The organism is Cryobacterium lactosi (genome assembly GCF_004403945.1).
Taxonomy (GTDB): Bacteria; Actinomycetota; Actinomycetes; order Actinomycetales; family Microbacteriaceae; genus Cryobacterium; species Cryobacterium lactosi.
On sequence record NZ_SOHM01000034.1, the window covers coordinates 1 to 111,380 of the forward strand.

112 protein-coding genes, 1 tRNA gene and 1 pseudogene (1 of these 114 running past the window's edge) are annotated in these 111,380 nt (G+C 67.1%); 71 read left to right on the forward strand and 43 right to left on the reverse strand.

Translation table 11 applies throughout. The features are described 5' to 3' along the window. Positions 1–931, forward strand: a 931-nt coding sequence (locus tag E3T61_RS16410) for an amidase (protein ID WP_134641937.1), incomplete at its 5' end; no start/stop codon positions are given. A gap of 8 nt (positions 932–939) precedes the next feature. On the opposite strand, the gene E3T61_RS16415 is transcribed toward E3T61_RS16410, so the two are convergent. After that, a complete protein-coding gene (locus tag E3T61_RS16415) occupies positions 940–3,006 on the reverse strand; it encodes an MMPL family transporter (protein WP_134641938.1) in 2,067 nt (688 codons plus the stop codon). A 61-nt stretch (positions 3,007–3,067) separates the two neighbouring features. On the opposite strand from E3T61_RS16415, the gene E3T61_RS16420 reads away from it, so the two are divergent. The 5 genes from E3T61_RS16420 to E3T61_RS16435 all read left to right on the forward strand — a co-directional run bounded on the left by E3T61_RS16420 (position 3,068) and on the right by E3T61_RS16435 (position 6,932). Continuing rightward, positions 3,068–3,583 (forward strand): MarR family winged helix-turn-helix transcriptional regulator, encoded by a 516-nt coding sequence (locus tag E3T61_RS16420; protein ID WP_241992634.1) that lies wholly within the window; start codon positions 3,068–3,070, stop codon positions 3,581–3,583. Positions 3,584–3,650: 67 nt separating this feature from the next. After that, on the forward strand, positions 3,651–4,151 hold the full coding sequence (locus tag E3T61_RS16425; RefSeq protein ID WP_134641939.1) for a Fur family transcriptional regulator: 501 nt from the start codon (positions 3,651–3,653) through the stop codon (positions 4,149–4,151). Next, a complete protein-coding gene (locus E3T61_RS16430) occupies positions 4,148–5,653 on the forward strand; it encodes a catalase (RefSeq protein ID WP_134641940.1) in 1,506 nt (501 codons plus the stop codon). The genes E3T61_RS16425 and E3T61_RS16430 overlap by 4 nt, the downstream gene beginning before the upstream one ends. Before the next feature lie 128 nt (positions 5,654–5,781). Next, on the forward strand, positions 5,782–5,946 hold the full coding sequence (locus E3T61_RS21950) for a hypothetical protein (protein WP_166793281.1): 165 nt from the start codon (positions 5,782–5,784) through the stop codon (positions 5,944–5,946). Positions 5,947–5,993: 47 nt separating this feature from the next. Next, positions 5,994–6,932: a siderophore-interacting protein gene (locus E3T61_RS16435; RefSeq protein ID WP_134641941.1), complete on the forward strand. Its 939-nt coding sequence runs from the start codon at positions 5,994–5,996 to the stop codon at positions 6,930–6,932. Here E3T61_RS16435 and E3T61_RS16440 read toward each other — a convergent pair. The 6 genes from E3T61_RS16440 to E3T61_RS16465 form a co-directional block, all read right to left on the reverse strand. Beyond that, positions 6,892–7,302, reverse strand: coding sequence for a Fe-S oxidoreductase (locus E3T61_RS16440; protein WP_134641942.1), 411 nt, complete (start codon positions 7,300–7,302; stop codon positions 6,892–6,894). The two genes, E3T61_RS16435 and E3T61_RS16440, sit on opposite strands and share 41 nt — an antisense overlap. Further along, on the reverse strand, positions 7,302–8,822 hold the full coding sequence (locus E3T61_RS16445; protein ID WP_134641943.1) for a dihydrolipoyl dehydrogenase family protein: 1,521 nt from the start codon (positions 8,820–8,822) through the stop codon (positions 7,302–7,304). Before E3T61_RS16445 ends, E3T61_RS16440 begins: the two co-directional genes overlap by 1 nt. A gap of 43 nt (positions 8,823–8,865) precedes the next feature. Then, positions 8,866–9,651 carry a crotonase/enoyl-CoA hydratase family protein gene (locus E3T61_RS16450; protein WP_134641944.1) on the reverse strand — a complete coding sequence of 262 codons (786 nt, stop codon included), beginning with the start codon at positions 9,649–9,651 and terminating at the stop codon, positions 8,866–8,868. 96 nt (positions 9,652–9,747) lie between these two features. Next, positions 9,748–10,581, reverse strand: coding sequence for an arginase family protein (locus E3T61_RS16455; protein WP_134641945.1), 834 nt, complete (start codon positions 10,579–10,581; stop codon positions 9,748–9,750). Between the two features lie 76 nt (positions 10,582–10,657). Then, on the reverse strand, positions 10,658–11,317 hold the full coding sequence (locus E3T61_RS16460) for an NADPH-dependent F420 reductase (protein ID WP_134641946.1): 660 nt from the start codon (positions 11,315–11,317) through the stop codon (positions 10,658–10,660). Between the two features lie 71 nt (positions 11,318–11,388). Beyond that, positions 11,389–12,120, reverse strand: a complete 732-nt coding sequence (locus E3T61_RS16465; protein ID WP_130177333.1) for a PspA/IM30 family protein — start codon at positions 12,118–12,120, stop codon at positions 11,389–11,391. A 158-nt stretch (positions 12,121–12,278) separates the two neighbouring features. On the opposite strand from E3T61_RS16465, the gene E3T61_RS16470 reads away from it, so the two are divergent. Genes E3T61_RS16470 through E3T61_RS16485 form a run of 4 tightly spaced genes read left to right on the forward strand, consistent with a single transcriptional unit; the run spans position 12,279 to position 15,776 of the window. Then, positions 12,279–12,830, forward strand: coding sequence for an RBBP9/YdeN family alpha/beta hydrolase (locus E3T61_RS16470; protein WP_134641947.1), 552 nt, complete (start codon positions 12,279–12,281; stop codon positions 12,828–12,830). Next, positions 12,830–14,161: a M20/M25/M40 family metallo-hydrolase gene (locus tag E3T61_RS16475; protein ID WP_134641948.1), complete on the forward strand. Its 1,332-nt coding sequence runs from the start codon at positions 12,830–12,832 to the stop codon at positions 14,159–14,161. Before E3T61_RS16470 ends, E3T61_RS16475 begins: the two co-directional genes overlap by 1 nt. After that, positions 14,158–14,670, forward strand: coding sequence for a GNAT family N-acetyltransferase (locus E3T61_RS16480; RefSeq protein ID WP_134641949.1), 513 nt, complete (start codon positions 14,158–14,160; stop codon positions 14,668–14,670). The genes E3T61_RS16475 and E3T61_RS16480 overlap by 4 nt, the downstream gene beginning before the upstream one ends. Continuing rightward, positions 14,667–15,776, forward strand: a complete 1,110-nt coding sequence (locus E3T61_RS16485) for an FAD-dependent oxidoreductase (protein ID WP_134641950.1) — start codon at positions 14,667–14,669, stop codon at positions 15,774–15,776. Before E3T61_RS16480 ends, E3T61_RS16485 begins: the two co-directional genes overlap by 4 nt. A gap of 193 nt (positions 15,777–15,969) precedes the next feature. On the opposite strand, the gene E3T61_RS22495 is transcribed toward E3T61_RS16485, so the two are convergent. Continuing rightward, complete coding sequence (locus tag E3T61_RS22495) at positions 15,970–18,132, reverse strand: TPM domain-containing protein (RefSeq protein ID WP_255455698.1); 2,163 nt, start codon at positions 18,130–18,132, stop codon at positions 15,970–15,972. 158 nt (positions 18,133–18,290) lie between these two features. Between E3T61_RS22495 and E3T61_RS16495 the strand changes: the two genes are divergently transcribed. Then, positions 18,291–19,079: a gamma-glutamyl-gamma-aminobutyrate hydrolase family protein gene (locus tag E3T61_RS16495; protein WP_241992635.1), complete on the forward strand. Its 789-nt coding sequence runs from the start codon at positions 18,291–18,293 to the stop codon at positions 19,077–19,079. Between the two features lie 60 nt (positions 19,080–19,139). Here the strand turns inward: E3T61_RS16495 and E3T61_RS16500 are convergent, their stop codons facing one another. Further along, positions 19,140–19,673, reverse strand: a complete 534-nt coding sequence (locus tag E3T61_RS16500; RefSeq protein WP_134641951.1) for a TetR/AcrR family transcriptional regulator — start codon at positions 19,671–19,673, stop codon at positions 19,140–19,142. A 104-nt stretch (positions 19,674–19,777) separates the two neighbouring features. On the opposite strand from E3T61_RS16500, the gene E3T61_RS16505 reads away from it, so the two are divergent. Together E3T61_RS16505 and E3T61_RS16510 are read left to right on the forward strand one after the other, a co-directional pair. Then, on the forward strand, positions 19,778–21,325 hold the full coding sequence (locus E3T61_RS16505) for an MFS transporter (protein ID WP_134641952.1): 1,548 nt from the start codon (positions 19,778–19,780) through the stop codon (positions 21,323–21,325). A gap of 46 nt (positions 21,326–21,371) precedes the next feature. After that, entirely contained in the window at positions 21,372–21,887 is a 516-nt protein-coding gene (locus E3T61_RS16510; protein WP_134641953.1) for a hypothetical protein, read from the forward strand. On the opposite strand, the gene E3T61_RS16515 is transcribed toward E3T61_RS16510, so the two are convergent. Next, positions 21,828–24,032: a heavy metal translocating P-type ATPase gene (locus E3T61_RS16515; RefSeq protein ID WP_134642086.1), complete on the reverse strand. Its 2,205-nt coding sequence runs from the start codon at positions 24,030–24,032 to the stop codon at positions 21,828–21,830. The genes E3T61_RS16510 and E3T61_RS16515 overlap by 60 nt on opposite strands. Before the next feature lie 29 nt (positions 24,033–24,061). Then, on the reverse strand, positions 24,062–24,304 hold the full coding sequence (locus tag E3T61_RS16520; protein WP_134641954.1) for a heavy-metal-associated domain-containing protein: 243 nt from the start codon (positions 24,302–24,304) through the stop codon (positions 24,062–24,064). Positions 24,305–24,421: 117 nt separating this feature from the next. On the opposite strand from E3T61_RS16520, the gene E3T61_RS16525 reads away from it, so the two are divergent. Further along, positions 24,422–24,745, forward strand: a complete 324-nt coding sequence (locus tag E3T61_RS16525) for a metal-sensitive transcriptional regulator (RefSeq protein ID WP_134641955.1) — start codon at positions 24,422–24,424, stop codon at positions 24,743–24,745. A 4-nt stretch (positions 24,746–24,749) separates the two neighbouring features. Here the strand turns inward: E3T61_RS16525 and E3T61_RS16530 are convergent, their stop codons facing one another. Further along, entirely contained in the window at positions 24,750–25,349 is a 600-nt protein-coding gene (locus E3T61_RS16530; protein ID WP_134641956.1) for a DinB family protein, read from the reverse strand. A gap of 84 nt (positions 25,350–25,433) precedes the next feature. Between E3T61_RS16530 and E3T61_RS16535 the strand changes: the two genes are divergently transcribed. From E3T61_RS16535 to E3T61_RS16545, 3 genes are all read left to right on the forward strand, one after another. Further along, a complete protein-coding gene (locus tag E3T61_RS16535; RefSeq protein ID WP_241992636.1) occupies positions 25,434–26,420 on the forward strand; it encodes a DMT family transporter in 987 nt (328 codons plus the stop codon). A 10-nt stretch (positions 26,421–26,430) separates the two neighbouring features. Further along, the gene (locus E3T61_RS16540) at positions 26,431–27,213 is read left to right on the forward strand and encodes a hypothetical protein (protein WP_134641957.1); all 783 of its coding nucleotides are present in this window, start codon (positions 26,431–26,433) and stop codon (positions 27,211–27,213) included. 105 nt (positions 27,214–27,318) lie between these two features. Further along, positions 27,319–27,696, forward strand: coding sequence for a hypothetical protein (locus tag E3T61_RS16545; protein WP_134641958.1), 378 nt, complete (start codon positions 27,319–27,321; stop codon positions 27,694–27,696). A gap of 19 nt (positions 27,697–27,715) precedes the next feature. On the opposite strand, the gene E3T61_RS16550 is transcribed toward E3T61_RS16545, so the two are convergent. Further along, the gene (locus E3T61_RS16550; RefSeq protein ID WP_134641959.1) at positions 27,716–29,320 is read right to left on the reverse strand and encodes an ABC-F family ATP-binding cassette domain-containing protein; all 1,605 of its coding nucleotides are present in this window, start codon (positions 29,318–29,320) and stop codon (positions 27,716–27,718) included. A gap of 259 nt (positions 29,321–29,579) precedes the next feature. Between E3T61_RS16550 and E3T61_RS16555 the strand changes: the two genes are divergently transcribed. After that, on the forward strand, positions 29,580–31,577 hold the full coding sequence (locus tag E3T61_RS16555; RefSeq protein WP_134641960.1) for an ABC1 kinase family protein: 1,998 nt from the start codon (positions 29,580–29,582) through the stop codon (positions 31,575–31,577). A gap of 13 nt (positions 31,578–31,590) precedes the next feature. Here the strand turns inward: E3T61_RS16555 and E3T61_RS16560 are convergent, their stop codons facing one another. Next, on the reverse strand, positions 31,591–32,139 hold the full coding sequence (locus E3T61_RS16560; RefSeq protein ID WP_134641961.1) for a CGNR zinc finger domain-containing protein: 549 nt from the start codon (positions 32,137–32,139) through the stop codon (positions 31,591–31,593). 82 nt (positions 32,140–32,221) lie between these two features. On the opposite strand from E3T61_RS16560, the gene E3T61_RS16565 reads away from it, so the two are divergent. After that, positions 32,222–33,178 (forward strand): EamA family transporter, encoded by a 957-nt coding sequence (locus E3T61_RS16565; protein WP_134641962.1) that lies wholly within the window; start codon positions 32,222–32,224, stop codon positions 33,176–33,178. Here the strand turns inward: E3T61_RS16565 and E3T61_RS16570 are convergent. Beyond that, positions 33,175–34,659, reverse strand: coding sequence for an MFS transporter (locus tag E3T61_RS16570; protein ID WP_134641963.1), 1,485 nt, complete (start codon positions 34,657–34,659; stop codon positions 33,175–33,177). The genes E3T61_RS16565 and E3T61_RS16570 overlap by 4 nt on opposite strands. A 92-nt stretch (positions 34,660–34,751) precedes the next feature. On the opposite strand from E3T61_RS16570, the gene E3T61_RS16575 reads away from it, so the two are divergent. Together E3T61_RS16575 and E3T61_RS16580 are read left to right on the forward strand one after the other, a co-directional pair. Beyond that, the gene (locus E3T61_RS16575) at positions 34,752–35,405 is read left to right on the forward strand and encodes a TetR/AcrR family transcriptional regulator (RefSeq protein WP_241992637.1); all 654 of its coding nucleotides are present in this window, start codon (positions 34,752–34,754) and stop codon (positions 35,403–35,405) included. A gap of 59 nt (positions 35,406–35,464) precedes the next feature. Then, a complete protein-coding gene (locus E3T61_RS16580; protein WP_134641964.1) occupies positions 35,465–35,650 on the forward strand; it encodes a YegP family protein in 186 nt (61 codons plus the stop codon). A 9-nt stretch (positions 35,651–35,659) separates the two neighbouring features. On the opposite strand, the gene ypfJ is transcribed toward E3T61_RS16580, so the two are convergent. Continuing rightward, positions 35,660–36,544, reverse strand: a complete 885-nt coding sequence (gene ypfJ, locus E3T61_RS16585; protein ID WP_134641965.1) for a KPN_02809 family neutral zinc metallopeptidase — start codon at positions 36,542–36,544, stop codon at positions 35,660–35,662. Between the two features lie 53 nt (positions 36,545–36,597). Here ypfJ and E3T61_RS16590 point away from each other — a divergent pair, with 53 nt between their 5' ends. Genes E3T61_RS16590 through E3T61_RS21955 form a run of 4 tightly spaced genes read left to right on the forward strand, consistent with a single transcriptional unit; the run spans position 36,598 to position 38,861 of the window. Further along, positions 36,598–37,263 (forward strand): hypothetical protein, encoded by a 666-nt coding sequence (locus tag E3T61_RS16590; protein WP_134641966.1) that lies wholly within the window; start codon positions 36,598–36,600, stop codon positions 37,261–37,263. 27 nt (positions 37,264–37,290) lie between these two features. Further along, positions 37,291–37,956, forward strand: coding sequence for a CG0192-related protein (locus E3T61_RS16595; protein WP_134641967.1), 666 nt, complete (start codon positions 37,291–37,293; stop codon positions 37,954–37,956). Positions 37,957–38,012: 56 nt separating this feature from the next. Then, the gene (locus E3T61_RS16600) at positions 38,013–38,678 is read left to right on the forward strand and encodes a formylglycine-generating enzyme family protein (protein ID WP_134641968.1); all 666 of its coding nucleotides are present in this window, start codon (positions 38,013–38,015) and stop codon (positions 38,676–38,678) included. An 18-nt stretch (positions 38,679–38,696) separates the two neighbouring features. Beyond that, positions 38,697–38,861, forward strand: coding sequence for a hypothetical protein (locus E3T61_RS21955; RefSeq protein ID WP_166793282.1), 165 nt, complete (start codon positions 38,697–38,699; stop codon positions 38,859–38,861). Here E3T61_RS21955 and E3T61_RS16605 read toward each other — a convergent pair. Then, positions 38,855–39,754, reverse strand: a complete 900-nt coding sequence (locus E3T61_RS16605) for an alpha/beta hydrolase (RefSeq protein WP_134641969.1) — start codon at positions 39,752–39,754, stop codon at positions 38,855–38,857. The genes E3T61_RS21955 and E3T61_RS16605 overlap by 7 nt on opposite strands. Positions 39,755–39,802: 48 nt before the next feature. On the opposite strand from E3T61_RS16605, the gene E3T61_RS16610 reads away from it, so the two are divergent. Then, entirely contained in the window at positions 39,803–39,991 is a 189-nt protein-coding gene (locus tag E3T61_RS16610) for a hypothetical protein (RefSeq protein ID WP_134641970.1), read from the forward strand. 160 nt (positions 39,992–40,151) lie between these two features. Then, the gene (gene trxA, locus E3T61_RS16615) at positions 40,152–40,559 is read left to right on the forward strand and encodes a thioredoxin (protein ID WP_134641971.1); all 408 of its coding nucleotides are present in this window, start codon (positions 40,152–40,154) and stop codon (positions 40,557–40,559) included. 72 nt (positions 40,560–40,631) lie between these two features. Here trxA and E3T61_RS16620 read toward each other — a convergent pair whose 3' ends face one another. From E3T61_RS16620 to E3T61_RS16645, 6 genes are all read right to left on the reverse strand, one after another. Next, positions 40,632–42,683 (reverse strand): glucose PTS transporter subunit IIA, encoded by a 2,052-nt coding sequence (locus E3T61_RS16620; RefSeq protein WP_134641972.1) that lies wholly within the window; start codon positions 42,681–42,683, stop codon positions 40,632–40,634. A gap of 178 nt (positions 42,684–42,861) precedes the next feature. After that, positions 42,862–43,896: an NYN domain-containing protein gene (locus E3T61_RS16625; protein ID WP_134641973.1), complete on the reverse strand. Its 1,035-nt coding sequence runs from the start codon at positions 43,894–43,896 to the stop codon at positions 42,862–42,864. A gap of 92 nt (positions 43,897–43,988) precedes the next feature. Then, positions 43,989–44,612: a dihydrofolate reductase family protein gene (locus E3T61_RS16630; RefSeq protein ID WP_134641974.1), complete on the reverse strand. Its 624-nt coding sequence runs from the start codon at positions 44,610–44,612 to the stop codon at positions 43,989–43,991. A 75-nt stretch (positions 44,613–44,687) separates the two neighbouring features. Then, positions 44,688–45,344, reverse strand: coding sequence for an IMPACT family protein (locus tag E3T61_RS16635; RefSeq protein WP_134641975.1), 657 nt, complete (start codon positions 45,342–45,344; stop codon positions 44,688–44,690). Between the two features lie 36 nt (positions 45,345–45,380). After that, positions 45,381–46,112 (reverse strand): GAF and ANTAR domain-containing protein, encoded by a 732-nt coding sequence (locus E3T61_RS16640; RefSeq protein WP_241992638.1) that lies wholly within the window; start codon positions 46,110–46,112, stop codon positions 45,381–45,383. After that, positions 46,105–46,812, reverse strand: a complete 708-nt coding sequence (locus tag E3T61_RS16645) for a GAF and ANTAR domain-containing protein (protein ID WP_241992645.1) — start codon at positions 46,810–46,812, stop codon at positions 46,105–46,107. Before E3T61_RS16645 ends, E3T61_RS16640 begins: the two co-directional genes overlap by 8 nt. Positions 46,813–46,980: 168 nt before the next feature. On the opposite strand from E3T61_RS16645, the gene pgi reads away from it, so the two are divergent. Beyond that, the gene (gene pgi, locus E3T61_RS16650; protein WP_134641978.1) at positions 46,981–48,696 is read left to right on the forward strand and encodes a glucose-6-phosphate isomerase; all 1,716 of its coding nucleotides are present in this window, start codon (positions 46,981–46,983) and stop codon (positions 48,694–48,696) included. 43 nt (positions 48,697–48,739) lie between these two features. Beyond that, positions 48,740–49,813: a DNA polymerase IV gene (locus E3T61_RS16655; protein WP_478213453.1), complete on the forward strand. Its 1,074-nt coding sequence runs from the start codon at positions 48,740–48,742 to the stop codon at positions 49,811–49,813. A 3-nt stretch (positions 49,814–49,816) separates the two neighbouring features. Here E3T61_RS16655 and E3T61_RS16660 read toward each other — a convergent pair whose 3' ends face one another. Beyond that, positions 49,817–50,254, reverse strand: a complete 438-nt coding sequence (locus E3T61_RS16660; protein WP_134641979.1) for a VOC family protein — start codon at positions 50,252–50,254, stop codon at positions 49,817–49,819. On the opposite strand from E3T61_RS16660, the gene E3T61_RS16665 reads away from it, so the two are divergent. Then, positions 50,247–50,732, forward strand: a complete 486-nt coding sequence (locus tag E3T61_RS16665; RefSeq protein WP_134641980.1) for a hypothetical protein — start codon at positions 50,247–50,249, stop codon at positions 50,730–50,732. The genes E3T61_RS16660 and E3T61_RS16665 overlap by 8 nt on opposite strands. A 65-nt stretch (positions 50,733–50,797) precedes the next feature. Here the strand turns inward: E3T61_RS16665 and E3T61_RS16670 are convergent, their stop codons facing one another. The 3 genes from E3T61_RS16670 to E3T61_RS16680 form a co-directional block, all read right to left on the reverse strand. Then, the gene (locus tag E3T61_RS16670) at positions 50,798–51,766 is read right to left on the reverse strand and encodes an aminoglycoside phosphotransferase family protein (RefSeq protein ID WP_134641981.1); all 969 of its coding nucleotides are present in this window, start codon (positions 51,764–51,766) and stop codon (positions 50,798–50,800) included. 140 nt (positions 51,767–51,906) lie between these two features. Beyond that, the gene (locus E3T61_RS22705) at positions 51,907–52,131 is read right to left on the reverse strand and encodes an SdpI family protein (RefSeq protein WP_134641982.1); all 225 of its coding nucleotides are present in this window, start codon (positions 52,129–52,131) and stop codon (positions 51,907–51,909) included. 303 nt (positions 52,132–52,434) lie between these two features. Beyond that, the gene (locus tag E3T61_RS16680; RefSeq protein ID WP_134641983.1) at positions 52,435–53,313 is read right to left on the reverse strand and encodes a LysR family transcriptional regulator; all 879 of its coding nucleotides are present in this window, start codon (positions 53,311–53,313) and stop codon (positions 52,435–52,437) included. Between the two features lie 95 nt (positions 53,314–53,408). Between E3T61_RS16680 and E3T61_RS16685 the strand changes: the two genes are divergently transcribed. Continuing rightward, complete coding sequence (locus tag E3T61_RS16685) at positions 53,409–54,413, forward strand: DMT family transporter (protein ID WP_241992639.1); 1,005 nt, start codon at positions 53,409–53,411, stop codon at positions 54,411–54,413. Positions 54,414–55,036: 623 nt separating this feature from the next. Next, positions 55,037–55,285 carry a hypothetical protein gene (locus E3T61_RS16690; protein WP_134641985.1) on the forward strand — a complete coding sequence of 83 codons (249 nt, stop codon included), beginning with the start codon at positions 55,037–55,039 and terminating at the stop codon, positions 55,283–55,285. Between the two features lie 324 nt (positions 55,286–55,609). On the opposite strand, the gene E3T61_RS16695 is transcribed toward E3T61_RS16690, so the two are convergent. Next, positions 55,610–56,341: an alpha/beta hydrolase gene (locus tag E3T61_RS16695; protein WP_241992640.1), complete on the reverse strand. Its 732-nt coding sequence runs from the start codon at positions 56,339–56,341 to the stop codon at positions 55,610–55,612. Positions 56,342–56,396: 55 nt separating this feature from the next. Between E3T61_RS16695 and E3T61_RS16700 the strand changes: the two genes are divergently transcribed. The 5 genes from E3T61_RS16700 (at position 56,397) to E3T61_RS16720 (ending at position 60,559) form a co-directional block, all read left to right on the forward strand. After that, complete coding sequence (locus tag E3T61_RS16700) at positions 56,397–56,969, forward strand: TetR/AcrR family transcriptional regulator (protein WP_134641986.1); 573 nt, start codon at positions 56,397–56,399, stop codon at positions 56,967–56,969. Between the two features lie 67 nt (positions 56,970–57,036). Continuing rightward, entirely contained in the window at positions 57,037–57,513 is a 477-nt protein-coding gene (locus E3T61_RS16705; RefSeq protein ID WP_134641987.1) for a hypothetical protein, read from the forward strand. Between the two features lie 437 nt (positions 57,514–57,950). Further along, complete coding sequence (locus tag E3T61_RS22710; protein ID WP_420898494.1) at positions 57,951–58,466, forward strand: DUF6578 domain-containing protein; 516 nt, start codon at positions 57,951–57,953, stop codon at positions 58,464–58,466. Positions 58,467–58,689: 223 nt separating this feature from the next. Next, positions 58,690–59,586, forward strand: a complete 897-nt coding sequence (locus E3T61_RS16715) for a MerR family transcriptional regulator (RefSeq protein WP_134641988.1) — start codon at positions 58,690–58,692, stop codon at positions 59,584–59,586. Positions 59,587–59,839: 253 nt separating this feature from the next. Next, positions 59,840–60,559 (forward strand): alpha/beta fold hydrolase, encoded by a 720-nt coding sequence (locus E3T61_RS16720; protein ID WP_255455703.1) that lies wholly within the window; start codon positions 59,840–59,842, stop codon positions 60,557–60,559. 44 nt (positions 60,560–60,603) lie between these two features. On the opposite strand, the gene E3T61_RS16725 is transcribed toward E3T61_RS16720, so the two are convergent. Beyond that, a complete protein-coding gene (locus tag E3T61_RS16725) occupies positions 60,604–61,008 on the reverse strand; it encodes a hypothetical protein (protein WP_134641989.1) in 405 nt (134 codons plus the stop codon). A gap of 409 nt (positions 61,009–61,417) precedes the next feature. After that, positions 61,418–62,140 carry a maleylpyruvate isomerase family mycothiol-dependent enzyme gene (locus tag E3T61_RS16730; RefSeq protein WP_420898495.1) on the reverse strand — a complete coding sequence of 241 codons (723 nt, stop codon included), beginning with the start codon at positions 62,138–62,140 and terminating at the stop codon, positions 61,418–61,420. A gap of 131 nt (positions 62,141–62,271) precedes the next feature. Between E3T61_RS16730 and E3T61_RS16735 the strand changes: the two genes are divergently transcribed. Beyond that, positions 62,272–62,469 (forward strand): hypothetical protein, encoded by a 198-nt coding sequence (locus E3T61_RS16735; protein ID WP_134641991.1) that lies wholly within the window; start codon positions 62,272–62,274, stop codon positions 62,467–62,469. A 209-nt stretch (positions 62,470–62,678) separates the two neighbouring features. On the opposite strand, the gene speB is transcribed toward E3T61_RS16735, so the two are convergent. From speB to E3T61_RS16750, 3 genes are all read right to left on the reverse strand, one after another. Then, positions 62,679–63,650 (reverse strand): agmatinase, encoded by a 972-nt coding sequence (gene speB, locus E3T61_RS16740; RefSeq protein WP_134641992.1) that lies wholly within the window; start codon positions 63,648–63,650, stop codon positions 62,679–62,681. Positions 63,651–65,225: 1,575 nt separating this feature from the next. Beyond that, positions 65,226–66,254 (reverse strand): S66 family peptidase, encoded by a 1,029-nt coding sequence (locus E3T61_RS16745; RefSeq protein ID WP_134641993.1) that lies wholly within the window; start codon positions 66,252–66,254, stop codon positions 65,226–65,228. A 537-nt stretch (positions 66,255–66,791) separates the two neighbouring features. After that, on the reverse strand, positions 66,792–67,430 hold the full coding sequence (locus E3T61_RS16750) for a hypothetical protein (protein ID WP_134641994.1): 639 nt from the start codon (positions 67,428–67,430) through the stop codon (positions 66,792–66,794). 613 nt (positions 67,431–68,043) lie between these two features. On the opposite strand from E3T61_RS16750, the pseudogene E3T61_RS16755 reads away from it, so the two are divergent. The 4 genes and pseudogenes from E3T61_RS16755 to E3T61_RS16770 all read left to right on the forward strand — a co-directional run bounded on the left by E3T61_RS16755 (position 68,044) and on the right by E3T61_RS16770 (position 72,276). Beyond that, positions 68,044–68,452: pseudogene (locus tag E3T61_RS16755) on the forward strand (RidA family protein). A gap of 884 nt (positions 68,453–69,336) precedes the next feature. Beyond that, positions 69,337–70,002 (forward strand): hypothetical protein, encoded by a 666-nt coding sequence (locus E3T61_RS16760; RefSeq protein ID WP_134641995.1) that lies wholly within the window; start codon positions 69,337–69,339, stop codon positions 70,000–70,002. Further along, positions 69,999–70,511, forward strand: coding sequence for an RNA polymerase sigma factor (locus tag E3T61_RS16765; RefSeq protein ID WP_134641996.1), 513 nt, complete (start codon positions 69,999–70,001; stop codon positions 70,509–70,511). The genes E3T61_RS16760 and E3T61_RS16765 overlap by 4 nt, the downstream gene beginning before the upstream one ends. Before the next feature lie 1,135 nt (positions 70,512–71,646). Then, positions 71,647–72,276, forward strand: coding sequence for a recombinase family protein (locus E3T61_RS16770; protein WP_134641997.1), 630 nt, complete (start codon positions 71,647–71,649; stop codon positions 72,274–72,276). A 75-nt stretch (positions 72,277–72,351) separates the two neighbouring features. Here E3T61_RS16770 and E3T61_RS16775 read toward each other — a convergent pair. From E3T61_RS16775 to E3T61_RS16785, 3 genes are all read right to left on the reverse strand, one after another. Continuing rightward, positions 72,352–72,423: transfer RNA gene (locus E3T61_RS16775), tRNA-Arg, on the reverse strand. Between the two features lie 75 nt (positions 72,424–72,498). After that, a complete protein-coding gene (locus E3T61_RS16780) occupies positions 72,499–73,953 on the reverse strand; it encodes an HNH endonuclease signature motif containing protein (RefSeq protein ID WP_134641998.1) in 1,455 nt (484 codons plus the stop codon). A gap of 108 nt (positions 73,954–74,061) precedes the next feature. Further along, on the reverse strand, positions 74,062–74,703 hold the full coding sequence (locus E3T61_RS16785) for an iron ABC transporter ATP-binding protein (protein ID WP_134641999.1): 642 nt from the start codon (positions 74,701–74,703) through the stop codon (positions 74,062–74,064). 58 nt (positions 74,704–74,761) lie between these two features. On the opposite strand from E3T61_RS16785, the gene argS reads away from it, so the two are divergent. The 10 genes from argS (at position 74,762) to E3T61_RS16835 (ending at position 87,465) form a co-directional block, all read left to right on the forward strand. Next, positions 74,762–76,438, forward strand: a complete 1,677-nt coding sequence (argS, locus tag E3T61_RS16790) for an arginine--tRNA ligase (RefSeq protein WP_134642000.1) — start codon at positions 74,762–74,764, stop codon at positions 76,436–76,438. 24 nt (positions 76,439–76,462) lie between these two features. Further along, the gene (locus tag E3T61_RS16795; protein ID WP_134642001.1) at positions 76,463–77,242 is read left to right on the forward strand and encodes an LmeA family phospholipid-binding protein; all 780 of its coding nucleotides are present in this window, start codon (positions 76,463–76,465) and stop codon (positions 77,240–77,242) included. Between the two features lie 145 nt (positions 77,243–77,387). Next, positions 77,388–78,857, forward strand: a complete 1,470-nt coding sequence (lysA, locus tag E3T61_RS16800; protein WP_134642002.1) for a diaminopimelate decarboxylase — start codon at positions 77,388–77,390, stop codon at positions 78,855–78,857. Further along, positions 78,854–80,191, forward strand: coding sequence for a homoserine dehydrogenase (locus E3T61_RS16805; RefSeq protein WP_134642003.1), 1,338 nt, complete (start codon positions 78,854–78,856; stop codon positions 80,189–80,191). Before lysA ends, E3T61_RS16805 begins: the two co-directional genes overlap by 4 nt. Continuing rightward, positions 80,191–81,309: a threonine synthase gene (gene thrC / locus E3T61_RS16810; protein ID WP_134642004.1), complete on the forward strand. Its 1,119-nt coding sequence runs from the start codon at positions 80,191–80,193 to the stop codon at positions 81,307–81,309. The genes E3T61_RS16805 and thrC overlap by 1 nt, the downstream gene beginning before the upstream one ends. Continuing rightward, positions 81,306–82,259: a homoserine kinase gene (gene thrB / locus E3T61_RS16815; RefSeq protein WP_134642005.1), complete on the forward strand. Its 954-nt coding sequence runs from the start codon at positions 81,306–81,308 to the stop codon at positions 82,257–82,259. Before thrC ends, thrB begins: the two co-directional genes overlap by 4 nt. A 297-nt stretch (positions 82,260–82,556) precedes the next feature. Further along, entirely contained in the window at positions 82,557–85,187 is a 2,631-nt protein-coding gene (gene rho / locus E3T61_RS16820; protein WP_134642006.1) for a transcription termination factor Rho, read from the forward strand. Then, positions 85,187–86,266: a peptide chain release factor 1 gene (prfA, locus tag E3T61_RS16825; protein WP_066593635.1), complete on the forward strand. Its 1,080-nt coding sequence runs from the start codon at positions 85,187–85,189 to the stop codon at positions 86,264–86,266. The genes rho and prfA overlap by 1 nt, the downstream gene beginning before the upstream one ends. A 72-nt stretch (positions 86,267–86,338) precedes the next feature. Next, positions 86,339–86,821 carry a GNAT family N-acetyltransferase gene (locus tag E3T61_RS16830; protein ID WP_134642007.1) on the forward strand — a complete coding sequence of 161 codons (483 nt, stop codon included), beginning with the start codon at positions 86,339–86,341 and terminating at the stop codon, positions 86,819–86,821. Between the two features lie 2 nt (positions 86,822–86,823). After that, entirely contained in the window at positions 86,824–87,465 is a 642-nt protein-coding gene (locus E3T61_RS16835) for a LysE family translocator (protein WP_134642008.1), read from the forward strand. Between the two features lie 3 nt (positions 87,466–87,468). Here the strand turns inward: E3T61_RS16835 and E3T61_RS16840 are convergent, their stop codons facing one another. The 3 genes from E3T61_RS16840 to cysK all read right to left on the reverse strand — a co-directional run bounded on the left by E3T61_RS16840 (position 87,469) and on the right by cysK (position 90,146). Continuing rightward, positions 87,469–88,494 carry an isopenicillin N synthase family dioxygenase gene (locus E3T61_RS16840; RefSeq protein ID WP_134642009.1) on the reverse strand — a complete coding sequence of 342 codons (1,026 nt, stop codon included), beginning with the start codon at positions 88,492–88,494 and terminating at the stop codon, positions 87,469–87,471. A gap of 118 nt (positions 88,495–88,612) precedes the next feature. Continuing rightward, the gene (epsC, locus tag E3T61_RS16845) at positions 88,613–89,200 is read right to left on the reverse strand and encodes a serine O-acetyltransferase EpsC (RefSeq protein WP_134642010.1); all 588 of its coding nucleotides are present in this window, start codon (positions 89,198–89,200) and stop codon (positions 88,613–88,615) included. Positions 89,201–89,210: 10 nt separating this feature from the next. Then, positions 89,211–90,146: a cysteine synthase A gene (gene cysK, locus E3T61_RS16850; RefSeq protein WP_134642011.1), complete on the reverse strand. Its 936-nt coding sequence runs from the start codon at positions 90,144–90,146 to the stop codon at positions 89,211–89,213. Positions 90,147–90,297: 151 nt separating this feature from the next. On the opposite strand from cysK, the gene prmC reads away from it, so the two are divergent. The 15 genes from prmC to E3T61_RS16925 all read left to right on the forward strand — a co-directional run bounded on the left by prmC (position 90,298) and on the right by E3T61_RS16925 (position 103,066). Further along, entirely contained in the window at positions 90,298–91,200 is a 903-nt protein-coding gene (gene prmC / locus E3T61_RS16855; protein ID WP_134642012.1) for a peptide chain release factor N(5)-glutamine methyltransferase, read from the forward strand. Further along, positions 91,197–91,676 (forward strand): GNAT family N-acetyltransferase, encoded by a 480-nt coding sequence (locus tag E3T61_RS16860; protein ID WP_166793284.1) that lies wholly within the window; start codon positions 91,197–91,199, stop codon positions 91,674–91,676. Before prmC ends, E3T61_RS16860 begins: the two co-directional genes overlap by 4 nt. 101 nt (positions 91,677–91,777) lie before the next feature. Continuing rightward, the gene (locus tag E3T61_RS16865; RefSeq protein ID WP_134642014.1) at positions 91,778–92,476 is read left to right on the forward strand and encodes an L-threonylcarbamoyladenylate synthase; all 699 of its coding nucleotides are present in this window, start codon (positions 91,778–91,780) and stop codon (positions 92,474–92,476) included. Next, positions 92,476–93,702 carry an MraY family glycosyltransferase gene (locus E3T61_RS16870; protein WP_134642015.1) on the forward strand — a complete coding sequence of 409 codons (1,227 nt, stop codon included), beginning with the start codon at positions 92,476–92,478 and terminating at the stop codon, positions 93,700–93,702. The genes E3T61_RS16865 and E3T61_RS16870 overlap by 1 nt, the downstream gene beginning before the upstream one ends. After that, positions 93,699–94,190, forward strand: a complete 492-nt coding sequence (locus E3T61_RS16875) for a Cg1360 family ATP-synthase-associated protein (protein ID WP_241992641.1) — start codon at positions 93,699–93,701, stop codon at positions 94,188–94,190. Before E3T61_RS16870 ends, E3T61_RS16875 begins: the two co-directional genes overlap by 4 nt. A 176-nt stretch (positions 94,191–94,366) precedes the next feature. After that, entirely contained in the window at positions 94,367–95,152 is a 786-nt protein-coding gene (gene atpB / locus E3T61_RS16880; protein WP_134642016.1) for a F0F1 ATP synthase subunit A, read from the forward strand. 57 nt (positions 95,153–95,209) lie between these two features. Continuing rightward, positions 95,210–95,440: an ATP synthase F0 subunit C gene (gene atpE / locus E3T61_RS16885; protein ID WP_088455448.1), complete on the forward strand. Its 231-nt coding sequence runs from the start codon at positions 95,210–95,212 to the stop codon at positions 95,438–95,440. Positions 95,441–95,451: 11 nt separating this feature from the next. Next, positions 95,452–96,009 carry a F0F1 ATP synthase subunit B gene (locus E3T61_RS16890; protein WP_134642017.1) on the forward strand — a complete coding sequence of 186 codons (558 nt, stop codon included), beginning with the start codon at positions 95,452–95,454 and terminating at the stop codon, positions 96,007–96,009. Between the two features lie 5 nt (positions 96,010–96,014). After that, a complete protein-coding gene (locus E3T61_RS16895; protein WP_134642018.1) occupies positions 96,015–96,812 on the forward strand; it encodes a F0F1 ATP synthase subunit delta in 798 nt (265 codons plus the stop codon). A gap of 88 nt (positions 96,813–96,900) precedes the next feature. Then, a complete protein-coding gene (gene atpA, locus E3T61_RS16900) occupies positions 96,901–98,538 on the forward strand; it encodes a F0F1 ATP synthase subunit alpha (protein ID WP_134642019.1) in 1,638 nt (545 codons plus the stop codon). Positions 98,539–98,625: 87 nt separating this feature from the next. Further along, a complete protein-coding gene (locus E3T61_RS16905; RefSeq protein WP_134642020.1) occupies positions 98,626–99,525 on the forward strand; it encodes a F0F1 ATP synthase subunit gamma in 900 nt (299 codons plus the stop codon). 18 nt (positions 99,526–99,543) lie between these two features. Next, positions 99,544–101,007 carry a F0F1 ATP synthase subunit beta gene (atpD, locus tag E3T61_RS16910; protein WP_066593686.1) on the forward strand — a complete coding sequence of 488 codons (1,464 nt, stop codon included), beginning with the start codon at positions 99,544–99,546 and terminating at the stop codon, positions 101,005–101,007. Positions 101,008–101,009: 2 nt separating this feature from the next. Further along, positions 101,010–101,276: a F0F1 ATP synthase subunit epsilon gene (locus tag E3T61_RS16915; RefSeq protein ID WP_134642021.1), complete on the forward strand. Its 267-nt coding sequence runs from the start codon at positions 101,010–101,012 to the stop codon at positions 101,274–101,276. A 32-nt stretch (positions 101,277–101,308) separates the two neighbouring features. Beyond that, positions 101,309–102,055, forward strand: a complete 747-nt coding sequence (locus E3T61_RS16920) for a YaaA family protein (RefSeq protein WP_338145539.1) — start codon at positions 101,309–101,311, stop codon at positions 102,053–102,055. A 9-nt stretch (positions 102,056–102,064) separates the two neighbouring features. Further along, entirely contained in the window at positions 102,065–103,066 is a 1,002-nt protein-coding gene (locus E3T61_RS16925) for a malate dehydrogenase (protein WP_134642023.1), read from the forward strand. On the opposite strand, the gene E3T61_RS16930 is transcribed toward E3T61_RS16925, so the two are convergent. Both E3T61_RS16930 and E3T61_RS16935 read right to left on the reverse strand, forming a co-directional pair. Then, the gene (locus E3T61_RS16930; protein ID WP_134642024.1) at positions 103,063–103,662 is read right to left on the reverse strand and encodes a DNA-3-methyladenine glycosylase I; all 600 of its coding nucleotides are present in this window, start codon (positions 103,660–103,662) and stop codon (positions 103,063–103,065) included. The genes E3T61_RS16925 and E3T61_RS16930 overlap by 4 nt on opposite strands. Next, complete coding sequence (locus E3T61_RS16935) at positions 103,659–104,183, reverse strand: methylated-DNA--[protein]-cysteine S-methyltransferase (RefSeq protein WP_134642025.1); 525 nt, start codon at positions 104,181–104,183, stop codon at positions 103,659–103,661. The genes E3T61_RS16930 and E3T61_RS16935 overlap by 4 nt, the downstream gene beginning before the upstream one ends. A 133-nt stretch (positions 104,184–104,316) precedes the next feature. Between E3T61_RS16935 and E3T61_RS16940 the strand changes: the two genes are divergently transcribed. Genes E3T61_RS16940 through E3T61_RS16950 form a run of 3 tightly spaced genes read left to right on the forward strand, consistent with a single transcriptional unit; the run spans position 104,317 to position 108,967 of the window. Continuing rightward, positions 104,317–105,279: an aldo/keto reductase gene (locus E3T61_RS16940; RefSeq protein WP_134642026.1), complete on the forward strand. Its 963-nt coding sequence runs from the start codon at positions 104,317–104,319 to the stop codon at positions 105,277–105,279. Then, positions 105,279–107,012 (forward strand): ABC transporter ATP-binding protein, encoded by a 1,734-nt coding sequence (locus E3T61_RS16945; protein WP_134642027.1) that lies wholly within the window; start codon positions 105,279–105,281, stop codon positions 107,010–107,012. The genes E3T61_RS16940 and E3T61_RS16945 overlap by 1 nt, the downstream gene beginning before the upstream one ends. Next, a complete protein-coding gene (locus E3T61_RS16950; RefSeq protein ID WP_134642028.1) occupies positions 107,009–108,967 on the forward strand; it encodes an ABC transporter ATP-binding protein in 1,959 nt (652 codons plus the stop codon). The genes E3T61_RS16945 and E3T61_RS16950 overlap by 4 nt, the downstream gene beginning before the upstream one ends. A 70-nt stretch (positions 108,968–109,037) precedes the next feature. Here E3T61_RS16950 and E3T61_RS16955 read toward each other — a convergent pair whose 3' ends face one another. Beyond that, complete coding sequence (locus tag E3T61_RS16955) at positions 109,038–109,646, reverse strand: acetate uptake transporter (protein WP_241992642.1); 609 nt, start codon at positions 109,644–109,646, stop codon at positions 109,038–109,040. A gap of 164 nt (positions 109,647–109,810) precedes the next feature. Between E3T61_RS16955 and E3T61_RS16960 the strand changes: the two genes are divergently transcribed. After that, positions 109,811–111,046: a DUF4192 family protein gene (locus E3T61_RS16960; protein WP_134642030.1), complete on the forward strand. Its 1,236-nt coding sequence runs from the start codon at positions 109,811–109,813 to the stop codon at positions 111,044–111,046. Positions 111,047–111,064: 18 nt separating this feature from the next. Here the strand turns inward: E3T61_RS16960 and E3T61_RS16965 are convergent, their stop codons facing one another. Continuing rightward, positions 111,065–111,380, reverse strand: partial view of an aspartate aminotransferase family protein gene (locus E3T61_RS16965; protein ID WP_134642031.1) — the end only. The gene runs 1,112 nt beyond the window's last position; the window shows 316 of its 1,428 coding nt (coding positions 1,113–1,428); its start codon lies off the right edge, out of view; the stop codon is at positions 111,065–111,067.

The following is a 111,380-nucleotide window of genomic DNA, read 5'->3' on the forward strand; positions in this document are numbered from 1 at the left end:
CGCCCCCGGCAGCGACGGCGGCGGTTCGGTGCGCATCCCGGCCGCCGCCTGCGGGCTCGTCGGCCTCAAGCCGTCCCGCGGCCGGATCCCCGCTGCGAGCGGCCTCGACGTGCCCGGCGGTCTGCCGGTGGCCGGCCCGCTGGCCCGCACCGTCGCGGATGCCGCCCTGCTGCTTGACGCCATGATCGCGCCGTCCGGCGGCCGGCCGGCGCATCCGTTCGCCGTGCGGGCACCCGGGGGAGACGAGCAGCTGCTGGGCGCCGCCGTGCGGGGCGAGGGCCGCTACCAGCTGGGCGTGATGACCACCTCGGCTTGGGACGACGCCTACGAGATCAGCCTGGCCCCGCAGGCTCTGGCCGCGCTCGCCGCGGCCGTGGACGGTTTCGCCGCCATGGGCCACGGCATCGAGCAGACCGCCCTCACCCCCGATCCGAGCTACGCGCCGGCGTTCCGGGCGCTCTGGCAGCTCAGCGCCGCCCGGATCCCCGCCGAGACCGCCGATCAGGAGGCGCTGCTCGAACCCCTGACCCGGTGGCTCATGCACCGCGGCCGGGCGCTCACCGGCCGCGACGTCGCCGAGGCGCTGACCACCCTCGCGGCGTACGAGCGCTCACTCATCAGCCAGCTGGCCCGGTTCGATGCCGTGCTCACTCCGGCGCTGGCGCTCACCCCGCGGCCCGTGGGCTGGTACGACGCCGACGACGGCGAACGCAACTTCGCCCAGCAGGTGCAGTACACCCCGTTCACCTCGATGGTGAACGTCGCGGGCCTGCCGGCCATCACCCTGCCCGTGGCCGAGACCCCGGACGGCCTGCCGATGGGCGTGCAACTCATCGGACGGCCGGGCGGGGAGGCCACCCTGCTGGCCCTCGGCGCCCAGCTGGAACGGAAGCTCCGCTGGCAGGACCGGGTGCCGCCCGCGGCCCGCTAGATGTACAGCTAGGCTCGCGGCGCCTTCGCGGCCGGACGCGACGGCCACCAGAACCGGTCGCCGGTGAGGAAGACCAGCGCGGGCACCACCAGGGTGCGCACCACAAGGGTGTCCAGCAGCACACCGATGCAGACGATGACACCGATCTGGGTCAAGGCCACGACGGGCAGAACACCCAGCACGGCGAAGACCGCCGCGATCAGGATGCCGGCGCTCGTGATGACCGCGCCCGTCGACGACAGGGCGCGCACCATGCCCTCCCCGGTGCCGAATCTGATGCTTTCTTCCCTGGCCCGGGTGGTGAGGAAGATGTTGTAGTCCACGCCCAGGGCCACCAGGAACAAGAACGCGAACAGCACCACGTTGGTGTTGAAGGCCGGGAACCCCATCAGATTCTGGAAGATCCAGTTGGAGGCGCCGAGGCTGGCGAAGAACGTCGCCAGCACGCTCACGATCAGCAGGACGGGCGCCACCAGCGACCGCAACAGCAGGGCCAGGATGGCGAACACGATCGCCAGGATCATCGGGATGATCAGGGCCTGGTCGGCCTGGGCGCTCGTCTTGTTGTCGAAGGCCGTGGCGTCGCTGCCGCCGACCAGCGCCTCGGACACCTCGCCCGACGCATCGGCATAGGTGCCGCGCAGGGTGTCGATGATGGCGAAGGTTTCCTCGCTGCCCGGCTCGCTGGCCAGGGACAGGTTCAGCCGGGTGAGGCCGTTCGCGCTCTCGCCCGGCAGGACGGACTCGATGCCGGTCGTCTCGGTGGCGAGCGCGGTGGCCTCGGCGGCCGCCGCATCCGGAACCAGCACGATGGTCTGGCTGGTCAGGCCGGCGGAGAACGACTCGTCCACGATGGCTTGCGCCTGCACCGATTCGGGGTTGCCGAGCAGCTGGTCGGCCTGGGAGAGACCGACGGACGCGCCGAGCAGGCCCAGGCTCAGGGCGGCGATGCCGGCGACGGATGCGGCGGTGACCACGATCGGACGACGCTGCACGCCGCGGCCGAGGCGGGTCCAGAAGCCGGTGCGCGCCTCGGTATCGGCGCCGGGGACGTAGCGGGGGATGAACGGCCAGAACAGGCCGCGGCCGCAGACAACGAGGGCGGCGGGCAGCACGACCAGGGCGAAGATGATGGCGATGACGACACCGATGGCGCAGGCGAAGCCCAGCGCCCGGTTGCCCGACAACTCGGCGAACAGAAGGGTGAGCAGGCTGAGCGCGACCGTGCCGCCGCTGGCAGCGATGGCCGGGCCGGCGCCGCGCACGGCAGCCAGCATGGCGGCGTTGCGGTTCTCGGTGCGCAGCAGTTCCTCGCGATAGCGGGCCACGAGCAGCAGGGCGTAGTTCGTGCCCGCGCCGAAGACCAGCACGGATTGGATGCCGGCGACGGAGGGGTCGAGGGTGATGCCGAACGGTTCGGCGAGGGCACCCACAACGACGGTGGAGAGCCCGTCCGCCACGCCGACGACGACGAGGGGGACGATCCAGAGCACCGGGCTGCGGTACGTGACGATCAGGAGCACGGCGACGACGATCACGGTGACCAGCAGCAGCCTGAAGTCGGCGCCGGCGAAGGCGTTGGTGATGTCGGATTGGAATCCGACCGCGCCGGTGACGTAGCTGTCCAGGCCGTCCGGCAGGTCGGCGGAGGCGGCGTCCCGGATGTCGGTGGCGGTCTGGCCGATGTCGGCGTTGGCCTCGTCCGCGTTCAGCGGGACCACGCTGATGGCGGCCTTTCCGTCGTCACTGAATCGCGGTGTTGTGGCCTGCGGGGCGATCGACTGCTCGCCCAGAGCGGCGCCCTGTGCAGTGATGGCCGCAATGTCGGCGTCGGAGAGTTCGCCGCTGTCCCTGGTCCAGACCACGATCGCGGAGGTCTGCTCGGCGGACGGGAAGTCGGCGAGGAGAGCATCCACTTGAGCGGCCTGGCTGGAGGTGGGGAGGCCGGAGGTAGGGAACTCCTCGGAATCGTTGGAGGGGAGGAGGCTGAAGAGCAGCCCCACCGCCACGATCGTCGAGACCAGGACGACCCACGCCGTGCGCCGGCCGGTGATGAACCGCTGAATCGCGAGCACAATTCCTCCAATAGTATTGATTGCTAGGTTTCCTAGCGATCTGCGTAATAGTATCTCCTGTATGGAAGAGCGTCGCAACCTCGTTCCCGGCGCGGTCTCGGGGGTTGCGGTCGCGCCCGGACCCCCCACTGGCGGCCCACCGGATTCGGATGCGATCGGCTCCGCACTGCACCAGATCCTGCAGTTGTCCCGCGCCTTCGAGCGCCAGGTCGGGCAGGCTCTCGAGGTGAACAGCACCGACCTGGCCGCGATGGAGCACCTCATCCAGGAGGGGGCACTGACTCCGGGGGAGCTGTCTCGCCGACTGGACATTTCGACGGCGGCGACCACTCTGGTGGTCGACAGGCTGGTCGCACTCGGTCACGCACAGCGTCATCCGCACACGTCGGACCGGCGCAAGATTGTCGTGGTGCCAGCCCCCGAGTCGGTCACGCGCGCATTCCAGCAGCTGCATCCGGTGATCGGGGGCGTTGCGGCTCTCACCCAGGAGCTCTCCGACGATGAGCGAGCGGTCGTCGAGGCCTTTTTGACCCGGGTCATCGGCGTCTACAGGTCGTCCCTCGACCCGGCATCCTGAGGTTTTCACTCCTGAGGTTTTGCCTGCAATGTTTTGATTCAATCAAAACAACTGATAGCGTGTCCGAATGGCTGACAACGAACGGACGCGAGCGGCAGAGCAGCCGGGCACGCTCGCCGACAGCATCCGTGCCTCCGGTCTGAAGGTCACCGCGCCCCGGCTCGCGGTGCTGCGGGTTCTCGACCAGGCCCCGCACTCGACCGCTGAGCGCCTCTTCGCCACGGTCCGGGCCGAGCTGCCTGGCACATCGCTGCAGGCCGTCTACGGCGTGCTCGCGGCTTTCACCGGTGCCGGGATCGCTCGCAAGATCGAGCCGGCCGGCTCGCCGGCGCTTTTCGAGCGTCAGGTGGGCGACAACCATCACCACATCGTCTGCACTCGCTGCGGTGCCGTGCACGATGTCGACTGCGCCGTGGGCGAGGCCCCCTGCCTCACGCCGTCCAACACCGCCGGGTTCACCGTGCACACCGCCGAGGTCACGTACTGGGGCCTCTGTCCCGACTGCCAGGCGGCCATATCTTCCACCTCTTCCTCACCGTCCCCGCTGTTGAACAAAGGAGCACAATGACAACACTGCCCCCCACCACCACCCAGACCGGAACCCCGGTTCCCAGCGACGAGCACTCCCTCACCGCCGGATCTGAGGGCGTCACCGCCCTGCACGACCGCTACCTGGTCGAGAAGCTCGCCCAGTTCAACCGCGAACGTATCCCCGAGCGCATCGTGCACGCCAAGGGCGGCGGAGCGCACGGCGTCTTCGAGGTCACCGGCGACGTGTCCGCCTACACCCGTGCCGCGCTGTTCCAGCCCGGCGCCCGCACCGATACCCTGCAGCGCTTCTCCAGCGTCGCCGGCGAGCAGGGCAGCCCTGACACCTGGCGCGACGTGCGCGGCTTCTCGGTGAAGTTCTACACGACCGAGGGCAACTACGACATCGTCGGCAACAACACCCCGGTGTTCTTCATCCGTGACGGCATCAAGTTCCCCGACTTCATCCACTCGCAGAAGCGCCTGCCGGGATCCGGCCTCCGCGACGCCGACATGCAGTGGGACTTCTGGACTCTCTCGCCCGAATCCGCACACCAGGTCACCTACCTGATGGGCGACCGCGGCCTGCCGCGTTCGTGGCGCACCATGCCCGGCTTCGGCTCGCACACCTACCAGTGGATCAACGCCGCCGGTGAGCGCTTCTGGGTGAAGTACCACTTCACCTCCAACCAGGGGAACGTCGAGATGGAAGGCGCCGAGGCCGAGCTCATCGCGGGCGCCGACGCCGACCACTACCGCCGCGACCTCTACGAGGCCATCGACGCCGGCGACTTCCCTTCCTGGGACGTGCACGTGCAGGTCATGCCGTACGACGAGGGCAAGACCTACCGGTTCAACCCGTTCGACCTCACCAAGGTCTGGCCGCACAGTGACTTCCCGCTGATCAAGGTGGGCACGCACACCCTCAACCGCAACCCGGGCAACTTTTTCGCCGAGATCGAGCAGGCCGCGTTCTCGCCGGCCAACTTCGTGCCCGGCATCGCGGCCAGCCCCGACAAGATGCTCATGGCGCGCATCTTCTCCTACCCGGACGCGCAGCGCTACCGCGTGGGCACTAACTACAACCAGCTGCCGATCAACGCCCCGCAGGCTCCGGTGAACAACTACTCGCAGGATGGCGCGGCCCGGTATCACTTCAACGACGCCAGTGCGCCGAACTACGCGCCCAACTCGCTCGGCGGCCCCGTCGCCGATGAGTCCCTCGCGGGCGACGGCACCTGGGAGAGCGACGGTGCACTCGTGCGGAGCGCCGCGATCCTGCGCGCCGACGACGATGACTTCGGTCAGGCTGGCACACTGTACCGCGACGTCTTCGACGACGCGGCCAAGGCCCGCTTCCTCGAGACCATCACGGGAGCCGTCGGCGGCGTCACCCGCCCCGAGGTCAAGGAACGTGCCATCGCGTACTGGACCAGCGTGGACGCCGCCCTCGGCGCGAGCCTCAGGCTGAACCTGACCGACGGCGACGCGGAGGCCACCTCGGCCAACGTCGCCGCCGAACCCGTCGGCGTCGGCGAGTAGCACCCGCGCCACCCGCACCACCGAATCGCGCGGCCGGCCCCGCCCGGCCGCGCGATTCGTCCGCACCATCACCAGCACGCGTCCAATGAAGCTCTGCGTCGACCAGCACCATCACCGACAGGAGCATCATGAATTCCTACATCAGCGCCGCCGCCCGCACCGACCGCAGTGCGGAACCGGCCGGCTACGTCAGCACCGGCCGCCCGTCCGCGACCCCCACCGGCTATGTCAGCCCCGCCACGCGCTCCGGTGCCGGCAGCTACGTGACGAGCGACTGGGTCCGAGCCGCATAATCCCCATTCCCGGGTGCAATATAGGTTAGGCATGCCATACTTAGGCCATGCTTACTTCGACAGTCGCTCCCGCGCCGGCCCCCGCACGTGTGCGGGCGCCGCGCCCCAGCTACCGCCCGTTCGCTGTCTCGGTGGCCCGGGTGCAACGGCTGTCGACCAACTTCACCCGTGTCACCTTCACCGGGCCCGACCTGCACGAGTTCGGTACCGCCGGGCTCGACCAGCGCATCAAGATCGTGCTGCCGCTTCCCGGTGTAGGTGTCTCATCGTTCCCGCGGAACGACTCCTGGTACGAGACCTGGCGGGACCTGCCCGACGAGCGCCGCAACCCGATCCGCACCTACACGGTGCGGCACGCCCGCCCGGAGCACCGCGAGGTCGACATCGACTTCGTCACCCACGGTGACGCCGGACCCGCGTCACGCTGGGTGCGCGCCGCCATCGTCGGCGACGAGGTCGCCATCGTGGGGCCGGTCGCCGGCGGTGACAACCCGGTCGTCGGTATCGAATGGGCCCCTGGCAGCGCCAACACCGTGCTGATCGCCGGCGACGAGACCGCTGCCCCGGCGATCTGCGCCATCCTCTCGGCCCTGCCCCGCACCGCCCGCGGCTGCGCCTACATCGAGGTGCCCGAGGCCGGCGACGCCCACGACACCAACGCGCCGGATGGCGTCACCGTCACCTGGCTGCCCCGCAACGGCGCCGACCACGGCTCCGCGCTCGAGGCCGCGGTGAAGGGCTGGACCGCCCGGTTCATCACCGCGCACCACAGCAGCACCGAACTGCCCGACATCGACATCGACGAGTCGATCATCTGGGAGGTGCCGGACGGGTCGGCCTTGGACGGGGAGCTCTACGCCTGGCTGGCCGGCGAGGCCAGCGTGATCAAGCGTCTGCGCCGGTTCGTGGTCTCCGAGGTCGGCATCGACCGCCGCCAGGTGGCCTTCATGGGGTACTGGCGCGACGGGCGCGCGGAGCACGCGTAACGACACGCTTGGGGCGCAGGTAGCCGCCCTTTTCCAGGCCGGCTTCGATCTCGAACCGGTTCTTCAGCGGGTCGCGCCCGGCGATGAAGTACAGCACCGGGAACAGCATGCCGTAGCGCTGCCACTGCACCTTGTGCACGGCCTCGTGCTCGAGCACATCCGCCGTGACGTTCTGGTTCGTGAGGTACACGCCGCCCACGCAGGCACCGCCGCGGCCGAACGCCCAGGCGGGCAGGCCGCGGAACACGAACAGGCCGTTGACGCGTTCGATACGGCCGGTGCTCCACACCGCGCCCCAGACCAGGCCGACGGCCGTGGCATAGAGGTACCCCGCCCGGCTGAGGGGGGAGTCGAACAACAGCCGCCGCATCACAGGCCCCGGTTGTCGGCCGCCGGCGGGCGACCGTATTCCTCGAGCAGCCGCAGCCAGACCTCGCTGAGGGTGGGGTAGCTGGGCACGGCGTGCCAGAGCCGGCTGATCGGCACCTCGCCGACCACGGCGATGGTGGCCGCGTGCAGCAGCTCGCCGACGCCGGCGCCCACGAATGTGACCCCGAGCAGCACCTCGCTGTCGAGGTCGACGATCGCGCGGGCCCGGCCCGTGTACCCGTCGGCGACCACGCTCGCGCCGGCCACCCCGGCCAGGTCGTAGTCGAGCACCCGGGTGCGGAATCCCGCCTTCTCCGCGGCGGCGGCGGTGAGCCCGACCGAGGCGACCTCGGGGTCGGTGAAGGTGACCTGCGGCACGGCCGCGTGGTCGGCGGTGGCGACGTGGGTGCCCCAGGGGGCGTCGTCCACGACGAGGCCGGCGGCGCGCGCCGCGATGACGTCGCCCGCGGCGCGAGCCTGGTACTTGCCCTGGTGGGTGAGCAGGGCCCGGTGGTTGAGGTCGCCCGTGGCGTAGAGCCAGTCACCGGCCAACGCCGGGGAGTCGCCCTGCACGAGCATGGTGTCGTCCACGCTCACCCAGTCGCCGGGGGTCAGGCCCACGGTCTCCACGCCCAGGTCCTGGGTGCGTGGCGTGCGGCCGGTGGCCACGAGAACCTCGTCGGCCGTGACGGTACGGCCGTCGGCGAGAACCAGGGTCACCTCGCCCGTGTCGGTGCGCCGGGCACCGGTGGGGCTCGCGTCGGTGAGCACCTCCACCCCCGCGTCGGTGAGCGCGGTGGCCACCATCTCGCCGGCGAAGGGCTCCTGGTCGCGCAGCAGCGAGCTGCGCACGAGCAGGGTCACCTTCGCGCCCAGCGAGCGGTACGCGGCGGCCATCTCCACGGCCACGACACCGCCGCCGATGATGGCGAGATGGCCGGGTACATGCTTCACCGAGGTGGCGTCTCTGCTGGTCCACGGGGAGACGTCGGCCAGGCCGTCGATGTCGGGCAGCAGCGCGCTGGAGCCGGTGCTGAGCACCACGGCGTGTTTCGCGGTGACGACCACCGGGCCATCCGCGGTCTCGACGGTGACCTCGCGGATGCCGCTGAGGCGGGCAGCCCCGCGCAGCAGGTCGATACCGGCGGAATCGAGCCACTCGACCTGGCTGTCGTCGTTCCAGTCGTGGGTGAACTCGGTGCGGCGCTTCAGCACCGCCGCCACGTCGACCTGCCCGGTGATCGCCTCGGCCGCGCCGGCCACCCGGCGTGCGGCGGCGAGGGCGGCGCCGCTGCGCAGCAGCACCTTGGACGGCATGCAGGCCCAGTAGGAGCATTCGCCGCCCACCAGTTCGGCCTCCACGATGAGGGTGCTCAGCCCGCCCTGCACCGTGCGGTCGGCCACGTTCTCGCCCACGGCGCCGGCGCCGATCACGATGACGTCGTAGTTTCGGGCGCCGGCTGGCGAGGCCTGGGCGGATGTCGAGGTCTGGATGGCGGAGTTCGCGTCAGAATCGGTCATCACCGCAGCCTACCGACCGTTCCCGGGAGGAATCCAGGGAAGATCAGCGGCCCTGGAACTCGGCGGGGGTGCGGGAGAGGAACGCCTCCATGCCGATCCGGGCATCCGTGCTGGCGGCCAGACGGGCCAGGGCCGGCTGCAGTTCGGCCTCGGCCGCGGCCGGCCCGTCGCGGAGGGCCAGGCGGGCGTTGGCCAGGGTGGCCTGCACGGCCAGCGGCGCCTGCGCGGCGATGCGCTCGGCGAGTTCGAGGGCCCGGTGCAGCTCACGGCCGTTCGGCACGATCTCCTGCACCAGGCCCATCCGGTGCGCCTCGCGGGCGTCGAAGAGGTCGCCGGTGAGCAGCCAGCGCATGGCGTTGCCCCAGCCGGCGGCGCGGGGGAAGCGCAGGGTGGCGCCGCCGAACGGCAGGATGCCCCGGCTCACCTCGATCTGGCCGAACCGGGTGGACTCCGCGGCGACGACGATGTCGCTGGCCAGCATCAGCTCGATGCCCAGGGTGAGGCAGGTGCCCTGCACGGCGATCACGACGGGTTTGCTCAGCGCGGTGCCGTCCACCTGCCAGGGGTTGATGCCGCCCTCCGGCACGATGTCGATGCCGAGCGGCCCGAGCCGCGGGCCCACATCGGCCAGGTCGAGCCCGGCCGTGAAGTGATCCCCGATGGCGTGCACCACGCCGACGCGCAACTCGGGGTCCCGCTCAAGCTCGCCGTAGGCCAGCGCCAGCTGCTGCAGCATCGCGAAATCCGCCGCGTTGCGCTTCTCGGGCCGGTTCAGCCCGATCAGCAGCAGATGCCCCCGTCGTTCGGTCACGACGCGTGCTTCGTCCATGGGTGATCTCCTTCGATCGATAGTCCCGCGAACCGTGAGATAAGCACCCAAAAACGCGAGTTTTCGGGGCTTAGCTCACAGTTCGCGAGGGGGCAGTCAGCGGGTGAGCGCGCCGATGATGCGCAGGATGCTGGGCAGGTCGTCGGTGGCGGCCTCGGGGGAGGACGGCGCGAAGCCGGCGATGGTGGCTCCGGCCAGGGCGAACTCGGCACGGAGCGCCGTGATCGCCGCGGTGAGCGACTCCACGGCCAGGCCGAACGGGTAGATGTTCGACAGCCCCACGATGGTGGCCGGGTCGAGCACGTCCAGGTCGATGTGCAGGTAGATGTGCGCGGCATTGGTGCGCTTCACGGCGGCCACCAGGGCCTCCGGGGTGCTGAGATTCTCCACCGGCACCAGCGGGATGGCCTGTTCGGTGATGAAGACGTCTTCGGCAGGGTCGATGTCGCGCACCCCGGCCAGCACCACCCTGTCCGGCGTCAGGCGGGCATCCGGGTCGAGCGCGAGACCGTCGACACCGTCGCCCAGGATGGCGCGCAGCACCATGCCGCCGAAGCCGCCGGACTGCGACGACTCGCTGGTGTGCAGGTCGGGGTGCGCGTCGAACCAGACCAGCGCGATGTCGCCGGGGTGCCGGCGGGACGCGTGTTCAACGGCGCCGAAGGACACCCCGCAGTCGCCGCCGATCGTGAGCACCGGCTCCGAGCTGGCGCGCAAAACGGCCAGCTGCCGCTCGCGCACGGTCAGCAGCGACGAGAACCGGTGGATGCCGGTGTCCAACGCATCACCCGCCTCGGCGGGCACCTCGACGGGATAGGTGACCGAGAACGGCAGGTCACCCTGGATCGCCTCGGCCCCGTCGACGAGGCGCATTGCGCGCGGGGAAACTGAACCTTGCCACTGCGGGACGACCACGTAGTTGGGGGACACCACCCCAGTATGCTCCTCGGCCCCGCCCCGGCGCATCTGCCAGTTCACGCGGGGGAAGGGCCCGGTCCGAGAAGGGTTAGACGGCCTGCGGCATGTCGCGGTAGCGGATCGCCGCACTCACGGCTTCGCGCAGCTCGAACGCGTCCATCCGCGGGCCGTAGCCCGGTGTGTCGCGCTGGATGCGCCAGCTCTCGGTCAGCGGGCCGAGGTCGACGGTGTCGAAGCCGAACGTGTCCAGCAGCGCGGTGACGGTTTCGCGGGCGTCGGGGTCGTTGCCGGCGATGACCAGGGCGCGCCGGTTCTCGGTGCCGGCGGGCAGGCCATCCGTGGTGAGGTCGGCGGCGTAGATGTGGTTGAAGGCCTTGACGACCCGGGACTCGGTGAGCAGGTCCTGGAGCATTTCGGCGGTGGTCGTGGTCTCCTCGTCGAGGGCGGCGATGTTGCCGTCCCGCTGGGGGTAGTAGTTGTTGGTGTCGATCACGAGCTTGCCGGCCAATTCGGGCAGCGGCAGGGTATCGATGGCGTGCAACGGGATGGTCACAATGACCAGGTCACCGGCGGCGGCGGTCTCCGCGGGCAGGGCGGCGCGAGCGCGCGGGCCCAGCTCTTCGATCAGAGTCTCCAGCGTGGCGGGGCCGCGGGAATTGCTCACCACGACGTCGTATCCGTTGGCCACACCGAGGCGGGCGAGTTGGCTGCCGATGTTACCGGCACCGATGATTCCGAGAGTAGTCATGCTGGTGCCAACCAGAAACGGCCCCGGGATGTTCCCGAGGCCGTTCCGGATGCAGAGTGTGTTGTCTACCGCTACTGCTCGATCGAGGAGGGCGAGCCGGCCTTGAGCGCGGCGAGGCGGGCATCCACCTCGGTGAGTTCGCCGAGGTCGTCGAGGCTCTCGAACTGCGCGTCGAGGCTGGAGGCGGCGAGCTCGCTGGCGCCGCGTACCTTGGCCTCTTCGCGGCGGATCTTGTCCTCGAACCGGCTGACCTCGCTGGTCGGGTCCATCATGTCGATGCTCTTCACGGCGTCCATCACCTGCGACTGCGCGGCCGCGGTCTTGGAGCGGGCGATGAGCTCGCTGCGCTTGGCGGTGAGCTGGCCCAGCTTGGTCTTCATGGTGTTCAGGCCGGTCTTGAGCTGCTCCACCACCGCGGTCTGGCTCTGGATCTGCGGTTCGGCGTCCTTTGCCTCCTTCTCGGACTGCAGCTGACGGCCGAGGGCGACCTTGGCGAGGTTGTCAAACTTGTCGGCGTCGACGGTGTTGCCCGCGGTGCGCAGCTCGTCGGCCTTGCGGCTGGCGGCCAGCGCCTTCCGGCCCCACTCGCCGGCGGCCTGTACGTCTTCGCGGTGATCGTCTTCGAGAAGGCGCAGGTTGCCGATGGTCTCGGCGATCGCGCTCTCGGCGTCGGCGATGCTGTTGGTGAAGTCCCGCACCATCTGGTCGAGCATCTTCTCGGGGTCTTCCGCGGAGTCCAGCAGGGCGTTGATGTTCGCCCTGGTGAGCTGGGCGATGCGGCCGAAGATCGACTGCTTGGTCATGTGAGTGTCCTTTCGAAGGGTGTCAACGCTTAGAAACTACCGCGTTCACCTCCACATGTGCCTGTGTGACCACCAGTCCGGCAGGGAGGGATATTCGCCGGATAGTGTGTGTTCACAAGCCGAAACGCCCAGCCGAACAACTGTCGAGGATCATCACCATGCCGACCCCCCTGAGCCTGACGATCGTGCCGGGCATCAACGACTCCACCGCGAAGCATTGGCAGAGCCGCTGGCAGGCGACGCAGACGGATGCGGTGCGCATCCGCCCAGCCTCGTGGGACGACCCGGACCTTCAGGACTGGGTCGGCGCGGTGGATGCTGCCGTGACCACGCCGGACACGATCATCGTGGCGCACAGCCTGGGGTGCCTGGCTGCTGCGGCCTGGCTGGCCCAGAATCCCGGCCGGGTGCGTGGCGCCCTGCTGGTGGCTCCGCCCGACCGGTTCGGGCCACGGTTCCCGCCGGCTGCCCCGACCTTCCAGACCGCCGAACCCGAGGCGCTCGGCACCCCGGCCCTGGTGGTCGCCAGCGCCGATGACCCGTTCTGCGCCCTCGGCACCGCCCGCACCCTGGCCGCGGTGTGGGGCGCCGGGTTCGTCGAGGTGGGCAGTCTGGGCCACATCAACATCGCCAGCAAGCTCGGCGACTGGCCGGCCGGTCGGGCCCTGCTCGACGAGTTCGCCGAGAGCCTGGCCGGAATGGTGCGCTGATGACCGACCCGGAGGTGCTCACGCGCCAGACCGTCGACCTGCTGCGGGACCTCATTCGCAACGCCTGCGTGAACGACGGCACCGCGGACTCCGGCGGGGAAATCCGCAGCGTGCGCACGCTGGAGGGATTCTTCGCCGGCTCCGGGCTCGAACTCGAGGTGGTGGAGCCGCACCACGGGCGGGCCTCGCTGATCGCGCGCATCCGCGGCACAGACAAGGCGGCCCCGTCGTTGGCGCTGGTGGGTCACACCGATGTCGTGCCGGTGGACCTGGACGGCTGGAGCCGGGACCCGTTCACCGCCGAGCTGATCGACGGGGAGATCTGGGGCCGCGGGGCCCTCGACATGCTCTACCTCACGGCCAGCTACGCCGTCGTGATCCGCGACATCGCCATGGGCCCGTTCCGGCCGCGCGGCGACCTGATCTTCGCGGCCGTCGCCGACGAGGAAAGCGGCAGCCGGTACGGGGTGGGCTGGCTCACCGAGCACCGGCTCGACCTCATCGACGCCGACTTCGTGCTCACCGAATCCGGCGGGGCGCCCGTCGGTGTGCGGCCGTCGATCACCACCACGGTGGGGGAGAAGGGTATCGCCGGCCGCCGGCTGGTGGTGCACGGCACGCCAGGTCACGGTTCGGCGCCGTGGGGCGCCCGCAACGCGGCCGTGATCGCCGCCGAGGCCGTGAGCCGTTTGGCCCGGTTCGAGGCGCCCGTGCAGATCACCGCCGACTGGCGGCATTACGTGGAGGTGTTGGGGCTGCCCGCCGAGCTGGCCGAGCGGCTCACCGACCCGGCCCGCATCGACGACGCCGTGCACGAGCTGGGCACCCTGGCCGGCTTCGCGCACGCCTCCAGCCACACCACCATCTCGCCCAACATCATCCGCGCCGGCAACAAGGAGAACGTCATCCCGTCGCTGGCCACCGTGGACCTCGACATCCGCGTGCTGCCCGGCATCGACACCGGCCACGTCGACGCCTACCTGCGCCACGCTCTCGGCGAGCTGATGGTCGACATCGAGATCGTCGGCGACAGGTTCGAGGCCGCCACTCGCTCGCCCGTGGACACTCCGCTGTTCGCCGCGCTCAGCGCCGCGGTCGCCCGCGCCTACCCCAACGCCGATCTGCTGCCGGTGCTCAGTGTCGGCGGCTCCGACGCCAGGTTCTACCGGCGCCGTGGCATCCCCGCGTACGGCTTCGGCCTGCTCAGCCCGCGCTGGGACTACGGCACCTTCCGGATGCTCTTCCACGGCAACGACGAACGGATCGACGTGGCCTCGATAGCGCTCACCGTGGCCGCCCTCGACTTCACCGTGCGCGAGGTGCTCGGATGACCGAGAGCGCTGAGACCGTGGCAACCGAGACCGTGCAGCTGCATGTCGTCGACTGGACCGACCCCCGGGCCGTCGCGCTCCGTGCAGCCATGGACGACGAGATCATGCCCAGGTACGCGGACCGTTTCACGGCACCGAGTGCGGAAGATGCGGCGGCCCGCGACACCGCGTTCGCGATCGACCCAGCCACCATGGTCGTCACCCTGATCGCCACCGTCGACGGCGTGCCCGCCGCCCACGCCGCCCTGCGCATGCTCGGAACGGAATATGAACTCAAACGACTCGTCACCCTGGCCGGGTTCCGCGGCCGCGGCCTGAGCAAAGCGCTGATCCGCGCCGTCGAGACCGAGGCGGCCGCCCGCGGCGCTCGCCGGGTGATCCTGCAGACCGGCGACAGACAGCCGGAGGCCGTGCGGCTCTACGAGCACCTGGGCTACACGCCCATCCCGATTTATCCGCCCTACGAGTCGATCTCGTTCTCGCTCTGCTACGAACGGATGCTGCCGTGAGCACCCGCGTCGACACCCTCGTCATCGGCGGCGGCGCCATGGGCTCAGCGGCCGCCTGGGAGCTGGCCCGCCGGGGGCGCGACGTGACCCTCCTGGAGCGTTTCGAGCGCGGGCACACCAACGGCGCTTCGCACGGCGCCTCCCGTAACTTCAACCTCAGCTACTCGGACCCCACCTACGTGGCCATGCTCGTCGAGGCGCTGCGCCTCTGGCGGGAGCTCGAGGACGACACCGACACCCGGCTGCTCGAGCAGGTGGGCCTGGTCAACCACGGCCAGGGTCAACCATTCGCCGAGGTTCACGCGGCCCTGTCCGGGGTGGGATTCGACCCCGAGCTGCTGGCCGTCGAGGCCGCGCAGGAGCGCTGGCCGGGCATCCGATTTGACGCCGAGGTGCTCTACACGCCGGAGGCCGGCCGGCTGAACGCGAACGCGTCTCTCGACGCGCTGCAGCAGGCCGCTGCCGCGCACGGTGCGCGCGTCGAGCACGGCATGCCCGTCACCCGGCTCACGGTGCAGGGTGATGACAGCGTGCTCGTCGACACCGACACCGAACAGTTCAGGGCCCGGCGGGTGATCGTCACCCTCGGCGCCTGGACCAGCTCGCTGCTGGGCGGTCTGCTGCCGTTGCCGCGACTGGTGGTCACGCAGGAGCAGCCGGCGCACTTCGCCGCGCTCGACACCAGCTTCACCTGGCCGGGCTTCAACCACGGCTATCGGCCCGGCGCTGACGGCTACGAGTACTGGCGCTCACCGGTTTACGGGATGCACACTCCCGGCGAGGGCATCAAGGCGGGCTGGCATGGTGTCGGCCCTGTGGTCGACCCCGACCACCGCGACTTCACGTCGGAGCCCGAGCAGCTGCTGGCCCTCCGCCGCTACGCCCGCGAGTGGCTGCCCGGCGCCGACCCCGACAGCTTTGCCGAGATCAGCTGCACCTACACGACCACCCCGGACTCCAACTTCGTGCTCGACCGGCGCGGCCCGGTGATCGTCGGCGCCGGCTTCTCCGGCCACGGCTCCAAGTTCACCCCCGCCGTCGGCCGAATCCTCGCCGACCTCACGGTCGATGTGCCGGCCCCGCCCCTCTTCGCCCTCGGCCGGTAGCCGCACGCGGCGATCCGGTCGGGTCGGTGCCGCCCGCGAGAGGGCACTTGAGGCCAGTGTGCGCGCCCGCAACTGACCCCAACTGCCCGCTCGCCGAGGGGGCGCGCGGCGAGAGGGCACTTGTGGCCAGTGTGGGCATCTGCAACTAGCCTCAACTGCCCTCTCGCGGAGGGTCCGCCGTGTGACCTGTGGGCTAGAACCGCCCGCCACCGCCGCGCCGGCCGCGGGTGCCGCTGCCGCCGAAGCTGCCGGGGCTCCGGCCGCCACCGCCGAAGCCGCCGCCACTACTACGCCGGCCGCCGCCGCCCATCCCGCCGAAGCCACCACCACCGCCACCGCCGCCGAACAAGCCGCCGCCCCCGCCGCCGAGCACCTGGCCGATCAGGATGCCGCCGAGCACGGCGCCCATCGACCCGTTGCTGCCGCCGCGGCGGCTCGCTCCGCCACCGCCGAAGAAGTCGCCGAAGTCGTCGTCGTTGTTGGAGAAGCTGTCCACGTCCCGCCGGGCCATGGCCGTCGCCTCCGCGGCCAACGAGCCGGCCCGCTGGGAGAGGGCCAACGCGGCCGCCGGGTCGCTCGCCACCAGCGAGTCGGCCTGCGCGGTCAGCCGGCCGGCCTCGGCGAGCCGGGTGCGCGCCTCCGCGCCGACAGCGCCGCGCCGGGCGGTGATGAAGTCCTCCGCCGCCGACACCTGGCTCCGGGCGGCCTGCAGGCTCTGCGCCAGCGCCGCCTGCAGCCGTTGGGCCTGCACCTGGGCGTTCCGCACGCCTTGCAGCGTGGCGTCCATGGTGGCGTTCGCGGCCTCGAGAGTGCGCAGCAGCTCGATCGGGTTGACCGGCGGCGCGGCCAGGCCGGCGCGCACCTCGGTCAGGGTCTGCTCGGTCCCAGCGATCACACCGGGCACGGCGGCCGACGCCTCGCCCGCCGCGGGCAGCGCCCGGGCGGTGACCAGGTCGGTCTCGAGATCGGCGAGCATCGCCGGGATGCCGGACTCGGCCTGTTGCAGGTCAGCCGCGAGCCTGTCCACGGCGTCCACCAGCAGCTTGGCCTGGTCGATGGCCTCCTCAGCCGCACGGATGTCCACGGCCGCAGCGCTCGCGTCGCCGGCGGTGATCCCGGTGCGGGCTTCAGCCAGCGCGTTGGTGGCGAAGGTGAGTCGTTCGGCCGCCTGGTCGGGGTTGTCGGCGACGGTGTCGATGGCCGCAGCGGTATAGCGGACGGCGAGGTCGGCGACCCGGGTCTCGGCCTGGTCGAGGCGGGTGTCGATCGCGGCCAACTCGGCCTCGAGCGCCGCCGCAGCCGCCGGGGCGTTGGCCTCCAGCTGCCGCAACTCGTCGAACGCGGCGGCCTGCTCGTCGAGGGCCCGGTTGGCCTCGGCGCACAGGGCGATGATCTGGCGGTACCAGGCGCGCATCTGCTCCTCGGTGTCGGGTTCGGCGTCGTCGAGGCGCTGTTGAAGGGTGAACGCCTGGCCGAGTTTGCCGGCCGCGCCGCTCACGGCGGCCTGGAACGGCTCGGCGGCCGCCGCGCCGTACTGGGCGAGCGCAAAACCGACCTCCTGCCCGCTGGTCTTGATCGCATCGTCGGTCTCGATCAGCGCACTCGACGCCTCCCGTTTCAGCTCGGCCGTCGGCACCTCGGCGGCGGCCTGACCCTGGCCGGTCACGGGCGAGGTGCCCCGCCGGCGCAGCACCAGGATCACGACCACGATCACCGCCACGACCACGGCGAGCACCAGCAGCACCGCGATCCAGAGCGGGAACCCGCCGCCGGAGCTCGGGCTGGCGTCACCCGGGGTGATGACCGGGGCGGACAAAGGCTCGCCCGCCACGCTCTGCTGCATGGCCGTGGCGCCGTTGATGGCGGCGCCTGCCCAGTCGTTCTCACGCAGCGAGGGTTCGATGGCGGTGTTCTGCACCTCGGCGAGCTGAGCTTCGTCGAGCACGAAGTCGGTTGCGACCGACAACTGGTACTGCCGGTCATCCGTCGCCACGGCCAGAAGCACGTCGTTGTCGCCGAACCCGTTGTCCACCGCGGTCTGGTCGGCCCACGTCGACGTGTCGGTCACGCCGTCGAAGCTGGACACGTAGGCGACGAACAGGTCGATCTGGGTGTCGGCGAACAGGGCATCGAGGGCGGCGACCACCTCGGGTTCCCGGTCGCCGAGCGCGCCGACGGTGTCGACGATGTGGCTCTCCTCGAACGTCACCGGATCCTCCGCCCTGGCGGGAAGCGAGCCGCCCAGCCCGCTCCCGATCATCAGCAGAGCCACCATCGCCGTCAGCGCTGCAACGCGGGCCGCAAACCCAGTGATCGTCGGTCGGATGCGCGGGTGGCCTGGCTGCATGGGGTCCATTTCCTCGGGTGTTCGTCAGGTGCGGCTGATTCCCACCGAGCATAGAACCCCTGGCTGTGTTGCGCTCTGTTACCGCCGACCGGATGCCGTCGGGCCGCCTCGGGCACACTGGAACCCGCAGCATCCGCACCCAACGATCCCGTCACGAAAGGCGAGTCATGTCCACCCCGAAGCTCGCCACCATGACCGCCCAGCGCCCCACCCTCGCCGTCGTCGAGGTCACCCGCAGCCGGCCCGATCGCCCCGAGTACCACGCCAAGGTGCAGACCCTCAATGCCACCGTCGTGGATGCCGGCACCGACGGTGGCTGGACCGTCGTGCGACTGGCCGCCGCCGACCTGGACCCCGCGGCGCTGCTGGACCTCACCGACTCGGCCGACGCCGTCGTGATCGTCGGCGGCGAAGACATCGACCCGCGCTTCTATGGCGCCGAGGCCGGCTACGAGGGGGAGACGACCCACTTCATCGACGCCGACGAGGGCCAGATCGCCCTCGTGCAGCGCGCCGCCGACCGGGGCACCCCGGTGCTGGGCATCTGCCGCGGACTGCAGATCATCAACGTCGCCCTCGGCGGCGACCTGGTGCAGCACCTCGACGACGGCATCCACCGCAACGTGGGTGTGCCCATCGACGAGATCCTCTCCACCCACGACGTCGCCCTGCGCGCCACCAGCACGCTCGCCGCGGCGCTCGGCGACACCCGCATCTCGGTGCAGAGCGCCCACCACCAGAGCGTCGGACGGCTCGGAGCTGGCCTCACACCGGTAGCCACCGCCCCCGACGGCCTTGTCGAGGCCGTCGAGCACGAGGCCCTGCCGATCACCGGTGTGCAGTGGCACCCGGAGGCTCCGGATTCGCCCGCCACCCAGTTGCCCCTCCTCCTGGCTTCCCTCTACCGCGCGGTCACCGCTCAGACCCAGGTCACCGAGATCGCCCAGGCCGCCTGACCCACCCACGCCCCTTCGCGAACTGTGAGTTAAGCCCCGGAAACCGCGAGTTTAAGGTGCTCAGCTCACAGCTCGCGGGGTGAGGCGGGCCAGGAACGCGGGGATGTCCAGCTCGTGTTCGAAGGGTTCGCCGATCGTCGTCGCGTCGTAGTACAAGCCATCGGTCAGCAGCATCGTCGCGCGGGCGAGGTCAGGGTCACGCAGGTCGTCGTTCAGGATGCCGAAGTAGCGCCGGCGCATCTCCACGATCACCGCGCGGGCGCGCGGGTTGCCGCGAGCCAGCGCCCCGCCGGCCAGTGTCGCGCGGTCCAACGGGCTGTTGACGTACTCCGCCAGGCTCACGTAGTACGCGGCGGCGCCCTGCGGGGCCGCGCGCATCCGTTCGTACTCGGCGGCGGCCAGGGTTTCGAGCCGGTCGATGAGCGCCGTCTCCAGGCCGTCGCGGGAACCGAAGTGGTAGAGCAGCCCGCCCTTGGTCACACCGGCCGCCCGGGCGACGGCATCCAGCGACGCGCCGGAGCCGCTCGTGTCGAGGAGCAGTTCCTGGAACGCGGTGAGGATGCTCTCACGGGCGGAGTCGCGGTGTTGGGCCATGGCCACCACTTTACTGTACTTGGTGGTATAGTCATATTCTGCTGTACCCAGTGGTGCAGTAAAACTCGCCGTTCTTCGGAACCCCGTTCTTCAGCCAGGTCGACATGAGCATCACAAACAGCATCCCCACCTCCAACGCGTCCGCCCCCGCCGAGGCGAGAACACCCCGCGCCGGCCGCCGCGAATGGTCGGGCCTCGTGCTGCTGATGCTGCCGGTGCTGCTGATCTCGGTCGACAACACCGTGCTCAGCTTCGCGCTGCCGGCCATCAGCCTCGATCTGCGCCCGAGCAGCACCACGCTGCTCTGGATCGTCGACATCTACCCGCTCGTGCTCGCCGGCCTGCTCGTGGCCATGGGCACCCTTGGCGACCGCGTCGGCCGCCGCAAACTGCTCCTGATCGGCGCCACCGGCTTCGGAGTGGTCTCGGTGGCCGCCGCGTTCGCGCCCACCGCCGAGCTGCTCATCGCGGCCCGGGCGGTGATGGGCTTCTTCGGCGCCATGATCATGCCCTCCACCCTGTCGCTGCTGCGCAGCCTGTTCCTGGATGCCCGTCAGCGCACCCTGGCCATCGCCGTGTGGGCCGGAGCGTTCGCGGCCGGCTCGAGCCTGGGCCCGATCGTCGGGGGCCTCGTACTGCAGCACTTCAACTGGGGCGCGGTGTTCCTCATCGCGGTGCCGTTCCTGCTGCCGCTCCTGGCGTTGGCCGGCGTTCTCATCCCCGAGTCGAAGGACCCGGCGCCGCTTCGCATCGACGTGGTCAGCGTGGCCCTGTCGCTGCTCACCCTCGCCCCGCTGGTGTTCGCGATCAAGACCCTCACCCACGACGGCGTCACCCTGCTCGGTGTGGGCGCGCTGGTCCTTGCGCTCACGGCCGGCACGCTCTTCCTGCGCCGCCAGTTGCGGATCGACAACCCGTTGCTCGATCTGGCCCTGTTCCGGAACGCCCCCTTCGCCGGGTCGGTGCTGGCGAACTTCCTCTCCGTGTTCAGCCTGGTCGGCTTCCTGTTCTTCGTCTCGCAGCACCTGCAGCTGGTGCTGGGCCTGGACCCGCTAGACGCCGGCCTGCTGCTGCTGCCCGGCGCTGTGTTGTCGGTCGTGGCCGGCCTCGCCGCGGCCTACGTGGTGCGGCGGGTGCCGCCGCGGCTGGTGATCGTCAGCGGCATCCTGCTCTCTGCGGCGGGCTTCGGCCTGATCGTGCTGCTGCGGGAGAATCTCACCGCGGGCGTTGTGATGCTCGCCTTCGGCATTCTCTCGGTGGGCGTCGGTTCGGCGGAGACCATCTCCAACGACACCATCCTCAGTTCGGTGCCGCCGCAGAAGGCCGGCGCCGCGGCGGGTGTCTCAGAGACCGCGTACGAACTCGGCGCCGTGCTCGGTACCGCCGTGCTCGGGGCCATTCTCGCGGCGTCCTATCGGGCCAGTGTGGTGCTGCCGGAAGGCCTCGGCCGGGGCGCGAGCGCCCAGGCCGGCGAGACCCTCGGTGGCGCGCTCGGCGTGGCCGGAGAGCTCCCCGCCGCCGACGCCCTCGCGCTCACCGAGTCGGCCCGAGCGGCCTTCGACAGCGGAGTGGGGGTCACCTCGATCATCGCCGTGGTGCTGATGCTGGCCGCCGCGGTGGCCGTGCAACTGAGCATGCGTCCCCGCCGCTAGGGATGCGCCCCTCGCGCTAACCGCCGCGCCGGGCGATACTCGGGGCATGACGGCAACGGGCACCCACCGCATCCAGGCATCCGGTCGACCCCTGACCCGCTCCGGGTCAGAGAAGACCCTGATCACACTCGAGTCCGTGACCAGCGCGACCGCTCTGGCCGGCGGGTTGCTGCTGATGCTCGCCCCGGACGGTTCGTTGCTGATGGCCGATCCCGCGGCCCTGGACGGCACCGGGTTCGGCGACTGGCTGCTGCCCGGCGCCGCGCTGGCGCTCTTCGTGGGCCTCGGGTTCGCGGTCACCGCGGTCTGGCAATGGCGCCGCGGGCCCTATGCCCGCTTCCTGTCGCTGGCCGCCGGCGTCGGCCTGGTGCTGTTCGAGGTCGTGCAGTTCTCCCTGATCGGCTTCCACCCGCTGCAGGCGGTGTTCGGCGTCGTCGGCGTCGTGACCGCCGTGCTGGCCTGGCGGCTGCCGGGCGCCAAACACGGCGCGACCGGCGGCGCGCTAGTTCGACGCGCGGAACCCGCGCAGGCGCAGGCTGTTGCTCACCACGAAGACCGATGACAGTGCCATCGCCGCGCCGGCGATCAGCGGGTTGAGCAGGCCCAGCGCGGCGAGCGGGATCGCGGCCACGTTGTAGGCGAACGCCCAGAACAGGTTGACCTTGATGGTCCCCAGTGTTCGCCTGGACAACCGGATGGCGTCGGCCACGGCCGGTAGATCGGCCCGCACCAGGGTGATGTCGCTGGCCTCGATGGCCACATCGGTGCCGGTGCCCATTGCGATACCGAGGTCGGCGGCGGCCAGCGCCGCCGCGTCGTTCACACCGTCGCCGACCATCGCCACGACGTGCCCGGCGGCCTGCAGGGCACGCACCCGCGCCACCTTCTCGGCGGGCAGCACCCCGGCGAAGACCTCGCGGATGCCCACCTGGGCGGCCACCGAACCGGCCGCGGCGGGGTTGTCGCCGGTGAGCAGCACGGGGGTGAGCCCCAGGGCCACCAGCTGCGCCACGGCCACGGCACTGGACGGCTTGACCTCGTCCGCGACGGCCAGGATGCCCCGGGCCACCCCGTCCCAGGCCACGGCGACCGCGGTCTGGCCGGCGCCCTCGACTCCGTCGAGCACGGCCCGCAGCTCGGCAGGCAGGGCCACCTGCCACTCGTCGGCGAGCCAGCGTGGCCGCCCCACGAGCACCGAGTGCCCCTCGACGACGGCCCGCACGCCGAAGCTCTGCGCCGACATGAATTCCGTCGCGGCCGGCAGCACGCCGACCTGCTGGACGGCCCCGTTCACGACGGCGACGCCGATCGGATGCTCGGAGCCGGCCTCGGCAGCTCCCGCGAAGCGCAGCAGTTCGGCCCCGGTCGCGGCGGCCGGGCTCGCGCTCGGGTGCACCCCGGTCAGCGCCATCCGCCCGGTCGTGACGGTGCCGGTCTTGTCGAGCACGATGGTGTCCACGCGGCGGGTGGACTCCAGGATCTGCGGCCCGCGGATGAGGATGCCCAGCTGGGCGCCGCGGCCGGTGCCCACCAGCAACGCGGTGGGAGTGGCCAGGCCCAGCGCGCACGGGCAGGCGATGATCAGGGTGGCCACGGCGGCCGTGAAGGCCTGCTCGGCGCTGGCGCCGCGCGCCAGCCAGGTGGCCAGGGTGCCCAGTGCGATGACGAAGACGACGGGCACGAACACTGCCGACACGCGGTCGGCGAGCCGCTGGACGGGCGCCTTGCCGGTCTGGGCCTGCTCCACCAGTCGGCCGATGCGGGCCAGCTCGGTGTCGGCGCCCACCCGGGTGGCGCGCACGGTGAGCCGGCCGCCGGAGTTGACGGTGGCGCCCACCACGGTGTCGCCCGGCCCCACCTCCACGGGCACGGTCTCGCCGGTGAGCAGGCTGGTGTCGATGGCCGAGGCGCCGTCGACGACGACCCCGTCGGTGGCGACCTTCTCGCCGGGCCGCACCACGAACACGTCGCCCACACTGAGTTCAGTGATGGGGATGCGCTCTTCCCTGGTCCCGCGGAGCACCGCGACATCCTTGGCGCCCAGGTTCACCAGCGCGGTGAGCGCCGCGCCGGAGCGGGTCTTGGCGCGCGCCTCCACGTAGCGGCCGGTGAGGATGAAGACCGTGACGGCGGCCGCGACCTCGAGGTAGATCTCGGCGGAGCCGGCGGCCGTCATGCTCAGGTCCATCTGCATGGTCATGCCGGCCTGGCCCGCGTCGCCGAGGAACAGGGCATAGAGCGACCAGCCGAACGCGGCGAGGACACCGACGCTGATCAGGGTGTCCATGCTGGCGGCGCCGTGGCGGGCGTTCAGGGCGGCGGCGCGGTGGAACGGCCAGGCGCCCCAGACCGCCACCGGGGCGGCAAGGGTGAGGGCGAGCCACTGCCAGTTGGTGAACTGGAGGGCGGGCACCATCGAGAGCAGGGTCACCGGGATGGCCAGCAGGGTCGAGATCAGCAGGCGTTGGCGGAGGGCCAGGGTGTCCGCATCCAGGGCGGGCGTCTCGGCCGGCGGCGCTGCGGCCGGCGGCGCGGGCCGGTGTGCGGTGTAACCGGTGGCCTCGATGGTGGCGATGGCGTCGTCGATGCTGGTGCCCTCCGGCAGGCGCACGGTGGCCTTGTCGGTGGCGTAGTTCACGGTGGCTTCGACGCCGGGCAAGCGGTTGAGCTTCTTCTCGATGCGGGCGGCACAGGACGCGCAGGTCATGCCGCCGACCACGAGGTCGACGGGCTCATTCACGCGGCGGCACCGTCGGTGGTGCCCTGCAGCTGGTAGCCGGCTTCGTCGATGGCGGCGCGGATGTCGGGGCGAGCGGGCTCGGTGGTGCTGGTGACGTGCACGGTGCTGGCGGCGCCCGGCACGAGGTCCACGGTCACGGCGCTGACCCCCGGAAGCAGGGAGACCTCTTCGATGACGCTGGCGACGCAGTGCCCGCAGGTCATTCCGGTGACGAGGTAGTCGGTGTTGATGGGCGCCATGATGTGACCCTTCCCTGCTGTGATGCTGGAGCGAACGGGGATACCCCCTCCGGGTACTCTAGCGCACGATCGTGATACCGTGAGGGGGTATAAGGTCCCGACAGCCAGGAGCGCACCATGACGACCGCAGACCACACCGCAGACCACTCGCACGACGGCCCGCACGGCTACATCTCGAACAAGGACGATTACCTCAAGCGCCTGCGCCGCATCGAGGGCCAGGCTCGCGGCCTGCAGGGCATGGTCACCGACGACAAGTACTGCATCGACATCCTCACCCAGGTCTCGGCCATGACCAGCGCCCTGCAGTCGGTGGCCCTAGGCCTGCTGAACGACCACCTCAGCCACTGCGTCGTCGACGCCGTCGCCGCCGGCGGCGATGAGGCCGAACTCAAGCTCAAGGAAGCCGGCGACGCGATCGCCCGGCTGGTGCGTTCCTAGGGATTCATTTCGTGCCGTCGGCTTTGGGCATCCAATAGCCCACCCGGCCCAGCAGCCGAGTCTCCCGGTCGGCGTCGTCGGGCACCGGCACCTCGGCCGGGAACACCCCCATCGCGCGGAATCCGTCGATCTGCGGGCCGACGACCTCCTCGAGGCTCTCCACCAATGCCGCCGGCAGCGCGTAGTCCCAACCCAGCTGCCGGGCGATGGACCAGGCCTGGAAGGCCCGGTAGATGCTGACATGCTCGAGGTATTCGCGCACCGAAAAGTCCCCGTAGCTCAGGTGCACGATCTTCTCCGGGTCGAGATCCTGGCTGACGGCGGCGGTGGCCAGGTCGTTCAGCCGATCGTAGGCGCCGATCGGGTCGTCGCCGAGCAGGTCACCGTTGTAGCTGTCGCCGGCCTCCTCGATGGTGCGGCCGCGCAGCACGTCGGGCAGCCAGGCCTCGTCGCGGGCATGCGCGGCCACGACGTCCCGCAGGGTGGGGTTCGGCGTCACCGCCCAGTCGGTCGGGGCCGGCTCATCCAGCTGGTCGGGGGTGATCCTGTCGATGACGGAGCGCAACGCGGCATCCGCCTGGAGGAAGAGCTCTTTCTGCTTCATGCGGGCACGCTAACACCTGCCGCCGACCGCGAGATAGCCCCGGCCGAATTGTCGCCGGTGGCCGCACTGAAATAGGGTCTGGATGTGCCCGTCCCCTTTATGCCCACCGAAGTCACCGATACGATCGTTCAGTTTCTCGACCCGGCCGCCCGCAAGAACCTCGGCATCGCCGTCGCTCTGGCCGGCACCGTCTTCCTGGCCCTTGGCGCACAGCTGCAGCACCGCGGGGTGGGCAAGGCCTCCAGGATGCGCCCCGGCGACCAGCAGAAGATGAGCCTCGGCCAGCTGCTGGCCCTGCTGCGGCGGCCGTCCTGGTTGCTCGGCACCCTGCTGCTCGGCTTCGCCATCGTGCTACAGCTGACCAGCCTCGGCCTGGCCCCGCTGCTCGTTGTGCAGCCTCTCGGCGTGGCCGCGCTGGTGCTGTCAACCGTGGTGGACTCCCGGCTCGCGCACACCAAGCTCGACGGCACCGTGCTGCGTTCGGTGGCCCTGTCGGTGGGCGGCATCGTGGTCTTCGTCTCCATCGCCGCCGTGTACGCCACGGACCGGCCCATCCAGCCGCCGCAGGTGGTGATCATCCTGATCCTGCTGGCCGTTGTGCTGATCGCCTGCGGGGTTATCTTCACGCTGCTCCGCGCCCGCCTCACCGCCGTGGCCTACGTTCTCGGTGCAGGCGTGCTCTACGCCTTCGTCGCCACCCTGGCCAAGCTCACCATCACCCAACTGGTGGCCGGTGACCTGTCGCTGCTCACCCTGCTCTGCGTGGGCGGCATACTCACCGCCGCGATCGTGGGCGGCGTGTTCGTGCAGGTGGCGTACTCCACGGGTCCGCCCAACCTTGTGATCGCCGGACTGACGGTTGTGGACCCCCTCGTGGCGGTCGGCATCGGCATCGTCGTACTCGGTGAGGCGTCCCAGGCCCCGCTCTACGCCCTGATTGCCTTCGTCATCGCCGGCGCCATCGCCGCCTACGGTGTTCTGGGGCTCTCCAGGCACCGGCCGGAGTCCACGCTGGCAATCGCCTCCGAAAGCGCGCCCGAAACACGGAGGCCGCCCAGACAACGTCGGTAGCATCATGCTGATGTCAACCGTTCACTCGAAAACCAAGATCGCAGGTCGGTTCTTCGTCGTCGCTGGTTTTCTGGCGCTCACTCTCACCGGGTGTGCGGCCTCCGGCGTGGCGCAGACCGGCGTCGTGACGCCGACCGACGCCGGCGACTCCGCCGACCAGCCCGATCCCTCGACCGACCCCGCCGTCTCGGAACCGACAGGCTGCCCGGCCACGGCCGAGTCGATGCCGGCCGGTGCGACCAGCGCTCAGATCGCCGACATCGACGGCGACGGCGAGAACGACACCGCCTGGTACGACGAGGCGACCTCACCGTTCACCTACGGCATCACCACTGCTTCCGGCGCCACCCTCGCCCTGCCCGACGACCTCGCAGGGCCTGGACGGCACAGCGGCTGGACCGCGGCGCTGCACAACGGTGTTGTTGTGACCGTGCTCGACGACAGCCGCGGGGCCACCCTGCACGCCATCGTGGAGTGCGGGTTCGTCACCCCCATCGGTGTGGACGCCCGCCCGTACACCTTCGACATGCAGAACGCCCACGACAACGGCACCGGGGTGGGCTGTCTCGAAGTGGACGACGGACTCGAGCTGAACGGCCTGCAAGTCACCCAGAACCGCGACGACAGCTACTCGCTGCTGGCAACCGGAATCTCGGTGTCGGCCGACGGGCTCACCGCCATCAACGGTTACACCGCCGTCTCGGCCTCGCTTGCGGCAGACGACCCCCGGGTGGCTGAGGCGCAGACCTCGTCGTGTGGCGATGCCGCGGTGGTCAGCACCAGCGGACGCTGACTTCCGGACACCGCCACAGCCGGAATTGCGTCTGCGGCTCGCACCTGAAATCGTAGGGACGGGGAATCTCAGAGTGTGGTTCGCAGGCGGGGGGAGAGCGCGATCATGCATGCTACGTCCGCGGTGCTCGTGCGGTTGCTGCCCGACTACGCCGGCACCGTGCTCTGGTGTCCACATCCGGTGGCGTACGCCGCCACCCACCTTGACCCCGCCCTGGTCTCCGACCTGATCCGCTGGGAGATCGACTACTACGACGCGCTCACCGATGACTTCGGTTGGCGCAGCGCCGAGCTGGCCGGCGAGTTCACGGCCACCGGTATCCGGCTGGCCATGTGGCTGGCGGTGCAGCTGGGGTCCGGCTTCGACATCGAATTCGCCTCCTATGAGGCCGGTGTGGCCACCCGCCGGTTCCGCAGCGAGTGCCCGGCCGACAACCCGCGCGCCACGTCGGCGTTCACCGCGCTGGCCCGCACCGCCGCGTGAGCCGGCGACCTGCCTATACCTACCGGGCCCCCTCGGCCAGTCGCCCCCTCGCATCCAGGCTGAGCCAGTCGGTGATACCGATCCTGGCCAGGAACGCCTCGTCGTGGCTGACCACCAGCAGGCCGCCCCGGTAGCCGCCGAGGGCGCCGACCAACTGGTCGACACTCCGGCGGTCGAGGTTGTTCGTCGGTTCGTCCAGCACGATCAGTTGCGCGGGTGGGTCGGCCAGTAGCAGCCGGGCCAGCGACACCCGGAACCGTTCCCCACCGGAGAGGCTCCGCACCGGCCTGGTCACGGCATCCCCTCGCAGCAGGAACCGGGCCAACCGGTTCCGCAGCTCCCCGGCCGGCGCCGCCGGGGAGCTCGCGGCCAGGTTCTCCAGTGCGCTGGCGGTGTCGTCGAGCCCGTCCAGGCGCTGGCTGAGGTAGCCGATGCGGCGTGTGTGTGCGATCGCGGTGGCCCGCCCGGCTCTAGCGGTTTCCGGGTGCACCAGCGACTCGAGCAGGCTGGTCTTGCCCACGCCGTTCGGGCCGGTCAGCGCCACCCGGGCCGGACCGTGCAGCAGAAAAACGCGGTCGCTGCCGTGCAGTTCCGCCAGGCGTCTGCTGCTGGGCACCTGCGGGTCCGGCAGGTCAACGTGGATGGTGTCGTCGGATCGCACCAGGGCGGCGGCATCGGCGGCAGCCGCACGGGCATCCTGCACCTTGCCGTCGAACTCGGTTCGCAGTTTGCCCGCAGACACCTGCGCGGCCGACTTGCGCAGCCCCATCACAATCTTGGGAACCCGTTTGTTCTCGAACTCGGTGCGCGCGAACCGACTGCGGTGGGCGAGCTTGGTCTCGGCCTCGACGCGTTGCTGCTTCTCCTTCTTCAGCACCTGGTCGGCCGATCGCTGTGCCTGTTGCGCGGCGGCCTGCTGCCTGTCGAGGTGGTCGAGGAACAGGCTGTACGGGCCGCCGAACACCGTGAGGGCGCCGCCGTGCAACTCGGCGGTGTCGTCCATCAGCTCGAGCAGGGCGCTGTCGTGGCTCACCACGATCAGGGTGCCCGGCCACGAACGCACCAGGGCGGCCAGCCGCTGCCGGGCGGCGCCGTCGAGGTTGTTGGTGGGTTCGTCGAGCACCGTGATCGGTGCGGCCCCCAGCCGCAGCCCCGCGATGGCGACCAGGATCGCCTCCCCGCCTGACATCGCCCCGACCGGCCTGCCCAGGTCGGCCTCCCCGAGACCGGCCGAGCGCAACGCCTCGGCGGCCGTGGTGGTGATGTCCCAGTCGTCGGCGAGCACGTCGAAGTGCCGTTCGGCCACATCGCCCGCCTCGATGGCCCGCAAGGCGTCGAGCTTCGGGCGCACTCCGAGTAGGTCGGCGGCGGTCGCCGCGACGCCGAGGGTGAGGGTTTGCGGCAGGTATCCGACCTCGCCGGACCGGGTGATGGTGCCCGTGGATGGCTGCAGGTCGCCGGTGATCAGCCGCAGCAGGGTGGACTTGCCCGAGCCGTTGGCGCCGACCAGCCCGGTGCGGCCGCGGCCGAAGGCGGCGGTGATGCCGGTCAGGGCGATGGATCCGTCGGGCCAGTCAAGGCCGACATCCGTCAGGAGGATAGGTGAATTATGGGCCGTAGCCATGGTGCTTCCCGTCGTCAGTGTGGGCACTGACACCGGAAGCCGCGGGCGCGGCAGATCGACGGGTGTCAGCGCGTGAGCGCGAAACCGACGATGATCTTCACTGGTCGAACCTGACTCTGGGGGACGGGGCGGAACCCGTTCAGTGTGGCACGCTCAGTCGACGAAGTACAAGCGGACGGGCCGATTCTCGCCAGCCCACGACTCTCCCGGCACAGCGCGGTAGCCTGAGCGCCAACAGCGAGAGATTGCGGGGCACGGGTTGTTGGAATCGTTCTGGGCGTGGGTTGTCATCATCCTGATCGCCCTCGTCTTTTCCGTTGCGATCGGTTTTGCCACCCGCTCCCTGCTCGGCACCACCGTGGGGTGGTTGCGCACCTTCCTGGTGGGGCTGCTGGTCTTCGTCGGGTGCTGGCCGTTCGCCTATTTCGTGTCGTCCCAGGCCCGCGTCATCGCCGAAGATGGCACCCCCAAGGTGCCGATCCTGGTCGTGCTGCTCTTCATCGCGCTCGCGTTCGGCTGGGTATTCGCGTTCGGTATGGCGATCCTGGTGGCCACCGAGGCGCTCTGGCCCACCACCGCCGCCAACCCGATCGACGCTTTCCGGGCCGCCCTGCACCGGCGCCGGCGCACCAATCGGTACCTGCAGATCCTCACCCTGCTCTCCAAACACGGCATCGGCTGGATCCTCAGTGAACGCCCCGGCGGCGCGCCCCGCGCGGCCAAGAACGGCGGACGCACGCAGGATGCCCTGGTCTCGGCCATCAACGAGGCCGGCGTCACCTTCGTCAAGCTCGGCCAGCTGCTCTCCACCCGGCGGGACCTGTTGCCGGCCAGCTATACCCAGGCGCTTGCCTCGCTGCAGTCCGGCGCAGCGACGCTGCCATGGCCCGCGATCCGCAAGGTCATCGAGACCGAAATCCGCGGCCCGCTGGGGAGCGTGTTCGCGCACGTGGACGAACAGCCGCTCGCGGCGGCATCCGTCGCTCAGGTGCACGCCGGAACCCTGCTCGACGGCACCCGGGTGGTGCTCAAGGTGCAGCGGCCGGCGGCGGCGGCCCAGGTCGCCGCCGACATCGACATCATCGTCAGGCTCGCCCAGCGCATCGAGAACCAGACCAGCTGGGGGCGGGACTTCGGGGCGGTGAGTCTGGCCGAGGGCTTCGGCCGGTCGCTCCGCGACGAGCTGGACTACCGCATCGAGTTCAGCAGCACCCAGCAGATCGGCAGTGTGGTCGCGTCGTCGGCGGCCCAGGACGTACTTGTCGTGCCCCGGGTGTACCCGGAGGCCAGCTCCCGCCGGTTGCTCACCATGGATCTCATCGACGGTGTTCCGTTGAATGCCGCGGGGGAGCGGCTGGCCCGGATGGACCCGGAGGACCGTGGCGCGCTCGCGTCGGCGCTCCTGGACGCGGTGCTCGAACAGGTGATCGTGACCGGGATCTTCCACGCCGACCTGCACCCCGGCAACCTGATGCTCCGGGCTGACGGCATGCTGGGGATGATCGACTTCGGCAATGTGGGTGTGCTGGAGCGCAGCATGCGCGAGGGCCTGGTGACGCTGCTGCTGGCGGCGGCGAACGACGACGACATCGCCACGACGGACGCGTTGCTCCTGGTGGTGGAAGCGCCGGCGGATGCCGACATCCTGTCGTTGCAACGCGACCTGGGGCGGATGCTCACGTTGACCCGGCACAGCGCGGAGGGCTCCATCTTCGCCGCGATGCTCGACACGATCCGCGACCACCACCTGGCCGTGCCGACCTCGCTGGGTCTGGCGTTGCGTTCCCTGATCACCCTGGAGCGCTGCCTGGACATCCTCGACCCCGACTTCGACATGGTGGAGACGGCGCTGGCGAGGGTGCCGCATTTCCTGCGGCGCTTGATCACACCCCGGTCCCTGCTCGGATCGTTGCAGTCGCAGGCGGCCGTGCTGCAGGCCACGGTGCGCCGGCTTCCGCGCCGGCTGGAAACCATCAGCTCTTCCCTGGCCAAGGGGACATTCAGCGTGCGGATCCGCGCCTTCGCTGAGCCGGACGACAGGTGGTGGATCGGCTCGGTGGTCACCGAAGCCGTGGGAGTCCTGATCGGCATCGCGGCCGTCAGCCTCGGGATCGTTCTTGTGGTCTCCGACACCGGGCCGGACCTTGTCGCGGGGGTGCGGCTGTTCGCCTTCCTCGGCGCCTCGATCGGGCTGGTCGGCTTCATCCTGCTCATTCGGGCGCTACGCCAGTTGTTCCTGCGCCGCCCGCACGTGTGAGCATCGTGACGCGTTAGCCGGCCGCCCGCTGCCGGAACGCGATCGTGTTCATCCGGTTGCCGCAGCGGATGCTGCAGAACCGCTTGGAGCCGTTCCGGGACAGGTCGACCAGGATGCCGGCGCAGTCCTCCGCCGCGCAGGCGCGGAGCCGGCCGGTCTCGTCGGTGCGGATCACGTCGACCAGCGCCAGAGCCACCTCCACCCGGATGCGCTCGGCCAGCGGCGCCTCAGGGTCGGTGGCGTGCAGGTGCCAGTCGAGGCCGTCGTGACGCATCAGCCGGGGCCGGGCCCGGCCGCTCTGCAACAGGGCGTTCACTTCCAGCGCCGCGTCGTCCCGGTCCAGGGTCCAGATCCGGCGGAGGAGATCGCGGGTCGCTCGCACCTCGGCCAGCTCCGCGTCGGTCTGATCCAGGCGGCCGGAGAACTGGTGGCCCACAAAAAGCGCCGTCACGTCGCTCGGTGTGACGAGCTCGTCTGCGCCGCTTTTGGTCGCGCCGGCGACGGTGTTCGCGAGGTCGACGGTGAACGCCAGACTCGCCTCGGTGTCAGGGGCAAAACGCAAATTGACTCCTTACTCACAACCACACTATCTTCATGAACAGTGCACCCCGACACCGTCGGCACGCCCGTCCGCCTGGAGCCTCATGACTCGCTCGTCCACCTCCCTCGGCCTGGTCATCGCTGTCATCGCCGCGGCCACGTTCGGCCTCTCCGGGGCCCTCGCCAAGCCGCTGCTCGAGAGCGGCTGGAGTCCAGCCGCGGCCGTTACCGCGCGGGTGCTGATCGGCGGCCTGGTGCTGGCCCCCGTGTCCGTCATCTCGCTGCGCGGCAACTGGGCGGCGCTCTGGGGCGCCCGCTGGCGGATCGTCGCGATGGCGCTCATCGGGGTGGCCGGCACCCAGCTGGCCTACTTCGCCGCGATCGAACGCATCCCGGTGGGTAGCGCGGTTCTCATCGAGTACATGGCCCCGCTGCTGCTCGTGGCCTGGGCGTGGGCGCGTAGCCGCCGGATGCCCAAGCGCGTCGTGCTGATCGGGTCCGTCGTGGCCATGGCCGGCCTGATCCTCGTGGTGAACCCGGGCGGAACGGCGCGGCTGGACGTGCTCGGCCTCACCCTGGCGCTGGCGGCCATGGTGGGCTGCGCGATCTACTACCTCGTGGCGGCACAGCCCAGCGACGGGCTGCCCTCCGTGGCGCTGGCCGGATTCGGCCTCTTGCTCGGCGGTGTCCTGCTTGGCCTGGTCGGGCTGAGCGGCCTGGTGCCCTTCGATACCGCCACCAACGATGTGCCGATGTTCGGCAGCACGGTGCCCTGGTGGCTACCGCTGATCATCATCGGTGTGGTGGCCACGGCCATCGCCTACTCCACCAGCATCGCCGCCAGCGAGCTGCTCGGCTCCCGGCTCGCCTCGTTCGTGGGCCTGCTCGAGGTGGTGGCCGCCACCTTCTACGCCTGGCTGCTTCTGGGTGAGCAGCTCACCGTGACGCAACTTCTGGGCGGGCTGTTGATTCTCGTCGGGATCGCGTTTGTGCGCTCTGAGAAGACGGATGTGGCGCTCGAGCCGGCGTCCATGGCGGCCATGGACGCCGACCGGCTCTAGTGCGCGACCACCGGCTCGGCGTCGGCGGCCTGGTGCGCGTTCGACAGTGACAGGCCGTGGCCCATCCGGCGGAACAGCAGGGCGGCGATGATGCCCCCGACGGCGAAGAAGCCGGCGCCCCACCAGTACGCGACGGCGTAGCTGGAGACCGCGGCCTCAGCGGCGACCTCGGCCGTGGCGGGCAGGTGCGACGCCAGGTAGTCGGCCGCGGCGGTGGCTGCCAGGGTGTTCAGCAGTGCGGTGCCGATCGAGCCGCCGACCTGTTGGCTGGTGTTCACCATGGCCGATGCGACACCGGCGAACTGCCTGTCGACGCCGAGGGTGGCGGTCTGCATCGACGCGGGCATGATCGAGCCCATCGCGAAGCCGAGGATCATCAGCGGCGGCAGCACGTTGGCCGCGTAGGTGCTTTCGAGGTTGAGGTTGGTGAGCAGCACCATGCCGATTGCGCCCAGGGCCATGCCGAAGGGCACCATGATCTTGGGGCCGAAGCGTGGCACGAAGATGTTGGTCGACAGCTGGGCGGCGAGCACGAGCATTCCGATCATCGGCAGGAACGAGAAACCGGTCTGCATCGGCGTGAATCCCAGCGAGGTCTGCAGGTAGTAGGTCACGAACAGGAAGATGCCGAACATGCCCGCTCCGGCGATCATCACCGAGAGGTAGGCGGCGCCGCGGTTGCGGTCGAGCACAATCGCCAGCGGCAGCAGTGGATGCGCGGCCTTGCGCTGCCAGAGCACGAACGCCACGAGCAGCACCACGGCGCCCGCGAGCATGCCCCAGGTCAGCGGTGAGTCCCAGCCATCCGTCTCGGCGTTGGAGAACCCGAAGACCAGGCCGAACAACGCGGCCGAGACCAGGATGGTGCCGGGAAGGTCCAGCTTGGGCCGGGGGCCGGTGCGCTTGAGGGTGTCGACGAAGATCGCGGCGCCGATGACGGCGATGATAGCGATGAAGACGTTGATGTAGAGGTTCCAGCGCCAGTCGAAGTACTCGGTGAGGTAGCCGCCGAGCAGCAGGCCCACGGCGCCACCGGCGCCGGCGATCGCGCCGAAGACACCGAACGCGCGGGCGCGTTCCTTGGGGATCGTGAAGGTGGTGGTCAGCACCGCCAGCGCCGTGGGCGCCAGGAGTGCACCGAACGCGCCCTGCAACGCCCGGGCCGCGACCAGAGCGCCGAAAGTGCCGGCCGCGCCGCCGAGCGCTGATGCGACGGCGAAGCCGATCAGCCCGATGATGAAGGTGCGCTTGCGCCCGATCAGGTCGGAAAGCCGACCGCCGAGCAGCAGCAGGCTGGCGAAGGCGAGCGAGTAGGCGGTGACGATCCACTGGCGGTCGCCGTTGGAGAAGCCGAGATCGGCCTGGGCGGAGGGCAGGGCGATGTTCACCACGGTGGAGTCGAGCACGACCATGAGCTGGGCGAGGGCGACCACACTGAGGGTCCACCACCGGCGGGAATGGGGCGCACTGGTTTGAGACATAAACGCGACTCTATACGATACTGTGGAGTTCCGGATCTTAACAGTTCCTGAATTTACGCCCCGGTAACATTTGAGAAAGTACAGACACAGAAATGGAGATCGTCTCAATGACGCAGGTGGAACCCGCAGCGGCCGAGACGAAGCTGGGCCGCAAACGCGATCACACCCGCGACCCGGAGATCCTGGCCGCGGCTCTCGAGGTGCTCGCGGAGACCGGTTTCGACGGTATGACCATCGACATGGTTGCCGCCCGCGCGAAGGCCGGCAAGGCCACCCTGTACCGGCGGTGGCCGTCGAAGAACGAACTCGTGATCGATGCGGTTGCCTGCATGAAGCAGGCCGACCTGGACCAGTCCCGGTTGCCGGACACCGGCACGCTGCGCGGCGACCTGGTGGCGATGATCAAGCCCCGCTCCATCGAAGACGCCGTGAAGAAGATGCAGATCATGGCCGGTGTCATGTCGATGATCTCCGCGACGCCTGAGCTCGCCGACGCGGCCAATGAGGCCCTCATCAAGCCGCGGGCGGCGGCCAACCGGTTCCTCATCCAACGGGCGATCGACCGCGGCGAGGTCACCCCTGGATGCGACATCGACGCACTGTGTCTCGTGACCCCTGCCATGGCGACGTACCGGACTCTGATCGAGCGAAAGCCCGTCGACCGGGACTTTCTCATCTCGCTGATCGACGGTGTGCTGCTGCCTGCGCTCGGCCTGCGCGCCGGGGACAGCCCAGGCGCGCGGTAAGGTTGCGCCACCGGCCTCGTAGCCGGCGGAGTTTTATCTCGACGAAGAGAGCGTGTCATATGTCCGGCAAGTACGAATTGACTGCAGACCGATCCGGTGGCTATATCTTCAAGCTCAAAGCCCACAACGGCCAGGTGCTGATGACCTCGGAGAGCTACCAGACCAAGGCGGACGCCCTCAAGGGCATCGAGATCGTCAAGGCGGATGCCAAGGGTCGGGTCATCGACCTGACCGAACCCAAGTAGCGGCGCGGCCTAAAGCTCCGCGTCGGCCACGGCGAAGGTGTCGCAGGCCTCGGCCCCGTTTGTGTACCCCGCCTGGAACCACCTCTGGCGCATCTCGCCCGAGCCGTGGGTCCAGGTCTCCGGGTTCACCTGGCCCTGGGTCTTCTCCTGGATACGGTCGTCGCCGATCGCGGACGCCGCGTTCAGCGCATCCGCGATCTGGGCGTCGGTGATCGGGTCGAGCAGACGGACGCCGTCGGCATCCGTGGTCTCGGTCGCCGAGCCGAGCCACGCGCCGGCGAAGCAGTCGGCCTGCACCTCGACGCGCACGGCGTCGGAGGCGGGGCCGGTCTGCGAGGTGTCCGCGGTGGCGAAGGTGCCGGCCAGGTTCTGAATGTGGTGGCCCCACTCGTGCCCCACAACATAGAGCTGCGCAAGCGGCCCCGCCGTGGCACCGAACTCGGTGCGCAACGTGTCGTAGAACGCGGTGTCCAGGTAGATCAGCTGGTCGGCCGGGCAGTAGAACGGTCCCACCGCGCTCGTGGCCGCGCCGCACCCGGTGTCGACCGAGTCGATGAACAGGTTGATGGTGGGCGAGGCGTAGCCGATTCCCATCGCCGGCGCCTGCTCCGACCAGTAGTCCTCCAGCGAGTCGCGGGTGAGGCCCACCCGGCACTCCACGTCGGCGTCGGCGTCGGCGCCGGTGTAACAGCCGGTCAGCGCGGTGGTCTCGCTCTGGTTGCCGCCACCGGCCGTGCCGCCGCCGAGCAGACCGGTGAGGTCGACGCCGAGCAGCTGCGAGAGCAGCACGACGGCCACGAGGCCCAGGCCTCCGCCACCGACCGCGAGACCGGTGCGGCGGCCCGATTTGCGAACCCCTTTTCCGGAGTACTTGGCGTCGTCATTGAAAGTCATTCCTAGACCCTAAATGATTGCCGGCGCCCGCGCCCGCCTGCCACACTTCGGTCATGGGAATCTCGGGCCGCCTCGTCTTCGCCGGCATCACCGTCGGTCTGCTCACCCTCGGCGGATGCGCCGCCAGCGACACGCCAGGAGCCGGCTCCACGGCCACCCCGGGGCAGTTTCCCCGCCCCGCCGCCGCCGGTGAGGTACTCGCCCAGGGCACGGTGCTGCAAAAAGACGGTGAGGAACCCCAGCTCTGCCTGGGCGCTATCGCCGAGTCCTACCCGCCCCAGTGCGGTGGCCCACCGATCCTCGGCTGGGACTGGATGACGGTCGACCAGTCCGAGACGGCATCCGGCGTCACCTGGGGCAGCTACGCCATCACGGGGACCTGGGACGCCGCCGCGTTCACCGTGACCCAACCGTCCATCCCGCTGTCGCTGTACGACCCGCTCGCCCAGGTGGACCCCCGGCTCGACGAGGACACTCCCGGCCCGAGCGAGGAGAGCACCCTGCTGCGCCTGCAGGATGAGCTGAATGCCGCCGACTATAGCCCGGCCACAGCCACAGCCACGGACTGGGCCGGGATGCCGATCCTGTCGAACTGGACCCAGAACGGCTACCTCTGGGTGTCGGTGATCTACGATGACGGGTCGATCCAGCGGTTCTTCGACACGCAGTTCGGTGACGGCGTCGTTGCCGTGCAGTCCGCCCTTCAGGACGTCGGGTGATCATCCGGTCGACGTAGGATCGGTGTCATGGCCCTCCTTCACAAAGCTGACATCACTCCGACGAAGATCGATTTGCTCACCAGCTGGGCTCCCGCCCAACCCTGGTTCGTCGGCGAGGCCGACGTGAGCGTGACGAACCTCGCCGCGTACAGGTTCGACGACCCGGAGGGCCAGGTCGGCATCGAGACGATCCTCATCACGGCCGGCGACGGACCGGTGCTGCAGGTGCCGGTGACCTACCGGGATGCCCCGCTGGCGGGCGCTGAGACGTCACTCATCACCACCATGCAGCACTCGGTGCTGGGGGAGCGGTGGGTCTACGACGCCACCGGCGACCCGGCCTACCTCGCGGCCGTCGCGAACGCCGCGCTCGCCGGCGGCCGTCAGGCCGAGCTGACCATCGAGATCGACGGGCAGCTGGTGGTGCGCGAGCCCACTGCCGTCGTCGCAGGCAGCGGCACACCGGGCAGCGCCGGCGTGACGCCGCCCGCTGTCGCCGAGATCAACATCCACCAGGAACCCGGCGCGACGATCGTGACCGCAGGGTCGCTGCGGATCGTCGTGGCCCGGGTGCTCGGCGACGAGGACGTACTGGCGAACCTGGCTGCCGACGCGGCCACCCACGAGGTGCTCGCCGGAACCTGGGCGGAGCAGCCGACGCTGCGGGCGCTCGTGCTGGTCGCTGTCGCGTAACACTGTCGCCGCGTAACACTGCGGCGGCCGGCCCCGTGGGCCGGTACCGTGCAGGTATGTCCACCGACGCCTCGCCCCGCCTTGTGGCCATCGCCGCGGGCACCCTGACGATGATGGATGCGCGAACCCGCACCAGCTGGAGCACCGAGGTCGACGCGTTCGAGATCGCGGCGTATCCGCCGACCCAGCAGGAGTACGCCCAGGTCACCGGTGCATGGCCGGCCACGTCCCGGGGCGACCGGTTGCCCGTTGAGGGCGTGTCGTGGCGGGACGCCGTGGGGTTCTGCAACGCCCGCTCGGAGCAGGCCGGCCTCACCCCGGCATACCGTCTCGGCGCGGACGAGGCGATCGCCTGGGACCGGACCGCGGACGGCTACAGGCTGCCGACCGAGGCGGAATGGGAGCACGCCTGCCGCGCCGGAACCACCGGGCCCCGGTACGGGGACCTCGGTGACATCGGGTGGTACCGGGCCAACTCGGACGAACGCCCGCACAACGTCGGCGGCAAGAAACCTAACGCCTGGGGAGTGTACGACACCTTGGGCGGTGTGTGGGAGTGGTGCTGGGATTTCGCCGACCCCGCGCGCTACGGCACCTACCGGGTGCTGCGCGGCGGCGGCTGGTTCGACCAGCATTGGAGTTGCCGTGCCTCAGTGCGCCGGGGCAGCTACCCGGGCCTGCGGATCGACGACGTCGGCTTCCGGGTCGCCCGCAACTCCTGACTGCGACACACTGGAACCATGGACGACGACGGTTTCGATATTGACGAGCCCGGCCCGCCCTGCCCGGCCTGCGGCACCCAGATGAGCCCGGACGGCGTCGACACGGCCGAGGGTCTGGAGTCCTGCCACCGCTGCCCGCGCTGCAAGCTTGCGATCGTCGTGCCGGGTCTCTGGCCCTACTGATTCACTGCCCGGCGGAGCGTGTGCACGATGGCGGCACGGGCTTCGCTGCCGATGGTGGTGGGCAGCAACGGGTACACGTGCACTTGCCCGATGGCTTCGTGGAAGTCCAGTTCGACCCCCGCCGCGGCGGCCTTGTCGACAAGCAGATGAGCATCCGGGTTCAGCACGTCCCTGGAGCCGCTGAACAGGGTGAGCGGCCCCAGGCCCGCGAGGTCACCCATCAACGGACTCACCACGGGGTCCAGGATGTTGTTGGCACCTTTCCACAGATCGGCGAGGACCTCGCCTCCGGGGGTCGCAAGCCAGGGGTCACTCGGTTGCACGGTGGGGATGAGCGGGTTAGCCCAGGAGAGGTCAAGGGCGGGGGAGATCAGGACGGTGCGGCGCACCGTGATGTCATGGTCGTCCCGCAGCGCGAGGGCGGCGGACAGCGCGATCTGACCTCCTGCGGAGTCGCCGGCGAGGCAGGTGCTGCCGTACCGCTCCAGGTTGCCCCGCACGAGGTCGACGACGCCGGCGGCCACGGCGGCGGCGGTTCCGAACGGCACGAGCGGATAGATCGGCACGGTGACGGTGGTGTTCGCTTCCGCGGCGATCTGGGCGGCGAGATGCCAGTGTTGCCCGGCGATCTGGTTCACCCAACCGCCGCCATGCACGTACACCACGCTGCCGGCGGCGGTGCCGCTCACGGGTGTGATCGTGTAAACCGGCCACGTCGCACTGGAGACCGCCACCCGAACGTCACTGCGGAGCCGGCTCGGCGGCCCATAGGTCGTGGGCCGAAGCTCGCGCTCGCGCACATGGCGGCGAGCTCCCTCCGCCGTGACGAAGACCCGGTTCGCGCGCATCAGTCGGAGGGCGGGAACGATGACGCTGCTCGGGAGGGTGACCATGTCTACATTCTCCCGCTCCGGTTCACCCTGGGCAGGCATAATGAGGCCATGATCACACCGCTGCTCAGCGACTGGATGCGCCGCATCGGCGTGGGTTGCCTGGTGCTGGCGGTGCTGCTGTTCGCGGCTGCCGTCATAGCCTTCGCCGCAGGTTTCGAGCCGGCGTTCCTGGCCATGCTTTTCGCACTGGGCCTTTTCACCTTCGCCGTCGGCGCGTTGTCGGTGGCGCACCGGTAACGCTCGACCATCCGGCCGACCGAGGAATACAGCGCGCGCCGACCGGCGTTAACCCCACTGTGCCGATGACGCGGGGCCGATGAGACGGGCGGTCCCATGCAACGCCCAGCGGCACCTGCGAGACTAGTCAATTCATCTTTCGAGAACGCAAGGAGACCCTATGCCCACCATTGACGTCACCGAGACCACGTTCGGCGAGACCCTGGCCGCCAACGACATCGTGCTGGTGGATTTCTGGGCCGACTGGTGCGGTCCGTGCAAGCAGTTCGCCCCCACCTACGCGGCATCGTCCGAGCAGCACCAGGATGTGGTGTTCGCCAAGGTCGACACCGAGGCCGAGCAGCAGCTGTCTGCGGCCGCGGGGATCCAGTCGATCCCCACGCTGATGGCCTTCCGTGAGGGCGTTCTGGTGTTCTCCCAGCCCGGGGCGCTGCCGCCGGCTGCCCTCGAGCAGGTGGTCACGGCCGTGAAGGGCCTGGACATGGCCGACGTGCACCGCCAGGTGGCGGCTCAGAAGGCAGAACAGCAGGCCGAGCAGCAAGCCGCCACTCAGCAGCCCGCCCAGTAAGGCGACCTCGCACCAACACCAAAAAAGGTGGGCAGAGATTTCTCTCTGCCCACCTTTGTGTTGTGCGGTGTGCTACTTGGCGGTCACCGTGATCAGCGCGTCTCCGACGGCGACCTGGCCGGTGGCGGCCTGGTCGATCGAGCCGAACTTCTTCGGGTTGGTCACCAGCACCGGGGTCACCAGCGAGTAGCCGGCTTCCTCGATCACGGCGCGGTCGAAGGTCACCAGCGGCGTACCCGCCTCAACCCGGTCGCCGGCCTTGACCTTGACGTCGAAGCCCTTGCCGGCGAGGTTGACGGTGTCGATGCCCACGTGAATGAGCATTTCGATGCCGCCGTCGAGCATCAGGCCGAAGGCGTGGCCGGTCGGCTGAGCGACCAGGACCTTGCCGGCGGCCGGCGCGAAGACGGTGTCTCCGGTCGGGTCGACGCCGACGCCGAGGCCCACGATGCCCTTGCTGAACACGGGGTCCGGCACCTCATCGAGCGGCACGACGATGCCCTCGACCGGTGAACCGATCGTGGCCAGGACGGTGGCGACCAGGGTCGCCGTGCCGCCGGCGGCGGGTGCCGTGGCGGTAGCCATGCTGGATGCGGCGGCAACCGGAGCCGCGACGGGAGCGACGGGAGCGTGCTTGGCGTCTTCCATGGCGGTGTCCTCGGCGAGCTGAGCGGCCGCTTCGGCCTTCTGCTCGGGCGAGAGGTAGCCGGAGAGGATCACGAGGATCATCGCGGTGAAGAACGACGCGGCAACAGCGATCGCGTACAGCGGGATGTTGTTGAACGCCGGGATGGTCAGCAGCGACGTGAACACGAACGCGTTGGTCGTGACGCCACCGCCGAGGCCGATGATGACACCACCGACGAGGCAACCGACGAGCATGCGCGGGTAGATGCGCTTGAACCGCAGGTGGATGCCGTACAGCGACGGTTCGGAGATACCACCGAGCAGGCCGGCGGCAAGAGCACCCGTCGCGGTCTGCTTCATCTGACTGTTCTTGGCGCGGATGGCGAGGACGAGAACGCCGGCCGTGGCACCGAAGCAAGCGAAGTTCCAGGCGCCCATCGGGCCCTGGATGAAGTCATAGCCGAGGGACTGGATGTTCAGCAGCATGACGGCGTTCAGCGGCCAGTGCAGGCCCAGCGGCACCATGAACGGGTAGGCCAGCGGGATGACGATCGCGAAGATCAGCGGTGAGAAGTCGTTGATGGACTTGAGGAACTCGCCGATGGCCGCTCCGCCGAAGACACCGATCGGGCCGATGAGGAAGGCCGTGACGGGGATCATGACGAGCATGGAGAGGAACGGCACGAAGATCAGCTGCACACTGGCCGGGATGACCTTCTTCAGGCCCTTGGTGAGCAGGCCGAGAGCGGCCGCCATCAGCAGCGGCGGGAAGACCTGCGAGCTGTAGTCGGTGACGGTGAGCGGCAGGCCGAAGATCGACACGATAGCGGCCTTGCCGTCGAAGACGGTCTGGGCGCCATCGGTCGCGGCCAGGGCGGAGAAGCCCGGCAGCATGACGACGGCCATGATGCCGAAGCCGACCCACGGGTCGGCGCCGAGGCGCTTGGAGGCGTTGTAGGCGACCATTAGGGGCAGGAAGACGAAGACGCCCTGCCACATCAGGTTGATGAAGGCCCAGCCGGGTTCGAGTGTGACACCCGGGGCGTTCCAGGCGGGGATGACGCCCAGGGTGGCCATCAGGGCCATGAAGGTGATGAACAGCGAGGCGCCCAGCAGTGCGCCCAGGATCGGGCGGAAGGAGTCGGACAGCACCTCGAAGAAGGTGTCGAGCCCGGCGAACTTGCCGCGGGGGCCCTTGGCGCGCTCGGCGGCCTTGATGTCGTCGGCGCTTTCGCCGGTGCCGATCTTCTTCATCTCCGGCAGCGCGAGGATCTCGTTGTACACGGTCTCGACCGCGCCGCCGATGACGACCTGGAAACGATCGCCGGACTGGGGGACCGCGCCCAGAACTGCGGGGATTGCTTCCACGGTTCCCTGGTCGATGACAGATGCGTCCTTCAGCGTGAAGCGCAGCCGGGTCGCACAGTGGGTGAGGGCGACAACGTTCTCCGCCCCTCCGATGCTTTGAATAATGTCTTTAGCGGGCGAGGACGCCACTGGATCTCCTTACAGTGCGGATGCCAAACGCGTGGTTCCCGTTTGGCACAGCTCAGCGCATACCGGGTCGGCGTGCTGAGAATGTGCTGTCAGATTTGCACACCTGTCGAAGTTACACGCTATGCGCGTGCGCCGCTGGGCCGTAGGTCCCGTTCGCCGATGTCGCCTCGGTGTACACCTAGTGACGCGAGTCCGCGCCTGGGCGCAGCCTGATGAGTCGCTGTGAGCCGTCCTCGGCCATCTCGGCCTCGGCACTGCGTGAGGAGAGGAAATCGCTGAACGAGCGGAAACCGAGCGGCTTCTCGTTGAAAGAGGGGTCCATCCGGCGCATTTGATTCTTGACCGTGCCGGTGTTCAGCCATTCGTCGGCGTCGCCCTTGGCGTGACCGATCTGCAGCGCGCGCACGAGGAGCTCCGTTGCGAGCTCCTGAGGGTCCACATCGTCGGCCGTGTCGGGCTCGTCGTACGACGAATCATCGGCATTGGAGAACATCGGAATGGTGGTGAACTTACGTGCCGCGCTGGCGGGGGGAGTAGGTTCCGCCTCTGTTTCGGTCTCCACGGGCTCGGCGGCGCGTCGGCCCACCCTGCGCTTGTCGGTGCGGGTCACATCGGCGTCGGCGGAGGGCGCGACCTTCTCGATGCCGGGCAGCGAGTCGTAGTCCTCGAACTCGTCGCACGCTGCCGCGAGCGACGTGCTTGTGGACCCGGCCACGCCGATGCCCACAACGAAACGGCCTAGTCGCTTCGACTTCTGGGCGAGGGCGATGTAGTCGGAGTCGCCGGCGATGATGATGACGTGGGTGAGGTCGGGCAGCCTGAAGAGGTCTTCGACCACGTCGACGGCCAGGCGGATGTCGGCACCGTTCTTGGTGCCCCGCGTCGTGGTGGTGAACAGCTGGGTGAGGTCCACCGCGCGGGACATCAGCTGTCGCTGGTAGCTCGCGTTCACGGGCACAGACCAGTCGGCGTAGGCGCGGTTGACCACGAGGGTGCCGAACGAGGCGGCGAAGTCGATGATGGCGTTGAAGTCGACCGTGGCGGCGGCGAGTCGTGCGGCGACCTCGGGGTCGGCATCCCGGCTGCTCTTGTCGAAGTTGCGGATGCCGTCGCGCTGGAAGGCATTGCGGCCGTGCAGCTGCTGGTAACGCGAAATGACGATGTTGTCGAAGTCGATGTACAGCCCGACGCGGGCGTCGTTCGGTTCGGTCATGGTGAGCTCCTTAGCCACAGGCGGAAAACTCAATAGCGATCCGGTGGTTCCAGTCTGGTGCGAGCGGTGCGGCAAGGGCAACTCGACCGGGCTCATCGGGTCATGTCGCCCGTCGCCGGTACCGAACCCGTCGGTGCGTACCGGAGCAGCACCGCGCCCTTCTCCGAGACCGCCTCGGCCGCGAGCAGCTGCAAGGCGGTGGGCCCTCCGTCGTCGGGGAACAGGCGCTTTCCCGCCCCGAGCACGATCGGGTACACCCACAGGTTCAGTTGGTCGAACAGGCCCTCGGCCACCAGGGTGCGGGCGAAGTCGATGCTGCCGATCACGTGGATCTCCCGGTGCCGTTCCCGGAGCGCGGTCAGCTCAGCGGCGAGATCGCTGCCGAGCCGGTGCGAGTCGCGCCAGCCGAGCTGCGGTGTGCCCCGCGACGCCACGTACTTGGGGATGGCGTCGAACTTGCGGGCGATTCCGGCGGCCGGACCGTCCAGCTGGTGCGGCCAGTACCCAGCGAAGATGTCGTAGGTGCGCCGCCCCAACAGCAGCGCATCCATGGCCTGGATGCCGGCGTCGACTTGGGAGCCGACGGTGTCGTCGAGCAGGGGAGCCTGCCAGCCGCCGAACGTGAATCCATCGCTCAGGTCCTCGTCCGGGCCGCCGGGGGCCTGGGCGACCCCGTCCAGAGTGGTGAAGTGGTCGATATGGATGCGACCGGCCATGGTGAACTCCCTTCAGCGAGGTACAGCCCGATGTGTAAGTCACTCTAGGCCGCTGCCTGCTCCCGGTGCAGGTCGTCAGGCCGGTTCGACATCGACCCATTCGCGGCCGACGCTCTGCAGCCCTGCGCTTCCCGCTGTGACGTGGGCGACGATCTCAGTGAGCCGTTCGGCGTCATCGTCGCTGATGTGCAGCAGGGCGCTCTGTCCATAGTCCGTGCCCAGGACCAGCACACCACGTTGGCGAAGCTCGGCCTCGATGCGACCGGCCTCGGCATGGGGGAGGGTGAGCGTGAACAACTCCCGCCGTTCGCGTTCCACGAGCATCCCCAGGGACTGGGCGCGGTCGATCGTGCTGAGCACCGCATCCGAGTAGGCGCGCACGAGGCCGCCGGCACCGAGGAGCGTGCCGCCGAAGTAGCGAGTGACCACGGCCACAGCGTCGATGATTCCTCGGCCGGACAGCGCCTCCAACATGGGGCGCCCGGCAGTGCCGGAGGGTTCACCGTCGTCGTTTGAGCGGCGCACCTGGTCGGGAGTGCCGTTCGGCCCGATCACCAGTGCGGAGCAGTGATGGCGTGCACCCCAGTGCTCCTTGCGTGCGCTGTCGATGGCCGCACGCGCGGCATCCTCCGTCTCGATCCGGATCAGGCGGCAGAGGAATCTGGATCGTTTGACGGTGATCTCGGCTTCAACGGTGCTGCCGATGCCGCCGCGCACAGTGAGATCGCCCATCTGCCCAGTCTCGTCTAGTTCTGGGGCGACCCTGGCTCACAAGCGGAGATCCCGCGTGACGAGTTGCCGGGCGACCAGACTGAGCGAGATCTGGTGCGAGCGGGCGTGGGCGCGGATGAGAGCGAACGCCGCCTCGATGGACACATTGGCGGTTTCGGCGACGACGCCCTTGGCCTGCTCAATGATGATCCGGCTCGAAAGAGCCTCCTGCAGTTGGTCGCGAAGTGTCGAGGCATCCCGAATCGTGCGTTCTTGCAGGATGCCGATGGTCGCCACGTCGGCCAGGGCCTGGGCGGCGCGAATGTCGCGCTGGTTGAGCTCCCCACGCTCGTTCCGCATGATGTTCAGGGTGCCGATGGTCGTTTCTCGCAGTCGGAGCGGGATCGCGTAGACCGAGTGGATGCCCTGGGCGCGGGCGGTGGCGCTGAAGTCGGCCCAGCGGGACGACCCGACGTCGATGTCGGGCACCGAGACGACGGCACGGGTGCGGAAGCACTCCAGGCAGGGCCCGGCGTCGGCGTCCAGCTGCATGATCTCCACGAGGGTGTTGGCCTCGCTGGTGGAAGCGACGACCTCCAACTTGCCGTGGGCGTTCGACAGGAGGATTCCGGCCGAGTCGACATCGAGGAGTTCATGGCAGGTCTCCACCAAGGTCTGCAGAAGATCGAGCACGTCATAGCCGGCCACCAGGGTGTCCGCAAAAGTCGCAAACGCGTCGAAGAGCCGTTCCAGTCGAACGGTTTCGTCTAGGCGGGTGGTCTCATTCACGGGGTGCCTCACCTGGGTCGGAGAGCGCATTGAATCGAATCCGCCGCTCGACGACGTCCTGGGCGATTTCGCGCATCGGGCGATTGTCCGCGAACGCCCGGGCCTGGAGGATCAGGTGGGCGTCTTCGGCGGTCGTTCCGAGCTGGGCGAGGACCATACCGGTCGCCTGGTGGATCAATCGTCGGGAGAATGTCGTTGTCTCAGCCGGCAGGTCGTCACCGGTGATGGCATGGCGCAGGACGATCCGGCTGACGATGGCAGAGAGAACGAGCGTCTGCCCTTGCTGCTTGGGGCTGAGCGAGACAGGCGCCACGGAGTAGAGGTCCAGAGCGCCGATTTCGAGCGGTCCGAAGAAAAGCGGGAAAGCGAAGATCGCCCCGATCTCCTCCTGTCGAATCGCGGCCAGGAAAGCCGGCCATGAGGTGCTGCTCCTCTGCGCAAGGTCGGGTTCGAGCACGGGCCGCCGATTGACCAGGGCGTCCCAACACGGACCTTCACCCAGGTCGAACTGCAATTCGTCTACGCGCCCGGCCCGGGCGTCCGTGGCCGAGATTGTTTCGGCATCCAGGAACGATCCGAAGGTCGAGATCGAGGCGCCCGAGACAGGAAGGAACCCTAAAAACGGTCGCGCCAGGTCAGAGATCTGCCCCCGGCTGTCGGAAAGGGCATCCGACGCAACTTGGAATAGATCATGGGTCATCGCACTCAACTCCTCCCGTTTGTCGCCACAGTACGCGCCACCTGTGGGGAGCGCGACTGGCGTCCCGATCACGGCGACGCGCAATAGGCTTGATAACGGTCCGCCTCGCTGCGCTGCGGGAGCCGCGGGCACTCTTCAGCTTCATCGTTTCGGCATTCAGGAGAACCCATGACCGCATCTGCCCCCGTTGATCCGACGTCGACCGACGCCTGGAAGCAGCTCGCCAGCATCGCCGACGGCTTTTCGCCCGATCTGCGCGGTTGGTTCGCCACCGACCCGGGGCGAGCCGAGCGATTCACCCTGCAGGCAGGGGACCTCACCGTCGACCTGTCCAAGAACCTCCTGACCGATGAGATCCTCACCCCGCTCCTGCAGCTTGCGAAGGATGTCGACGTCACGGGCCGGTTCCAGGCCATGATCGCCGGCGAACACATCAACGTCACCGAAGACCGCGCGGTTCTGCACACTGCCCTTCGACGTCCCAAGGACGGTGCAGGCCTGGTGCCCGCACAGGGTTTCCAGGTCGACGGCCAGGACGTTGACGCTGATGTGCACGCCACGCTCGACAAGGTCTATGCCTTCGCCGAAAAGGTTCGGTCCGGCCAGTGGACCGGCGTCACCGGCAAGCCCATTCGCACTGTCGTCAACATCGGGATCGGCGGCTCCGACCTCGGCCCCGTCATGGTCTACGAAGCGCTGAAGCCGTATGTTAAGGCCGGCCTCGAGGTGCGTTTCGTGTCGAACATCGACCCCACGGATGTCTACGAGAAGACCGCGGGTCTGGACCCCGAGACCACTCTGTTCATCGTGGCCTCCAAGACCTTCGGCACCCTCGAGACCCTCACCAACGCCAGGCTCGCCCGCGAGTGGCTGTGGAACCAGCTCCTCGGCGCCGGCGCGATCGACGACACCGACTCCGCCCGCTCCGACGCCGTCGCCAAGCACTTCGTCGCCGTGTCGACCGCTCTGGACAAGGTCGCGGCGTTCGGGATCGACCCCGAGAACGCGTTCGGCTTCTGGGACTGGGTGGGCGGCCGGTTCTCGGTCGACTCCGCCATCGGAACCTCCGTGGTCATCGCCATCGGCCCCGACAACTGGCGCGAATTCCTCGCCGGCTTCCACGCGCTCGACGAACACATGCGAACCGCACCCCTCGAGCAGAACGTGCCCGTGCTGATGGGCCTCCTGAACATCTGGTACACCAACTTCCTCAAGGCACAGAGCCACGCCGTGCTCCCGTACGCCCAGTACCTGCACCGTTTCCCGGCCTACCTGCAGCAGCTCACGATGGAGTCGAACGGCAAGAGCGTGCGTTGGGACGGCTCACCCGTCACGACCGATACCGGCGAGATCTTCTGGGGTGAACCTGGCACCAACGGTCAGCACGCCTTCTACCAGCTCATCCACCAGGGCACCCGTCTCGTTCCCGCCGACTTCATCGCGGTCGCCAACCCCGCTCATCCCCTGAAGGACGAGGCTGCAGACAAGCCCGGCCAGGACGTGCACGCGCTGTTCATGGCGAACTTCTTCGCTCAGACCAAGGCGCTCGCCTTCGGCAAGACCGCTGACGAGGTGCGTGCCGAGGGCACCAAGGAGTCTGTCGTACCGGCCCGCGCCTTCGCCGGTAACCGGCCGACCACGTCGATCCTGGCGCCGGCCCTCACGCCGAGCGTGCTGGGACAGCTCATCGCGCTCTACGAGCACATTGTGTTCGTCGAAGGCACCATCTGGGGCATCGACTCGTTCGACCAGTGGGGTGTCGAGCTCGGCAAGCAGCTTGCCGTGCAGGTTGCCCCCGCAGTCGAGGGAGACGCTGAGACTCTGGCGTCCCAGGACTCGTCGACCAAGTCGCTGATCGCCAAGTACCTCGAGCTGCGCGACTGACCTGACCTGTGCCCACCGGCGGCGTTCGGGGCACACTGGTGTCGTGAGCGGAATCCGGTGGGTGCTACACGTCGATCTAGACCAGTTCATCGCGGCTGTCGAAGTGCTCCGTCGGCCGGAGCTGGCGGGCAGGCCGATCATTGTCGGCGGGCGGGGCGATCCCACGGAGCGAGCCGTGGTGTCGACCGCGTCCTACGAGGCCCGGGCGTTCGGGGTGGGCTCAGGGATGCCTCTGCGCATTGCGGCGCGGAAGGTGCCCGACGCCGTGATCCTGCCCGTCGACGCGGAGGCTTACCTCGCGGCGTCGGAAGCGGTGATGGCCACGTTGCGCGCGCAGCCTGACGTCACCGTGCAGGTGCTGGGATGGGACGAGGCCTTCCTCGGCACCGAAACCGAGGATCCGGAAGCCTACGCCCGACAGGTGCAGGCCGCTGTCCTGGAACGCACTCGGCTGCACTGCAGTGTGGGCATCGGCGACACCCTGGTCCGGGCCAAGGTCGCCACCGGATTCGGTAAGCCGGCCGGCGTCTTCCGTCTCACGGCGGAGAACTGGCTGGATGTCATGGGCAGCCGCCCCACCAGAGAACTGTGGGGCGTGGGTTCGAAGGTGTCGAGCCGGCTGGCGAAACTCGGCATCACTACCGTCGCTGAGCTCGCCGCATCCGACCCCGAGAACCTGGTCACAGAGTTCGGGCCCAAGATGGGCCCGTGGTACGCGCAGCTCGGGCGCGGAGACGGTACCAACATCGTCGATGACACCCCGTGGGTTGCCCGCGGGCACAGTAGAGAGACCACCTTCCAGCGTGATCTGACCGATCCCGCCCAGGTGGCGGGTGCCGTTCGGGAGCTGACAGCGCGTGTCCTCAAGGACGTTCGGATCGAAGGTCGGCCGGTCATCGGGGTGACCCTGAAGATCCGATACGCGCCTTTCGATACGACGACACGCGCACGGAGGATTCCCGCCACCTCTGACGCGAACGAACTCCTCGCGCGGGTCCTGGATCTCGCAGACGAAATCGAACCGGGCCGTCCGATCAGGCTCCTGGGCCTGCGCGCCGAAATGGCCATGCCCGACGACGCCCGCCAGGGACATACGCCCACGCGCGGCGGCTGGTGACGGTCAGTTCTTCGTGAGGTCCTCGGCGAGCATCACGATGATGCCGCTCGGGCCGCGCACGTAGCTGAGTTTGTAGACGTCCTGGTAGGTGGCGACGCCGCGAAGCGGAAAGCATCCGTGCCTCGCTGCTATCTCAAGGGCGTCGTCGATGTTGTCGACCGAGAAGGCCACACGGTGCATGCCGATCTCGTTGGGGCGGGTGGGCTCCGACTCGATCGCTTCGGGGTGGATGTATTTGAAGAGTTCCAGGCGACCGTGACCGTCCGGTGTCTGGAGCATGGCGATTTTGGCGTGGTTGCCGTCCAGACCGACAGCGGTATCTGTCCACTCGCCGCTGACCGTGTCACGGCCCATGACCGTGAGACCGAGGTCCGTGAAGAAGGAGATCGCGGCTTCGAGGTCGCGAACGGCAATACCGACATTCTCAAGCTTGATGGACATGCCGTTCATGCTACTCAGCCGACTGTGCGGATCGTTGATTTGGTCACGCGGTACGGCGAAGATGGACGGAACCGAGATTTGGAACCATGAGATCCAACACACCGATACCGGGTCGAACAGGCCCGCAACCGTGCAGAACGTTGCAATAGATCCCGCTATTCGCGACGAGTGGGAGGGCGCCTGGCCCCGTATCTGGATTGCTGCCGTGGCCCACGCGGGTCCAGACATTGATACCCGGCTATTCGACGAGATCCGCGGCACTGCCAACGGCTCGTCCGAACGTGCCGATCTTCTCCACCGAATTATCGGACCCAGCTGGAGGGATGAGTTCGGCGACAGCGCGTTCGACCACGACGCGTACAGCACCTGGTCACAATCTGGAATGGCTACTCACACAGCAGCGTTGCCGACGCGACTGGAAGATGACCCCGAGCGACGCGACCTACCGGCACTGATCCCCGCGTGGCATGCCGCCTGACGAAGATCGTCACCATCCCGTGTCTGGGCGTATTCACGCGCAGAATCAGCGAGAACGCCCTTCTCCTAACAGCTGCAAGGCGTGCGGACAGCGCCAGCTACCGGCGCGCGTTGAGTGCCTTCGTCTGAATTGACACCGAAGATCTCCACTAATCGCCCACAACGGACGGGGTCGCTCGTGAGGCCATGGGTCAGGCCCCACAGCCAGTACTCAACGCTGCGATAGAACACCCATTTCCACGCTCTTTCGCGGTCGAGTTGCGCCTCGCGGACGACTGTCTCGAAGTGGACCACGACATCTCGGTCACTCATCTCGTCCAACCGAGTCCACAGAACCCTGGCAAGGTCGTATTCGAGGTCACCGCGAAGCAGGACGGGATCCACGGCCAACCATGGCTCGCGCTGCCCGGCGAGGACCTGGTCGAAATGGAGGTCACCGTTCACAGCGTGGGTGCCTGGGGTGGAATTCAGGTCACGGGCGACCGTGAGTGCTCGATCAAGGACGGACCGATCAAAGGGCTGGTCAAGCCGCGCCCATTCCGCGCTGAGCAGGAGGCTTCGGGCAGCGACAACATCCGCGGTGGAGATCACGGTCAGGTCGGTGATAGGAACGGCCAGTCGTCGCATCAACCGTGCAATGAGGGGCACGGCCTCCGCCAACGGGAGGGTCGCGAGTGTGTGAGCGGTCTCGAGTCGTTCCAGGAGCATCGCACCGGCCTCGGCACTGTGCTCGATGAGCCGGACCGTTCCACGACCGGCCCAGAACTCGAGTGCCTCGATCTCGAGCTTGAAGGCGTCATGCGGTGGCGTCAATCGCAGGATGAGCCGGTCATCCTCGCGAGTCACCGGCAACACGATTGCATTCGAGCCGTGGAGGGCAGGGCCGTCCGGATGCAGCCCCCAGATGCCGCACATCTGCGCAAGCCTGACCCGAATGGTGTCGAGCCACGCTGTCCCCTCTGTCCGCCACCGCGGCATCTCCCGGAAGGAGCGAGGGATCTCGATGTCGTCTGCAAGCCGGCCCGAATCGCTCATCCTCCGAGCGTAGTCAAAGTGGGTTTCGCTGCGGGTCAGCGTTCTCACTGCTAGCCCGCACCGAAGCCGTGGTCGCCCGCGCGGCTCGATCTGCAAAACGCCACATTACGAGTGATACCGCCGCAACCAAGATGTATCCGCTAATGCTTCACTTCCACAATGGATAGTGCGGTTGCGTGAGTGCACGCTATGGCCGCTACAACAATCAGAAAGGGATTGGCGGAGGCGTGAGCAGCTCTCCATGCTGCGTCAGACACAAGCGTGTACTTCGTTCTGATGCCAATGGCGGGATTCCGGCTCAAGCCGCCGCGGCGCTGAACCAGGGCCAAGCCAACCGCTACGAAAAACACGATGGCATAACCCATGATGGGCGGATAGAACACACAAGGCTCCCCATCCAGGTTCGATTCTTCAGACGAATCCCGCCAACGTTCATCGCCATAGAGAAGGGCGCCGTACGGAGTCTTGCAGCCCTAAATCGACGAGAAATGCGTGAACCTCGTACGGCCCGGGCTGTGCGTTTTTCCACCGGCCAGCATCAACGGTTGAGGAAGCGCAGCGAACACCATGAAGGAGTCTCCGTGAGGAAACGGATCACATGTGCCATTGGTAGAGCGGATCTTCGCCCCAGCGGGAACCCGATACGGGACTTGCGGACACGGTGGCGCTCACCCCGGCTTCGTGGTCGCCTGCGCAACATCACGCATGCGTTCGACGCTGGGGTGCCACGGGCGGCCTGAGGGGCCGGTGAAGACGAGGGTGCGTTCGAGGTGTTGGTCGAGGACGACCATGACGAGGTTGTCGGTGAGCATGGTGAGAGCTAGGGCGGGCATGATCGCCACTCCCAGGCCGGCCTCGATCATGCCCAGCAGGGTAGTGGTCGCGTGAACCCTTTGTGCAGGGACGTAGGGGAATCCAGCCATGGCGTGCATCGTCATGATTTGAGGCTCACAGCCACTGGTTGAGACCAACATCGGGTCATCGGTGAGATCGCCGAGGTTGATGCGCGTCTCGCCGGCGAGCGGGTGGTCGGCGCGGAGAACGGCACGGAAATCGTCACGAGCGAGGACGACGGCGCCGTGGTGGATGGGGTCGGGGTCGTTAAGTACGGCGGCATCCACCGCTCCCGTGTCGAGCCAGGTCTGGAGTTCTTCGTCACTGCCTTCGAACAGGCGCACGTCGAGCCCGGGCAGTTCCGCACGCCATCGGCTGAGCAGTTCAGGGACGAGACGATGAGACGCCGTCACACCGGCCGCGAGGCGAACGGTTCCGATCATGGCGTCATGGCGGTGGAGGTCGACGGTTGCTTCGAGGGCCCGCACGCTGGCAAGGACGCTACGGGCGTGCGCGAGGACCGCGTCGCCCAGCGGTGTCGTTGCGATTGTCGGCGCTCGGACAACGAGCGGGGCTCCCGTCATCGACTCCAGTGCGGCCAGGGAGTGCGAGACGGCGGACTGGCTCATCCGCAAGGAATCGGCCGCAGCCCCGAAACCCCCTTCGTCCACCACGGCGACGAGCACGTCCAGCTGCCGCAAGGTCACCGGCATGGATTAGTTTCGCACATGCACGGATGCGTCAGATTCATTTGATTCATGCCTGGAGCATAGCGGAGACTGACGGGGACGAACGGGGAAGCATGGGCGTGGGCACCAACACAAGATCGGCATTGCTCAATGGACGGGGTCTGGCGCTCGGGGCGCAATATCTGGGGGCGGCCGCGGTGTGGGGGGCGAGCTTCCTCTTCATCAAAATCGCGGTGGAGGGACTCTCGCCCGCGCAACTCGTGCTCGGTCGGCTATTCTTCGGCGCCGTCGTCCTCGCCGGCATCATGCTGGTCACCCGGCGGCGCTGGCCACGTGGCCTACTGGTGTGGAGCCACCTCACGGCGATCGGCGCAATCATGTGCGTGGCCCCATTCCTGCTGTTCTCGTGGGCAGCGCAATACCTGCCCGCTGGCCTCTCCAGCATTTACAACGCGACCACTCCCATTGCGACGATGCTCGTCGCGCTGGCCATCCTTCCCGACGAACGACTCACCAGGATCAAGACCGCGGGCCTGTTCGTGGCCGCCGGCGGCGTCCTGCTCGTCGCGGCGCCCTGGACTGCCGTCGTCGACGCGTCCGGCGACATGTTCTTCTGGGCTCAATTGGCCTGCCTGGGCGGAACCACGTGTTACGGCCTCGGGTTCTCCTATACTCGCCGGTTTCTGCGCGGATCCACGTATGACGCCGTCACCGTCTCCGCAGCGCAGATCGGGGCAGGAGCGGTCCTCATCGTGCTGCTCACGCCGTTCATCGGGATGACCCCTGTCGCGATCACTCCCGGCATCGCTGTGAGCGTGATCGTTCTCGGTGGCATCGGAACAGGCATCGCCTATGTCTGGTACACCAATGTCATTAACGCCTGGGGTGCCACGAACGCCTCAACGGTCACCTACCTGACTCCGATCGGTGGCGTAATCCTCGGCGTTCTGGTCCTCGGAGAAACGATTCTCTGGAATCAAGTCCTCGGTGGCATCGTCGTCGTTGTCGCGATCCTTGTCAGCCAGGGACGGCTCCGGCTGCCTCGCGATTCCTGGGCAAGAAAGCTCAGCGAGACACCAACCGAAGACGCCTCGAGTCTGACCTCGCCAGTGGCGCACCGGTGAATTCGCAGACCGCACTGATCCCAAGCGCAATGTCGCGCCCGCCGGCCGGCGTCGGCGGACGCAGATTCGGCGCCAATTCGCCGAGCATACGAAGTTTCGGGGGAGTGGCGTTTGCACGTTCAATACCAACCACACGAAGGAAAACCACTATGGAAATCGCACTGGTCATTGCTGTCGTTCTCGCCCTCTTCGTAGGAGTAGCCAGTTACAAGAAACGATCCAGCACGGAGAAGGACAACGAGTAATCTGTCGCAACCGTGCCTGCAAGTCGGACGCCTCCTGGAACGGTGTGCGCGAAACCGGGGGAGTGGCTCCGGCTCACGTCGGGTGCCAATCGGGAACGGCCACGGAGCACGTTCCACCGTGCCACGTTCGTTGCGGTCACCAGTAACCAGGGCAGCATCCGTCACCCAGAGGCTCGTTTCGAACGAAGACACCAACAGGCTCATGGGCCTACCTTGCCCGCCAAGCCGGAGGTGCTGCCTAAAGAGACGTGCGCGGCTCGCTGGCGACCGGCCGGCCACCCTGCACCTCAGAGAGAGCGATCTGCCGTTCGCACTTGACATCACAGCGAAGACGCTTGTGGAAGCCGTCGCCGCACAACAGGAAATGAGCGAAAAAGAATGATCTTCGACGAGAATCTTCCAACACTCCTTGTGCTTCTTCCCTTTATTGCCCTTGCGGGTGCCTTCCTCTACATGATTCTCCGGGCCCAGTGGCGATCGAAGGAGCGCATCGCGCAGAGTGGCCCCGAGCTGGCGGGAGCCCTCGCCGCCAGTACCGCAGCGACCCTCGGAGCTACCGAGCGGCTCGAACGGATTGATGCACGCTTGGCAAGTATCGAGAAGTCACTGAACGACAATTCCTCCTAAGTTCGACAGTCGCTTTTGTGGGATGTGCGCCCGTCAAGTTCTTGAGACAATCTGATGTGTTTCTTCAACGCCGCTGCCGTTTGGTGGCGGTCGTGGTGAGCGGCCAGCGGATCGCTTCTGTGCACGCAATGAGCACAGGTGTGACTTTCGGCGCTATCTGGCGGCTTTGGTTTCGAGACACTCCACTGGCACCACAAGGAACGGCCAAGGATCCGCTGGGTCCAGCAGCTCGAGTGGCCTCTAGCACTGCTGACGCCTGTGAATAGTTGTAAATCTTTGCGCCGTCGCGCGCGAAGAACGTCTGCGGAAGGGTGTTCTGCAGGCTCAGGCCCGATTCTGGGCGAGGAGCACTTCGAGTTCCGCAACAACGAGGTCGGGTCGGGAGACGAACGGATGATGACCCGTCGGAAGTTCGACGGAGCGTGTCGCCCGGGCGGCGTGGAAGCGTTGCAACTCGAGTGACGTGCTGCGGTCGTCGCCGCAGATCAGGTAGGTAGAGTCGATCCCTTCCCATCCCGCTTGCGACGTGGGTGTCGTGAACGCTCCGACTCCTTGGGCGGTCACGCGGCTCCATGCTTCCTCCTGAGCGGAACGCTCCGCATCCTGCAAGAATCGTTCGCCGAAAGACGCGACATCGTATCCGGCAATGCCAATCAGCCCGGCGCTGACCTCGTCGACAGCAACTGGGTTGGGTTCCCCGATCATGATCGAGCCCTGCGACTGCCCCACGTCCGGAAGGTATGACGAGATGTACAGCAGGTTTGAGACGGACGGGTGGCGCCCGGCTTCAGCGATGACCGTTCCGCCGTAAGAGTGACCGACCACGATCGCACTGTCGACCCGATCGAGCTCGCGTCGAAGAGCCTTGGCGTCCGCGAGGAGCCCACCGGCAGTCTCATCCGGAGCCGTCTCGCCACACGATGGCAAAGCCACAGCTCGACTTATGACCCCGGTTCGTTCTTGCAGGAGCTCGGCTGTCGCACGCCACCACCATGCTCCGTCTCGCACCAGGGCGCCGTGCACGAAGATAACTTCCATCTGTTCCTCCTTGGTCAACGGGTGTGCATCTTTAACGGTATACGTAGCGATCGTTACGTGAAAAGATTGTGGCATGGGTCGACAGCCGCAGCCGGAGATCGCGGACCAGCTCCTCGATCGGTGCACCGACCATGCCTTGGCTTTTGGCCTTCCTGACCGCCTTGAGCCATTCGTGCAAGCAACGGGGGTGTCCGCTCGCATGCTGCTGTATCACTTTGGCTCCAGAGACGAATTATCTGTTGCGGTACTGCGACGCGCCAGGCAGCGTCAGCTCACGAGCTTTGGGATGCTGTTGCGGGTCGTGCCAGGCGAGGACTACACGGAAACGCTCGGGAGGGCATGGGTGAGCATGACCGGCCCGGATGGGAAGTCCTTCCTTCGAATGTTCGGGCAGCTGCGCGAGCAGAGGGAGCGCTCTCTCTGGCCAGGCTTCCGCCGGCTCGCCACTACCGACTGGCTGGGTCCCCTCGAGACCGGCCTGGCGTCCATCGGCCGGGCCGGGTCGTCGACGATGGTCCTCGCGGTTATCCGGGGGCTGATGATGGACCTTGACGCCACGGCCGACGTCGCCCGCGTGGACCGGGCCTTTCATGAACTGCTGTGTAGCCTCAATCCGGCGGCGCCTGCGCCGCCTGAACGCGGCTAGCGGATTCTGGAGCGCCGAATAGTGGTTGGGTCTCACTTAGGAAGCGTGAAGGACCTAGGCTTCCAGCATGCCGGATAGCGATGAGCGGGGTCGATACGGACCGATTCGACGAGGATCGGGCGGTCAGCCCGCTCATCGCAAGCCGTTCGACATTTCCAGCCTGTCGGTGACCGGTCTGGTCATCATCTGCGAGCTCGATGATCCGCCTCCTGGGAATTCCAGGCCGTCCATGAGCATGAAGTTGACCCAGTATTTGCGACTGTCCGACGAGTCGATGATTCGTCTCGACATGGACCGTGGAGTGTCCTCATTCCAGCACGGGCACAGTGGGATTGTCTCCTGGAAACGCTCCGCAGTCGACGTGATCGCCGAGGTTCTCACGCTGGTGAAAGGGGATGATGTCGCGCAACCCGATTCCTTTCCGTGGGACGACTATGCCGAGGCCGCACGCCTGCGGGGTATCGCGGTTGACGCTGAGGCACTGTGCGACCTCCCTCACACGGTGCTGCTGTCGGATGAGCTCGCATCGATCTTCGAGTTTTGATCGGCGATGACCTCACGGCTGCGCCGAACAACCTCCTAGTGCTCGAGCTATAGAACACAACCGTCGGCGGTTGGGGGAACGCGCCGGCGGGGGAGAGGTCTGCAGCCGGCGTCACTTGCTGTCGATGTGGCCGATCGAAACAGTGCTGCCGCTGAACGCGGCACGGGCAACGGGCCAGCTGTTCTCATCGACGTGCAGAGCGGTCCGAAGGTACGCCGTGCTCATCCGCTGGAAACGGCAACCCTTTCCGGGTTCTCGTCGGTGGTCTCGGCGACCTCGTATCCGACGATCCCGCCACACTCAAGGTTCGGTCCCCAGTCTCGTATGCTCCAGCGCGTGCCCCTTGCAAGATTGGCTTGCCGCGGAGACTCGTGCTTGTGCGCAGGGATTCCTAGTCTGGTTCAATGACCAGTTCAAGCAGCGAGCTGCCTTCTCCGATGGGCGCGCGGGGTTCACACGAGGCTTCCCGCAACTTGGGCAGACACGTGCATCTCCGCGCCTCGTACGAACCACTCGTCAGAGCAGAATTAGAGGCCGTTGATGCTGAAGACATTTCGCCGATTAGAGGCGCCCAGGACACCGATGTGTGGTTGACCGAATGGCAGGTCGGCGATGACGGCTTTGATGTCGCTCTCGGTGAGCACGTCGACTGGGCTCTCGTCCCGATGGATCAAGCCTGGTCGTCCCGCTTGTTCGCAGGCCGTCGAACAGTCCTTCTACAGCGTGATATCGAGGCGGGGGCACGGGGGCACAGGACGGATTGGACGCACCGTTCCGGTCGTGTGGTTCGGATTGATCAGGTCTCGGTGCCTTACCGCCCGTCGCAAGCGCCAGCGGAACACGGACTGGTGCCAGAAACCGGTGGAGCAATGCAGCACAGTGTGCGGAGCCTGTGGACGCCGCGCGCACATCACGGTCAGATTGTCGGCTGGATAGTCCGACTTCGGGGCTGAGAAGCTCAAGCACGCTCCGTCGACCAAGGAAGCAGTGCCAGGCAGGACAGGCGCCCGGCGTCTCTTAACGCAGCTGGCGTAGGCGGCGCCTCTGAGCGGTCAACCGATCAGCTGCGGGCCCTCGCGGCTGGAGTCGGCGTTTTTGTGTCAGAGGGGGTTGCTCCTGCCGTAGCGGCATGTGGTCTGCTGGAAGCACATCCCGTCCCATTCCGAGAGGTTTGCCATGCACCCGTTCCCGACTCCGCCCCGAGAGGTCCTGATCGGCGACGCCGCGGCGTTCGTCGGCATCACTCCCCGGGCGATCCGCCACTACCACCAGGTCGGCGTGCTGCCCGAGCGGGAGCGGGGCAGCGACGGCCGCCGCCGGTATGGCTACGCGGAGATCATCCGGCTGCTCTGGATCCGACGTATGGCCGATGCAGGGATCGCCCTCGACGACATCCGCGACGCGTTCGCCGGCGCTGCACCGGGCGGTGCCGGCGGCGAGGACGAGATCGCAGGCGTCCTCGCGCGGCTGGAGGACACCCTCGCCGCGCAGGAGGCCGAGCTGCAGCGGAAGCGCGTCTCGGTGCAGCGCATGCGGACCCTCGGCAGCCGAGTGGGACTGCTCGACGATCTCGTCTCCGGCCGCCTCGAGGGCGCGCCCGAGGGCTCGTTGCGCCAGGACGACCTGGACGTCCTGCTGGTCACCGAACGAATCTTCGGTCCGCTCGGCGCCGTCATGCAGGCGGGCCGCTTCCTCGCTCTGGCCCTCGATCCCGGGCTACGCGCCGAGTCCGACCGCGTCGACGCCGCCGAGGAGGCGCTCGACGACACGGTCGCCGTCGACGACCCCCGGGTGGCGCAGGTGGCGGCCGAGCGGCACGCTTTCGAGACCGCGCTGATGCGCGTCATCGAGGAGTCCGGTCAGCTGCAGGAGGACGACGCTATTTTCAACGCCTGGGACGAGCTGCACCCGCCCGAGGACGTCGACGCGGCGCCCGACCCCAACCCGGCAGAGGGCTCCCGCGTGAGGAGCGCGGCGGAGATCATCCGGAGCATGCCCTACGACTTCTCCCCGGCCCGCCTGCGAAGCATGGAGCTGGCGGTGCAACTCGGCGCGGCGGCGGCGGCGCCCTAAGCGGCGCCCTAATTGGGCCTGCAGCCTCGGCAAGGTACCGATCGACTCGATGAGCCATGGGCTTGCGGGGTATTCGGTCGCACTGGACTCCCAGTCGCTGTGGGCGCGTGTTCAGGGAATGCGGCATTGCCTCCTTCGACCCGTACTGGCGGCTTCATGCGTCTTGTATGCCAGGGGTTTCGACACATTGAGCTTATGAGACACGCGAATGGGAAGCGCAAGTCGTTAAGGTCGCAGTGTGGCTGTCAAAAATGTGTGGGTATCGGATTCAGGTGAGGGGCCCCCTCTGTTGGTCTTGCATCCAGGTGGAACCGATTCGCGCGCCATGGTGATGGTGTGCGCGGAGTTTTCTGGTTACCGTCGGCTTCTGGTTGACCGTCCTGGGCACGGACGCTCGGCCGACGTCGTCGGGCCGTGGTCCTTCGCGCAGATGGCTGATGAGATGGCTGAGGTTCTCGATGACCGGAACGTCGCCAATGCTCATGTTCTCGGGTGGAGCGATGGGGCAATAGTCGGGCTTTACCTGGCGCTTCGCCGTCCGGACTTGGTCTCAACGCTGGTATTTGGCGGAGCGGTTTTCCACCATGACGGGTGGTTGGACGGCGTTCTCAGTGAGGAGGACCCGCCGCAGTTCATGGGGGAGTCCTACGCCGAACTGTCACCGGACGGTGCTGATCACTGGGAAGTCGTCGTTCGCAAGGCGGTCGAGCTCCACCAGCTCGAACCGAATCTCAACCTGAGTCACCTTGCAAACGTAAGGGCCCCAGTTCTCATCATTGTCGGTGATGACGACGAGGTGAAGTTCAGTCACTTGCTCGAGATGTACGACGCGCTTCCAAACGCAGAGCTAGCCGTGGTCCCGCGATCGACACACGGTCTAGTTGTCGAGAAGCCAGACATTCTGGCTCGATTCGCCCGAGACCTACACCGCTCGGATCGAACAAACGGCGTTGCGCCTCTGCGAAGGAGATGACTGCGGATCCGTTCACCAGCCGCCCCGCGAGCGGCTTCGGGCGTCTACCGCGCGGGGAAGGTTCCCTCGTAGTCTTGCCAAGTCCAAGCGAGCGCTTCCATCGCCCACCGTTGACTTTCTATGGGGGCGTCATGACCCGCGAAGTCCATGACGATGAAGTTGACGACGAAGCCGTCATCTAGCGTCGCGGCGTACTCGGCAGCTCTTTCACGACTGCCGAATCGGAGGTACGACGCTTCATCAGTCGTGAAGGCCTCGACGCAGTCAACGGTTGCTCCGCATTTGTCCGCGGTGACATCCTGAGGATTGGTCGTGGCATCCAGTTCGTACTCAGCATTCACCACTGCCTCGACGGTGAGCGCGCTTTGGTTGTCGATGAGCGTGCACCCTGCCAGAGCAACTCCGACGAGGAGGAGAGACGGCACTGCGAGCAGCGTGCGACTGGGCATGGCCTCAGTATGCCGTGCTGCTCGGCTGTACCGCATCCGATGGCTTGTGCGGCGTCTCGTGTGCTCGACGCGATTTCTTCACTTGGGGCGGAATTGGGGCAAAATCACCGCGATGTCGTAGACCTCAACCTCAAGCAGACGCACTAACTCATCTCCCGTCGCCAACCATCGAGTCTGATTCCTGGATTCGTCCCAGCCGTCAAACGGGTCAAAGTGACGTTGCCAGAAGAGCGACCAGTCGTTAAGGCGTCGGCCCAGTTCAGAGGAGACGCCATCGGGATTCGTTTCGTCGGGATTCCCCAGCTAAGGCGCACCGGGAGTGCTCATTTGTCCCTTCCGACGAGAACGGCCGCAAGGGTGCGTTATCTGCGACAGTCTTCCGGGCTTCATTCCCCCACAGTATCCACGCCTACTGCCCTTCGGGTCCAGCGGAGAGGTGCTTTGCGAAGGCTAATGATGCGGACCCGGCCAGTTCGGTCGGTCGCACCGGGCGCCCGGACAGTGCCAGCAGGAGAGCCAGCGCGGTTGCATGCACATCGGGACCAGAGCCCGAAAAGAAGTCGGCGTCGACAGCGACGAGGCGAAAGCCTGCGGCCCGCTCCCTGCCTCCACCCATCGAAACTGACGTCTTGAGCTGATGCCGCAGCGCCGGGAGCACGTGATGGAGCGGATACTCGCGCTGCACTCCCAGCGGGCGACGAACGTCCTCCCCGTGCACGATGGCCTCCACGAGACGAGTCGCCGGCGCGGCTGGCGGCGTCTTCGTCTCCGTGACGATCCGACCGAACTCAGCGAGCGTCTCCGCGGGACTTGCCCGCCGTTCGCGCACCACGCCGACCGCGTTGTCGCGGTCGAAATCGAACCGTGCGACCAGCATTCGTCGGGCGAAGCCCAGCCGAGTGGTCTTGGCCGAATCGATCAAGTGGGACACAACGTCGTGAACGTCCCACCCCGGGCACAGCGACGCCTCCGCCCACCGGTGCACCGGAACGTGGGAGAGATCCGATCTCAGTGCGCGTCGTTCCTCGTGCACTGCCGCCCACACTCTGGCCCATTCCTGAGAAGACATGCCGCAACTCAACCACGATCGCAGGGATGACTGCACGCGTCTGCAGTAAATAGGGGCGTGCATCAACGGCGAGCTGTGCCGTGACTAGGTCATTTCACAATGCTTCCAGGTGGCCGGCGCGCAAGCGGGACCTCCAACGGGTACTCGCGCGGAGGCTGGCGCTTCCGACACTCCCAGATTGCGACGGTGCCCGTATGACTGTCCCGACATCAAGCGCGATCCTGAACGTGATTGCCTGGCAAGCCGATGCCCTCATCATCGTGCTCACCGCAGCAGGCGCGCTGACCGTCCTCCACGCAACCGCTGGAGTTGAATCGGCACTGTGGCTAGCCGCCTGCATCGGAGTTGTGGTGGCCCTCGCCGGGCGCCGCATCCGCGCCTTCGCGGTATAACGCCCGGCGGACCGTCGACAGGTGCAGGTCTGTGAGTCTGTCGCGTATCCCATGGGTGTCGACACACGGAGGTTACGAGACAAGAGCGAAGTGCCGACTGTCGTTATATTCCCCGCAAGAGGAACCCTTTGCGGACGGTGTTAGCCGACTGCACCCATTCTTGCTGCGGGATCGATTCCCGGTGGCCATCCGTTTTCAGAGCCGATTGGTTAGAGGCCGAAATGCTCTTTGTCATATGCCATGAGTGAGAGCACTTCCCAGGCGGTGTGTGCCGCCACTAGTCCTGTCAAAGCTGCGTGGTCGTAGGCTGGCGCCACTTCTACGATGTCCGCACCCAGGATCCCAATGCCAGTCAGCCCTCGAAGGGTGGCGAATAACTCTCGGGTGGAGAGTCCGGCGACTTCCGGTGTGCCGGTAGCTGGCGCATGGGCCGGGTCGAGGACGTCGATATCGATGGAGATGTAGATCGGTCCACCCTCAACACGATTGCGGATGCGCTCGACGATCGTCGCCGCTCCGTCTGTTTCGTAATCGTCAGCGCGGATGATCTGGAATCCCAGCACTCCGTCGGCTTCAAGTTCGTCCTTGTCGTAGACACCACCCCGGAGCCCAACGTGGATGCATCTTTCGAGATCCAGCAGCCCTTCCTCGGCTGCGCGTCTAAACGGCGATCCGTGCCAGATCGGAGCTCCGAAATGCGTGTCCCAGGTGTCTAGGTGGGCATCAAAGTGGATGACGCCGACAGGCCCGTTCTTCTTGGCAACCGCCCGAAGCAAGGGGAGAGCGATCGTGTGGTCTCCGCCAAGCGTGACCAGTCGAATCCCTTGTTCCGCGTACTCGTCCGCCGACTTCTCAATCGATGCCACCGCCGCCTCGATGCTGTACGGGGTGACTCCGAGGTCACCGGCGTCAACGACCTGATTTACCTTGAACGGGTACACGTCGTGAGTCTGGTGATAAGGGTGAAGTTGCCGGGAGGCTTCGCGAATGTGGTTCGGTCCGAAGCGCGCGCCGGGCCGAAAACTGGTGCCGGCGTCAAACGGAATGCCCAGTACTGCCACGTCCGCCCGTCGAACGTCTTCGATACGCGGAAGGAGGGCGAACGTCGCGAGACCCGCATAGCGCGGGTAGTCAGGGATGTCGCGCTGGCCTATGGGAACGCTCTTCGCTGAGTCAGACATGTGGACGACGCTACCAACAAGAAGGCGCGTGGGCCCGAATGCCGGAGGGTGGCAGGTCGTCAGCGGTCGAGCCTGGCGAGACCTTGGGAAGCTACTACCTCATCACGGCGAAGACCTAGATGGGCGACCGGCACTGCGAAGGGAGCCCCTATGAACTCCAGAGTCAGCTACTGCCTCGATTGCGCTGAGAGCTCTTTCCAGTTCGGTCGAACCTGCCATGCCACGAAGGCACTCGCTGCAAGGAATGCACCAAGCGCGGCCGGGATCCAGGGCTGAATGGAGGCATCCGGACCAAGGCTGGCGGGCAGGACCAATATCAGAGTGGCAGCAGATGCAACCACAAGGATGAAGAAAACAAGAAACCGCGGAACAGATCGTTTCATCGTGCCACCACCCTAGTCGAGCAGCCGATAACGGCTGGGATAGAGACACTACCTACGAGTGCGATCCCGCCGATGCACGCGGCGCAGACGATAGCGGTCGGAGGCGGATTGGGCCCGTGCCGATCGGCCTCCTTGTGCCCATCGTCACACCGGTAGCTGACGTCGCCATCTTGAACGTCATCGCCTGGCAGGCGGATGCCCTCATCATCGTGCTCGCTGCGGCGGGCGCGTTGACCGTGCTCCACGCCACCGGCGCACAGCCGACCCGTTCCCCGCGCCCGCCGGCACCTCCCAGCGCGCTGTGCCGCTGGGAGTGCCGGGGCCGCCCCGTCATGGCGGCGCGGACGTGTCTGCCAGGCTGGCGAGCCCGGTCAAAGTGTGAGCGCGACGGCGCGCGGTTAAGTGTGGCCGGACGGCTCACCGTCAATGCAGGCCGGAGCGTCGCAGCAAAAGGATGAGAGCTGGAAGCGCCTTAGGAGGCATGGTGAGCTGAGCGTCCTCGCTCAGACGAGCTTCGCGTTGAAGCGAGCTGCTCTAGCTTCGCGTGCCTGGTGGATTCGACGCCGGATCGGGAAGCAAATGACCAGGTCGATGAGCCAGATCAGTGGATGAAACAGGAGGAGAACGACAGTGCCTTGAATCCCAGCATAGGAGTCATCGTTGCCCCAGCCGGTCGCGTTGAATGGCACACGAGGGGTGAGCGGAGCAACGGTCCTCACGCTAGCCGCAGTCAGCGGGCCGGGCACCCAGGTGCGACGGACCAGGTCGCGGTGGGCACGCTTCTGTGTGCGGATGTCTCGGCGGATCTGGGGTTGAGTCTTCATGTCACTCACATGTGCGTTTAGAGAGCTCATCTTAGTCGGACAACCGCCAGCGCTGTCCGGGCTCCGATGACGATGGTGGTGCCCGCCGGCGCCGCAGTGAAGCCCGCCGATCGCATTCGATCCGTGAAGAGCAGGGCCATCAAGACGGAGGTTCCACGCACCGCACATGAACGCGAGTCAACCGGGAAAAGCGTCTAGCCACCGTCTCGTATCCCGACCGATACGAGACACGGCTGGATGCGAGACAAGTCGCCCTTCACTTGCTCGTAAACGGGAGAGGTTTCCGTGTCTCGTATCCCATGGGATATGAGGCACTTCGGTTACAAGACACGTTGGAGTGTGGCTCTCCGCGTGACGGCGGCAGCGGGTTATGGCACGAGGTGCTGGGTGATGCGGCCACGTCCTTCGATCAGCTCGATCTCAGCAAGGGCACCGTTGACGAGCGGCATCTGCGGCGGCTGATGGCCAATATCGAAATCTACGATGATTGGAATGCCCAGATCCCCTAGCGCTCTCTCTATCGCGCCGAGTTGAGTGAGACCGTCAACTGCGGGGGCGGTCGTGCGTCCAATTAGAACTCCTGTGGCGTGTGTGAACCATCCGGCTAAGCGCAACGACCAGAGCATGCGCAGCACGGTCGAAGCTTCTGCACCCGCCACTTCAAGGTAAACGATTATGCCCTCGGGGGCATGGCGCTCTGCAAAGGCAGAAACGTCCCCGAAAGGTGAGCCTGCGAGCAGCGAGACAGTTTCCAGACATCCTCCGATGAGGCGACCACGCATTTGTGACGTGCGGTCATTGTCCAGCGTCCGCCAGTTAGTTGTCGTTTCGTAGGCTGCATCGCGGGTCAGCGGCTCGTCCGCCCAAGCACCCCACGGCCGTGACCTCCGTCGCGGCGCCGAGAACTGTGTGAAAGACGTCCCCACTGACATGGATGCCACTTCGGTCCACCGTCGGAATTCTTTTGGCAACTCCCACGGCTCGTCCATCAGGTTTGCCCCGTGGAGGGTCGCGACACCTGTGGTGATCGTGAGTGGCATGAGCAGCGTGGCAATGTCTGACCAGCCGACGAACCATTTGGGGTCGGCGGCGAGTGCCGACCAGTCAAGATCCTCTACGAGCTCTACCGCCAGCTCGCCGCCCCACGGAGGAAGTATCGCACGGGCCGGCCCGGCGAACGCAGCGCTCAACTCCGATCGCCGTTCGGTGGCCGGAGCGGGCACGAGACCGCCACGCCGGGCGAGTTTTCCTACGACCACGGTGAAGCCTCGTGCTTCGAGGTCGTGCGCCCCTCGGTCAAGTCTCGGGTGCATGTCCGCAGGAACCCCCATTGAAGGGGCTGGCACAGAAATCTGATCGCCAGGTGAGAGAGCACGCGGATATCGCACGTTGGTCATCGGCCAACTCTAGCGAGCAGCCGACGTCGCGAAGTCGGGTTGGAGAGTGAAAGCACTGGCGGGGTGATCGACGGGAATACCTGGTGACTCGCAGCCCTACCGGTCGCGCGCAGGGCCTGCCTCGCGTCTTCGCGTCTCGTATCCCATCGGTTTCGACACGCTGAGGTTTCGAGACAGAGCTCACAAACCAATCGGACCGCACGTGGCGAGCTGGGCTGAAGCCTATCCAGGTGAGCAGTGTGCCTATATCTCGAGCCGACTCCCAACACTTCGTAAGCGTCGAAGGGTAAGCGAACGGGGCACGCGGGTGCCTTTTGGCGCTTGGGCGGCGTTCAGTGAACGATAGTCGGCACCTGTCCCAGGCCGCTCCGAGCGTGGCGCGATCGTCTAGTTCGGCGATGGCTTGGTGGAGTAGAGTTCGTTCCGCCTCACTCATGTCGACCCGATCAAAGAAAGGCCTGATATTGGGCGTTGAAGTGAGTGTCGATGACGTCATCCGACTGTTCAAGGGCGAGGGGAACCTGTCAAGTCAACGCCTCAGGAGTCAGTCTGTTCGAACTTTAGTATCTGGACTGTTGCATCGCCGTTTTTACGTATGCTCGCGACAAGGGCTGCGATGCCAAGCCCGAACGTACCCGCTAGATTACCCAGGTATCCCAGCAGGATCACGTAATCGGTAGATGCCGGCAGATCGGCACCGAGTGCAACTCCTAATACACCTTGGAAGAAGTATCCAGCTGCAGCGATCGCGAGAACCCAAAGCGGCGCCCATTGCCACGGTTGCGGAACTACTCCGGCGCGTACAATCTGGACCGCGGCGATTGTCGCAGATGCAAGGCGGACAGTAATGTCAACATTTGCGAAACCGCCTGCACCCATTGGCGCAACAAGTCCGATGAGTTGTATCAAGAGCGGCCAGACGCCAAATACCAGCATCGCGGTCATTCCGAGAGGCCGGCGATCGACGACGCTGGCTCGGGGGTGCAGGCCGAACGCAAACAAAAGAACTGCGATTAGATATGTGAAGCACGCCAGTGTTTGAAGAAATGTCGACGCCCCCAAGAACGCTGATGACAGTAAGCCCAGCACCCCAGTAAGAATGAGGGCAGAGCCTCCCAATATCCAGGTGGTGCGCGTTGCCGTCATCTGAGCCGACCGTTCTGAGACGTTGGGCATTTTTCCACCTTCAAGGCCGGGAGAAGGCTGGCGGGCATCGTTGGCGTTCGAAGCAGGCCCCCAAGGCCTAATGCCTGCTGTTCATGAGAACCAAACTGCTCGTCGCCGGGAATGGGTTCGGCAATACCGAGGTTTGCGCCTGGGCGAGCACTTCCGTGTTGATTCTACCCACGTACAGCTTCGTCATGCTGGCTCCAGCCTCGAGGTTGGCGATTAATGGAGTCTGGCTCCTCATCGTTCTTACTCACCAACTGAACCTAACTTGGAGCGATTCCGCCGCCCACAGGACGCCGATGGACCTGATCAAGGCAGACCTTCGGCGCTTGTCGCACACATGACTAATGACGGTGTTCGCGCTAGGGCAGTGTGCCTGGAAAACGTGCGGATGCGAGACAGGTCCAGATACGCGACAGGTCAACGTGCCGTGCGTTGCGTCAGCGGGCGATTTCTTACGCCTTGTATCCCATGGGATACGAGGCATCCCGGTTACGAGACACATCCCCAGTCGCGCGCGCATTTCAGCCGGCGGCTTAGTGAGTTTCGACCTGACGCGACTGTTACTAGGTTCACCTCTTCGCTGTTCACGCGACGAGTCCTCAAATAGGTTGAGTGCATGTCCCAAGCAGTGTCCCTTATTCGCTCAGCTGACCTTTCCGACGTTGCACAGTATGCCTACGCCGCAACCGCTCCCGCCGAAGCGCGCCTCATCTTCTTGGCCGATGCCTGCCCGCTGGACCTCGATGGCAGCGTGGTCGGAGTCGGAGACTACGTCGCGCAGGCCGGCAAGGCCATGGAGAACCTCCGTATCGCCCTGAAGGCGGCAGGAGCCCAACTCGATGACGTAGTGAACACCCGTGTCCTCGTGGCATCCTCGAGGTAAAGTGACCTCGTCGACGCGTGGGCGGTCGTTCGAGAGGCGTTCGGCCAACACGATGTACCGAGCACGCTCATGGGAGTCACCGTACTCGGCTACACGGATCAGCTTTGTCGAGATCGAAGCTGTGGCCACCGTAATCGACTGAAGTCGTCCCAAGCGGCACCTGACCACGGCGCAACGCAGTCGCATAACTCATGGGATATGAGGCACATGGGTTTCGAGACATCCGAAGGACGGAGAGAAACAAAAGCTCACCGTTGGCTTTGGTCGATAGCTCTCACGGCTTTTGAAAGCGGAGGTTGCACCTCAACTCCAGTTCCATCGACGTCGTCTGCTAGTTTTCTCGCACGAGGCAACGGGGTGGGAGAGCGCTGATGATGAGGCATCAAGGCAGAACTGGACGAATTTGGATTTCAACAGGACTCGTCCTTCTATCCCTTTTGGCAATGTCGGGTTGTACGACAGATGATGCCACCTCTCAAGTCCGATCGTTTCTTGCTACAGACGCTGGTCCTGAGGACGCCCTGCCACCGGACGCTGTAGCGGACGGGCTAGATGCGGAATCAAGCCGGCAGGTTGGAACAAAAGGGGACGTGACGTATTACGTCGCCGATTTCAAGGACCCGCGAACCGGTGCCGCGGGCGTGTGCATAGTCCTCATCAGTGAGATCGCTCAGTTCTCCAATTCCGCGTGTGGATCGGCCGTTGGCATGCGAACTACCGGCAGCGAAACCGGGGGTGCAGAGATCGTTCAGAAGGGTGATGAAACACCGGACGGGTGGGTTCGACTAAGTGATTTCCTCATTGTGAACCCTGACGCCAAGAACTAGCCCTTTTCGGGCTTCCAATGCCCCCTTCCTCAACGCCACCGTTCTCGTTAAAGGAACGGAGTGGCGTGGGAATGTGCCCCCAGGGCGATTTCCGTGCCTTTGCCCAGATACTTGCGTCGAGCAAGCGGACTAAATTTTGGCGACATACGGCTGTGCTGGACATGTCCATTAGTAAGAGCCTGATCGAGAGGAACTAGCCATGGACAATCTCACCGATGCCGAGCAAGACGCGTTGGATTCGGCGTTAGATCGCTCGAGGGCGATGCTTACAGAACCGGACGACCTGCACACTGAGGTCCAGACGATGCTTCACCAGTTGGAGGATCTCCCTCAAGGTCACAGGGCTCGCACTGGTCGGATGCGCCGCGTGGTCTCGGTCTTCGCGCTGAGCGCCCTACTGGTCGGCGGCGGTGTCAGTGCGGCGGCAGCGTCTGGTCTGTGGTCGTGGTGGGCGGACGACCCAGATCTCTCATACGAGTTCACCCTTCCTTCTGGCGCCAGCTGCGAAGTCCGCTATGGGCTGATGTCGACCAACCCCGGGACCGCGCCAGTAGACAGCACGAATCTCGATGCAGGACTCGCTGAATGGCTGACCACCAACGACGTTCTCTCGCTTGCTGACGTGGCCGGCGCCGTGACGGCGTTAAAGACAGGCGAAGTAGAGTTCTTCGCCGTGCACTTTGACGACGACGGCACCGTGACCAAGGAAGCTGTGCGTCCCGATGAGAGCCTGGACGCCGACAAGTTTTACGCTACCGCGGTGGAATACGCTGTCGCCGAGGTAATTAACCTGGAAGTAGCTGCGCGCCATCTACCGGGCATCGCCTACGGCACCGAAAGCGCGTGCGGCGGAGTCATACAGTGACACAGTCTGCTCGACACCTGACCGAAGTTTTAGAGCGAGAGTCGGCAGATTTGCTGCGCTACTTTCGTCGCCGTGTCGCCCTGGAGGACGCTGCTGACCTGCTGGCGGAGACCGGTATGACTGCCTGGCGTCGAGCGGATGACCTCCCCTCTGATAGTGAGGGAGCGCGTCGGTGGCTGTTCACTGTCGCACGCAACACCTTCCTCAACTATCAGCGTGGGCAGCAACGACGACTGGCGCTCGCTAGCCGTGTACGTGCAGTCCTGACCCGCGCGGATCATGTCTCTCCGTCCGCGGATGACGGGATAGAAGTGCGCGACGCGATCAGTCGACTGCCTCCTGAGCTAGCGGAACTCGTCCGACTCATTCATTGGGACGGGTTCACCATCGCTGAAGCTGCTGAGATCATCGGCATGTCGGATACGACCGCGCGGACGCGATATCAGCGCGCCCGCGCTGAACTGCGCGCGACGCTGTCGGCAACAATCAACACCAAGTCGTCAATCTGATGCGATTCGGTAGCGGCGACAATTTGAAGGTCGGATGAGGGCTGGTTGGGAGGAAGCGGGCGGATCACCCACACCGCCAGCCCTGGATCGTCGCGTTCCGGTCTCTACCACCTGCCAGGCGTCGAGTTGGAAGGCGATCTCCTTGGCCTCGTATCCCATGGGGGTCTGAGGCACTTCGGTTACAAGGCGCGCACGTGGATGGGTGGGTTGCCGCTCCCTACATGAGTGTTCGGAGATGGGCCTTATTAGCCTCGAGGCGGGGTGAGCGTTCGTACCGTGCCAGGACCTAGATCCACCGTGATGTCTGAGGCAGGATCGAGGCCAGGCGGTGGACGGAGTTCATATGTCTGAGCAGACATGTCTGCCGTGCAGAAGAACCCACCTGTCTGCTCGATCTCGACCTCAAGCTCTGTTGGTGAAGTGACCTCTACCGACGTCGGCGCATTTGGGCACGAGGAGCTCCCGAAGGTCACCAGGGCTAAGCCCTCGCCCCTTTCAATCCAATAAATCGCCGGGTCCCAGTCGACAAAGTCACCAGGCCAGACCTCCACGGGGCTGCCTCGATAGGTGGTCTCGTAGACTCTGGTACCCGAGCAGGCGACTAGCCCTCCAAGAACAAGCACGAACCCCAGTCCTAAGAACGTCAGGATGGCATGTCTACGAAACGGTCGATCTGGACGGACAGTCTTCGTTCGCATCGCTTGCCCCATCCCCTCGGCCCATACGTATTCCGAACCATAACGGGTTCCCTCTAATTTCGACCCGAAGTTGCCGAGATGCCGCCCATCGCCAACGGCATGGTCCCACGACCGAAGCCGCTCAATCACTGAAAATGTCATTGATAGCCCCGTGGTGCAACCTGCGTAGCCCAGGTGTCCTCCGCGCGGACCAGTGCCTTCTTTCAGGTCGCCTGAACAACCGAAATAGAGGGGCACGTCATTCGCTAAGGGCGTCAAGGACGCCTGTCATTCATGTGTCTCGAAACCCTACGGATATGAGACGTCTCACGGCTGTGACCGGCAGTTTCTCAGATCCCCGGTGATTTCCCGAGTCAGCGATTCGCACAACTACGTCGCATAACGTTCTTCCTGGATTACAGTGCGCATCGTTAGTTATGAGACAACGGAGGAGTGCCGTGATCAAGCTGATCGGCTACGCGCGAATTTCGGTTCGGCAGCAAGCTGCGGACGGACAGCGGGCCGAGCTTCTAGCGGCGGGTGTGCGGCGTGACGACCTATATATCGATGAGGGGAGTTCCGGCGCTCGTGCAGGTCGGCCTCAGCTTGACCTCGCACTCACTGCGCTTGAGCCTGGCGACACATTCGTGATCGCGACCTTGGATCGGCTGGGTCAGTCGACGCAGAACGTTATTGCGCTCGCCGAGAGGCTTAGCGGCCGCGGCGTTGAACTTCGTGTTCTCGATCTGGGCGGCGGAGAGGTTGACACCGCGACACCGACGGGAGCCATGCTGTTCACGGTTATGGCTGCTCTCGGGCAGATGGAACACGACATCAAGCGTGAGCGCGTGCTCGACTCGATCGATAGACGCCGAAAGGCCGGCAAGAACCTGGGTGGCCGTCCACGAAGAATCACCAACCGACAGATCCGGAACGCCAACAAACTCATTGAAGCCGGAGAACCAACGGCACAGGTTGCACGCGACTTCGGAATGTCCCGCGCTACGTTCTACCGCCGGGCCCGCGCGCTGGGACTGATGCCAGATCAAGCTGGTGACGAGACCTCGGAAAGCGAGGGTGCTAGCTGACGAGCACGGAGCGCGGACAGGGGATGGTCCGAACTGGGCGGCAAGAGTCCGGACCAGCGTGTCACGTGACAAGAGTGCCCCCAGGCAGATTCGAACTGCCGCCCCTGCCTCCGGAGGGCAGTGCTCTATCCCCTGAGCTATGGGGGCCCAGGAACCTCTAGGTTAGCATCCCTGGGCGGACGACTTTGCGCCGATGATGGTGCTGGCGTCGAACCGCGTGGGTCAGAACGGGGGAGGAGTGTCGGTGCTGCCTTGCTGCGGTGGGGAGGGTGCCGGGCTGATCGGGGTAGGCGACGTGCTGTCGTAGGTGGTGGGGGCGTTGGCGGTGGCGGGGTCGTAGGTGGCCGGGTCGGTGTTGGCGGGGGCGGAGGTGTATTTTCTGCTGCTGGGGGTGGTCCAGGTGAGGGTGCCGCCGGGGCCTTGGTTGGTGGTGAAGCTGGATTGGTGTTTGAGCCGGTGGCAGGGTGTGCAGAGGTGCACGAGGTTGTCCACGTCGGTGGGTCCGCCGGTGTTCCAGGGCCTGGTGTGGTCGATTTCGCTGAGGGTGGCGCGGCGGGTGCAGCCGATGCCTTGGCAGGTTCGGTCGCGGGCGTCGAGGTAGCGGCGCATGTCCGCCGGCGGGGTGTATTGCTCGCGGCCCATGCTGAGCCGGCAGCCGGTCTCGGGGTGGGTGAGGATCCGACTCCAGCTGGTCGCGGTGCCGGCGATGCGGCGGGCGGTCTCGGGGTCGATCGGGCCGTAGCCCTCGAGGATCGCGGGTTCATCGCTGCGACCCAGCAGCGTCAGTGCGGGGACGGTGAGGTGCACGGTGCCGCGGATGCCGTGTCCGAGCCCGGCCGGGCCGACGCCGTCTAGGAGTAGGTCGCGGTAGGCGTCCGCGCGGCGCTGGTCCTTGGTGCGGGCAGTGCCGCTGCCGGAAGGGCCGCTGCTGGTCGGGTCAGCGCCGGGTGCCGAGGCCTCGGCGCGCTCGTCGGTGTCGAGGGTGGTGGCGATGCGGCTGAGCCGGTCGTAGATCGCCTGGGCGTCCTCGGCTTTCAAGTAGGCGTTCAGCCACGCCATGCCGTCGGCGTCGGGCCGCAGTACCAGCCTTCGTGTGACGAAGCCGGCGTCCGCGCGGGTCTGCAGGGGCACCGGGTGCATCCGCTCCAGGATCCGGCCGGCGACCCGGGCGAACTGGGTGGAGGTGAGTTTCTCCGCTGCGGGCAGCACCTTCGCTTCGAACGCGGGCAGGATCTCCTCGGGCGCCCCGTCGGTGAGATCGAGCATCTTCAGCGCGTGCCCCCAGGTGATGCTGCCGCGAGCCAACGCGGCGTGGAACTGGGGTAGTTGGTCGGTGAGGCGGACGGCGTTGAACACCATGATCCCCGCCGTGCTCGCCTTCAACCGCAACGCCCCCGCGGCTTCGGCGGCCATGCACCGGCGGGCCAATTCCTCGTCGTCCCAGGCGGGGCCGTGCGCGCCGGTATCGGGGTCGTTCCGGCCGGACTCGACCGGGTCACCGCAGAGGCCCGCGATGATCCGCGGGTCGTGGCCGAGCCGATCCAGCTCGGCCAACAGCCGGGTGCGCTCCGCAAAGCCGGCGGCGATCACCTTCTCGTTGGCGATCAGCGGGTCGATCACCGCACCGATCGCCGCCGCTATCGGGTCTACTCCGGGTGTGGCATCTGAGGTGGCCATAGCGACAGTGAATCACCCGCCACCGACATTCCCAGGCCCGAAAAGACACCTGTGGGAAAGCACTTGAATACTCGCCTGTGGAGGAGGGGCGCGCCCTTCCGAGTGCCGCTACAGGTTGCCGAGAACAGTGCCCATGATGCGCTCGGCGTCGCCGGGCTCGATCATGGTGGGCGACGTGACGGCCACCCAGTAACCGCCGGTGAAGACCTGGGCGGTTCCGGTGGCGGCGCTGAAGTAGCCCTCCACATCGGGAGCGCTGCCGTAGGTCGGCACGATGTCGCCGCTGGCCAGGGCTGCATCCTTCAGAGTGTTGGCGAGAGTGTCGTTCGGCATCGCCAGCGACACCTCGATGACCTCGCCGCTGGACTGGTTGAGCCAGCCGCACGAGATGCCGTTGTATTCGGTCGCGGTCAGGGCCGCTTCACTAGACGCGGAGTAATCCGGGTCGACACCCACATTGGGATTGAGGTTGTACACGTCGTCGGCCGTCAGTACCTGGTCGCAGCTCTTGTCCACAGCGGTGCCTTCGGCGACCGGCGCGGGGGTGGCCGTGGCGGTGGGCTCCGCGGTGGCGGAGGGCTCGGACGTAGCCGTGCCGGAGGGCTTAGCGGTGGCCGACGCGGTGGGCTCGGTGTCGCCAGCCGGTGCGCATCCAGCCAGGGCCATCAACACGAGCGAAGCGCCCGTGAGGGCGAGAGCGGCGCGCAGTCGGCGGCCGTTGGCGAACGAGGACGAGCTGGAGTGGGTCACGGGTTGACCTTACCAACTGGGACGCCACCAACTGGGACGCCGGGTAAGCTTGTTCGCCGTGACCCCTGCCGAACTTTCCCAGTCCCTTCTCGACCTCGTCAACTCTTTGGTCGAGCGCCGACGTGGCGAGGGCGCGGAGATCGCCGACCTCGGCCTGAGCGTGGCCGATATGTCGCTGGAGCGTCCGCGCAACCGTGACCACGGCGACTGGGCTTCGAGCGTCGCCATGAAGATCGCCAAGCCGCTGGGCACCAACCCGCGCGCCGTCGCCGCCGAACTCGCCACGGGCCTCGAGGCCATGCCCGAGATCGCCTCCGTGGAAATCGCCGGCCCCGGCTTCATCAACATCCGCCTCGAGGCATCCGCCGCTGGAGCCTTGGCGCAGACCATCGTCAACGCCGGCCCGGCCTACGGCACCGGCCACATGTACGACGGCATCAAGATCAACCTCGAGTTCGTCTCGGCCAACCCCACCGGCCCCATCCACATGGGCGGCGTGCGCTGGGCCGCTGTGGGCGACAGCCTCGCCCGCGTGCTCAAGGCCGAGGGCGCGGATGTGACGCGCGAGTACTACTTCAACGACCACGGTTCGCAGATCGACAGGTTCGCCCGCAGTGTGCTGGCCGCCTACCTCGGCGAGCCCACCCCCGAGGACGGCTACGGCGGAGCGTACATCGGTGAGATCGCCAACAAGGTTGTCGAGATCCACGACGGCGACATCGCCAGCCTGCCCCGCGACGAACAGCAGGAGATCTTCCGCTCCATAGGCGTCGACCTCATGTTCACCGAGATCAAAGAGAAGCTGCACGGCTTCGGCGTCGACTTCGACGTCTTCTTCCACGAAGACTCGCTGCACGAATCCGGCGCCGTCGACCGCGCCATCGCGCGTCTGCGCGAACTCGGCCACATCTTCGAAGCGGATGGCGCCATCTGGCTGCGCACCTCCACCTTCGGCGACGACCGCGACCGCGTCATCATCCGTTCCAACGGCGAACCGGCCTACATCTCCGGCGACCTGGGCTACTACCTCAACAAGCGTGAACGCGGCTTCGACCAGAACCTGATCATGCTCGGCGCCGACCACCACGGTTACATCGGCCGCATGATGGCCATGGTCGAGGCGTTCGGTGACGTGCCCGGCGTCAACCTGCAGATCCTGATCGGCCAGATGGTCAACCTGCTCAAGGACGGCGAGCCCGTGCGGATGTCCAAGCGCAACGGCACCATCGTGACCCTCGACGACCTCGTCGACGCCGTCGGCGTGGACGCCGGCCGCTATTCGCTGGTGCGCTCATCGAGCGACTCGCAGCTGGACATCGACCTGGACCTGCTCGGCAAGCGCACCAACGAGAACCCGGTGTTCTACGTGCAGTACGCGCACGCCCGCACCTGCTCGGTGAGCCGCAACGCCGTCGACTCCGGCGTGGACCGCAGCGCCTTCGCTCCCGAACTGCTCACCCACGACAGCGAATCCGCCCTGCTGGGCGTGCTGCAGGAGTACCCGCGCGTGGTGGCCCAGGCCGCGGAACTGCGCGAACCCCACCGCATCGCCCGCTACATCGAAGAGGTCGCCGGCTACTACCACCGCTGGTACGACAACTGCCGGGTCATCCCGCTGGGCGAGGAGCCGGTCACCGACCTGCACCGCACCCGCCTGTGGCTGAACGACGCCACCGGCCAGGTCATCCGCAACGGCCTCGGCCTGCTCGGCGTCTCGGCGCCGGAGCGCATGTAAGCAGTCGCCCGCTTGACTGCCACGATGCCGAAACAACGCCGCCCCGCCCGCCGCCTGCTGGTGGTGGTCGTGGCGGTGCTCGCGCTCGTGGGCATCTACTTCGCCGTCGATGCGGGGCTCCGCAGCTACGCGCAGAACCGCATCGCGAGCGAGATCAACACCAAGCTGCCCGAGGGCGTCACGGGCGACGTGAACGTGGCCATCGGCGGAAGTTCGGTCATCTTCCAGTACCTCACCGGCAGTTTCGAACTGGTGCAGCTGACCGCGCCGGAGCTGGCCGTGAACGGCGTGCCGGCATCCGTGTCGATTCAGGCCACGGATGTGCCCACCGACACGAGCCGGCCCATCGGCCACGTCGACGGAGCCATCGAGCTCGACCAGGACGCCCTCAACGCGCTGCTGCAGACCGCGCTGGCCGATGCGGATGCCGACCCTGCCGCGCGGAACGCCGAACTCACGCTCGGCACCGATGAGATCAGCTACACCGGGGAACTGAGCGTCTTCGGGCTGCCGATCGGCTACCAGGCCACGGCGAACCCCAGCGTCACCGACGATTCCCTCGTGCTCACCCCCACCGACGCGCAGGTCACCTCGGGAGCTGGCAGCCTCGATGTGAGCGGCCTGGTCGACCTGGTTCTCGGCAGTGCGCCGATCAGCCTGTGCGTGGCCGGCTACCTGCCCCAGGGCGTCACACTCAGCGATGTGCAGACCACACCGGAGCGCGCACGCATTACGCTGGAGTCGAGCACATTGACGCTCACCGAACAGTCGCTCACCACCCTGGGCAGCTGCTCGACCGCTTGATTCGGCGCGCGCAACTCGCAGTCGCTAGAATTCCGGTAGATTCCCGCGCCTCTTTCGGCGCGTCTCTTCGCTGGCTTCAGGGACCAATCCGGGTTCGCTCGCCACTTCGTGAGACACCCACTTGACTCCTGTGAGGTTTTCACCCGTGGCCCATAACCCACTCGCCCCCGAGTGGCTCAGCTCTCCAGCTGATGCCAACACGCTCGACGCCGCACTCTGGCCGTCTTCGGCGCAGCGCTCCGACACCGGCGCGATCACCATCGGCGGCGTCAGCGCCCCCGACCTCGCGGCCCGATTCGGCACCCCGCTCTACGTCATCGACGAGACGGATGCCCGCACCCGGGCCACCGAGCTCCGCGCCGCGTTCGACACCGAGTTCGCCCGCATCGGCACCACGGTCAAGGTGTACTACGCCGCCAAAGCCTTCCTCTCTACAGAGGTCGCCCGCTGGATGGTGGACGCCGGCCTGAACATCGACGTCTGCAGCGGCGGCGAACTCGCCGTGGCCCTGGCCGCCGGTGTCGCGCCCGCCCGGATCGGCTTCCACGGCAACAACAAGTCACGCACCGAGATCGACGAGGCCACCCGGGTGGGCGTCGGCACGATCATCATCGACAGCCCGATCGAGATCGTGCGCGTCGCCGAAGCGGCCACGCGCAACGGCGTCGTGCAGAACGTGCGCCTGCGGGTGAACAGCGGAGTGCACGCGCACACCCACGAGTTCCTGGCCACCTCGCACGAAGACCAGAAGTTCGGCGTGGTCTTCGAGGACGCCCCGGCCCTGGTCGCCGCGATCCGTGCAGAGCCCAGCCTCAACTTCCTCGGCCTGCACTGCCACATCGGCTCGCAGATCTTCGGCGTCGACGGTTTCGCCGAGTCGGCGTCCCGCTTGCTCAGCCTGCACGCCGAGCTGCTCGCCGGCGGCCCGGTGCCCGAGCTCAACCTCGGCGGCGGCTTCGGTATCGCCTACACCAGCGCCGACGACCCCAGCCCGATCACCGACCTGGCCGCCGGCCTCGCCGACATCGTCTCCGCCGAGTGCGCGCGCCGCGGTATCCCGCTGCCCGTGATCGCCATCGAACCGGGCCGGGTCATCATCGGACCGGCCGGCGTGACGCTCTATGAAGTGGGCACCATCAAGCCCGTGCGGATCGGCGAGAACACCCGGCTCTACGTGAGCATCGACGGCGGCATGAGCGACAACGCCCGCCCCGCGCTCTACGGCGCCGAGTTCTCGGTGCGCCTGGCCGACAGGGTCACGGATGCCGCGCCCGCTCTGGTGCGCATCGCCGGCAAGCACTGCGAAAGCGGCGACATCGTCGTGGACGCCGACTACCTGCCTAGCGATGTGGCCCCGGGCGACCTGGTGATGGTGCCGGCGACCGGCGCCTACTGCTGGTCGCTGGCCAGCAACTACAACTATTTGGGACGGCCCGCTGTTGTGGCGGTCGTCGACGGCGAAGCCAGGGTCATCGTGCGCGGGGAGACGATTGACGATTTGCTGGCGCGGGATGCGGGGGTCTACTTCGACAAGCTCAGCACGGCGTCGACGAGCTCGACCAACGGAACTGGGGCGACAAGATCGACCGACGAAATGAAGGAAACAACCCGATGATCGAATACCGCAATCTGCGCGTCGCCCTGCTCGGCGGTGGTTCGGTCGGTGCCCAGGTGGCCCGCCTGCTGCTCGAGCACAGCGACGAACTCGCCAACCGGGTGGGCGCGAGCCTCGAGCTCGTCGGCATCCTGGTGCGCGACCTCGACGCCCCGCGCACCGTCGACCTACCCCGCGAACTGCTCACCACCGACGCCGACTCGCTGATCCTCGGCGCCGACATCGTCATCGAACTGATGGGCGGCATCGAGCCGGCCCGCAGCTACATCCTCACGGCGATCAACTCTGGGGCCGACGTCGTGACCGCCAACAAGGCGCTGCTCGCCCAGCACGGCGCCGAGCTTTTCGAAGCCGCCGACCAGGTGGGCGCCCAGCTCAACTACGAGGCGGCCGTGGCCGGCGCGATCCCCATCGTTCGCCCCCTGCGCGACAGCCTCGCCGGTGACACCGTCAACCGCATCCTCGGCATCGTCAACGGCACCACCAACTTCATCCTCGACCGGATGGACACCGCGGGCGACACCCTCGAAGAGGCCCTCGCCACCGCCACCGCGCTCGGCTACGCCGAAGCCGACCCCACCGCTGACATCGAAGGCTACGACGCCGCGCAGAAGGCCGCCCTGCTGGCCAGCCTGGCGTTCCACACCAACGTTCCGCTCGAGAAGGTCTACCGGGAGGGCATCACGCAGGTCACCCCGCAGCAGATCGAGTCGGCACGCAAGGCCGGTTATGTCGTCAAGCTGCTCGCCATCTGCGAACGCCTCACCGACCCCGAGACCGGCGAGCAGGGCGTTTCGGCCCGGGTCTACCCCGCCATGGTGCACCGGGGCCACCCGCTCGCCGCCGTGCACGGAGCGAATAACGCCGTCTTCGTCGAGGCCGAGGCCGCCGGACCGCTGATGTTCTACGGAGCCGGAGCCGGGGGAGTGCAGACAGCCTCAGCCGTGCTCGGCGACCTGGTCTCGGTGGCCCGCCGGCACGTCATGGGAGGCCCCGGCTACGCGGCCTCCAGCCACGCCGACCTGCCGATTCTCGACATCGGCAAGGTCACCACTCGCTACGCCGTGACCCTCGAGGTGACGGATGAGCCTGGCGTGCTCTCCACGATCGCCGGAGTGTTCAGCAAAAACCACGTTTCGCTCGCTCAGGTCGAACAGTCCATGACGCTCGAAACGCCCGGAACCACCAGTCACGAGCCCGTGTCGGGCACAGCTACCCTAGTCATTGGAACGCACGAGGCCACGGAGGCTGCGCTTGCCGCGACCGTGAACGACCTTGCCGCCAACAGTGTCGTCACCAATGTCGCATCCGTTTTGAGAGTTGAAGGAGTCTGATGTCCAGCGAAGAGACCGGTCAGCACCAGTTGGTCAAGACCCAGTCCCGTCAGTGGCGCGGTGTGCTGCGCGAGTACGCCGACCGGCTGAACGTCACAGACGCCACCCCGATCATCACCCTCGGCGAGGGCGGCACGCCGCTGATCCCCGCCGCCGCGCTGTCCGCTCGCACCGGTGCCAAGGTCTGGGTCAAGTACGAGGGCATGAACCCCACCGGGTCGTTCAAGGACCGCGGCATGACGATGGCGATCTCCAAGGCCGTCGAAGACGGCGCCAAGGCCGTCATCTGCGCCTCCACCGGCAACACGTCGGCATCCGCCGCTGCTTACGCCACCCACGCCGGCATCAAGGCCGTCGTGCTGGTGCCAGAGGGCAAGATCGCCATGGGCAAGCTGAGCCAGGCCATCGCGCACAACGCCCAGCTGCTGCAGGTGCAGGGCAACTTCGACGACTGCCTCGATATCGCCCGTGACCTCGCCGCGAACTACGCCGTGCACCTGGTCAACTCGGTCAACCCCGACCGCATCGAGGGCCAGAAGACCGCCGCGTTCGAGGTCGTCGAGGTGCTCGAAGATGCGCCTGACTTCCACATCGTTCCGGTCGGCAACGCGGGCAATTACACCGCGTACTTCCGCGGCTACAGCGAAGAACTCGCTCGCGGCGCCACCACGAAACTGCCCCGGATGTTCGGCTTCCAGGCCGCCGGCAGCGCCCCGATCGTGCTCGGTCACCGGGTGGAGAACCCGGAGACCATCGCCAGCGCCATCCGCATCGGCAACCCGGCCTCGTGGGACCTCGCGCTGAACGCCCGTGAGGTGAGCGACGGATACTTCGGCGCCATCAGTGACGAGAAGATCCTCGAGGCCTACCGCATCCTCTCCGCCGAGGTGGGCATCTTCGTGGAGCCCGCCTCCGCGATCAGCGTCGCCGGCCTGCTCGAACGCGCCGACGCCGGCAAGATCCCCGCCGGCGCCACCGTGGTGCTCACCGTCACCGGCCACGGCCTGAAGGACCCGCAGTGGGCACTGCGCACCGCAGATGGCAGCGACGTGAAGCCCACGATCGTGCCCGTCGACACCGCCGCGATCGCCGAGCTGCTGGGTCTGGGCCAGAAATGACCACGGCGCTCCCCGTGGTGGGACGCAACGCACTGGCCGGCCGCTCGGTCGTCGTGAAGGTTCCGGCCACCACCGCGAACCTCGGCCCGGGATTCGACACCCTCGGGCTGGCCCTCGCCCACTACGACCACCTGCAGGTGGAAGTGCTGGACGAGGCCGGCGTCTTCGTCGAGGTGCACGGCATCGGCGCGGGTGAGGTGCCCACCGACGAGACCAACCTCGTGGTGCGCGCCATCGCGCACACCTTCGCCGCCTACGGGATCCCGTTGCCTGGGCTCAAGCTGGTCGCCGAGAACGTGATCCCGCACGGCCGCGGCATGGGCTCATCCGGTGCCGCGATCGTCTCGGGCATCATGGCCGCCAAAGGCCTGCTCGAGGGAATCGTCGAGATCGACTCCGACGCGCTGCTGGTGCTCGCCACCGAGATGGAGGGGCACCCGGACAACGTGGCGCCAGCCCTGTTCGGCGGCCTGACCATCGCGTGGATGACCCCGGAGGGCCCCAAGCACAAGAAGCTGATGGTGCACCGCGGCGTCTCTCCGCTGGTCTTCGTGCCCGTGCACGCCATGTCCACGGCCCTGGCACGCAGCCTTCAACCCGAATCGGTGCCGCACGAAGACGCCGTCTTCAACCTGTCCCGCTCCGCACTGCTGATCGCCGCGCTCATCCAGAGCCCTGAGCTGCTGCTCGCCGCCACCGAGGACAAGCTGCACCAGAGCTACCGCGCCGCGGCCATGCCGGAGACCAACCGGCTGATCACCCTGCTGCGCGAGCAGGGCTTCGCGGCCGTGGTCTCCGGCGCCGGCCCGTCGATCCTGGTGCTCGCCAGCGACCCCGGGCAGCGCCTGGTGGCCGCCGAACTGGTGGCCCAGACCAGCGAGACGCCCTGGCAGACACTGATGCTGGCCGTCGACTTCAAGGGCGCCACGGTCATCCGCACCGACGCCTGACTCTCGAGTCGCCGTAGAGCCCTTCCCCTTTGAACGGGGCGGGGCTCTTTCTGCGTGTCGGCGAATGTGCGCTGCCGGGCGAACCTGCTAGAGTGGTTGCGCACCCGATAGAAACCGCCTCAGCGTGGATCTGTTCTCTGGTGTATTCCCTGTAACTCACTGCTATCGCGTATTCCTGCGTGGCTGTGTGTGTTCACTCCAATCCGCCTCTGCGTGGGACTGGATCACCCGCAGCTACCTGCGCTGCAACATCTTCTCTGGCCAATTCGTAAGAGCCAGGGGAAAGGACAAGACTCCGTGACCAACGTCAACCTCCACGCCAACGGCGTGGACATCTCACGCCTGACCACCCTTCGCGTCGCCGAGCTTCAGGCTCTGGCGGGCGAACTGGGTATCCAGGGCGCATCCAAACTTCGTAAAGGAGAGCTCGTGGACGCAATCACCGCGAACCAGTCCCACACGACCGAGGCTGCGGCACCCGCCGACGCACCCTTAGAGGCTGCCCCCGTCGAGGCCGCACCCGCCGCCGTCACCGAGGCGCCCACCGAGGCGCCCGTCGAGGCCGCACCCAAGAAGCGGGTCTCCCGCCGGGTCTCGACGGCCACGTCGGCACCCGCCGTCGCCCACGTCAACGCCGACGGCGACCTGGGCCTCGGCCTGATCATCCCCGAGGCCGCGAAGACTCGCAAGACCACGGCCCCCACCACATACGCCGGCGCCACCGACAACATCGTTGCCGACGCCCCGGTCGTTGAGAAGCCGGTTCGCCAGGCGCGCAAGCGTGCCAGCACCGCCACGATCACCGAGGCCGCCATCGCCGAGGCCGTCGCCACCGCGAACGCCGCTGAGGCCGCCGCCCCCGTCGCCGAGACCGCCGCCCCCGTCGCTGAGCCCGCCACGGAGCAGACCGGAAACGGCCGCAACCGTCGTGGCAACGGCCGCAACGAGAACCGCACCGACTCGCGCACCGAGAACCGCAACGAGTCGCGCAACAACGGTGGCCGCAACGGTGGCAATAACCGCAACAACAACAACGCTGCCACCGCCCGCAACGCCTTCGACGCGCGCAGCCTGATCGACGCCCAGAACGCCGAAGACGGCTACGAGGCCCCGACCGACACGACCGACGCCGCACCGGCAGAGGCCGATTCCGCCGAGGCCGTCAGCGCCGAGAGCACCGAGTCGCGCATCCAGCGTCCGGAAGGCGTGGTTCGTGCCGAGCGCTCCGAGCGCGGCGGACGCCAGCGCAACCAGCGCGGTGGCCGTGCCGAGCGCACCGAACAGACCGAGCAGACCGAGCAGGTTGAGCCGACCGAACAGGTCGACACGACCGAGCAGGCCGACACCAGCTCCACCGAGCAGACCGACGAGCAGTCCGAGCAGTCGGAGCAGCCCCGTCAGGGACGCAGCCGCAACCGCAGCCGCGGCGGCGACCGCAACCAGAACCAGCAGGGCGACCGCAACCAGGGTGACCGTGCCCAGGGCGACCGCGCTCAGCAGGCGGATGACCGTGGCGCCGAGCGCAGCGACGACCGTCAGGCCAACCAGCGCCAGACCGGCAACCGCGGCCAGGGCCAGGACCGCCAGAACGACCGCCAGCAGAGCGACCGCGCCCAGCAGGAACGTCAGGGCCAGGACCGCAACCAGGGCCTGGACCGCAACTCCGGCCCCGAGGACGAGCTGAACGGCCGCAACAACCGCAGCCGCTTCCGTGACCGCAAGCGTCGCGGCGCCACCACGAACGACGACTTCGAGCCCGAGCTGACCGACGATGACGTGCTCATCCCGGTCGCCGGCATCCTGGACGTCCTCGACAACTACGCCTTCGTGCGCACCTCGGGCTACCTGCCCGGCGCGAGCGACGTCTACGTCTCGCTCGGCCAGGTCAAGAAGTACAACCTGCGCAAGGGTGACGCCGTCGTCGGCTCGATCCGTCAGCCGCACGAGGGCGACCAGAGCGGCCGCCAGAAGTACAACGCGATCGTCAAGGTCGACTCCATCAACGGCCTGACCGTCGAGGAAGCCGCGACCCGCGTCGAGTTCCAGAAGCTCACCCCGCTCTACCCGCAGGAGCGTCTGCGCCTCGAGACCGAGCCGGGCAAGCTGACCCAGCGCATCATCGACCTCGTCGCCCCGATCGGCAAGGGCCAGCGCGGCCTGATCGTCGCACCGCCCAAGGCCGGCAAGACCATCGTCATGCAGCAGATCGCCAACGCCATCGCCACGAACAACCCCGAGGTCCACCTCATGGTCGTCCTGGTCGACGAGCGCCCCGAAGAGGTCACCGACATGCAGCGCACGGTGAAGGGTGAGGTCATCGCCTCCACCTTCGACCGTCCCGCCGAGGACCACACCACGGTCGCCGAGCTCGCCATCGAGCGCGCCAAGCGCCTCGTCGAGCTGGGCCACGACGTCGTCGTGCTGCTCGACTCGATCACCCGCCTCGGCCGCGCCTACAACCTGACGGCCCCGCCGTCGGGTCGTATCCTCTCCGGTGGTGTCGACGCATCCGCGCTGTACCCGCCCAAGCGGTTCTTCGGCGCTGCCCGCAACATCGAGAACGGTGGCTCGCTCACCATCCTCGCCTCCGCTCTGGTGGAGACCGGGTCCAAGATGGACGAGGTCATCTTCGAAGAGTTCAAGGGCACCGGCAACATGGAGCTCCGCCTGTCGCGCCACCTGGCCGACAAGCGCATCTTCCCGGCCGTCGACGTCAACGCATCCGGCACCCGCCGCGAAGAAATGCTGATGAGCGCCGATGAGGTCAAGATCACCTGGAAGCTGCGCCGCGCCCTCGCCGGACTCGAGCAGCAGCAGGCGCTCGAAGTCATCCTGGGCAGGCTGAAGGAGACGTCCTCCAACGTCGAGTTCCTGATGCAGGTTCAGAAGTCGATGCCGACCCCGAACGGGTCAGACAAGGATCACTGATGTTCGAGTCTGTCCTGACTCTGCAGGCTGAGCACGACGAGCTGCAGTCCCAGTTGGCGGACCCGGAGTTGCACGCGAACCCCGCCCGTTCCAAGAAGGTCAACCGTCGTTACGCCGAGCTCAGTCGCATCATCGCCGCGTGGAACGAGTGGAAAGAGATTGGCGACAATCTCGAAGCCGCTCGTGAACTCGCCGACGAGGATGAGTCCTTCGCCGACGAGATCCCCGGGCTCGTGGACCAGCTGGAGGACGCAGCCGAAAAGCTGCGCCGCCTGCTGATCCCGCGCGACCCGCTGGACGCCCGCGACGTGATCATGGAGATCAAGATGGGGGAGGGCGGTGCGGAGTCCGCACTGTTCGCCGCCGACCTCCTGCGAATGTACCTGCACTACGCGGAGTCCAAGCGCTGGAAAACCGAGATCATCGAGCAGACCACGAGCGACCTCGGCGGCATCAAGGACATCCAGTTAGCCATCAAGGGCAACTCGGCTGACCCCGCCGAGGGCGTCTGGGCGCACCTCAAGTACGAGGGTGGTGTGCACCGCGTCCAGCGGGTGCCGGCCACCGAGTCGCAGGGACGCATCCACACCTCGGCGGCGGGCGTTCTCGTCTTCCCCGAAGTGGATGAGCCCGAAGAGGTCGAGCTGCACCCGAACGACCTCAAGATCGACGTGTACCGCTCCAGCGGGCCCGGCGGCCAGTCGGTCAACACCACCGACTCTGCCGTGCGTATCACCCACCTTCCCACCGGGATCGTGGTGGCGATGCAGAACGAGAAGAGCCAGCTGCAGAACAAGGAAGCGGGTATGCGGGTGCTCCGCGCCCGCGTCCTCGCCCGGCAGCAGGAAGAGATCGACGAGGCTGCCTCGTTGGTGCGCAAGGGCCAGATCCGCACGATGGACCGGTCAGAGCGCATCCGCACGTACAACTTCCCGGAGAACCGGATCGCGGACCACCGCACCGGCTACAAGGCGTACAACCTGGACACCGTGATGAACGGTGCCCTGGATGCCGTCATCGACTCGTGCATCACCGCCGACGAGGCCACCCGCCTCGCCGAGATCGGTGACCACGACTAGCTCCTGCTCCACCTGAGAAGGCGCTCCGGCTTCGGCCGGGGCGCCTTTTTCTGTGCCGCTAGGATTTCAACCATGCCCGGGCTCACCTTTGTCACCACCGACCCGGGCTCGCCCGCCGCAGCCGTCGTGTTGCGGGCCTACTATGACGACATCGTCGGCCGGTACTGGGGCCGGGCCGCCTGGCCCGCCGAGGTCGACTCCGCGATGGCGGATGAGCCGAGCGACGACCTGCAGGGTGACACCGGCGTGCTCGTGGTCGGGATGCTGGACGACGAGCCCGTGGCGTGCGGCGGGGTGCGCTTCGTCGGCGCAAGGCTCGGCGAGCTGACTCGTGTCTACGTGGCCGCTGGAGCCCGGGGGACCGGCGCCGGTACCGGGCTGCTGGCCCACCTCGAGGCACTCGCGGCAGACGCCGGCATCACCCGGTTGAGGCTCACCGTGCGCAGCGACCTCGTCGAGGCCCGCCGGCTGTACGCCCGCTCGGGCTACCTGGAGGTCGACCCGTTCAACACCGAACCCTATGCCGAGCACTGGCTCGCGAAGGAGCTGCACTGAGAATGGTCACTCTTCCCGCCGTCATCGGCATGGCCCTCGTCGCCCTGGGCATGGTGCTCACCCCCGGCCCCAACATGATCTACCTGGTCTCCCGCAGCATCGGGCAGGGCTGGCGCGCCGGCATGGTCTCACTGGCGGGCACCCTGGTGGGCTTCCTGGTGTACATGACCATGGCCAATGTGGGGCTCGCCGCGGTGTTCCTGCTGGTGCCCTGGCTCTACACGGCTGTCAAGATCGCCGGTGCGGCCTATCTGCTCTACCTGGCCTGGAAGACCCTCAAGCCCGGCGGACTGTCGCTGTTCGAAGCCAGGGACTTGCCGGGGGATTCCCGGGCGAAGCTGTTCCGCATGGGATTGGTGACCAACCTGCTCAACCCCAAGGCCGCGATCATGTACCTGGCGTTGATCCCGCAGTTCGTGACCCCGGCGACCGGCAACGTGATGCTGCAGGGCTTCATCCTGGGCGGGGTGCAGATCACCGTGAGCATGCTCGTGAACGCCGCGATCGTGCTGGCCGCCGGCGGTATCGCCGTGTTCCTGCGCAGCCGGCCCACCTGGCTGGTCGTGCAGCGCTGGATCACCGGCACCCTGCTGGGCGCGGTGGGCATCAAGCTCGCGATCGACGCCCCCGCACCCGCAGGCTGAGGGCTACTTGAGCAGGTCGGCGTGGTGGATGGCTGCCACGTCCGGGTGCGCGCGCATCCGGCTCTTGAGCGAGTTCTCGCCGTAGGTGGTGAAGATCGGGTTCTCCAGGTCCACGGTGATGCCGGGGGCATCCAGTTCGTCCGGCAGCGTGAGCACCGGGATGGTGGCATCCAGTGCTGGGCTGTAGAAGAACGGGATCGAGATGCGGTCGGTGCCGATCAGCGGGGAGATCACTCGGTGCACGGTGGCCTTGAGGTAACCATCCGTGGCCACTTCGAGAAGTTCACCGATGTTCACCACGAAGGCGCCGTCGAGCGGGGGAGCATCGATCCACTCGCCGTCCTTCTCCACCTGGAGGCCGCCCTTGCCGGGCTCGACGAACAGCAGCGTGAGCACACCGGAGTCCTTGTGTGCGCCGACGCCCTGCTTGGGCGTGGGGTCTGACTTGCCGGGGTAGCGCACGATCTTGATCAGGGTCGACGGCTTCTCGGCGAACGCAGCGTCGAAGACGTGCTGGTCGGCGCCGAGCGACAGGGCCCAGGCTTGCATCAGGCGGAGGGCGACGTTGTTGAGCTCCTCACGCCAGGAGGTCATCACCTCTTCCAACGCGGGCAGGTTCACCGGCCACTGGTTGGGGCCCTCGAGGCGCAGGTAGTCCGCGCTCTCCGGGGTGAGGTCAAGGGCGGGGCGTTCCGGACCGATGTCGATCTGCTCGCGCCAGTCCACCTTGCCCTGGGTGAGCTCGCCGCCCACCCGGGTGTAGCCGCGAAAGTGCGGGCTCTTGAGGTTCTCGATGGCCATCTTGTCGGCCTCTGGCAGGTTGAAGAAGGCCCGCGAGGTGGCCATCACCCGCTCGATCAGGTCGGCGGGCACACCGTGCCCGGTGAGGTAGAAGAAGCCGTATTCGTGGGTCACCTCTCGCAACTGGGCACGGAAGGCCTCGGCGTCCTCCGGCCCGGCATCCAGACGAGACAGGTCGAGGATCGGGAGCGACGGGGCAGCGGTTTCGGCGGCGGTTGAGGTTGTCATGACAACTATTCTGCCAACAATCAAACGGTTTGTTGCCGGTGTTACAGCGAATTGCCGCGGTCGAAGATCCTGCGAGTGAGCATCGTCGATGATGCGCTCTCTCGCAGAAAACGCCGGTCTACCCGGTTCGGCTGTCGGATTTGAGCAGGCAGCGCGCCGCCTTGATCTCCTCGGCCGTGCCCGGCTGAGCGCGGGCGGGGATTCCGAGCAGGATCGACCGGGCCGGGGCATCCTTGGTGACGACGGCATTGGCGCCCACGGTGCTCCACTCGCCCAGCGTGATGGGACCGAGGATCTTGGCGCCGGCGCCCACGGTGACGCCGTCGAGCAGGTGGGGGTGGCGCCGGGTGCCTGGCACGTTGCCGTGCCGGCTCTTCCCGCCCAGAGTGACCCCGTGGTAGAGCATCACGTCGTCGCCGACCACGGCGGTCTCGCCGATCACCACGCCCATGCCGTGGTCGATGAACAGGCGCCGGCCGATGGTGGCGCCGGGGTGGATCTCCACACCGGTGAGGAACCTGGTGAACTGCGAGAGCAGCCGGGCCGGCAGGCGCAGGCCTACCAGCCACAGCCGGTGCGTGACACGGTAGGCCCACACTGCGTGCACGCCGCTGTAGGCGAGCACGACCTCCGCCTTGCTGTGCGCGGCAGGGTCGTGCCTCTGCGCCATCGCGATGTCCTCGCGAACGCGTGCGAACACTCCCATGCCGGGCACCCTAGACGAGATCTTCGTAGAGCACGGTGCTGATGTACCGTTCGCCGAAGCCGGGCACGATCACGACGATGGTCTTGCCGGCGTTCTCGGGCAGTTTGGCCTGCTCCAGGGCGGCCCAGACCGCGGCGCCGCCGGAGATGCCGGCGAGAATGCCCTCTTCGGTGGCCAGTGCGCGGGCCGTGGCAACCGAGTCGGCGAGGGTCACGTCGGTGACCTCGTCGTAGACGTGGGTGTCCAGCACGCTCGGCACGAAGTTGGCGCCGATGCCCTGGATCTTGTGCGGGCCAGGCGCGCCGCCGTTGAGGATGGGGGAGTCCTTGGGCTCAACGCCGATGACGCGCACGGACGGCTTCCGCTCCTTGAGCAGCTGGCCGGTGCCGGTGATGGTGCCGCCGGTGCCGATGCCGGCCACAAGCAGGTCCACGGCGCCATCGGTGTCGTCCCAGATCTCCACCCCGGTGGTGGCCTTGTGGATCGCGGGGTTGGCCGGGTTGTCGAACTGGCGCGCCCAGATCGCGCCCGGTGTGGCCGCGACGATCTCCTGAGCCTGTTCGACCGCGCCGCGCATGCCGGCGGAACCCGGGGTCAGCACGAGCTCCGCGCCGTACGCACGCAGCAGGATCTTGCGCTCCTTGCTCATGGTCTCCGGCATTGCCAGGATCACCTTGTAACCACGGGCGGCGCCGACCATGGCCAGGGCGATGCCGGTGTTGCCGCTGGTGCCTTCGACGATGGTGCCGCCGGGCTTGAGCTCGCCCGACGCCTCGGCGGCATCCACGATGGCGATGCCGATGCGGTCCTTGACGCTGCTGGACGGGTTGTAGAACTCGAGCTTGGCCAGCACCGTCGCGCTGGAGGTGCCGGGCAGCCGGTTCAGTTTCACCAGCGGGGTACCGCCGACGGTTTCGGTAATGTCTGAGTAGATCCGTGCGGACATCGATAGACCTTTCCTGAGGGCTCACCAGGGAGCCTTGTGTTTCTGCGGACGAGCCGCCGGGTGGGTGACGCCGTAACGGGGTGCTCTACAGCCGACCTCGTTCAGCCTAGAGCCCCGACGATACTCAGGGAGGTGCGTAAGATTTCTCTTTGTGACAGCTCCCAGCAACAACCCAGCTCCGTCTTCTCCAACGCCGACCACTGTCGACCGGGCTCGGGCCTATGCGGCCGCCACCCTCGCCCGGGCCGGCATCGACGACGCCGAGGTGGATGCCGACCTCCTGATCGGGCACGTCCTCGGTCAGAGCAGGGGCCAGGTGCAGGCCGCCGCGATCATGGGCACCACGCTGACCGAGACCGACGCGGCCGCCATCGCCGCCCTCGTCGAGCGCCGGGCCAGGCGTGAACCCCTGCAGCACATCACCGGCCGGGCGCCGTTCCGGTCCATGGAGCTGAACGTGGGCCCCGGCGTCTTCGTGCCGCGCCCCGAAACCGAAGGCGTCGCCCAGATCGCCATCGACGCCCTGCGCTCGATGGCCGACCCCGAACCCGTCGGCGTTGACTTGGGCACCGGTAGCGGCGCCATCGCCCTGGCCCTGGCCACCGAGGTGCCGCACGCCAGGGTGTTCGCCTGCGAGAACTCCCCGGATGCCTTCCCCTGGACCAGCCGCAACTTCGCCGAAGTGGGCGCCGAGAACGCCACCCTGGTGTTCGCCGACCTGGCCGACGCGTTCCCCGAACTCGACGGCACCGTGGCCGTGGTGGTCTCGAACCCGCCCTATATCCCGGCAGACGCCATCCCGCGCGACCCCGAGGTGCGCCTGTTCGACCCCGCCCACGCCCTGTACGGCGGACCGGACGGCCTCGACGTGGTGCGGCTGGTCTCGCAGACGGGCCTGCGCCTGCTGCGCGCCGGGGGAGTGCTCGCGATCGAGCACGGCGAGCTGCAGGGGGCCGAGATCCGCGCGCTGCTCGACGCCGACGGCTGGCGGGCGACCGCCACCCACCGCGACCTGACCACCCGCGACCGCACCACAACGGCGCTGCGCCCGTGACCGCCGGACTCCGCCCGCTCGGAGAGACCGAACTCGCCGCGTGGCTGGTGTCCAGCGTCGCCGACTATACCGACGACCTCGAGGCCGCCGGGCTCAGCCGGGCCGCCGCCGAGAACAAGGCCGCCGAAGCCACCCGGCGCGAGTTCCCGCAGGGCCGCCCCGCTCCCGGGCAGCGCGTCTATTCGATCAGGGTCGCCGACGAGCATGTCGGTGTGCTCTGGCTCTCCGCTGGTCCGGCCGACGATCCCACCAACTGGTGGATCCTCGACATCGTGGTGTTCGAAGAGTTCAGGGGCCGCGGTCACGGCCGCCTGGCGATGTTGCTCGCCGAGGCCGAAGCCGCCCGACTGGGCGCCGCCAAACTCACCCTGAACGTCTTCGCCCGCAACGCCGTGGCCCGCGCCCTGTACGCATCCCTCGACTACGAGCCCACCAAGATCGTGATGGAGAAAACCCTCGCCCCTTCCGCGAACTGAGAGAAAAGCACCGAAAACGCGCGTTTTCAGGGGCTTAGCTCACAGTTCGCGGGCCGTGGTCGCCGGGGCCTCACAGGCGGGCTGCACTAGAATCGTGCCCGATGACACGTATCTATGATTGCTCGGTCGACGAGGAACGCTCGACCGGCATGCGACTGGCACGCTCGGCGATAGGCCGCGGCGCGCTCGTTGTCATCCCCACCGACACCGTCTACGGCGTGGCCGCGGACGCGTTCAACCCCGAGGCCGTGCAGCGGCTTCTGGATGCCAAGGGCCGCGACCGCACCTCGCCGCCACCCGTGCTCATCCCGGGGATCCCCACCCTCGATGCGCTCGCCCAGGATGTGCCGGAGCCCGTGCGCGCCCTCGTCGCCGAATTCTGGCCCGGCGGCCTCACGGTGGTGCTCACCGCGCAGCCGTCCCTGGTCTGGGACCTCGGCGACACCCGCGGCACCGTCGCGCTGCGGATGCCCCGCAACCAGGTGGCCCTTGACCTGCTGGCCGAGACCGGCCCTCTCGCCGTCTCGAGCGCAAACACCAGCGGCCTGCCCTCCGCCATCGACGTCATCGGCGCCGAAGAGATGCTCGGCGTGAGCGTCGCGGTCTACCTCGACGGCGGAGTGGCCGGACTGGACTACGAACCGATCGGCGACCGCGCCGGAGACACCTCCTCCACAATCGTGGATGCGACGGGGTTCGACACCAACGGCGGCAAACTCGTGATCGTGCGGAACGGTGTGATCTCCCGGGCCGCCATCGAGGCCGTCATCGGCGACGCGCTTGCACCGGTGGCCGAGTAATGACTCTTTTTGTCCTCTTGGCGCTCGTGTCGGCGGTCGTGACTTTCCTCATGTCGATCGTCGTGCTCAAGCTGACCCACAAGTACCGGCTCTACCCCAAGATCCGCGAACGCGATGTGCACACCAGGCCCACGCCCCGGCTGGGCGGCATCGCAATGTTCTTCGGCATCCTGGTGGCCTTCGGGGTGTCCTACCTGGTGGCCTCCCAGTTCGCCCCCCTGCGGTTGATCTTCGCCGACCCGCACCAGATCATGGCCATCCTCGGCGCCGCCCTGCTGATCGTGCTGCTCGGTGTGGCCGACGACATCTGGGACCTCGACTGGATGACCAAACTGCTGGGCCAGTTCATCGCCGCGGGGCTGGTGGCCTGGCAGGGCGTGCAGATCTTCTCGCTGCCCATCGGTGGACTCACCGTGGGATCGTCCTGGATGTCGGTCGTGATCACGGTCATGGCCATCGTCATCGTGATGAACATGATCAACTTCATCGACGGCCTGGACGGCCTGGTGGCCGGGGTCGCCCTGATCGCCAACGGTGTGTTCTTCATCTACAGCTACCTCTTGGTGCGCGACACGTCACCCACCAATTACTTCAACCTCGCCTCGCTCATCGCCGCAATCCTCGTCGGCGCCTGCGTGGGCTTCCTGCCGGTGAACTGGCACCCCGCCAAGATGTTCATGGGTGACGCCGGCGCCCTCCTGGTCGGCCTCCTGATGGCCACGTCGGCCATCGCGATCACCGGTCAGGTCGACCCGACGGCGGTCAACCGGTCCCAGCTGTTCCCGGCCTTCATCCCGCTGATCCTGCCGGTGGCGATCCTGATCATCCCGCTTCTCGACTTCGGCCTGGCGGTGTTCCGGCGGGTGCGAGCCGGAAAGTCACCGTTCAGCGCCGACCGCAAGCATCTGCACCACCGATTGTTGGACATGGGGCACTCCCACCTGCACGCCGTGCTGATCTTCTATGGCTGGACCGCCGCCGCGTCGGTCGGCTGCCTGCTCTACTACGTGCTGCCGGTGTTCTTCGGGCTGCCCACCTGGTGGGCCACCTTCTTCCTGGTGAGCGCCCTGGTCATCTGCACAGTCGTGACCCTCGCCCCGCTGAGCCGCCGCAAGGCCATCGAGGCCGCCAGCCAGCTCGCGCCCGCGACCGGCGCCATCGGCCTCCCGACCATTGCCCGGCTTGATCCCCTCGACGAGGCGTCTGACGCCAAGGAGCCCGTATGACCCCCGCCCCTGTTTCCCCCGACGTGCCCACGACCGGGCCCCGGATCGTCCCCGTGGACGCCAAGAAGATCCTCACCGAGGTGCTCAAGTACACCGGCCTGCTGGCGATCGCGATCGCCGTCATCGGCGGTGGGCTCGGTTACCTGTTCGCCGGCACGAACGGCCTCATCAGCGCGCTCATCGGAACACTCCTGGCGGTGCTGTTCGCCTCGATCACAGCCGGCAGCATCATCGGTGCCATGCGCTTCGACATCGCCGCGTTCTTCGGAATCGTGATGGGTGCCTGGCTGCTGAAGATCGTGGTCTTCATTGTGATCCTGGCGCTGCTCCGGGATGCGCCCTTCGTGCAGACCATGGTGCTCTTCCTCACCGTGATCGCCGGGGCGGTGGGCACCATGCTCATCGACGTGATCGTCGTTTTCCGCTCCCGTTTGGGTTACGCGAGCAATGTCTCCCTGCCGAGCGAAACTGACGACACCACGCCCTGACGGCGCGGTGATCTCGATTAGTCACAGCGAACGATTGTTGATAAAGTGAAAACACTCTCAGGTGGCAGTGTGCGCCCCCGAGCCGCTGACCGATATTCCCCCACTGTCGCCTTTGTGCGTCCGCACAGAAACAGGAGATTGCGCTGTTGCTTACCGCTGCGAACTTGCTGATTTCGATGGCTTCCGAGGAAGGCGAGTTCCACGCTCCTGGAATCAGTGAGTTCCTTGGACTCCCCGCGCTTTTCTTCGAAGGCACGCCGTTCGAGATCAACCGAATCATCCTGGTGCGCCTCGTGGCCATCGGCCTCATGCTGCTCCTCTTCTGGATCGCTCTTCGGAAGCCGTCCCGGGTTCCCGGCCGTAACCAGAGCATCGCCGAACTGGCGCTCGGTTTCGTGCAGGTCCAGATCGCCGACCAGATCCTGGGCAAGGAAATGGGCCGTCGCTACCTGCCGCTGCTCGCCGGGCTCTTCTTCGGCATCCTGGCCATGAACATCACCGGTGTGGTGCCGTTCATGAACATCTCGGGAACATCGATCATCGCGATGCCGCTTCTGCTCGGCCTCGTCGCCTACGTCGTGTTCATCTACGCCGGCATCAAGGCGCTGGGCCCGGGCAAGTTCTTCAAGAACTCGCTCTTCCCCGCCGGTGTGCCGTGGCCGATCTACATCCTGCTCGCGCCGATCGAGTTCATCAACATCTTCATCGTGCGGCCGCTCTCGCTCGCCCTGCGACTCCTGCTCAATATGATGGTCGGGCACCTCTTGCTCGTGCTGTGTTTCAGCGCCACGAACTTCTTCTTCTTCACCGCCGGTGGATGGGTCGGACTCTTCGGCGTGGGAACACTCGCGTTCGGGTTCATCTTCACCTTCGTTGAATTCGCCGTCTACATCCTCCAGGCGTACATCTTCACCCTTCTGACCGCCGTGTACGTGCAACAAGCCGTGGCTGAAGAGCACTGACACAACTGAACTGGCTACGTCGACCGACGTCGTTTTTCGATTGAAAGGAAACACCTAGTGGAACCCACCATCCTCGCCGAGATCACCGGCAACATTGCGACCGTCGGTTACGGCCTCGCCGCGATCGGCCCGGGCATCGGCATCGGTATCGTCGCCGGAAAGACCGTTGAAGCCATGGCTCGCCAGCCTGAGCTCGCCGGCCGTCTCCAGGTCACCATGTTCCTCGGCATCGCGTTCACCGAGCTCCTCGCGTTCATCGGTGTTGCCGTATTCTTCATCTTCGTCTAGGGATTACCACAATGCCTGAGCTTGTTCTCGCAGCGGAAGCGGAAACCAACCCGTTTCTTCCTGCCATCTACGACATCACCTGGTCGCTTGTCGTCCTCCTGGTTGTCATGGTCTTCTTTGTACGCTTCGCGATCCCGCGTTTCCGTCAGATCCTTGACGACCGTGCGGAGGCCATCGAAGGGAACATCGCCAAGGCAGACGACGCCCAGCGCAAGGCCGAAGCTGCTCTTGAGCAGTACACCGCCCAGCTGGCTGTCGCACGCGTCGAAGCCGGCCAGATCCGCGAGCAGGCACGTGCCGACGGTCAGCGCATCCTCGCCGAACTGCGGGAACAGGCCACTTCTGAGGCCAACCGCATCACGGCAACCGCGAAAGCACAGATCGAGGCCGAACGTCAGGCCGCCGTTCTGTCGCTGCGCAGTGAAGTCGGCAGCCTGGCCATCGACCTCGCCTCCGGTGTCATCGGCGAGAGCCTGAACGACGATGCGCGTGCAAGCGCCATGGTCGAGCGGTTCCTCGCAGACATCGAAGCCACCGAGAACACGGCCCCTTCGGCCGGAAAGAACTAAGACACATGGGAAGCGCCACCAGAGAAGCCTTGGCCACGTCGCGGGCGGCCCTCGCCGCCCACGCTGACTGGGCTGACCTGGCGACGGGTGAGAACCTGTTCGACGCCGGCCGAGTCATCGGTGACTCTTCGCAGTTGCTCGCCGCACTCAGCGACGCGTCCGCGGAAACGTCCCACAAGGTTGCGCTCGTTCGCGCGGTCTTCGGTGCCACGCTCACGCCCGCCGCTCTCGAGCTGCTGCTGTCGGTCGCGGCCGGCCGGTGGTCAAGCCAGCAGGACCTGCTGGCCGCCATCGAGGAGCTCGCGTTGCGCGTGACGGCTGACTCGGCAGAGGCGGACGTGTCGATTCGATCCGAACTGTTCCTCTTCGGTGCGGCGGTGTCCTCGGACGCCGAACTCGAATTGGCGCTGACCAGCAAGCTGGGTAAGTCCTCAGCCAAGGTCGGTCTCATCCAGGCGCTCCTGGCCGGCAAGGTGTCTCCCCAGACCCTGGTCATCATCCGGCACCTGGTGCAGCAGCCTCGCGGCCGCCGCATCGGCGAACTGCTCACGGATGCGGCGACGATCGTCGCCGATCAGGCCGACAGCATCATCGCAACGGTCACCGTGGCGGCAGCGCTGCAGCCGGGGCAGCGGGACCGCCTCGCGGCGACGCTCTCGACCCGTTACGGACGCAACGTCGCCCTCAACGAGGTCGTCGACGCATCCGTCGTCGGTGGCCTGAAAGTACAGATCGGCGACGACGTCATCGACGGCAGCGTCGCCACTCGTCTCAAGGACTTGAGACTGCAGCTTGCTGGGTAACCTCCGGGTTACCCAGAACACACAAACCTCGAGACGGTAACGTGTCGAAAAGACAAAGCCTGTACTGCTGTACAGAAAAGGGAAGATGATGGCAGAACTAACGATCAGCCCCGATGAGATCCGTAACGCTCTCCAGGACTTCGTGAAGTCCTATGAGCCGAACAAGGCCGCTACGACCGAGGTCGGCTACGTCAGCACCGCGGGCGATGGCATCGCCCACGTGCAGGGTCTCCCCGGCGTGATGGCCAACGAGCTCATCAAGTTCGCGGATGGCACCCTGGGCCTCGCGCTGAACCTTGACGAAGACGAGATCGGTGTTGTCGTCCTCGGCGAGTTCGCCGGCATCGTCGAAGGCATGGAGGTGTACCGCACCGGCGAGGTCCTCTCCGTTCCCGTGGGCGACGGCTACCTGGGACGCGTTGTCGACCCCCTCGGTGCCCCGATCGACGGTCTCGGTGAGATCGCGACCGACGGCCGTCGTGCCCTCGAGCTGCAGGCGCCCGGCGTCATGCACCGCAAGAGCGTGCACGAGCCGATGCAGACCGGCATCAAGGCCATCGACGCCATGATCCCGATCGGCCGCGGCCAGCGCCAGCTGATCATCGGTGACCGCCAGACCGGCAAGACCGCCATCGCGGTGGACACCATCATCAACCAGAAGGCCAACTGGGAGTCCGGCGACTCCAACAAGCAGGTTCGCTGCATCTACGTCGCCATCGGCCAGAAGGGCTCCACCATCGCTTCGGTGAAGGGTGCCCTCGAGGACGCAGGAGCGATGGAGTACACGACCATCGTCGCCGCCCCAGCCTCCGACCCGGCCGGCTTCAAGTACCTCGCCCCGTACACCGGCTCGGCCATCGGCCAGCACTGGATGTACGCCGGCAAGCACGTCCTCATCATCTTCGACGACCTGTCCAAGCAGGCCGAGGCCTACCGTGCAGTGTCGCTCTTGCTGCGTCGCCCGCCGGGACGCGAAGCGTACCCCGGCGACGTGTTCTACCTACACTCCCGTCTGCTCGAGCGTTGTGCCAAGCTCTCCGACGAGCTCGGCGCCGGATCGATGACCGGCCTGCCGATCATCGAGACCAAGGCGAACGACGTCGCCGCGTACATCCCGACCAACGTGATCTCGATCACCGACGGCCAGATCTTCCTGCAGTCCGACCTCTTCAACGCCAACCAGCGCCCCGCTGTCGACGTGGGAATCTCGGTCTCCCGAGTCGGTGGTGACGCCCAGGTCAAGTCGATCAAGAAGGTCTCCGGTACCCTCAAGCTCGAACTGGCCCAGTACCGCTCGCTCGAGGCATTCTCGATGTTCGCGTCGGACCTCGACCCGGCCAGCCGTCGCCAGCTTGCTCGTGGCGCCCGCCTGACCGAGCTGCTCAAGCAGCCGCAGTACTCGCCGTACCCGGTCGAAGACCAGGTCGTCTCGATCTGGGCCGGCACCAACGGCAAGCTCGACGAGGTTCCCCTCGAAGACATCCTGCGTTTCGAGCGCGAACTGCTCGACTTCCTCGGACGCACCACCGGCATCCTCACGACCCTGCGAGAGACCAACGTGCTCAGCGACGACACCGTCGCCGAGTTGACCACCGCGGTCGACACCTTCAAGCGTGAATTCCAGACCGGTGAGGGCAAGCCCCTCGCCTCCGTCGGTCGCGAAGAGTTCGTCGCGACCAAGGAAGAAGACGTCAACCAGGAAAAGATCGTCAAGCACAAGCGCTAACCGCGCCCTGCGGTTCGCGGCGCCCGGCGGCGCGAACCGCAGCTCTGACACTCATCGACACAATATCTAAGCAAGCACAGGAGACACATGGGAGCGCAACTTCGGGTCTACCGGCAGAAGATCAAGTCTGCCCAGACGACCAAGAAGATCACTCGGGCCATGGAGCTGATCTCCGCTTCGCGCATCCAGAAGGCGCAGGCGCGGGTTGCGGCTTCCACCCCGTATTCGCGTGCGATCACGCAAGCGGTTTCGGCGGTCGCCACCTACTCGAACGTCGAGCACGTGCTGACCACGGAGCCCGAGGTCATCAACCGCGCCGCGGTCGTCATCTTCGCCTCCGACCGCGGACTCGCGGGAGCATTCAGCTCCCAGGTGCTGCGGGAGGCCGAGCAGCTCAGCGAACTGCTGCGCAGCCAGGGTAAGGACGTCGTCTACTACCTGGTCGGACGGAAGGCGCTGGCGTACTTCAGCTTCCGCCGACGTGTCTCCGAGCAGTCCTGGACCGGCGGCACCGACCGTCCGGAGTTCGACACCGCCCAGGAAATCGGCGATGCGCTCCTGTCGGCGTTCCTTCGCGATGCCGATGACGGTGGCGTCGACGAGATCCACATCGTCTACAACCGTTTCGTGAGCATGGTCACCCAGGTTCCCCAGGTCGTTCGCCTGCTGCCGCTGGAGGTCGTCGAGGGTGAAGCCAGCGACGTCCCCTCCACGTTGCCGCTGTACGAATTCGAGCCTGACCCTGAGACCGTGCTCGACGCGTTGCTGCCCGTGTACATCGAAAGCCGCATCTTCAACGCCATGTTGCAGTCGGCCGCTTCGGAGCACGCCAGCCGTCAGAAGGCCATGAAGTCGGCCAGCGACAACGCAGACAAGCTCATCAAGGACTTCACGCGCCTGTCGAACAACGCGCGCCAGACCGAGATCACGCAGCAGATTTCCGAGATCGTGGGTGGAGCCGACGCGCTCTCATCCGCCAAGAACTAACCCAGAGAAGAGAGAGCAATGACTGACACCGCAATCGCGCCAGTCCTCGCGGAGGACACGGCAGGCGCTGTGGGCCGGATCGCCCGCGTAACGGGACCCGTGGTGGACATCGAGTTCCCGCACGACTCGATCCCTGGCATGTACAACGCGCTCAAGACGACCATCGTCATTGGCGACGAGTCGACCGAGATCACCCTCGAGGTCGCACTGCACCTCGGCGATGACCTGGTGCGCGCCATCGCCCTGAACCCGACCGACGGCCTCGTCCGCGGTCAGGAGGTCCGGGACACCGGCTCGCCCATCATGGTTCCGGTCGGCAACGTCACCAAGGGCCGCGTCTTCAACGTCATCGGCGAGGTCCTCAACGCCAAGCCCGGCGAGAAGATCGAGATCACCGAACGCTGGCCCATCCACCGCAAGCCGCCGCCCTTCGACCAGCTGGAGTCCAAGACCCAGCTGTTCGAGACCGGCATCAAGGTCATCGACCTGCTCACGCCGTACGTGCTCGGTGGAAAGATCGGCCTCTTCGGTGGTGCCGGTGTCGGTAAGACCGTCCTGATCCAGGAAATGATCCAGCGTGTTGCGCAGGACCACGGTGGTGTGTCGGTGTTCGCCGGTGTCGGCGAGCGTACCCGTGAGGGCAACGACCTCATCGGCGAGATGGAAGAGGCCGGCGTCTTCGACAAGACCGCCCTCGTATTCGGCCAGATGGACGAGCCGCCGGGAACGCGACTGCGCGTCGCGCTCTCCGCGCTGACCATGGCCGAGTACTTCCGTGACGTCGCCAAGCAGGACGTGTTGCTCTTCATCGACAACATCTTCCGCTTCACCCAGGCCGGCTCGGAGGTGTCGACCCTGCTGGGCCGCATGCCGTCCGCCGTGGGTTACCAGCCGAACCTGGCCGACGAGATGGGCATCCTGCAGGAGCGCATCACGTCGACCCGTGGCCACTCGATCACCTCGCTGCAGGCCATCTACGTGCCTGCTGACGACTACACCGACCCGGCTCCGGCGACCACGTTCGCGCACCTTGACGCCACCACCGAGCTCTCCCGTGAGATCGCGTCGAAGGGCCTGTACCCGGCCGTCGACCCGCTCACCTCGTCCAGCCGTATCCTCGACCCCCGCTACTTGGGTGCCGATCACTACAACACGGCCGTTCGTGTCAAGGCGATCCTCCAGAAGAACAAGGAACTCCAGGAGATCATCGCGATCCTCGGTGTTGACGAGCTCTCTGAAGAAGACAAGGTGACCGTGGCCCGCGCCCGGCGCATCCAGCAGTTCCTGTCGCAGAACACCTACATGGCGAAGAAGTTCACGGGCGTCGAGGGTTCGACGGTGTCGCTCAAGGACACCATCGAGTCGTTCACGGCCATCGCCAACGGTGACTTCGACCACGTGTCGGAGCAGGCCTTCTTCAACGTCGGTGGCATCGGCGACGTCGAAGAGAAGTGGGCTCAGATCCAGAAGGAGAACGGCTAAGCATGGCTTCGGCTTCGCTTACCGTGAGTCTCGTCTCGGCGGACCAGCAGGTCTGGTCCGGCGAGGCGTCCATGGTCGTCGCGCGCACGGTGGAAGGCGAGATCGGTATTCTCGTCGGCCACGAGCCGTTGCTGGCCATCCTCTCCAGCGGTGAGGTTCGCATCACCCTGGTCGACGGCAGCAAGGTCGTCGCCGAGGCTGACGACGGCTTCCTGTCGGTGGACAACGACGTCATTTCCGTCGTCGCCCGTCGCGCCGCCCTCGTGTAGGCGCCGCCTCATTTAGGACACTCTTGTTTGTATTGTTACCGCCGTCGGAGACGAAACGCTCCGGCGGCGTTTTCATGCCCTTGGCGCTCGACTCCCTGGCCTTCCCCGCCCTGACCGAGCGCCGTCGGGTGCTCGCCGGTGCCCTTTCGGCGCTGGCCGCCGACCAGGACGCCACTGTGCGGGCGCTCAAACTCGGCCGCACCCAGCTGGCCGAGATCGACCGCAACGCCGCCCTGATGTCCTCGCCGACGACCCCGGTCATCGACCGGTACACCGGCGTGCTCTACGACGCACTGGATGCCCAGACCCTGACGCCGGCCGCCCGCGCCTTCGCCGGCCGGCACCTGCTGGTGCACTCCGCGCTGCTCGGCCCGGTCGGCGGGCTCGACCTCGTGCCCGCCTACAGGCTCTCGCACGACTCCCGGCTGCCGGGGCTGGGGCTGAAGAAGCACTGGGCTGCGGACGTGTCCGCGGTGCTCGAGGCCGCGCCAGGGCTGCTGCTCGACCTCCGGTCGGAGGGTTACGTGTCCCTCGGGCCGGCGGCCGCGCATCCGGACCGGTGGTTCCTGCGCGTGGTGACCGAGAGCAGCGACGGCCACATCCGCGCCCTCAACCACTTCAACAAGAAGGCCAAGGGCGTTCTCACCCGGGCGCTGCTGCACACGGGCCAGGACTTCGACACTGTCGACGGCCTGTTGGACTGGGCGCCGACGGCCGGGCTGACCCTGCGTCCCGGCGTCGCCGGGGAACTCCAGCTCGTGGTCGACGGGCACCTCTAGTATGAACTCGTGCAGAGACAACGAGTAAACGTCACCGTCACCGGCGCCGGGGGCAATATCGGTTACGCACTGATGTTCCGCATCGCCTCCGGCCAGCTTCTCGGGCTCAACGTGCCCGTCGCCCTTCGCCTGCTGGAGATCCCCAGCGGGATCCAGGCCGCTGAGGGCAGCGCGTTCGAGCTGCAGGACAGTGCCTTCCCGCTGCTGCGCGACGTGGTCGTCACCGATGACCCCGTGCGGGCCTTCGATGGCGCGAACGTGGCCATCCTGGTGGGTTCACGGCCCCGCGGGCCCGGCCAGCAGCGTGCGGACCTACTCGAGGGCAACGCCAGGATCTTCGGACCGCAGGGTGCTGCGATCAACGCCGGCGCCGCCGACGACATCCGCGTGGTCGTCGTGGGCAACCCGGCCAACACCAACGCCCTCGTGGCCGCCAGCCACGCACCGGATGTTCCCACCGACCGGTTCACCGCCCTCACCCGGCTGGACCACAACCGCGCAGTCGCCCAAATCGCCGCGCACCTGTCGGTGCCGGTCACCTCGGTGAACGGCGTGGCGATCTGGGGCAACCACTCCGCCCTGCAGTACCCCGACGTGTCGCACGCCACCGTCGACGGCCGCCCGGTCCGGGACCTCATCGACGAGGCCTGGCTGGTGAACGAGTTCATCCCGCGGGTGGCCAACCGTGGCGCCGAGATCATAAAGGTGCGCGGGGCGTCGTCGATGGGGTCGGCCGCCAGCGCCACCGTCGACCACGTCTACGACTGGGTGAACGGTACCGGAGACGACTGGACCAGCGCCGGGGTGGTCTCAGACGGCTCCTACGGGGTGCCGGCCGGTCTGGTGTCCTCCTACCCGGTGCGTTCCCTCGGCGGCCGCTGGGCGATTGAGCCCGGGCTGGCCATCGACGCCTTCTCCCGTGCCCGCATCGACCTGTCCATCGCCGACCTGGAGGCGGAACGGGCCGCGGTCAGCGAGCTCGGGCTTCTCGGTCCCCGGGAAGCCGCCTAGACCGGCGCCAAGTGGCAACCGGTCACGTGATCGTTCACGAGGCCGCTGGATTGCATCAGCGCGTACATCGTGGTGGGGCCCACAAACTTGTAGCCGCGCGCCCGGAGCGCCTTGCTGAGCGCGGTGGACTCCGGCGTGATCGCCGGCACCTCGGCCAGGTCACGCAGGGGAGCGGGCCGCGGCGTCGGCGCGAAGCCCCAGATCAGCTCGGCCAGGCTTCCGTCCAGCGCCAGTGTGGTGCGGGCGTTGTCGATGGCGGCGGTGATCTTGCCCCGGTGCCGGATGATGCGCTCGTCACCGAGCAGTCGCTCGACATCCGCTTCGGTGAACGCGGCCACGGCGTCGACGTCGAAGCCGGCGAATGCAGTACGGAACGCCGGCCGGCGCCGCAGGATCGTGATCCAGGACAGCCCGGCCTGGAAACCCTCCAGACAGAGCTTCTCGAACAGGCGCTGCTCGTCGTGCAACGGCCGGCCCCACTCCTCGTCGTGGTAGCGCCGGTACTCCGCGTCGTTCGCAGCCCAGCCGCACCGCGCCACACCGTCGTCGCCGATGACCACTGACGCCCGGGTCACCGGAGCCGGTTCTGCGCTCATCCGACGTACTCGATGCCCTCGTGCCGCAGCAGCCACTGCTTGGTGGGGATGCCCTCACCGGCGCTGAACCCGGTGATGCGGCCGTTGGAGGCGAGCACCCGGTGGCAACCCACCAGGATCGGCGCCGGGTTCGCGCCCACGGCGCCCCCGATGGCCCGGCCCGCACCGCTCTTGCCGATGGAACGACCCAGTTCGCCGTAGGAGAGATGATCGCCGAAGGGGATCGCGGCCAGGCCCCGCCAGACGCTTCGCTGGAACTCGGTGCCGCGGCTCAGCCGCACGGGAACGTCGAAGGTCACCCGGGTGCCGGCGAAGTACTCGCCGAGCTGGGTGGCCGCACGCTCGAGCACGGCGTTGGGAGCCTCGGCCAGGCCCTCCAGCGGCAGGTGGCCGCCGCGGACGATGGCCAGCGACCAGACCTCATCGTCGTCGCCGGTGAGTTCAAGGTCGCCGAGCGGGCTCTGGACGCGAACCAGGTTCGGGGGAGTGGGGGCTGGGCTGTTCAGACTGTGGCTGTTCATAGTGCGACTGTAGTCGGCGGTGCGCCCGGGCTCCGGCGGGAATCGGACACGGGAATATGCGGCCGAATCGTGGCCTGTGGAGGAGGGGCCAGAACATGGTCAAACCAAGGCCGCACAGGAATAGTCTGTAACAATGGCTCAGATCGATTATCGTACTCTTGGCAACTCCGGGCTCGTCGTCTCGACGATCGGGCTGGGCTGCAACAACTTCGGCCGGAACGGCACCAGCACCGAATCCCAGGCCGGCACCTCCCTGGTGATCGATGCGGCCATCGACACCGGCGTCACCCTCTTCGACACCGCCGACATCTACGGGGCTGAGCGGGGACTGAGCGAGACCCTGATGGGCCACGCCCTCCGCGGCAAGCGCGACCAGATCGTGCTCGCCACGAAGTTCGGCATGGACATGGGCGGCGCGAACGGTCCCGATTGGGACGCCCGCGGCTCCCGCCGGTACATCCGTCTGGCCGTCGAAGCGTCGCTCACCCGGCTGCAGACCGACTGGATCGACCTTTACCAGCTGCACCGGCCGGACGCGAACACCCCCATCGAGGAAACCCTCGACACCCTGGACGACCTCATCCGGGAGGGCAAGATCCGCTACATCGGCCACTCGAACCTGGCCGGCTGGCAAATCGCGGAGGCCGAATTCACGGCCAGGATCGGGCACCATCCGGCGTTCATCTCGGCGCAGAACGAGTACAGCCTGCTCGTGCGCGAGGCCGAGGAAGAGGTGCTGCCGGCCGTGAACGCCTACGGACTGGGCTTCCTGCCGTTCTTCCCGCTCTACAACGGCCTGTTCACCGGCAAGTTCAGCCGCGACGGCGGCCCGGCCGACAGCCGGATCATGACGATTCGCCGGCACCTGCTCGATGACGCACCCTGGGACACCATCGAGCGTTACCAGCAGTTCTGCGACGAGCGCGGTGTGAGCATGCTCGCCGCGACCCTCGCCTGGCTCCTGGCCCAGCCCGGGCTCACCAGCGTCATCGCCGGGGCCACCAAACCGGAACAGATCGTACAGAACGCCCAGGCCGCCACCACCTGGCGGCCCACCGCCGAGGACATCGCCTATATCTCGGCCCTGTTCGCCTGATGCTCTGGACACTGCTCGTACGCTATCTCCGGCCGCACTGGCGGCTGCTCGTGGCCGTCGTCGTCTTCCAGCTGGCGCAGTCGGTCGCGTCGCTCTACCTGCCGTCGTTGAACGCCGACATCATCGACGAGGGCGTGGCCACGGGCGACACCGGCTACATCCTCCGCGTGGGCGGCATCATGCTGCTGATCACCCTCGGCCAGATCGTCTGCGCAATCATCGCCGTCTACTTCGGTGCCAAGGCGGCCATGGCCCTTGGCCGTGACCTGCGCGGAGCGGTTTTCACCAGGGTGGGGGAGTTCTCCGAACAGGAGGTCAGCCGGTTCGGGGCCCCGTCGCTCATCACCCGGTCCACCAACGACGTACAACAGGTGCAGATGCTCGTGCTGACCACCTGCACCCTGCTGGTCTCCGCGCCGATCCTGTGCGTCGGCGGCATCATCATGGCCATGCGACAGGACCTCGAACTGTCCTGGCTGATCGCCGTGAGCGTGCCCGTGCTGCTTGTGGCCGTCGGGCTGATCATTGTGCGCATGGTCCCGCTGTTCCGGGTCATGCAGGTGCGCATCGACACCGTCAACCGGGTGCTGCGCGAGCAGCTCACCGGCATCCGCGTGATTCGCGCCTTCGTGCGGGAAGACGTGGAGACCCGCCGCTTCGGCCAGGCCAACACCGACGTCACCCAGACGGCCCTGCAGGCCGGCCGGTTGATGGCGCTGATGTTCCCCGTGGTGATGCTGGTACTCAACGTCTCCAGCGTCGCCGTGATCTGGTTCGGCGCGTTCCGCATCGAGGACGGCTCGATGCAGGTGGGCACCCTGATCGCCTTCCTCAGCTACCTGATGCAGATCCTGATGGCCGTGATGATGGCCACCTTCATGGCCGTGATGATCCCGCGGGCCACGGTCTCGGCCGACCGGATCGGTGAGGTGCTCGACACCGCGTCCAGCGTGCGCCCGCCGGTGAACCCGGTGAACGCGACCCACGGCCACGGCGAACTGGAGCTTCGGGGTGTGAGCTTCGCCTACCCCGGTGCCGAACAGCCCGTGCTCAGCGACATCAGCTTCGTGGCCAGGCCCGGCTACACCACCGCCATCATCGGCAGCACAGGGTCGGGCAAGACCACCCTGGTCAACCTGATGCCGAGACTGTTCGACGCCACCAGCGGCACCGTGCTCTTCGGCGGCGTCGACGTGCGCGAACTGAACCCCGACCTGCTCTGGGGCCACATCGGCCTGGTGCCGCAGAAGCCGTACCTGTTCTCCGGCACCGTGCGCAGCAACCTGCTCTACGGCAAGCCGGATGCCACCGAGGCGGAGATCTGGCAGGCGCTGGACACCGCGCAGGCCCGCGACTTCGTCGAGCGGCTCGACGGCGTCCTCGACGCGCCCATCTCCCAGGGCGGCACCAACGTCTCGGGCGGGCAGCGGCAACGCCTCGCGATCGCGAGGGCGCTGGTGAAACGGCCCGAGCTGTACATCTTCGACGACTCGTTCTCGGCCCTGGACCTGGCCACGGATGCCCGGCTGCGGGCGGCCCTCGCCGCCGACGTCACCGACGCGACCATGATCATCGTGGCCCAGCGGGTGTCCACGATCATCGACGCCGACCAGATCCTCGTCGTCGAGGACGGCCGGATCGTGGCCAGTGGAACCCACGAGGAGCTTCTTGAATCCTCGACCACGTACCAGGAAATTGCGGCATCCCAGCTGGCAGCGGAGGCCACCTCATGAGCGACAGCCCCGACGACGACGCGAAGGTTCCCGCCAGGCCCCCGCGCGGCGGCGGTCCGTTCGGCGGCATGAACATGCCGGCCGAGAAGGCCATGAACTTCGGTCCGAGCGCCAAACGCCTGATCGGCACGCTGCGCCCCGAGCGGGTGTGGCTGGCCCTAGTGCTGGTGCTCGCGGTGATCAGCGTGACGTTCTCGGTGATCGGCCCGCGGCTGCTCGGCGAGGGCACCAACCTGATCTTCTCCGGCATCGTGTCGAAGACCCTGCCGGCCGGAGCCACCCAAGCCGAGGTGATCGCGGGCCTCAGGGCATCCGGCAACACCGCCCAGGCCGACATGCTCAGCGCGATGACCCTCACCCCGGGCCTCGGTATCGACTTCGCGGCGCTGTCTGCCGTGCTGTTCTGGGTGCTGGCGCTCTACATCCTGGCCTCGGTGTTCAGCTGGCTACAGGCCCTGGTGCTCAACGCCGTCGTGCAGCGCACCGTGTACCGGCTGCGCGAGGAGATCGAGGCGAAGATCAACCGGCTGCCGCTGGGCTACTTCGACACCGTCAAGCGCGGCGAACTGCTCAGCCGGGTGACCAACGACGTCGACAACATCTCGCAGAGCCTGCAGCAGTCGCTCAGCCAGGTGGTCACGTCGCTGCTCACCGTGGTGGGCGTCATCGTGATGATGCTGCTGCTCTCGCCGCTGCTCGCCGTGATCGCGCTGGTCACCGTGCCGCTGACCCTGGTGACCACGGTCATGATCGCCAAGCGGTCACAGAAGCTCTTCGTGGCGCAGTGGGCGCACACCGGTGAGCTCAACGGCCAGATCGAGGAGACCTTCTCCGGGCACGCCCTCGTGAAGGTCTTCGGCCGGCAGAAGGAGGTGGAGCAGCGCTTCGCCACGAAGAACGACGAACTCTACGCAGCCAGCTTCGGCGCCCAGTTCGTGAGCGGCATGATCATGCCCGCGATGACCTTCATCGGCAACCTCGTCTACGTGGCCATCGCCGTCGTCGGCGGGCTGCAGGTGGCCTCAGGGGCCATGCAGCTCGGTGATGTGCAGGCGTTCATCCAGTACTCCAGGCAGTTCACCCAGCCGCTTGCCCAGTTGGGCTCGATGGCCAACCTGTTGCAGTCCGGCGTCGCCAGCGCCGAGCGGGTCTTCGAGCTGCTGGATGCCGACGAGCAGACCCTGGACGCCGACCCGGCCGAGACCCCAGCAGAGACCCACGGCCGGCTGGTGTTCGAGAACGTGTCGTTCAGCTACAGCCCGGACAAGCCGCTGATCGAGAATCTCAACCTGGTGGCCGAACCCGGCCAGACCGTGGCGATCGTGGGCCCGACCGGGGCCGGCAAGACCACCCTGGTGAACCTGATGATGCGCTTCTACGAGCTCGACAGGGGCCGGATCACCCTGGACGGCGTCGACATCTCCACGATGACCCGCAACGACCTGCGCGGCCGGATGGGCATGGTGTTGCAGGACACCTGGCTCTTCGGCGGCAGCATCCGCGACAACATCGCCTACGGCCGGCCGGACGCCACCGAGGAGCAGATCCTGGAGGCCGCGCAGGCCACCTACGTGGACAGGTTCGTGCATTCGCTGCCCGACGGCTACGACACGGTGCTCGACGACGAGGGCGGCAACGTCAGTGCGGGGGAGAAGCAGCTGCTCACGATCGCGCGGGCGTTCCTGGCCCGGCCGAGCGTGCTGATCCTCGACGAGGCCACCAGCTCGGTCGACACCCGCACCGAGGTGCTCGTGCAGCACGCCATGAAGGCGCTTCGCGCCGACCGCACCAGCTTCGTGATCGCGCACCGCCTATCGACGATCCGGGATGCCGACCTGATCCTGGTGATGGAGGCCGGCAAGATCGTGGAGCAGGGCAGCCACGCCGAGCTGCTCCTGGCCGACGGCGCCTACCGAGCCCTCTACGACTCCCAATTCGCCGCCGCGATCGAGTAACCCCCCTCGCGAACTGTGAGAAAAGCCCCAAAAACTTGACGTTTTTGGGGCTTTTCTCACAGTTCGCGGATTATTTGGCGGGCCAGACGGGGAGCGAGGTGCGCGGGGACGTGGAGTTGTACACCACGGCGAAGGAGCCGTACCAGGCCAGCAGCGCGGTGAGGATGCCGAACCAGCCGCCGAGCTGGTGGATCGCGGTGATGCCGGTGTACGCGCCGATCGCGAGCAGGGCAAAGGTGATCGACAGGGCGACGAAGACAATGAAGATCGACCCGTTGGTGTTCTTGGCGGCAACGGTCATGTAGACGGTGAAGATCGTCCAGGCGAGCAGGAAGGTGCCCATGCCGGCGGCGCCGGCCGCCACGTTGCCGCCGGTGCTCTCCAGGTACCAGAAGGCCAGCCAGAACGCGCCGAACGAGGTGAACGCCGTGGCGCCGAAGGTGTTGCCGTTGCGCAGCTCCCAGATGCCGGCGATGACCTGGGCGATTCCGCCGTAGAACAGGGCCAGGCCGAGCACGGCGACGCTGGAGGGCACGATGCCGGTGTTGGACATGCTGAGCACGAAGGTGGTGAGCGCGAATGCTCCCAGGCCCAGGGCGCCGGGATCGGCAAGGGCGCTGTGCGAAGCGGCGGCGGGGGATGCGGAAACGGGTGCGGAGGGTGCTGTCGCGGGGGCCACAGAGACCTCCGGATTAGTCGTATTAATCTGATTCATTTGTTCTGAGATTATCAGCCCGGCCGGGCGCTCCCTGGTGCGTTGTGCACAGGCGGCCGGCCCGCCCGGTTCTGCACAACTCGGTCGGCGCCCGGCCCTGCGAGCCGGTTCCGGCGCAGAGTCGGCGCATGGAAAAGACAATCGTGAAAACCCCGACTCCCCAGGATTTCCTCGCCCTCGTGCCCCAGCTCGTGGGCTTCCTCCCCGCCCAGAGTGTGGTGCTCGTCGCCTTCCGCGGCAACCGCACCTGCGGCGCCCTCCGGTTCAACCTTGCCGACCCCGACGCCGGCCCGCAGGAACTGCGGCGCATCGCCGGAGCCCTGCTCGGCACCCTGTGCAAGATCCCCGGCGTCGACGCCCTCGTGCCGGTGGCCTACACCGACGAATCAATCGGCGACGACCCTGCCGCCGACATCGCCGACCTGCCCCATGGTGCCTTCCTGCGGGCGATCCTCACCCGGGCCGACCAGTCCGGCTTCCTCGTGCGGGACGCGCTCTGTGTGGCCGCTGACGGCTGGGTGTCGTACCTGGCCGCCCCGCCCGCCACGGGCCGGCCCCGTTCCGCGCGGCTCAAGCATCCGCTCAGCGAGATAGCGGAATCCACCGTGAATGAGGGCATCCCCCGCGATGCCCGCCGGGAACTCGGCCGGTTGCATACCGGCGCCGAGCTGCCCAGGGTGGACCTGGGGACCCGGGAACGCTTCGCTAGGCGGCTGGCCCGCTACCAGAGGCTCGGCCCCGACATGGGGCCGATCCCCGAGCTCATCGAAATGGTCGGCGACATGCTCGACCCTGTGGGCACCGCCGAGACCGCGCTCGGCGTGAATCCCGCCGAGCTCAGCATCGACGAGGCCGCTGCGCTGCTGTTCCTGATGCAAGGCCCCGCCACCCGGGACCAGATGATGTTGCAGTTTGCCTTCGGTGAAGCCGAAGGGCACCGCAGTCTGGCCCTGAACCGGCACTATGCCCAGCGGCAGCGCGAGACCGGTCTCAGCATGGACGAGGTCGTCGAAGCCGATATGGCCGCCGGCCGGGCCCTGCAGGAAACCTCGCCCACCACCGGTGACTTGATGCTCGGCATGAGCTTGGACCGGCCGGACCCGGAGCGGATCGAGCGGGGAATCAGACTGCTCAAGCTGCTCGTGGCGATGGCGCCCCGCACGGCCAGGCCGGCACCGCTGTGCATGCTGGCCTGGCTGAGCTGGGCGCTCGGGCAGGGGTCGGTCGCCGGCATCTACCTCGACACGGCCGTGGATATCGACGCCGGGTACCCCATGGCGCTGTTATTGCTGCAGATGATCGGTAGCGGGCACCTGCCGGAGTGGGCGTTCGCGGTGCCCGACGACGCAACCATCGTGCCGTGACGGTGTTCGAGTCGACGGCTACAGGTGCTTCGGCGCTTCCGACAGCACGCCGTACAGGATGTCGCCGATCTCCCGGATCTCCGCCGGGCCGATGGTCAACGGCGGTGCGAGCTGCACGACCGGGTCGCCCCGGTCATCCGCCCGGCAGTACAGCCCGGCACCGAAGAGCGCACCGGACAGGTAGCCGCGCAGCAACCGCTCGGACTCGTCGTCGTTGAAGGTCTCCTTGGTGGCCTTGTCCTTGACCAGCTCGATGCCGAAGAAGTAGCCCTCGCCGCGCACGTCACCCACGATCGGCAGGGCGAGCAGCTTCTCCAGCTCTGCCCTGAACACC

What these genes read in the sequence shown, in the direction of transcription:
- E3T61_RS16420 (WP_241992634.1), top strand. Translation starts at nt 3,068, where the DNA reads ATGGAAGAGCGTCGCAACCTCGTTCCCGGCGCGGTCTCGGGGGTTGCG.
- E3T61_RS16425 (WP_134641939.1), top strand. Translation starts at nt 3,651, where the DNA reads ATGGCTGACAACGAACGGACGCGAGCGGCAGAGCAGCCGGGCACGCTC.
- E3T61_RS16430 (WP_134641940.1), top strand. Translation starts at nt 4,148, where the DNA reads ATGACAACACTGCCCCCCACCACCACCCAGACCGGAACCCCGGTTCCC.
- E3T61_RS21950 (WP_166793281.1), top strand. Translation starts at nt 5,782, where the DNA reads ATGAATTCCTACATCAGCGCCGCCGCCCGCACCGACCGCAGTGCGGAA.
- E3T61_RS16435 (WP_134641941.1), top strand. Translation starts at nt 5,994, where the DNA reads ATGCTTACTTCGACAGTCGCTCCCGCGCCGGCCCCCGCACGTGTGCGG.
- E3T61_RS16440 (WP_134641942.1), bottom strand. Translation starts at nt 7,302, where the DNA reads ATGCGGCGGCTGTTGTTCGACTCCCCCCTCAGCCGGGCGGGGTACCTC.
- E3T61_RS16445 (WP_134641943.1), bottom strand. Translation starts at nt 8,822, where the DNA reads ATGACCGATTCTGACGCGAACTCCGCCATCCAGACCTCGACATCCGCC.
- E3T61_RS16450 (WP_134641944.1), bottom strand. Translation starts at nt 9,651, where the DNA reads ATGGACGAAGCACGCGTCGTGACCGAACGACGGGGGCATCTGCTGCTG.
- E3T61_RS16460 (WP_134641946.1), bottom strand. Translation starts at nt 11,317, where the DNA reads ATGACTACTCTCGGAATCATCGGTGCCGGTAACATCGGCAGCCAACTC.
- E3T61_RS16465 (WP_130177333.1), bottom strand. Translation starts at nt 12,120, where the DNA reads ATGACCAAGCAGTCGATCTTCGGCCGCATCGCCCAGCTCACCAGGGCG.
- E3T61_RS16470 (WP_134641947.1), top strand. Translation starts at nt 12,279, where the DNA reads ATGCCGACCCCCCTGAGCCTGACGATCGTGCCGGGCATCAACGACTCC.
- E3T61_RS16475 (WP_134641948.1), top strand. Translation starts at nt 12,830, where the DNA reads ATGACCGACCCGGAGGTGCTCACGCGCCAGACCGTCGACCTGCTGCGG.
- E3T61_RS16480 (WP_134641949.1), top strand. Translation starts at nt 14,158, where the DNA reads ATGACCGAGAGCGCTGAGACCGTGGCAACCGAGACCGTGCAGCTGCAT.
- E3T61_RS22495 (WP_255455698.1), bottom strand. Translation starts at nt 18,132, where the DNA reads ATGGACCCCATGCAGCCAGGCCACCCGCGCATCCGACCGACGATCACT.
- E3T61_RS16495 (WP_241992635.1), top strand. Translation starts at nt 18,291, where the DNA reads ATGTCCACCCCGAAGCTCGCCACCATGACCGCCCAGCGCCCCACCCTC.
- E3T61_RS16500 (WP_134641951.1), bottom strand. Translation starts at nt 19,673, where the DNA reads ATGGCCCAACACCGCGACTCCGCCCGTGAGAGCATCCTCACCGCGTTC.
- E3T61_RS16505 (WP_134641952.1), top strand. Translation starts at nt 19,778, where the DNA reads ATGAGCATCACAAACAGCATCCCCACCTCCAACGCGTCCGCCCCCGCC.
- E3T61_RS16510 (WP_134641953.1), top strand. Translation starts at nt 21,372, where the DNA reads ATGACGGCAACGGGCACCCACCGCATCCAGGCATCCGGTCGACCCCTG.
- E3T61_RS16515 (WP_134642086.1), bottom strand. Translation starts at nt 24,032, where the DNA reads ATGACCTGCGCGTCCTGTGCCGCCCGCATCGAGAAGAAGCTCAACCGC.
- E3T61_RS16520 (WP_134641954.1), bottom strand. Translation starts at nt 24,304, where the DNA reads ATGGCGCCCATCAACACCGACTACCTCGTCACCGGAATGACCTGCGGG.
- E3T61_RS16525 (WP_134641955.1), top strand. Translation starts at nt 24,422, where the DNA reads ATGACGACCGCAGACCACACCGCAGACCACTCGCACGACGGCCCGCAC.
- E3T61_RS16530 (WP_134641956.1), bottom strand. Translation starts at nt 25,349, where the DNA reads ATGAAGCAGAAAGAGCTCTTCCTCCAGGCGGATGCCGCGTTGCGCTCC.
- E3T61_RS16540 (WP_134641957.1), top strand. Translation starts at nt 26,431, where the DNA reads ATGTCAACCGTTCACTCGAAAACCAAGATCGCAGGTCGGTTCTTCGTC.
- E3T61_RS16545 (WP_134641958.1), top strand. Translation starts at nt 27,319, where the DNA reads ATGCATGCTACGTCCGCGGTGCTCGTGCGGTTGCTGCCCGACTACGCC.
- E3T61_RS16550 (WP_134641959.1), bottom strand. Translation starts at nt 29,320, where the DNA reads ATGGCTACGGCCCATAATTCACCTATCCTCCTGACGGATGTCGGCCTT.
- E3T61_RS16565 (WP_134641962.1), top strand. Translation starts at nt 32,222, where the DNA reads ATGACTCGCTCGTCCACCTCCCTCGGCCTGGTCATCGCTGTCATCGCC.
- E3T61_RS16570 (WP_134641963.1), bottom strand. Translation starts at nt 34,659, where the DNA reads ATGTCTCAAACCAGTGCGCCCCATTCCCGCCGGTGGTGGACCCTCAGT.
- E3T61_RS16575 (WP_241992637.1), top strand. Translation starts at nt 34,752, where the DNA reads ATGGAGATCGTCTCAATGACGCAGGTGGAACCCGCAGCGGCCGAGACG.
- E3T61_RS16580 (WP_134641964.1), top strand. Translation starts at nt 35,465, where the DNA reads ATGTCCGGCAAGTACGAATTGACTGCAGACCGATCCGGTGGCTATATC.
- ypfJ (WP_134641965.1), bottom strand. Translation starts at nt 36,544, where the DNA reads ATGACTTTCAATGACGACGCCAAGTACTCCGGAAAAGGGGTTCGCAAA.
- E3T61_RS16590 (WP_134641966.1), top strand. Translation starts at nt 36,598, where the DNA reads ATGGGAATCTCGGGCCGCCTCGTCTTCGCCGGCATCACCGTCGGTCTG.
- E3T61_RS16595 (WP_134641967.1), top strand. Translation starts at nt 37,291, where the DNA reads ATGGCCCTCCTTCACAAAGCTGACATCACTCCGACGAAGATCGATTTG.
- E3T61_RS16600 (WP_134641968.1), top strand. Translation starts at nt 38,013, where the DNA reads ATGTCCACCGACGCCTCGCCCCGCCTTGTGGCCATCGCCGCGGGCACC.
- E3T61_RS21955 (WP_166793282.1), top strand. Translation starts at nt 38,697, where the DNA reads ATGGACGACGACGGTTTCGATATTGACGAGCCCGGCCCGCCCTGCCCG.
- E3T61_RS16605 (WP_134641969.1), bottom strand. Translation starts at nt 39,754, where the DNA reads ATGGTCACCCTCCCGAGCAGCGTCATCGTTCCCGCCCTCCGACTGATG.
- E3T61_RS16610 (WP_134641970.1), top strand. Translation starts at nt 39,803, where the DNA reads ATGATCACACCGCTGCTCAGCGACTGGATGCGCCGCATCGGCGTGGGT.
- trxA (WP_134641971.1), top strand. Translation starts at nt 40,152, where the DNA reads ATGCCCACCATTGACGTCACCGAGACCACGTTCGGCGAGACCCTGGCC.
- E3T61_RS16625 (WP_134641973.1), bottom strand. Translation starts at nt 43,896, where the DNA reads ATGACCGAACCGAACGACGCCCGCGTCGGGCTGTACATCGACTTCGAC.
- E3T61_RS16630 (WP_134641974.1), bottom strand. Translation starts at nt 44,612, where the DNA reads ATGGCCGGTCGCATCCATATCGACCACTTCACCACTCTGGACGGGGTC.
- E3T61_RS16635 (WP_134641975.1), bottom strand. Translation starts at nt 45,344, where the DNA reads ATGGGCGATCTCACTGTGCGCGGCGGCATCGGCAGCACCGTTGAAGCC.
- E3T61_RS16645 (WP_241992645.1), bottom strand. Translation starts at nt 46,812, where the DNA reads ATGACCCATGATCTATTCCAAGTTGCGTCGGATGCCCTTTCCGACAGC.
- pgi (WP_134641978.1), top strand. Translation starts at nt 46,981, where the DNA reads ATGACCGCATCTGCCCCCGTTGATCCGACGTCGACCGACGCCTGGAAG.
- E3T61_RS16665 (WP_134641980.1), top strand. Translation starts at nt 50,247, where the DNA reads ATGGACATGCCGTTCATGCTACTCAGCCGACTGTGCGGATCGTTGATT.
- E3T61_RS16660 (WP_134641979.1), bottom strand. Translation starts at nt 50,254, where the DNA reads ATGTCCATCAAGCTTGAGAATGTCGGTATTGCCGTTCGCGACCTCGAA.
- E3T61_RS16670 (WP_134641981.1), bottom strand. Translation starts at nt 51,766, where the DNA reads ATGAGCGATTCGGGCCGGCTTGCAGACGACATCGAGATCCCTCGCTCC.
- E3T61_RS22705 (WP_134641982.1), bottom strand. Translation starts at nt 52,131, where the DNA reads ATGGGTTATGCCATCGTGTTTTTCGTAGCGGTTGGCTTGGCCCTGGTT.
- E3T61_RS16680 (WP_134641983.1), bottom strand. Translation starts at nt 53,313, where the DNA reads ATGCCGGTGACCTTGCGGCAGCTGGACGTGCTCGTCGCCGTGGTGGAC.
- E3T61_RS16690 (WP_134641985.1), top strand. Translation starts at nt 55,037, where the DNA reads ATGATCTTCGACGAGAATCTTCCAACACTCCTTGTGCTTCTTCCCTTT.
- E3T61_RS16700 (WP_134641986.1), top strand. Translation starts at nt 56,397, where the DNA reads ATGGGTCGACAGCCGCAGCCGGAGATCGCGGACCAGCTCCTCGATCGG.
- E3T61_RS16705 (WP_134641987.1), top strand. Translation starts at nt 57,037, where the DNA reads ATGCCGGATAGCGATGAGCGGGGTCGATACGGACCGATTCGACGAGGA.
- E3T61_RS22710 (WP_420898494.1), top strand. Translation starts at nt 57,951, where the DNA reads ATGGGCGCGCGGGGTTCACACGAGGCTTCCCGCAACTTGGGCAGACAC.
- E3T61_RS16715 (WP_134641988.1), top strand. Translation starts at nt 58,690, where the DNA reads ATGCACCCGTTCCCGACTCCGCCCCGAGAGGTCCTGATCGGCGACGCC.
- E3T61_RS16725 (WP_134641989.1), bottom strand. Translation starts at nt 61,008, where the DNA reads ATGCCCAGTCGCACGCTGCTCGCAGTGCCGTCTCTCCTCCTCGTCGGA.
- E3T61_RS16730 (WP_420898495.1), bottom strand. Translation starts at nt 62,140, where the DNA reads ATGCACGCCCCTATTTACTGCAGACGCGTGCAGTCATCCCTGCGATCG.
- E3T61_RS16735 (WP_134641991.1), top strand. Translation starts at nt 62,272, where the DNA reads ATGACTGTCCCGACATCAAGCGCGATCCTGAACGTGATTGCCTGGCAA.
- speB (WP_134641992.1), bottom strand. Translation starts at nt 63,650, where the DNA reads ATGTCTGACTCAGCGAAGAGCGTTCCCATAGGCCAGCGCGACATCCCT.
- E3T61_RS16745 (WP_134641993.1), bottom strand. Translation starts at nt 66,254, where the DNA reads ATGACCAACGTGCGATATCCGCGTGCTCTCTCACCTGGCGATCAGATT.
- E3T61_RS16750 (WP_134641994.1), bottom strand. Translation starts at nt 67,430, where the DNA reads ATGCCCAACGTCTCAGAACGGTCGGCTCAGATGACGGCAACGCGCACC.
- E3T61_RS16760 (WP_134641995.1), top strand. Translation starts at nt 69,337, where the DNA reads ATGGACAATCTCACCGATGCCGAGCAAGACGCGTTGGATTCGGCGTTA.
- E3T61_RS16780 (WP_134641998.1), bottom strand. Translation starts at nt 73,953, where the DNA reads ATGGCCACCTCAGATGCCACACCCGGAGTAGACCCGATAGCGGCGGCG.
- E3T61_RS16795 (WP_134642001.1), top strand. Translation starts at nt 76,463, where the DNA reads ATGCCGAAACAACGCCGCCCCGCCCGCCGCCTGCTGGTGGTGGTCGTG.
- E3T61_RS16805 (WP_134642003.1), top strand. Translation starts at nt 78,854, where the DNA reads ATGATCGAATACCGCAATCTGCGCGTCGCCCTGCTCGGCGGTGGTTCG.
- thrC (WP_134642004.1), top strand. Translation starts at nt 80,191, where the DNA reads ATGTCCAGCGAAGAGACCGGTCAGCACCAGTTGGTCAAGACCCAGTCC.
- thrB (WP_134642005.1), top strand. Translation starts at nt 81,306, where the DNA reads ATGACCACGGCGCTCCCCGTGGTGGGACGCAACGCACTGGCCGGCCGC.
- prfA (WP_066593635.1), top strand. Translation starts at nt 85,187, where the DNA reads ATGTTCGAGTCTGTCCTGACTCTGCAGGCTGAGCACGACGAGCTGCAG.
- E3T61_RS16830 (WP_134642007.1), top strand. Translation starts at nt 86,339, where the DNA reads ATGCCCGGGCTCACCTTTGTCACCACCGACCCGGGCTCGCCCGCCGCA.
- E3T61_RS16835 (WP_134642008.1), top strand. Translation starts at nt 86,824, where the DNA reads ATGGTCACTCTTCCCGCCGTCATCGGCATGGCCCTCGTCGCCCTGGGC.
- E3T61_RS16840 (WP_134642009.1), bottom strand. Translation starts at nt 88,494, where the DNA reads ATGACAACCTCAACCGCCGCCGAAACCGCTGCCCCGTCGCTCCCGATC.
- epsC (WP_134642010.1), bottom strand. Translation starts at nt 89,200, where the DNA reads ATGGGAGTGTTCGCACGCGTTCGCGAGGACATCGCGATGGCGCAGAGG.
- cysK (WP_134642011.1), bottom strand. Translation starts at nt 90,146, where the DNA reads ATGTCCGCACGGATCTACTCAGACATTACCGAAACCGTCGGCGGTACC.
- E3T61_RS16865 (WP_134642014.1), top strand. Translation starts at nt 91,778, where the DNA reads ATGACACGTATCTATGATTGCTCGGTCGACGAGGAACGCTCGACCGGC.
- E3T61_RS16870 (WP_134642015.1), top strand. Translation starts at nt 92,476, where the DNA reads ATGACTCTTTTTGTCCTCTTGGCGCTCGTGTCGGCGGTCGTGACTTTC.
- E3T61_RS16875 (WP_241992641.1), top strand. Translation starts at nt 93,699, where the DNA reads ATGACCCCCGCCCCTGTTTCCCCCGACGTGCCCACGACCGGGCCCCGG.
- atpB (WP_134642016.1), top strand. Translation starts at nt 94,367, where the DNA reads ATGGCTTCCGAGGAAGGCGAGTTCCACGCTCCTGGAATCAGTGAGTTC.
- E3T61_RS16890 (WP_134642017.1), top strand. Translation starts at nt 95,452, where the DNA reads ATGCCTGAGCTTGTTCTCGCAGCGGAAGCGGAAACCAACCCGTTTCTT.
- E3T61_RS16895 (WP_134642018.1), top strand. Translation starts at nt 96,015, where the DNA reads ATGGGAAGCGCCACCAGAGAAGCCTTGGCCACGTCGCGGGCGGCCCTC.
- atpA (WP_134642019.1), top strand. Translation starts at nt 96,901, where the DNA reads ATGGCAGAACTAACGATCAGCCCCGATGAGATCCGTAACGCTCTCCAG.
- E3T61_RS16905 (WP_134642020.1), top strand. Translation starts at nt 98,626, where the DNA reads ATGGGAGCGCAACTTCGGGTCTACCGGCAGAAGATCAAGTCTGCCCAG.
- atpD (WP_066593686.1), top strand. Translation starts at nt 99,544, where the DNA reads ATGACTGACACCGCAATCGCGCCAGTCCTCGCGGAGGACACGGCAGGC.
- E3T61_RS16915 (WP_134642021.1), top strand. Translation starts at nt 101,010, where the DNA reads ATGGCTTCGGCTTCGCTTACCGTGAGTCTCGTCTCGGCGGACCAGCAG.
- E3T61_RS16930 (WP_134642024.1), bottom strand. Translation starts at nt 103,662, where the DNA reads ATGAGCGCAGAACCGGCTCCGGTGACCCGGGCGTCAGTGGTCATCGGC.
- E3T61_RS16935 (WP_134642025.1), bottom strand. Translation starts at nt 104,183, where the DNA reads ATGAACAGCCACAGTCTGAACAGCCCAGCCCCCACTCCCCCGAACCTG.
- E3T61_RS16940 (WP_134642026.1), top strand. Translation starts at nt 104,317, where the DNA reads ATGGCTCAGATCGATTATCGTACTCTTGGCAACTCCGGGCTCGTCGTC.
- E3T61_RS16945 (WP_134642027.1), top strand. Translation starts at nt 105,279, where the DNA reads ATGCTCTGGACACTGCTCGTACGCTATCTCCGGCCGCACTGGCGGCTG.
- E3T61_RS16950 (WP_134642028.1), top strand. Translation starts at nt 107,009, where the DNA reads ATGAGCGACAGCCCCGACGACGACGCGAAGGTTCCCGCCAGGCCCCCG.
- E3T61_RS16960 (WP_134642030.1), top strand. Translation starts at nt 109,811, where the DNA reads ATGGAAAAGACAATCGTGAAAACCCCGACTCCCCAGGATTTCCTCGCC.